General features: G+C 56.3%; 107 protein-coding genes, 3 tRNA genes and 8 pseudogenes (2 of these 118 running past the window's edge). 71 read left to right on the top strand and 47 right to left on the bottom strand.

Annotation, left to right across the window (positions count from 1 at the left end; all coding sequences use genetic code 11):
- The 8 genes and pseudogenes from RSDT_RS05650 to RSDT_RS07560 all read left to right on the top strand — a co-directional run.
- On the top strand, nucleotides 1-506 hold the 3' portion of the coding sequence (locus RSDT_RS05650; RefSeq protein WP_096399901.1) for a ribonuclease HII. 130 nt of this gene lie to the left of the window's left edge; only the last 506 of its 636 coding nucleotides appear in the window; its start codon lies off the left edge, out of view; the stop codon is at nucleotides 504-506.
- Between the two features lie 47 nt (nucleotides 507-553).
- Nucleotides 554-942 (top strand): annotated as a pseudogene (locus RSDT_RS05645) (YraN family protein).
- Nucleotides 884-1720, top strand: coding sequence for a 16S rRNA (cytidine(1402)-2'-O)-methyltransferase (gene rsmI, locus RSDT_RS05640; RefSeq protein WP_096399900.1), 837 nt, complete (start codon nucleotides 884-886; stop codon nucleotides 1718-1720). The pseudogene RSDT_RS05645 and the gene rsmI overlap by 59 nt, the downstream one beginning before the upstream one ends.
- Nucleotides 1721-1756: 36 nt before the next feature.
- Nucleotides 1757-2212, top strand: a complete 456-nt coding sequence (smpB, locus tag RSDT_RS05635; protein WP_096399899.1) for an SsrA-binding protein SmpB — start codon at nucleotides 1757-1759, stop codon at nucleotides 2210-2212.
- 126 nt (nucleotides 2213-2338) lie between these two features.
- Nucleotides 2339-2791, top strand: coding sequence for a hypothetical protein (locus tag RSDT_RS05630; RefSeq protein WP_145954818.1), 453 nt, complete (start codon nucleotides 2339-2341; stop codon nucleotides 2789-2791).
- Nucleotides 2730-3707 (top strand): annotated as a pseudogene (locus RSDT_RS07570) (ComEC/Rec2 family competence protein). Before RSDT_RS05630 ends, RSDT_RS07570 begins: the two are co-directional and overlap by 62 nt.
- Nucleotides 3708-3734: 27 nt before the next feature.
- Nucleotides 3735-4196 carry a ComEC/Rec2 family competence protein gene (locus RSDT_RS07565; protein ID WP_231941826.1) on the top strand — a complete coding sequence of 154 codons (462 nt, stop codon included), beginning with the start codon at nucleotides 3735-3737 and terminating at the stop codon, nucleotides 4194-4196.
- A 110-nt stretch (nucleotides 4197-4306) separates the two neighbouring features.
- The gene (locus RSDT_RS07560) at nucleotides 4307-4762 is read left to right on the top strand and encodes a ComEC/Rec2 family competence protein (protein ID WP_231941825.1); all 456 of its coding nucleotides are present in this window, start codon (nucleotides 4307-4309) and stop codon (nucleotides 4760-4762) included.
- Between the two features lie 213 nt (nucleotides 4763-4975).
- Here the strand turns inward: RSDT_RS07560 and RSDT_RS06965 are convergent.
- The 15 genes and pseudogenes from RSDT_RS06965 to RSDT_RS05570 all read right to left on the bottom strand — a co-directional run.
- A pseudogene (locus RSDT_RS06965) lies at nucleotides 4976-5148 on the bottom strand (L-lactate permease); the annotation flags it as partial.
- A gap of 197 nt (nucleotides 5149-5345) precedes the next feature.
- Nucleotides 5346-5927, bottom strand: a pseudogene (locus RSDT_RS07940) (LUD domain-containing protein); the annotation flags it as partial.
- A 4-nt stretch (nucleotides 5928-5931) separates the two neighbouring features.
- Nucleotides 5932-6186, bottom strand: a complete 255-nt coding sequence (locus RSDT_RS07555; protein ID WP_231941824.1) for an LUD domain-containing protein — start codon at nucleotides 6184-6186, stop codon at nucleotides 5932-5934.
- On the bottom strand, nucleotides 6170-6526 hold the full coding sequence (locus RSDT_RS07550) for a lactate utilization protein (RefSeq protein ID WP_231941823.1): 357 nt from the start codon (nucleotides 6524-6526) through the stop codon (nucleotides 6170-6172). Before RSDT_RS07550 ends, RSDT_RS07555 begins: the two co-directional genes overlap by 17 nt.
- Before the next feature lie 10 nt (nucleotides 6527-6536).
- Nucleotides 6537-6662, bottom strand: a complete 126-nt coding sequence (locus tag RSDT_RS07700) for a hypothetical protein (protein WP_269457527.1) — start codon at nucleotides 6660-6662, stop codon at nucleotides 6537-6539.
- Between the two features lie 244 nt (nucleotides 6663-6906).
- A complete protein-coding gene (locus RSDT_RS05605; protein ID WP_096399896.1) occupies nucleotides 6907-8121 on the bottom strand; it encodes a bifunctional 3,4-dihydroxy-2-butanone-4-phosphate synthase/GTP cyclohydrolase II in 1215 nt (404 codons plus the stop codon).
- Between the two features lie 186 nt (nucleotides 8122-8307).
- Nucleotides 8308-9369: pseudogene (locus RSDT_RS07545) on the bottom strand (efflux RND transporter permease subunit).
- Complete coding sequence (locus RSDT_RS07540; protein ID WP_231941822.1) at nucleotides 9366-10064, bottom strand: efflux RND transporter permease subunit; 699 nt, start codon at nucleotides 10062-10064, stop codon at nucleotides 9366-9368. The pseudogene RSDT_RS07545 and the gene RSDT_RS07540 overlap by 4 nt, the downstream one beginning before the upstream one ends.
- Nucleotides 10061-10429 carry an efflux RND transporter permease subunit gene (locus tag RSDT_RS07535; protein WP_231941821.1) on the bottom strand — a complete coding sequence of 123 codons (369 nt, stop codon included), beginning with the start codon at nucleotides 10427-10429 and terminating at the stop codon, nucleotides 10061-10063. The genes RSDT_RS07540 and RSDT_RS07535 overlap by 4 nt, the downstream gene beginning before the upstream one ends.
- 226 nt (nucleotides 10430-10655) lie before the next feature.
- A complete protein-coding gene (gene asnB / locus RSDT_RS05595; RefSeq protein WP_096399895.1) occupies nucleotides 10656-12563 on the bottom strand; it encodes an asparagine synthase (glutamine-hydrolyzing) in 1908 nt (635 codons plus the stop codon).
- Nucleotides 12551-13849 carry a glycosyltransferase family 4 protein gene (locus RSDT_RS05590; RefSeq protein WP_096399894.1) on the bottom strand — a complete coding sequence of 433 codons (1299 nt, stop codon included), beginning with the start codon at nucleotides 13847-13849 and terminating at the stop codon, nucleotides 12551-12553. Before RSDT_RS05590 ends, asnB begins: the two co-directional genes overlap by 13 nt.
- The gene (locus RSDT_RS05585) at nucleotides 13846-14865 is read right to left on the bottom strand and encodes a polysaccharide deacetylase family protein (protein WP_096399893.1); all 1020 of its coding nucleotides are present in this window, start codon (nucleotides 14863-14865) and stop codon (nucleotides 13846-13848) included. The genes RSDT_RS05590 and RSDT_RS05585 overlap by 4 nt, the downstream gene beginning before the upstream one ends.
- Nucleotides 14831-16117, bottom strand: coding sequence for a glycosyltransferase (locus RSDT_RS05580; protein ID WP_096399892.1), 1287 nt, complete (start codon nucleotides 16115-16117; stop codon nucleotides 14831-14833). The genes RSDT_RS05585 and RSDT_RS05580 overlap by 35 nt, the downstream gene beginning before the upstream one ends.
- Nucleotides 16104-17405 (bottom strand): aminotransferase class I/II-fold pyridoxal phosphate-dependent enzyme, encoded by a 1302-nt coding sequence (locus tag RSDT_RS05575; RefSeq protein WP_096399891.1) that lies wholly within the window; start codon nucleotides 17403-17405, stop codon nucleotides 16104-16106. The genes RSDT_RS05580 and RSDT_RS05575 overlap by 14 nt, the downstream gene beginning before the upstream one ends.
- 23 nt (nucleotides 17406-17428) lie before the next feature.
- On the bottom strand, nucleotides 17429-17689 hold the full coding sequence (locus RSDT_RS05570) for a DUF4372 domain-containing protein (protein WP_145954817.1): 261 nt from the start codon (nucleotides 17687-17689) through the stop codon (nucleotides 17429-17431).
- A 110-nt stretch (nucleotides 17690-17799) separates the two neighbouring features.
- On the opposite strand from RSDT_RS05570, the gene RSDT_RS05565 reads away from it, so the two are divergent.
- The 16 genes from RSDT_RS05565 (at nucleotide 17800) to RSDT_RS05495 (ending at nucleotide 31958) form a co-directional block, all read left to right on the top strand.
- Nucleotides 17800-18075, top strand: coding sequence for an acyl-CoA synthetase family protein (locus RSDT_RS05565; protein ID WP_231941820.1), 276 nt, complete (start codon nucleotides 17800-17802; stop codon nucleotides 18073-18075).
- Between the two features lie 19 nt (nucleotides 18076-18094).
- Nucleotides 18095-20113, top strand: a complete 2019-nt coding sequence (locus RSDT_RS05560; protein WP_096399889.1) for a proton-conducting transporter transmembrane domain-containing protein — start codon at nucleotides 18095-18097, stop codon at nucleotides 20111-20113.
- Complete coding sequence (locus RSDT_RS05555; protein WP_231941819.1) at nucleotides 20110-21084, top strand: respiratory chain complex I subunit 1 family protein; 975 nt, start codon at nucleotides 20110-20112, stop codon at nucleotides 21082-21084. The genes RSDT_RS05560 and RSDT_RS05555 overlap by 4 nt, the downstream gene beginning before the upstream one ends.
- Nucleotides 21081-21743, top strand: coding sequence for a hydrogenase-4 component E (locus tag RSDT_RS05550; RefSeq protein WP_096399888.1), 663 nt, complete (start codon nucleotides 21081-21083; stop codon nucleotides 21741-21743). Before RSDT_RS05555 ends, RSDT_RS05550 begins: the two co-directional genes overlap by 4 nt.
- A 1-nt stretch (nucleotide 21744) precedes the next feature.
- Nucleotides 21745-23232 (top strand): proton-conducting transporter transmembrane domain-containing protein, encoded by a 1488-nt coding sequence (locus RSDT_RS05545; RefSeq protein WP_231941818.1) that lies wholly within the window; start codon nucleotides 21745-21747, stop codon nucleotides 23230-23232.
- 36 nt (nucleotides 23233-23268) lie between these two features.
- Entirely contained in the window at nucleotides 23269-23568 is a 300-nt protein-coding gene (locus RSDT_RS06895) for a hypothetical protein (RefSeq protein WP_102135969.1), read from the top strand.
- Nucleotides 23555-24871, top strand: a complete 1317-nt coding sequence (locus RSDT_RS05540) for a hydrogenase large subunit (RefSeq protein WP_102135968.1) — start codon at nucleotides 23555-23557, stop codon at nucleotides 24869-24871. Before RSDT_RS06895 ends, RSDT_RS05540 begins: the two co-directional genes overlap by 14 nt.
- Before the next feature lie 17 nt (nucleotides 24872-24888).
- Nucleotides 24889-25764 (top strand): NADH-quinone oxidoreductase subunit B family protein, encoded by an 876-nt coding sequence (locus tag RSDT_RS05535; RefSeq protein WP_096399887.1) that lies wholly within the window; start codon nucleotides 24889-24891, stop codon nucleotides 25762-25764.
- A 659-nt stretch (nucleotides 25765-26423) separates the two neighbouring features.
- A complete protein-coding gene (gene rpmB, locus RSDT_RS05525; protein ID WP_096399885.1) occupies nucleotides 26424-26633 on the top strand; it encodes a 50S ribosomal protein L28 in 210 nt (69 codons plus the stop codon).
- A gap of 145 nt (nucleotides 26634-26778) precedes the next feature.
- Nucleotides 26779-27009, top strand: coding sequence for a hypothetical protein (locus tag RSDT_RS07530; protein WP_231941817.1), 231 nt, complete (start codon nucleotides 26779-26781; stop codon nucleotides 27007-27009).
- Between the two features lie 136 nt (nucleotides 27010-27145).
- Nucleotides 27146-27583 carry a rhomboid family intramembrane serine protease gene (locus RSDT_RS07525; RefSeq protein WP_231941816.1) on the top strand — a complete coding sequence of 146 codons (438 nt, stop codon included), beginning with the start codon at nucleotides 27146-27148 and terminating at the stop codon, nucleotides 27581-27583.
- Between the two features lie 541 nt (nucleotides 27584-28124).
- Nucleotides 28125-29231: a tRNA preQ1(34) S-adenosylmethionine ribosyltransferase-isomerase QueA gene (queA, locus tag RSDT_RS05515; RefSeq protein WP_096399884.1), complete on the top strand. Its 1107-nt coding sequence runs from the start codon at nucleotides 28125-28127 to the stop codon at nucleotides 29229-29231.
- 79 nt (nucleotides 29232-29310) lie between these two features.
- Entirely contained in the window at nucleotides 29311-29535 is a 225-nt protein-coding gene (locus tag RSDT_RS05510) for a 4Fe-4S dicluster domain-containing protein (RefSeq protein ID WP_096399883.1), read from the top strand.
- Complete coding sequence (vorB, locus tag RSDT_RS05505; RefSeq protein WP_096399882.1) at nucleotides 29532-30623, top strand: 3-methyl-2-oxobutanoate dehydrogenase subunit VorB; 1092 nt, start codon at nucleotides 29532-29534, stop codon at nucleotides 30621-30623. Before RSDT_RS05510 ends, vorB begins: the two co-directional genes overlap by 4 nt.
- The gene (locus tag RSDT_RS05500; protein ID WP_096399881.1) at nucleotides 30623-31426 is read left to right on the top strand and encodes a thiamine pyrophosphate-dependent enzyme; all 804 of its coding nucleotides are present in this window, start codon (nucleotides 30623-30625) and stop codon (nucleotides 31424-31426) included. The genes vorB and RSDT_RS05500 overlap by 1 nt, the downstream gene beginning before the upstream one ends.
- Nucleotides 31419-31958, top strand: coding sequence for a 2-oxoacid:acceptor oxidoreductase family protein (locus RSDT_RS05495; protein WP_096399880.1), 540 nt, complete (start codon nucleotides 31419-31421; stop codon nucleotides 31956-31958). Before RSDT_RS05500 ends, RSDT_RS05495 begins: the two co-directional genes overlap by 8 nt.
- On the opposite strand, the gene proB is transcribed toward RSDT_RS05495, so the two are convergent.
- From proB to RSDT_RS07930, 4 genes and pseudogenes are all read right to left on the bottom strand, one after another.
- Nucleotides 31955-33175, bottom strand: a complete 1221-nt coding sequence (gene proB / locus RSDT_RS05490) for a glutamate 5-kinase (RefSeq protein WP_096399879.1) — start codon at nucleotides 33173-33175, stop codon at nucleotides 31955-31957. The genes RSDT_RS05495 and proB overlap by 4 nt on opposite strands.
- Nucleotides 33176-33180: 5 nt before the next feature.
- A complete protein-coding gene (gene obgE, locus RSDT_RS05485; RefSeq protein ID WP_096399878.1) occupies nucleotides 33181-34287 on the bottom strand; it encodes a GTPase ObgE in 1107 nt (368 codons plus the stop codon).
- A 222-nt stretch (nucleotides 34288-34509) separates the two neighbouring features.
- Nucleotides 34510-34716 carry a catalase-related domain-containing protein gene (locus RSDT_RS07935; RefSeq protein WP_408606727.1) on the bottom strand — a complete coding sequence of 69 codons (207 nt, stop codon included), beginning with the start codon at nucleotides 34714-34716 and terminating at the stop codon, nucleotides 34510-34512.
- A 51-nt stretch (nucleotides 34717-34767) separates the two neighbouring features.
- Nucleotides 34768-34899: pseudogene (locus tag RSDT_RS07930) on the bottom strand (catalase); the annotation flags it as partial.
- Between the two features lie 116 nt (nucleotides 34900-35015).
- Here RSDT_RS07930 and RSDT_RS05475 point away from each other — a divergent pair.
- Nucleotides 35016-35480, top strand: a complete 465-nt coding sequence (locus RSDT_RS05475) for a hypothetical protein (RefSeq protein WP_096399877.1) — start codon at nucleotides 35016-35018, stop codon at nucleotides 35478-35480.
- Between the two features lie 340 nt (nucleotides 35481-35820).
- Here RSDT_RS05475 and RSDT_RS05470 read toward each other — a convergent pair.
- The 4 genes from RSDT_RS05470 to RSDT_RS05450 form a co-directional block, all read right to left on the bottom strand.
- Nucleotides 35821-35897: transfer RNA gene (locus tag RSDT_RS05470), tRNA-Pro, on the bottom strand.
- Between the two features lie 143 nt (nucleotides 35898-36040).
- Nucleotides 36041-36943, bottom strand: a complete 903-nt coding sequence (locus RSDT_RS05465) for an NAD(P)-dependent oxidoreductase (protein ID WP_096399876.1) — start codon at nucleotides 36941-36943, stop codon at nucleotides 36041-36043.
- A gap of 704 nt (nucleotides 36944-37647) precedes the next feature.
- The gene (locus RSDT_RS05455) at nucleotides 37648-39243 is read right to left on the bottom strand and encodes a (Fe-S)-binding protein (RefSeq protein ID WP_096399874.1); all 1596 of its coding nucleotides are present in this window, start codon (nucleotides 39241-39243) and stop codon (nucleotides 37648-37650) included.
- Nucleotides 39244-39257: 14 nt separating this feature from the next.
- Nucleotides 39258-40199 (bottom strand): respiratory nitrate reductase subunit gamma, encoded by a 942-nt coding sequence (locus RSDT_RS05450; protein WP_096400575.1) that lies wholly within the window; start codon nucleotides 40197-40199, stop codon nucleotides 39258-39260.
- A gap of 539 nt (nucleotides 40200-40738) precedes the next feature.
- On the opposite strand from RSDT_RS05450, the gene RSDT_RS05445 reads away from it, so the two are divergent.
- Nucleotides 40739-40814, top strand: a tRNA-Val gene (locus tag RSDT_RS05445).
- Between the two features lie 1036 nt (nucleotides 40815-41850).
- Here the strand turns inward: RSDT_RS05445 and RSDT_RS05440 are convergent.
- The 4 genes from RSDT_RS05440 to RSDT_RS07925 form a co-directional block, all read right to left on the bottom strand.
- Nucleotides 41851-41927 (bottom strand) — tRNA-Asp (locus RSDT_RS05440).
- A gap of 91 nt (nucleotides 41928-42018) precedes the next feature.
- Entirely contained in the window at nucleotides 42019-43218 is a 1200-nt protein-coding gene (locus tag RSDT_RS05435; protein WP_096399873.1) for an amidohydrolase family protein, read from the bottom strand.
- Nucleotides 43219-43299: 81 nt separating this feature from the next.
- Nucleotides 43300-44094, bottom strand: a complete 795-nt coding sequence (locus RSDT_RS05430) for a sulfite exporter TauE/SafE family protein (RefSeq protein ID WP_096399872.1) — start codon at nucleotides 44092-44094, stop codon at nucleotides 43300-43302.
- Nucleotides 44095-44222: 128 nt separating this feature from the next.
- Nucleotides 44223-44354 carry an SEC-C metal-binding domain-containing protein gene (locus tag RSDT_RS07925; protein ID WP_408606726.1) on the bottom strand — a complete coding sequence of 44 codons (132 nt, stop codon included), beginning with the start codon at nucleotides 44352-44354 and terminating at the stop codon, nucleotides 44223-44225.
- Nucleotides 44355-44534: 180 nt separating this feature from the next.
- Here RSDT_RS07925 and rpmF point away from each other — a divergent pair, with 180 nt between their 5' ends.
- The 19 genes from rpmF to RSDT_RS05335 all read left to right on the top strand — a co-directional run bounded on the left by rpmF (nucleotide 44535) and on the right by RSDT_RS05335 (nucleotide 61999).
- The gene (rpmF, locus tag RSDT_RS05425) at nucleotides 44535-44717 is read left to right on the top strand and encodes a 50S ribosomal protein L32 (protein ID WP_096399871.1); all 183 of its coding nucleotides are present in this window, start codon (nucleotides 44535-44537) and stop codon (nucleotides 44715-44717) included.
- Nucleotides 44717-45751 carry a phosphate acyltransferase PlsX gene (gene plsX / locus RSDT_RS05420; RefSeq protein WP_096399870.1) on the top strand — a complete coding sequence of 345 codons (1035 nt, stop codon included), beginning with the start codon at nucleotides 44717-44719 and terminating at the stop codon, nucleotides 45749-45751. The genes rpmF and plsX overlap by 1 nt, the downstream gene beginning before the upstream one ends.
- 15 nt (nucleotides 45752-45766) lie before the next feature.
- Complete coding sequence (locus RSDT_RS05415) at nucleotides 45767-46753, top strand: beta-ketoacyl-ACP synthase III (RefSeq protein WP_096399869.1); 987 nt, start codon at nucleotides 45767-45769, stop codon at nucleotides 46751-46753.
- A 109-nt stretch (nucleotides 46754-46862) separates the two neighbouring features.
- Complete coding sequence (fabG, locus tag RSDT_RS05410; protein ID WP_096399868.1) at nucleotides 46863-47633, top strand: 3-oxoacyl-[acyl-carrier-protein] reductase; 771 nt, start codon at nucleotides 46863-46865, stop codon at nucleotides 47631-47633.
- A 54-nt stretch (nucleotides 47634-47687) separates the two neighbouring features.
- Complete coding sequence (acpP, locus tag RSDT_RS05405; protein WP_096399867.1) at nucleotides 47688-47924, top strand: acyl carrier protein; 237 nt, start codon at nucleotides 47688-47690, stop codon at nucleotides 47922-47924.
- A 112-nt stretch (nucleotides 47925-48036) separates the two neighbouring features.
- Nucleotides 48037-49284, top strand: coding sequence for a beta-ketoacyl-ACP synthase II (gene fabF, locus RSDT_RS05400; protein WP_096399866.1), 1248 nt, complete (start codon nucleotides 48037-48039; stop codon nucleotides 49282-49284).
- Nucleotides 49285-49404: 120 nt separating this feature from the next.
- Entirely contained in the window at nucleotides 49405-50643 is a 1239-nt protein-coding gene (gene glyA / locus RSDT_RS05395) for a serine hydroxymethyltransferase (RefSeq protein ID WP_096399865.1), read from the top strand.
- A gap of 15 nt (nucleotides 50644-50658) precedes the next feature.
- Nucleotides 50659-51138 carry a deoxycytidylate deaminase gene (locus RSDT_RS05390; RefSeq protein WP_096399864.1) on the top strand — a complete coding sequence of 160 codons (480 nt, stop codon included), beginning with the start codon at nucleotides 50659-50661 and terminating at the stop codon, nucleotides 51136-51138.
- Nucleotides 51131-52264: a bifunctional diaminohydroxyphosphoribosylaminopyrimidine deaminase/5-amino-6-(5-phosphoribosylamino)uracil reductase RibD gene (ribD, locus tag RSDT_RS05385; protein WP_096399863.1), complete on the top strand. Its 1134-nt coding sequence runs from the start codon at nucleotides 51131-51133 to the stop codon at nucleotides 52262-52264. Before RSDT_RS05390 ends, ribD begins: the two co-directional genes overlap by 8 nt.
- 30 nt (nucleotides 52265-52294) lie before the next feature.
- The gene (locus RSDT_RS05380) at nucleotides 52295-52948 is read left to right on the top strand and encodes a riboflavin synthase (protein ID WP_096399862.1); all 654 of its coding nucleotides are present in this window, start codon (nucleotides 52295-52297) and stop codon (nucleotides 52946-52948) included.
- Nucleotides 52949-53299: 351 nt separating this feature from the next.
- Nucleotides 53300-53776: a 6,7-dimethyl-8-ribityllumazine synthase gene (gene ribH / locus RSDT_RS05375; protein WP_096399861.1), complete on the top strand. Its 477-nt coding sequence runs from the start codon at nucleotides 53300-53302 to the stop codon at nucleotides 53774-53776.
- Between the two features lie 3 nt (nucleotides 53777-53779).
- A complete protein-coding gene (gene nusB, locus RSDT_RS05370) occupies nucleotides 53780-54253 on the top strand; it encodes a transcription antitermination factor NusB (protein ID WP_096399860.1) in 474 nt (157 codons plus the stop codon).
- 105 nt (nucleotides 54254-54358) lie between these two features.
- Complete coding sequence (gene leuS, locus RSDT_RS05365; RefSeq protein WP_096399859.1) at nucleotides 54359-56875, top strand: leucine--tRNA ligase; 2517 nt, start codon at nucleotides 54359-54361, stop codon at nucleotides 56873-56875.
- Between the two features lie 73 nt (nucleotides 56876-56948).
- Complete coding sequence (gene holA / locus RSDT_RS05360; RefSeq protein ID WP_096399858.1) at nucleotides 56949-57983, top strand: DNA polymerase III subunit delta; 1035 nt, start codon at nucleotides 56949-56951, stop codon at nucleotides 57981-57983.
- 171 nt (nucleotides 57984-58154) lie between these two features.
- Entirely contained in the window at nucleotides 58155-59072 is a 918-nt protein-coding gene (gene era / locus RSDT_RS05350) for a GTPase Era (protein WP_096399856.1), read from the top strand.
- A 46-nt stretch (nucleotides 59073-59118) separates the two neighbouring features.
- Nucleotides 59119-59838: a YggS family pyridoxal phosphate-dependent enzyme gene (locus RSDT_RS05345; protein ID WP_096399855.1), complete on the top strand. Its 720-nt coding sequence runs from the start codon at nucleotides 59119-59121 to the stop codon at nucleotides 59836-59838.
- A gap of 72 nt (nucleotides 59839-59910) precedes the next feature.
- Nucleotides 59911-61323, top strand: a complete 1413-nt coding sequence (locus RSDT_RS05340) for an amino acid permease (RefSeq protein WP_096399854.1) — start codon at nucleotides 59911-59913, stop codon at nucleotides 61321-61323.
- 87 nt (nucleotides 61324-61410) lie between these two features.
- Entirely contained in the window at nucleotides 61411-61539 is a 129-nt protein-coding gene (locus RSDT_RS07920) for a DUF5131 family protein (RefSeq protein WP_408606694.1), read from the top strand.
- Entirely contained in the window at nucleotides 61529-61999 is a 471-nt protein-coding gene (locus RSDT_RS05335) for a DUF5131 family protein (protein WP_331712853.1), read from the top strand. Before RSDT_RS07920 ends, RSDT_RS05335 begins: the two co-directional genes overlap by 11 nt.
- A gap of 350 nt (nucleotides 62000-62349) precedes the next feature.
- Here RSDT_RS05335 and uvrB read toward each other — a convergent pair whose 3' ends face one another.
- From uvrB to radA, 5 genes are read right to left on the bottom strand one after another with little or no spacing between them, the layout of a single operon-like run.
- Complete coding sequence (uvrB, locus tag RSDT_RS05330) at nucleotides 62350-64368, bottom strand: excinuclease ABC subunit UvrB (protein ID WP_096399853.1); 2019 nt, start codon at nucleotides 64366-64368, stop codon at nucleotides 62350-62352.
- A gap of 10 nt (nucleotides 64369-64378) precedes the next feature.
- Entirely contained in the window at nucleotides 64379-66640 is a 2262-nt protein-coding gene (gene clpA / locus RSDT_RS05325; RefSeq protein ID WP_096399852.1) for an ATP-dependent Clp protease ATP-binding subunit ClpA, read from the bottom strand.
- Between the two features lie 46 nt (nucleotides 66641-66686).
- Nucleotides 66687-67001, bottom strand: coding sequence for an ATP-dependent Clp protease adapter ClpS (clpS, locus tag RSDT_RS05320; RefSeq protein ID WP_096399851.1), 315 nt, complete (start codon nucleotides 66999-67001; stop codon nucleotides 66687-66689).
- Nucleotides 66988-67617 carry a class IV adenylate cyclase gene (locus RSDT_RS05315; RefSeq protein ID WP_096399850.1) on the bottom strand — a complete coding sequence of 210 codons (630 nt, stop codon included), beginning with the start codon at nucleotides 67615-67617 and terminating at the stop codon, nucleotides 66988-66990. The genes clpS and RSDT_RS05315 overlap by 14 nt, the downstream gene beginning before the upstream one ends.
- 47 nt (nucleotides 67618-67664) lie before the next feature.
- A complete protein-coding gene (radA, locus tag RSDT_RS05310; protein ID WP_096399849.1) occupies nucleotides 67665-69005 on the bottom strand; it encodes a DNA repair protein RadA in 1341 nt (446 codons plus the stop codon).
- A 264-nt stretch (nucleotides 69006-69269) separates the two neighbouring features.
- On the opposite strand from radA, the gene RSDT_RS05305 reads away from it, so the two are divergent.
- The 5 genes from RSDT_RS05305 (at nucleotide 69270) to RSDT_RS07515 (ending at nucleotide 73858) form a co-directional block, all read left to right on the top strand.
- Nucleotides 69270-70844 (top strand): cobyric acid synthase, encoded by a 1575-nt coding sequence (locus tag RSDT_RS05305; protein WP_231941924.1) that lies wholly within the window; start codon nucleotides 69270-69272, stop codon nucleotides 70842-70844.
- A 403-nt stretch (nucleotides 70845-71247) separates the two neighbouring features.
- Nucleotides 71248-71580, top strand: a complete 333-nt coding sequence (gene cutA / locus RSDT_RS05295) for a divalent-cation tolerance protein CutA (protein ID WP_096399847.1) — start codon at nucleotides 71248-71250, stop codon at nucleotides 71578-71580.
- 67 nt (nucleotides 71581-71647) lie between these two features.
- Nucleotides 71648-72598: a carbohydrate kinase family protein gene (locus RSDT_RS05290; protein WP_096399846.1), complete on the top strand. Its 951-nt coding sequence runs from the start codon at nucleotides 71648-71650 to the stop codon at nucleotides 72596-72598.
- Between the two features lie 221 nt (nucleotides 72599-72819).
- Entirely contained in the window at nucleotides 72820-73497 is a 678-nt protein-coding gene (locus tag RSDT_RS07520) for an MFS transporter (protein WP_231941815.1), read from the top strand.
- Complete coding sequence (locus RSDT_RS07515) at nucleotides 73475-73858, top strand: MFS transporter (RefSeq protein ID WP_231941814.1); 384 nt, start codon at nucleotides 73475-73477, stop codon at nucleotides 73856-73858. The genes RSDT_RS07520 and RSDT_RS07515 overlap by 23 nt, the downstream gene beginning before the upstream one ends.
- Nucleotides 73859-74044: 186 nt before the next feature.
- Here RSDT_RS07515 and RSDT_RS07915 read toward each other — a convergent pair whose 3' ends face one another.
- From RSDT_RS07915 to RSDT_RS05265, 4 genes are all read right to left on the bottom strand, one after another.
- Nucleotides 74045-74224, bottom strand: a complete 180-nt coding sequence (locus RSDT_RS07915) for a 4Fe-4S binding protein (RefSeq protein WP_408606725.1) — start codon at nucleotides 74222-74224, stop codon at nucleotides 74045-74047.
- A gap of 33 nt (nucleotides 74225-74257) precedes the next feature.
- Nucleotides 74258-75640 carry a ribosome biogenesis GTPase Der gene (der, locus tag RSDT_RS05275; RefSeq protein WP_096400571.1) on the bottom strand — a complete coding sequence of 461 codons (1383 nt, stop codon included), beginning with the start codon at nucleotides 75638-75640 and terminating at the stop codon, nucleotides 74258-74260.
- A 201-nt stretch (nucleotides 75641-75841) separates the two neighbouring features.
- Nucleotides 75842-78196, bottom strand: coding sequence for a carbamoyltransferase HypF (hypF, locus tag RSDT_RS05270; protein WP_096399845.1), 2355 nt, complete (start codon nucleotides 78194-78196; stop codon nucleotides 75842-75844).
- 10 nt (nucleotides 78197-78206) lie between these two features.
- A complete protein-coding gene (locus RSDT_RS05265) occupies nucleotides 78207-79337 on the bottom strand; it encodes a TOBE domain-containing protein (RefSeq protein WP_096399844.1) in 1131 nt (376 codons plus the stop codon).
- A 140-nt stretch (nucleotides 79338-79477) separates the two neighbouring features.
- Here RSDT_RS05265 and modA point away from each other — a divergent pair, with 140 nt between their 5' ends.
- From modA to RSDT_RS05250, 3 genes are read left to right on the top strand one after another with little or no spacing between them, the layout of a single operon-like run.
- The gene (gene modA / locus RSDT_RS05260; protein WP_172414419.1) at nucleotides 79478-80242 is read left to right on the top strand and encodes a molybdate ABC transporter substrate-binding protein; all 765 of its coding nucleotides are present in this window, start codon (nucleotides 79478-79480) and stop codon (nucleotides 80240-80242) included.
- Between the two features lie 14 nt (nucleotides 80243-80256).
- On the top strand, nucleotides 80257-80937 hold the full coding sequence (gene modB / locus RSDT_RS05255) for a molybdate ABC transporter permease subunit (RefSeq protein WP_096400567.1): 681 nt from the start codon (nucleotides 80257-80259) through the stop codon (nucleotides 80935-80937).
- Between the two features lie 10 nt (nucleotides 80938-80947).
- The gene (locus RSDT_RS05250; protein WP_096399843.1) at nucleotides 80948-81730 is read left to right on the top strand and encodes an ATP-binding cassette domain-containing protein; all 783 of its coding nucleotides are present in this window, start codon (nucleotides 80948-80950) and stop codon (nucleotides 81728-81730) included.
- Nucleotides 81731-81863: 133 nt separating this feature from the next.
- Here the strand turns inward: RSDT_RS05250 and RSDT_RS05245 are convergent, their stop codons facing one another.
- Nucleotides 81864-82160: a hypothetical protein gene (locus tag RSDT_RS05245; protein WP_145954816.1), complete on the bottom strand. Its 297-nt coding sequence runs from the start codon at nucleotides 82158-82160 to the stop codon at nucleotides 81864-81866.
- Nucleotides 82161-82261: 101 nt separating this feature from the next.
- On the bottom strand, nucleotides 82262-83560 hold the full coding sequence (locus tag RSDT_RS05240) for an O-acetylhomoserine aminocarboxypropyltransferase/cysteine synthase family protein (RefSeq protein ID WP_096399841.1): 1299 nt from the start codon (nucleotides 83558-83560) through the stop codon (nucleotides 82262-82264).
- Nucleotides 83561-84015: 455 nt separating this feature from the next.
- Here RSDT_RS05240 and RSDT_RS07910 point away from each other — a divergent pair, with 455 nt between their 5' ends.
- From RSDT_RS07910 to RSDT_RS05195, 10 genes and pseudogenes are all read left to right on the top strand, one after another.
- Nucleotides 84016-84570, top strand: a complete 555-nt coding sequence (locus RSDT_RS07910; RefSeq protein ID WP_096399775.1) for a helix-turn-helix domain-containing protein — start codon at nucleotides 84016-84018, stop codon at nucleotides 84568-84570.
- Nucleotides 84571-84686: 116 nt separating this feature from the next.
- The gene (locus RSDT_RS05230; RefSeq protein ID WP_096399840.1) at nucleotides 84687-85064 is read left to right on the top strand and encodes a hypothetical protein; all 378 of its coding nucleotides are present in this window, start codon (nucleotides 84687-84689) and stop codon (nucleotides 85062-85064) included.
- Nucleotides 85065-85148: 84 nt separating this feature from the next.
- A complete protein-coding gene (gene cbiD / locus RSDT_RS05225) occupies nucleotides 85149-86342 on the top strand; it encodes a cobalt-precorrin-5B (C(1))-methyltransferase CbiD (protein ID WP_096399839.1) in 1194 nt (397 codons plus the stop codon).
- The gene (cbiE, locus tag RSDT_RS05220) at nucleotides 86330-87703 is read left to right on the top strand and encodes a precorrin-6y C5,15-methyltransferase (decarboxylating) subunit CbiE (protein ID WP_096399838.1); all 1374 of its coding nucleotides are present in this window, start codon (nucleotides 86330-86332) and stop codon (nucleotides 87701-87703) included. Before cbiD ends, cbiE begins: the two co-directional genes overlap by 13 nt.
- Nucleotides 87704-87752: 49 nt before the next feature.
- Nucleotides 87753-88538 carry a precorrin-4 C(11)-methyltransferase gene (gene cobM / locus RSDT_RS05215; protein ID WP_096399837.1) on the top strand — a complete coding sequence of 262 codons (786 nt, stop codon included), beginning with the start codon at nucleotides 87753-87755 and terminating at the stop codon, nucleotides 88536-88538.
- Nucleotides 88539-88613: 75 nt separating this feature from the next.
- Nucleotides 88614-88886, top strand: coding sequence for a Dyp-type peroxidase domain-containing protein (locus RSDT_RS07225; protein ID WP_197702101.1), 273 nt, complete (start codon nucleotides 88614-88616; stop codon nucleotides 88884-88886).
- Nucleotides 88883-89451, top strand: a pseudogene (locus RSDT_RS07905) (Dyp-type peroxidase). Before RSDT_RS07225 ends, RSDT_RS07905 begins: the two are co-directional and overlap by 4 nt.
- Nucleotides 89452-89838: 387 nt before the next feature.
- Nucleotides 89839-90156: a TusE/DsrC/DsvC family sulfur relay protein gene (locus tag RSDT_RS05205; protein ID WP_096399836.1), complete on the top strand. Its 318-nt coding sequence runs from the start codon at nucleotides 89839-89841 to the stop codon at nucleotides 90154-90156.
- Between the two features lie 117 nt (nucleotides 90157-90273).
- Nucleotides 90274-92715, top strand: coding sequence for a penicillin-binding protein 1A (locus tag RSDT_RS05200; RefSeq protein ID WP_096400564.1), 2442 nt, complete (start codon nucleotides 90274-90276; stop codon nucleotides 92713-92715).
- Between the two features lie 71 nt (nucleotides 92716-92786).
- Nucleotides 92787-93656 (top strand): tRNA (adenine-N1)-methyltransferase, encoded by an 870-nt coding sequence (locus tag RSDT_RS05195; RefSeq protein WP_096399835.1) that lies wholly within the window; start codon nucleotides 92787-92789, stop codon nucleotides 93654-93656.
- An 18-nt stretch (nucleotides 93657-93674) separates the two neighbouring features.
- Here RSDT_RS05195 and RSDT_RS05190 read toward each other — a convergent pair whose 3' ends face one another.
- On the bottom strand, nucleotides 93675-96260 hold the full coding sequence (locus tag RSDT_RS05190; protein WP_096399834.1) for a mechanosensitive ion channel family protein: 2586 nt from the start codon (nucleotides 96258-96260) through the stop codon (nucleotides 93675-93677).
- 149 nt (nucleotides 96261-96409) lie between these two features.
- Between RSDT_RS05190 and thiE the strand changes: the two genes are divergently transcribed.
- The 5 genes and pseudogenes from thiE (at nucleotide 96410) to RSDT_RS05165 (ending at nucleotide 100006) form a co-directional block, all read left to right on the top strand.
- Nucleotides 96410-97045: a thiamine phosphate synthase gene (thiE, locus tag RSDT_RS05185; protein ID WP_096399833.1), complete on the top strand. Its 636-nt coding sequence runs from the start codon at nucleotides 96410-96412 to the stop codon at nucleotides 97043-97045.
- A 156-nt stretch (nucleotides 97046-97201) separates the two neighbouring features.
- Nucleotides 97202-97376, top strand: a pseudogene (locus RSDT_RS05180) (chemotaxis protein CheW); the annotation flags it as partial.
- Between the two features lie 51 nt (nucleotides 97377-97427).
- Nucleotides 97428-98579: a DegT/DnrJ/EryC1/StrS family aminotransferase gene (locus tag RSDT_RS05175; RefSeq protein ID WP_096399832.1), complete on the top strand. Its 1152-nt coding sequence runs from the start codon at nucleotides 97428-97430 to the stop codon at nucleotides 98577-98579.
- A gap of 39 nt (nucleotides 98580-98618) precedes the next feature.
- Entirely contained in the window at nucleotides 98619-99044 is a 426-nt protein-coding gene (locus tag RSDT_RS05170) for a GtrA family protein (protein ID WP_096399831.1), read from the top strand.
- Nucleotides 99044-100006 carry a glycosyltransferase gene (locus tag RSDT_RS05165; RefSeq protein WP_172414418.1) on the top strand — a complete coding sequence of 321 codons (963 nt, stop codon included), beginning with the start codon at nucleotides 99044-99046 and terminating at the stop codon, nucleotides 100004-100006. Before RSDT_RS05170 ends, RSDT_RS05165 begins: the two co-directional genes overlap by 1 nt.
- A 54-nt stretch (nucleotides 100007-100060) precedes the next feature.
- On the opposite strand, the gene purE is transcribed toward RSDT_RS05165, so the two are convergent.
- The 4 genes from purE to RSDT_RS05145 all read right to left on the bottom strand — a co-directional run bounded on the left by purE (nucleotide 100061) and on the right by RSDT_RS05145 (nucleotide 104604).
- Nucleotides 100061-100561, bottom strand: a complete 501-nt coding sequence (gene purE / locus RSDT_RS05160) for a 5-(carboxyamino)imidazole ribonucleotide mutase (RefSeq protein WP_096399829.1) — start codon at nucleotides 100559-100561, stop codon at nucleotides 100061-100063.
- A 9-nt stretch (nucleotides 100562-100570) separates the two neighbouring features.
- The gene (purD, locus tag RSDT_RS05155) at nucleotides 100571-101863 is read right to left on the bottom strand and encodes a phosphoribosylamine--glycine ligase (RefSeq protein ID WP_096399828.1); all 1293 of its coding nucleotides are present in this window, start codon (nucleotides 101861-101863) and stop codon (nucleotides 100571-100573) included.
- Nucleotides 101864-101877: 14 nt separating this feature from the next.
- Nucleotides 101878-103554, bottom strand: a complete 1677-nt coding sequence (locus tag RSDT_RS05150; RefSeq protein ID WP_096399827.1) for an FG-GAP repeat domain-containing protein — start codon at nucleotides 103552-103554, stop codon at nucleotides 101878-101880.
- A gap of 381 nt (nucleotides 103555-103935) precedes the next feature.
- Nucleotides 103936-104604: an OmpH family outer membrane protein gene (locus RSDT_RS05145; RefSeq protein WP_408606724.1), complete on the bottom strand. Its 669-nt coding sequence runs from the start codon at nucleotides 104602-104604 to the stop codon at nucleotides 103936-103938.
- Between the two features lie 530 nt (nucleotides 104605-105134).
- Here RSDT_RS05145 and RSDT_RS05140 point away from each other — a divergent pair.
- Nucleotides 105135-105848: an AMIN domain-containing protein gene (locus RSDT_RS05140; RefSeq protein WP_096399825.1), complete on the top strand. Its 714-nt coding sequence runs from the start codon at nucleotides 105135-105137 to the stop codon at nucleotides 105846-105848.
- 2 nt (nucleotides 105849-105850) lie between these two features.
- Here RSDT_RS05140 and proC read toward each other — a convergent pair whose 3' ends face one another.
- Together proC and RSDT_RS05130 are read right to left on the bottom strand one after the other, a co-directional pair.
- Nucleotides 105851-106654: a pyrroline-5-carboxylate reductase gene (proC, locus tag RSDT_RS05135; RefSeq protein ID WP_096399824.1), complete on the bottom strand. Its 804-nt coding sequence runs from the start codon at nucleotides 106652-106654 to the stop codon at nucleotides 105851-105853.
- Nucleotides 106655-106705: 51 nt separating this feature from the next.
- Nucleotides 106706-108031, bottom strand: a complete 1326-nt coding sequence (locus RSDT_RS05130) for a S41 family peptidase (RefSeq protein WP_096399823.1) — start codon at nucleotides 108029-108031, stop codon at nucleotides 106706-106708.
- A 665-nt stretch (nucleotides 108032-108696) separates the two neighbouring features.
- Between RSDT_RS05130 and RSDT_RS05120 the strand changes: the two genes are divergently transcribed.
- Together RSDT_RS05120 and RSDT_RS05115 are read left to right on the top strand one after the other, a co-directional pair.
- Nucleotides 108697-109056, top strand: a complete 360-nt coding sequence (locus tag RSDT_RS05120; RefSeq protein ID WP_096399821.1) for a DVU3141 family protein — start codon at nucleotides 108697-108699, stop codon at nucleotides 109054-109056.
- A complete protein-coding gene (locus tag RSDT_RS05115; RefSeq protein WP_096399820.1) occupies nucleotides 109053-110603 on the top strand; it encodes a polysaccharide biosynthesis/export family protein in 1551 nt (516 codons plus the stop codon). The genes RSDT_RS05120 and RSDT_RS05115 overlap by 4 nt, the downstream gene beginning before the upstream one ends.
- A gap of 278 nt (nucleotides 110604-110881) precedes the next feature.
- On the opposite strand, the gene cls is transcribed toward RSDT_RS05115, so the two are convergent.
- Together cls and RSDT_RS05105 are read right to left on the bottom strand one after the other, a co-directional pair.
- Nucleotides 110882-112354 carry a cardiolipin synthase gene (gene cls, locus RSDT_RS05110; RefSeq protein ID WP_331712851.1) on the bottom strand — a complete coding sequence of 491 codons (1473 nt, stop codon included), beginning with the start codon at nucleotides 112352-112354 and terminating at the stop codon, nucleotides 110882-110884.
- On the bottom strand, nucleotides 112317-113588 hold the 3' portion of the coding sequence (locus tag RSDT_RS05105) for a sensor histidine kinase (protein ID WP_231941811.1). The gene runs 2220 nt beyond the window's last position; only the last 1272 of its 3492 coding nucleotides appear in the window; its start codon lies beyond the right edge, outside the window; the stop codon is at nucleotides 112317-112319. Before RSDT_RS05105 ends, cls begins: the two co-directional genes overlap by 38 nt.

Genomic DNA, 113588 nt, shown 5'->3' with positions numbered 1-113588 from the left:
CGAAAACGCGGGAAGTACTCGCCCCACTCATCAAAGCCCGCGCGACAGCTTGGGGTCTCGGCCTTGTCTGGCCAAGACGCATTGACAGCATCAACATACTGCAGGCCACCTTTGAAGCCATGAGCCGGGCTGTGGGCGCACTGCGCGCAACGCCCACGGCACTGCTCATAGACGGCGACAAAACCCTGCCCTCCAGGGTACTAGCCCCGCACTGGCTGGCAGGGCATCATGACCACTGCCCCGTACAAAAAGCCATTGTGAAGGGGGACAAAACAATAGACGCCATTTCCGCGGCATCCATCTTGGCAAAAACGTTCAGAGACAAGCTTATGCGTTCACTCGCCCGTCGCTGGCCGGGCTATGGCTTTGAGTTGCACAAAGGCTACGGCACAAAGGCCCATTTTGCCGCCTTGCGCCGGCTCGGCCCTTGCCCACAACACCGTCTGACGTTCCGCGGCGTTGCGGAAGATACAAAACAGACGCCGCGCCGGCTCTCTTTATGGTGACAGGACGTCGCGCCGCGAAAAAAACGTTGCGGAAAGTCCCCGAACACATGCGCTTGGGACACGCGGGTGAAGATGCTGCGGCCGCAGTTCTGCAAAAGGTCGGTTTTCGACTGTTGGACCGCAACTGGCGCAAAGGCCGGCTTGAGATTGATCTTGTGTGCGCGGACGGCGATACTGTGGTGTTTGTTGAGGTCAAGACGCGTCAGGCTCAAGGCATGTCCGACCCGGCCGACGCTGTAACGCCGGAGAAACAGCGTCAGCTCGCACGCGCGGCACAGGGATGGCCGCGGCACATGACGCTTGGCGCCGTCCCTGCCGCTTTGACGTAGTCTGCGTGCTGCGCAACGGCGATACCTTCAGCGCGGAGCATTACCGACATGCCTTTGACTTCTCCTCGTCTCTGGGTGGTGGCCACACCGCTTGGCAACCCTGGTGATTTATCGCCGAGGGCACGCTACGTTCTGGAAACAGCGGATGTGATCCTGGCGGAAGACACGCGCCGAGCGGCGCAGCTTTGTGCCCGGCACGGCATTCATGCCCGGAATTTTTTAAGTTTTTACGAACACAATGAAGAACAACGAGCCGAAGAAGCCCTGCGTCTGCTCAGGGCAGGACGCTCGCTCGCGCTGATTTCCGACGGGGGCACGCCGCTTGTGGCGGACCCAGGCTATCGTCTGGTGCGGGCCTGCCGCAAAGAGGGCATAACGGTTTCTCCGCTGCCTGGGCCGTGCGCCCCTGCGGTAGCCCTTTCCGCTGCTGGTCTCCCCCCGCTTCCCTTTACCTTTCTGGGTTTTCTCCCCCGCAACGCCGCCGGGCAAAAGGCGCTGTTCGCGGCTTTTGCCGCAACGCCGGGTGCTCTTGTCTTTTTTGAACGCAAAGACAGACTCAAGGTAAGCCTCGCGCTCGCGCTGACTGTTCTTGGCCCCCGAGAGATGGCTGTCTGTCGTGAATTGACCAAAACACACGAGGAATTTATACTCACGCGGCTGGAAAAGAGCGCGGAGCTGTCGGACGGCCTGTTGGGCGAGTTGACCATTGTCATTGGTCCGCCGGAACAGACGGAACGCACTTCAGTGGAAGAAGTGCGCCTCCTGGTCAACCTGGAAGCAGAGCCGGGCGACAAGCCCCGCGCTCTGGCACGACGGCTGCAACGGCTGACATGCGGCTGGAGTAGGAAAGAGCTCTATTCCTTGATTTTAGACAACAAAAACTGACGCAGAACGACCGGATGCGTATCTGCTTGGCCAGCCATGAAAAACCAAACATCACGCCCAGTGATTGCCGTCAACAAAAAAGCCTGGCATTTTTATGAGCTTTCCGAATTTCTGGAAGCCGGCATCGCCCTTACCGGCCCGGAAGTGAAAAGCATACGCGCTGGAAAAGTAAATTTTATAGATAGTTATGTTGAATTCCGTCAGGGCGAAGCCTGGCTGGTTTCGCTGCACATAGCCCCTTACGCCAATGCGGGCTATGCGCCGCAGAACCCGGAAAGAGCCCGCAAACTTTTGCTGCACGCTCGTGAAATCGCAAAATTCGCTGGAACTGTTGTCCAGAAAGGACTGACCGTTGTGCCGGTGCGCGTGTATGCCAGCCACGGCAAAATTAAGGTGGAAATCGCCCTCGGGCGGGGCAAAAAATTGCACGACCACCGTGAAAGCCTCAAACAGCGTGCGGCAGAACGGGACATGGCCCGCGAAACGCTCTGAAAAATATGCGATCCCCACCGCAGCAAGCCCCCTTGCTCTGGCAAATCTATCTCGCTTTCTGAATATCGGGCATCACGGCAGTCGCATGGCCCTTTCCCGCGCTTGTCTGCGCGCTGCTGCTGCCGTTTGCGGACAAGCGGCTCCGCCGCGCCGTTCCGGCTCGGGCTGGCCACAAGCCTCTGGCTGCTCGGCCTTGCCGTTGCGCACTGGCAATTATACAGCCCCGCCCCGGTTCACTCACTGTCTGACAGCAGATTGACGGAACGCCGCGGCAAGCAGCCGGCGCACGTCTGTGGCGTTGTGAACGACGTACAATGCCTGTCGGACAATCATCTGCGTGTTTTTTTGCAGAATACGCGCGTGCTGCACTCGTCGCAAACGCCTGCGACGGAGCGTTCGGCGGAAAACAGGGAAGCGTTGCCGGCGCCGGATCTGACTGCCTGGACTTGGGAAGCGCCATTTTTTAATCCATTGCCTGGGCAGACCGTCTGCCTTGACCTGCAGCCGCGCGAGATTCATGGATTTGCCAATGAAGGTCTCGCAGATTTTGACGTCTGTGTGGAAGGCGCGGGGCGTTAGCTTTCAAGTGTGGAGCAAGGCAGATCAGGGAAATCCGCAACTTTCAGGAGAGGCGAGCGCGCCGGCCGTCTGGCGCGTAAACCTGCTCCAGGCTTTTCTGACAGCGCTGGCGCAGAAAGACCCTGAGCCGTTGCAGAATGCGGACGGAGCTTCTCACTCGGCAGCCGCATACGACATGCCGCAGGGCAAAGCAATTCTTGTGGCCCTGCTGTTCGGCGACCGACGTTTTATTCGTCAACAGACGATGAACAACTTTGCCGCCACCACACTGGCACACAGCCTCGCGCTTTCCGGTCAGCATCTGTCCGTGGCTGGCCTGTTTGGCCTTATCTGCGTGCTGGCCGCAGCCCGTCTATACGCGCCGCTCTATCTTAAACAGCCGCGTTTCGTCTGCGCCGTGCTGGCAGCCTGCCTGCCGGCGCTTGTCTATCTTTGGATCGGCAATGCGCCAGCCTCGCTTGTCCGGGCAAGCTGCATGCTTTTTGTTTCGGCAGTCTGGCTCACGCGCCATCATCCGCGCACCATGCTTGACGCACTCTGCGCGGCCTTGTTGTGCATCACCGTTGTGTCGCCCTTAAGCGCGCTGGATGCCGGCCTGCAGCTCTCTGCGCTCTGTGTGGGCGTTTATCGGCCTAGGTCTGCCCCTGCTTCGTCGTGTACTACCGTCGGACGCTGAATCCGGGAGAGCGCAGAGCTTTTCAAAGCGCTGCGTCCGCGCCGCCTGTTACAGATTTTGCTTGTCTCCATGCTGATCCAGACGGCGCTCCTGCCCATGAACCTGCTGATATTCGGCAATGCAGGTTTCTGGTTTCCGCTTAATATGCTCTGGCTGCCCGCAGTGGACCTGCTGGTGCTGCCCGGCGCCTTCCTTGGCCTTGCGTTGCAGATGCTCCGGCGCGGTTTACGCTCAACCTGATGGCCGCGTCTGGCCAGTGGCTTGCGGATGCGCTCGTCTGGTTCAACGGGCATAATCTTCTGCAAGGGCCGGCACTGTTACGCCCGCATTGGACGGCACTGCCAGCCTTTGCCGCTCTGTCAAGTGCCCTTGCGCTCACGGCAGGGCGCTCTTGCCTGCCGGACGCCGGACGACGTCTGGCTGTACATCGGACTTGTTCTGCTGTGTGTTGGGCCGATTGCGCGCCTGCAATCGCGCTTTTCCCAAGATATGCGCTTGCGCGTTGTGGATGTGGGACAGAGGCAGGCGCTTGTACTGCGCTTTCCGGGTCATCTGCGTCTGTTGCTGGACGGCGGCGGCAGCGCTTCACCCCGGTTTGAGCCCGGCAAGTCGCTCGTTGCGCCGGTATTGACCAACAATGACGCGCCGTACCTGACAGCGGTGATCAACAGTCATCCTGATATGATCATATGGGCGGTCTCATCCATATACTGCAGTAGTTCAGCGTAGATGCCCTTTTTGACAATGGGCAGAGCCCAGCAGGACTCGCGGAGCAACAATGGGACAAGCTGCGGCGGGAACTGGGCAGCCGTCCGCTTGCAGAAGGAGATGAACTGATCGTGGGCGATCCGGACAGCGGGCTGCGTCTTGCTGTGCTGCATCCGCCGCGCAAGACCCCCTGCGTGGAAACGCCGACAGACGGCGTGCAGTCCACTAATGACGAGTCTCTGGTGCTGCGTCTGCTTCGCCGTGGCGAAGGCCTTGTGTTGCTGCCGGGCGACGCCGGCAACCGCGTTCTGCGACGTCTGCTGGACCTGCGCGCCAATGTGCTCATTGCGCTGCACCACGGTTCAGACACGGGCTTTCTCCCCGATTTTTACAAAGCCGTTCAGCCTCGTCTGGTGCTGGCATCCTGCGGATTTCAGAACAGCTACGGGCATCCGGCCGCAAGCTGCGCCTGGTTGGCGCAACATGGCATACCTTTGCTCACAACAGCGCAGTATGGACAAATCAGCGTAACCTTGCCGGAGCGCGGCCCCGCGCGCGTCTCCTCAGCACGGGCAAAAACTGATTGAGCAGGCGGGGGGACGACGTCCGTTGCGGCACGTCAGGCTTTCGTCATGCGCATGACGACGAAAACTGCCCGACCTCTGTGAAGAAGTCGGGCAGTTTGTATTCATATCGTTGTCCGCATCGCCCATTGCAGGCGAATTCGGGCGCGAAGCATAACGCCTCGCGCCCGCAGCTAGACCGGAAGTCGAGATGTCCACAATAATCGGCACGCCGATGGCGCCGAAGGCAAAGGCGATGAAAATGGCTTGCAGACGGCGGGCGTCCGTCATGCTCGCCAGAGAGTCCTTGATGATTTCAACTCCCCCGGATTCCACCGTCATGTTGTAAATCCACACGGCACGGCGGTGATGATGATCCAGACAATGGGAAAGATGCCGAACAAGCCGCCCATTATGGCAGGAATGATGGCGGACAAAGTGCCTGCAAGGCACACTCAGGTACATCTTCCGTTACCGTTTCAGGTTTTCCGCCAAAAGCTCCGCCTTTTCCGCGTCGCCGCGCCGCTGCATGACGCAGCTGGGGCAGTCCACTACCATAGCAGCTGGGCTGAAATTTCCGGGAATTTTATGGAATACGTTCCGCGACAACGTGCACGCGCGGCAGGGTTGTGACCATGCGGGCGTTGCCCTTGTTTGTCACCGTTTGACCCCGGTGACTTTGGTGAAGTCATCGGCAACCTGATACCGCGAAAGATGAATGGCCGGCAAAACCGTGTGTGAAGGTTCTTCGTGGCGCAACTGTTATGATCCATTCGTCGAGGTCTGTTTCGTCCACAATTAAGATTGTCGGCAAATAGACGGTCGTTGAGGTGTAGTTTCCTCAGCCGTCATGGATTTGACGATCCGCTTGACGTTATTTTCTTCGGCTATACGGGCTATGATGTCGTTTGCCTCTGCCGCCGTTGCCGCGCGGTGCACGTACACGCCGCGTTTTTCAGCATTATCTTTGAACCGCGCATAGAGTTCTTCCATGTGCCGACAGGCCTTGTCTCTGGCTTCGGCGATTTTGTTGATAAGCCCATCTTCGTCCACTTCCCGGAAAATAGATTCGCGATTGGCGCGGTAGGCCACGGCAAAGGTGTCCAGCGTGCGGCGTAAAAAATCATCCTGCAGGGCCGGAATCTATTTGCTTGCGATAGTCTGAAAGGCTAGTTGTGGTTTCATGCATGGCCTCAGTCCTCCAAAAGAATAATGTGCAGTTCCAGCGGGCCGTGCACGCCCATAGCGGCCACACGCTCAATATCGGCGGTGCGGCTGGGCCCGGAGACCAGCGTGGTGTATGTAGTTTCACCCTCTGCCATGCGTTCGCGCAAATACTGGGCAATGGATGGCAAATCCGGATAAATCGTCGACTTGCGCAGCATAATGACGTGAATTTTCGCAATCATGCCGGCAAGCCGGGCGTCTTCGTTATCCGTATTCACCATGCAGGTGCCGCTTGCCGCCCAGCCTTGCTTGGGTAATACCCACGTCAAAACCGGCCACATATCGGCGCAGTCCGTCGCGAATGCAAAGAAACCCCTTTTTTTCACAGGATTTGGACAGCGCGGCGAGATCCACGTCGTTCAAATCCGGAGCGGCCACTATCCGCTTGACGCGCGTGGGCTGTTTATGAAGTCCTGCAGGCTGTTTGCTTTCACAAACGTCCACCACATACTGCAGTGCCGCCGCCATCGACGGAAGCTCCTGCACCATGGCGTTGACTGCCGTTGCTTTGGCGGTGAAAGTCTCCACGAGTTGCTGGTTGACGAAATCTGCAAGGGCCATAGACCTCTCCTTACCATGTGCCTGACCTGCGCCCTGTATTGTTGTGGGAAAGCACGTCCTCAAGCTGCATTATGCAGGCAAGACTTTCCGGCATGTACACCGCAGCCTTATTAATGACGCAGACACCTTCAGACATGATTCAGACGTGTCCGTATACAATTTATCGTCCATACAGCCGCCCTGACGGGCTTCGTCCATGCTTGGGATATTTGGCGCAGGGGATGTGCGGCGAGCTGGCGTATATGGCGGTCGCCCAGCATAAAATTGAGCATGGCGCGCACACTGTTATCGGAAATCGACGCAACCAGTCGCAGGCAAGGCGGCATCTGGCGTTTACCATCCTTGCGTCTAGCCGCCGCGTCTGTCAAAGGATGTAAGCTTCAGTGTGCATACACATCACTTAAAAGATGGGCCATCTTTTCTTTTTTTGTGCGCAGATAAGCCTCATTTTCAGAGCATGCCTCCATTTCAACAGGCACACGCTCCACAATTTCAATGCCGTAGCCGGAAAGACCGACAATTTTCTTTGGATTGTTTGTCAAAAGACGTATTTTGCGGATGCCGAGATCCACCAGAATCTGCGCGCCAATGCCATAATCGCGCAAATCGTCGGGGAAGCCTAGTTTGCGGTTGGCCTCCACAGTGTCATAGCCCTGATCCTGCAGTGCGTACGCCCGGATTTTATTGGCAAGCCCGATGCCACGTCCCTCTTGACGCATGTAGAGCAACGCGCCGCGCCTTTCCTTTTCAATCTGCCAAAGCGCCGCTCCGAGCTGCCCGCGGCAGTCGCAGCGCAACGAGCCGAGCGCATCTCCTGTCAGGCACTGACTGTGCACACGCACAAGCACCGGCTCAGGCCCGGAAATATCGCCCTTGACAAGAGCCAGATGCGTGTCGGACTCAATTTCGCTCCCGTAAGCATGGATGGTAAAATCGCCGTACAGACTCGGCAAATGCGCGCGCGCCTCGCAACGCACGGACACCTGGCCCCGTTCGAGACGGTAGCGGATGATGTCCTTGACGGCCGCTATTTTGATACGGTGTTCCTGAGAAAATTGTTCCAGATCCGCCATGCGGGCCATGCTGCCGTCGTCACACATGACTTCACAGATCACGGCCGCGGGTTTCAAGCCCGCCAGACGCGCAAGATCCACTCCGCCCTCTGTCTGGCCGGCGCGGGCGAGCACACCGTCGTCGCGTGCCCTGATCGGGAAAACATGACCTGGCGTGACAATATCTTCTGGCCTAGCGTTGTCCGCCACTGCGGCCCTGATGGTGACAGCCCTGTCGGCTGCCGATATGCCTGTGGTGGTCCCCACGCTGGCCTCAATGGAAACAGTAAAATTTGTGCCGAAACGCGAGCTATTGCGCTGGGCCATGAGCGGCAGCTGCAAACGATCCACGAGTTCGGGTGCCATGGGCAGGCATATGAGACCACGCCCGTATTTTGCCATAAAATTAACGGACTCCGGACGGACGTGTTCGGCGGCCATGGTCAGATCGCCTTCATTTTCACGGTTCTCGTCGTCCACAAGAATAATCATTTTGCCCTGCCGGATGTCGGCAACGGCTTCTTCCACGCTGCACAGAGGCATGACACAACTCCTTCAATCGGATAATGTGTTGCAAAGAGGAAGGTATAGAGCGACGGAGGTTCTGTCAAGCCGTGCGTCTGTAATCAACAATATAGTGATATAACTATGTTTTGCTCAGTTACGGCAATGCTGAGACAAGCGAGGGCACAGTTTCTGCAAGTGTTTTACATATTTTTGCGATGGCGTTTATGCGCTCACGCATCGTATGGATGCGAAAAATACGCATGAGGCGCATCCGCGGCTCAATGCTCCACGAAGCGGCCGCCATAATTTTTTTGCAGGCGGCGGGAAAGTCTTTCTATATAATAGTAATAGACGGGCGTGATATAAAGCGTCACAAGCTGCGAGAAGCACAAGCCCCCCCAGAACGGCCAGACCAAGCGGCCGTCGCGCCTCGGCTCCGGTGCCGATGCCGATGGCAATGGGCAGCGCGCCCATCAGCGCGGGCCATGGTGGTCATCATGATGGGGCGGAAACGCACATGACAAGCCTCTGTAATGGCCTGAAGCGGCGAGATGGACTGGTGCGTTGCTGGGCCTCAAGAGCGAAGTCAAGCATCATGATGGCGTTTTTTTTCACAATGCCGAGCAGCATAATCACGCCGACAAAGCCGTACAGATCCAACTCCCTGCCGAACAGCCACAGCGTTTCCAGCGCGCCGAGACCGGCAGAAGGCAGGCCGGAGAGTATGGTCAGCGGATGGAGAAAACTTTCGTACAAAATGTCCAGCACAAGATAAATGACCATAATGGCCAGAATCAAGAGCCAGCCCATGCCCTCCAGAGATTTCTGGAAGGCCTGCGCCGTGCCTTGGGATTCCGCATTGACGGAATCGGGCAGCAGCGGCCTGGCCGTCGCCTCCACAGTGGCAACGCCCTGCCCCAGCGCCACGCCGGGCTGCAGATTGTAAGAAATGGTCACAGCCGGGAACTGCCCAGCATGGTTGACGGCTATGGTCCCCACGTCGGGCGAGAGTTTGGCCAGCGTGTCCAGTGGCACGAGAACCCCGTCTTTTGAGCGCACATATAGGCGTGAGAGGGCAGAGGAGTCCTGCTGAAAACGCTCCTGCAATTCCATCATCACCCTGTAATCGTTAGTTGGCGCATAACTTATTGAAATTTCACGAGAACCATAGGCTGATTGCAGAGACAGCTCAATCTGCTGCGGGCTGACGCCAAGCGCCGCCGCCTTGCTGCGATCAATGGTGACGCGCAGTTCCGGGTTCTTGATCTGTAAGTCGCTGTTCACATCTTGGGCGCAGTCGTACAGGGCATTAAGGTCAGCGCCATCATGATGGCAAACGTGGAAATGACGGACATGGGCAGTGCGAGACTGGGTATGATGGTGGCTGGCAGATTGCGCAAAAACAGAAAAATAACTACCACAACCAGAAAAACTGTGAGCACTAGGGTGAATTTCAGGTCCGCCACAGACTCGCGAATGGACTCAGACCTGTCATAAAAAATATCCACGCTGACAGAGGGTGGCAGCTGACGTTCCAGCGCCTGCAGTAGAGAGCGGATGGAGTCCACCACCTTGACCATGTTGGTGCCGGGCTGACGGTCCACGGCAAGAGTGATGCTCGGCACGCCGCCGTTGCCCCAGGCAGTTTGTTTGTCCTGCTGCACGCTGTCCACCACTGCACCCAGTTCACCCAGACGCACGGGCGCGCCGTTACGCCAAGCAACCACCACGTCGCGAAATGCCCGCGCGTCGAAAAGCTGGCCGGAAGACTTGATGAAGCTTGACCGGCGTGAACCGTCCAGAGAACCTGTGGGCAGCATACTGTTGGCCGCCGCAACGGCGTCGGCCACTTCGTCAATGCCGAGCCCGCGCGTCACCAACTCGTCCGGATCAAGCTGCACGCGCACGGCATACTTTTTCTGTCCATAGATGACCACCTGCGCCACGCCCTCCACGCGGAAGCTCGGGGGCGTGGTCATGTTGGCGGGCAGGCGGCACTGCGCCAGCCCGATGGCTGACTGAACGTCAAGCGCCGCCGCATCAATATCCCTGTCGAGCGCGAACTGTATGATGATTCTGCTGCGGCCGATGGCGTTGACAGAAGAAATGGAGTCAATCCCGCGATGGTGAAAAACTCCTTCTCCAAGGGCGTTGCTACCGAGGCTGCCATGGTTTCCGGATCCGCGCCCTCCAGATCGGCCATGACCAGAATTGTGGGAAAGTCCACATTTGGCAACTGGTTCACCGGCAGGGAGAGATAGCCCGCGGAGCCGAAAAAAAGCATCCCCAGTATGATCAGGGTGGTGGCGACCGGGCGGCGGATAAACACAGCGGCGATATTCATGCGCTGAGTATGCGCAGTCTTTTCCTGCCGCACAAGCAAAAAAAAATCAATTGCCGGGCATTCGGCGATCCGTCAAAACGGCGTCACAGCGGCCAGTTCTCCCCTTCATAGCGGTTTGCGGCATGAACAAAACACCTCGGCAGGACTGCGGCACGCGCCGCGAAACCTCCAACAGCCCCGAAATTTTTTTCTGTACGCATGGCCCGAAGCCCAAACGGATCGAAATTCAGCGATGTGTCCGCAGCCAGAGCTGCAGGACGAGCAATGTCCAGAGCGGCTTGCGCAGATCGGCCCTGCCGGAGACATGTTCGTCCACAAGCGCATGCACGGCGCGGGGATTAAATATGCCCTGCGCACGCAGGCCGCGCTCGTCAAGCATGTCTTCCATGAGCGGACGCATTCTGCCGCGCAGCCACGCCGCCACCGGTATCTGGAAGCCACGCTTGTTGCGGCGCAAAATGTCGGGCGGCAGCAGGCCGGCAAAAGCTTTTTTAAGCAGATACTTGCGTTTGAAGCCGCGCAGTCTGCAGCGCACGGGCAAACGTGCAGCGAATTGCGCCGCGTCTTTGTCCAGAAACGGCGCGCGTACTTCAAGGGAGTGCAGCATGGAGCAACGGTCCACTTTTACCAGGATATCGTCGAGCAAAAACTGGCGCGCATACACATGAAAGGCGCGGGCAAGCGGCGTTGCGGCGTCTTCCGGCCGCCAGTGTTCATAATGCCCGCTTGTAGGAGCAAAGAGCGCCGTGGGACGCAGCAGATCCTGAACCACACAGTCCGGGGCCAATACTTCGCGCTGCATTTCCGGAGTGAAGGCCGTGAGCAGGCTTTGCACGCGTAGGGCAGGCTGTGTGTTCGCCCCGTTTAAAAACGCTGCCACTGCCAGACGCGGGTTGACATACCCAGCGGAAATAGGGAGCATGCGCGCGATCGGCGCGATAATGCCGTGCCGCACAAAGGCGGGCAGTGCGTTGTGCCATTCAGCCGCCTTGAAGGCTATGTAATGCTCATACCCGGCCCAAAGCTCGTCAGCGCCGTCGCCACCCAGCGCCACAGTGACTTTTTCACGGGTCAGTTCGGAAAGCAGCCAGGTCGGTGCCACAGAAGCGTCGGCCATGGGCACGTCCATGCGGCGTACAATATCCGGCAGCAGGTCGGCGCATTCAGAAGCCTCCAGCACACGCTCGTGATGCTCTGTGCCATACGCCGCCGCTGCTGCGCGCGCATAGCGGGACTCGTCATAGCTCGCCTCTGCAAAACCGATGGAAAATGTTTTGACGGGCGTCGGCGAATGGGCGGCCATCAGACCGGCCACAATAGTGGAATCAATGCCTCCGGAAAGAAAAACGCCCAGCGGCACGTCACTGATCATGCGCCGGCGGACAGCCGCGGAGAGCAGGCGCCGCAATTCCTCACACAGTTCCTGCTCGCCGCGCGTGTCGTTCTCGTCCGGAGCGGGCATGTCCCAATAGCGGTCGACACGCATGCTGCCGTTTTCGAGCAGGAGCAGGTGCGCCGGCGGCAGACTCGTGGCTTCACGGTAAATGGTCTGCGGCGTGGGCACATATTCGTACGCCAAATAGCGCATGACGGCTCCATAGTCCACAGTGAACGTCAGGTCTGCCAGACGGCTCAGGGCGGTCACCTCCGAGGCGAAGCAAAAAATGCCGTTCTGCGTTGTGTAAAAGAAAGGCTTTTTGCCGAAACGGTCGCGTGCGCAGAACAAACGCCGGCGCTTCTCGTCCCAGAGGGCGAAAGCGAACATGCCGTCAAAGCGTTCGAGGCAGTCTGTGCCCCAGACGCGATAGCCCTGCAGAATGACTTCCGTGTCCGAGTTGGTTGTAAAGCGCGCACCCAGCGCGGCGAGGTCTTCTTTCAGTTCGATAAAATTATATATTTCGCCGTTAAACGTCACGCTCAATTCACCGCAGGCGCTGTGCATGGGCTGGGCGCCGCCGGAGAGGTCGATAATGGAGAGCCTTCTATGCCCGAGACAAACAGGGCCGGATTGCCAGACGCCGCTGCCGTCCGGCCCGCGGTGCGCCAGACAGTCGGTCATAGCCGTTACCTGCGCGGCAGCGTCAGCGGCAAGCGCCTCGCCGTCAAGACGGCAGACGCCCGCTATGCCGCACACGATTTTTTCCAGAGGGCGTGTTGACTGACAAAAAGTTCCGCCAGCCGCCGGCTGTTGCGCTCGGGATCAAACATTTCCGCGACCAAAAGCATGCCGTTGCGCCCCATGCGTAGGGCCTCGTCAGGATTTTGCGCAAGCCGGAACACGGCCCCGGCAAGCGCTTCCGGATCACCCGGCGGCACGAGCAGACCTGTTTCGCGGTCACGCACCACTTCAGGTAGAGCGTTCACGGTGGTGCTGATAACAGGAAGACCATAGGCCAGCGCTTCAATCACCGTATTGGGGATGCCGTCGCGGCGCCCTGAAGCGTGCACAACGCAGGGTGCCACAAAAATGTCATGATTGCGAAGAATGCCCGGCAGATCGTCATGCGAAATCAGGCCCGGCATCTCAACACGGCTTTCAAGACCAAGGTTTTTGCGCATTGTCACAAGTCGAGCCTCCATGCCGCCAAGGCCCATGACCTTGCCGCCGCCGCCGGCGAGCGTCAGATGAAAATTGAGGCCGTTGCGCTGCAGCACGTCGCAGGCGGCAAGTAGCACGTCAAAACCTTTTGTCACGTCAAAACGCCCCAGCGCCAGCAGACGCACAGGACAGCGCCTGCGGGTCTGCCTTGCAGCGACGGGCGAAGGCAATGTCAGGCTGTTATAGATAAGAGCCACTTTGTTTTTTGCCTGTCCGTGGTCAAACGCTTCTATACGCGCCTGATCAGCCGCGTTGTTGGCGCGTATAAAAAGCGCCGCTTCAAATTTTGCGCCGAGGTCCGGATCCGCCGGTTCAAGGTTGTCCCCGCGCGCGGCGGTGGCAAAAGGTATGCCCGCAATATTCGCGGCCACCCATGCCGCAGTGGCTGTGCCGCGCGGCCAAGGGGCATACAGCATGTCGATTCCGTCCTCGCGCAGCAGACGGCCAAGGCTGACGCCCGCGCAAAATGCCCACAGATTTTCGGCAAATGTTTCAAAGTTGTGCCAGCGCCTGAACAGACTACGTTTCAAAAGCCGCCACAGCAGTGCGGGCTGCGTCAAAAATCCGCGCAGGACATCAAAGCAAAAACACGGCAGCCTCCTCATGCCCGCTGTGCGAACATTCCCTGCCGCCGCGCGCATTTCCGCCGAGCAGTACCGCAGATTGGAAGCGTATAGCGTATATATTTCCACTGGCAACCGCTGCTTGAGATTTTCCACTTCGCGAAAAATAAAAGGCTGGGTAAACAGCGGATACCACAACAATATACAGGCAATATGCGGCATCCCCTCCGGGAGCGGCCTTGACGCGTCAGTATTCATACGGCTTGTCCTGCGTGTCGTATTGTCCAGTCGCCAGCCCGTGCCGCGCACGGCACGGGCGTGGATGCGCCCAGCGCGTCCCTGAGTTCGCTCATGGTACAGCTGCGAACAGACCAGTTATTATATAACCAGTCAATATACCTGCTGATTTTATCCATCAATCTGGTCACTGCCCCAATGTCGGGCATGTGCGGCGCGCCGCCGGGCATCATTTCCGAAGAATGCCAAGTGAGCGACAGCACCCGTCCGCCGCGTGACGCAAAAAGCCGCGTGACGAGCTGCATAAGCCTGAAGGGATGTTGCACGGGCAACAGCGCAAGCGCCCCCCAGTTTTTCAGACCGGCGCGCGCAAGACGGCCAGCGCGATCCGACAGGGTTGAAAAGAGATGCGGCATACAACGCACGAGCGGCGTGACCGTGAGCGGAATTTCAAAAATGCGCCTGCCTTCCGTCTGCACCCAGTAGGGATCTGACGGCGCGTAAAAATGGTCAGGTCCGGCGGCGTTCTTTGCCGCGCAGTGCAGCGGCCGCACAGATGCGTCGCAGAGCACGCCCGCGCGGGCCAGCATGGGCCAGTGTTCCCTGCGTAGATCCCAACGGCCCATACGAAAGCTCGTCACAGGCGCGCCGCAAAAATTCGAGCCGGCGCTGAACAGATTTGTCAGTTTTGCCGCCATCAGTCGCGACGGGACGGCGGCCGAAGATACGCTGCGCGTAAAATCCGACAAATCCGCCCCTGTGCCGTTGAGGCTCAGGGGCGGCGTGTTCCAGTGGTGCAAATGCCCGCCGAATTCCACCCTCTCCCTGAGCCGGTTTAAACTGTCGCGCGAAGCCTCGTCCACCAACGCGCTGTACGCGCAAAAAAGCGTCGGCCGTATGCCCCGCGCCAGAAGGGGCTCAAGCCGCGCAAGACAGGCGATGTTTTTCATCGCTGGGGCGCGGCTGGCATAGCGGCCGCTGAAAAGACATTCTTCTTCCACGTCAAGGCTGACGGCCAGATAGAGCGGCGAAGGCATCAGACATCCACTGGTCAACATAGAGATTGCGCAAGGCCTCGGTATTGGTTTTTCTGTCAAACATACGTTCCACCAGCGCCTGTCCGGCTCTCGCCATGGAAAGGGCGCGGTCGCGATCTTCCAGCATGCGGCGCACGGCGCCGGCCAGAGCGGTCGGGTTGCGCTCCGGCACGAGCAGGCCAGTTTTCCCGTCGCGTATCACTTCGGAAATGCCGTTCACATCAGTGGCGACCACAGGCATGCCGCAGGAGAGCGCCTCCATGATCACATTGGGAATGCCGTCCCTGTCGCCGTTATCATGCACGACGCTCGGCACAACCAGCACGTCGTGGCTTTGCATGAACTCGCGCGTTTGATCATGGGGCACAAAACCCGGAAGATCCACAATATCCTTCAGCCTCAGACTGTCCACCAGTCTGTGCAGTTTTCGCCGCCAGCGGCCGTCGCCCACCAGGGTGAGGCATACAGGCATGCGTTCGCGCCTCAGGCGTGCGAGCGCCGTCAAAAGATCGGGAAAGCCCTTGGTACGGGCAAAACGCCCTACAGCCAGCAGCCGGAAAGGCTTCTGCGTGGGTGATCTGTTTTCCGCGCGCCCAAGGAAAGTCAGGCTGTTGTACACAAGGTGCACCTTGCCCTGCTGTTCAGGAGGACAGAATTTTTGCAGCCAGCGCACATTGGCCCGGTTATTGGTGCGGATGAAAAGCGCGTCACGCGATTTCTCATGCAGCAGACCGTCCTGCGGATAAATGTCTCCGGCGCGTCCGGTAAAGGCAAAGGGAATGCCGGTCATGCGCGACGCCACCCACGCCGCAGTGGCCGGGCCGTTGGCCCAGGCGGAATGGATCAGCGTGATACCGTCCGCCAGACAGTGCTCGGCAAGAAGAAACCCCGCCATGAAACACCACAGATTTTCGCCCTGAGATTCCAGGTCGCGCATTTTTCTGAAAAAGCCCTCGCGAAAAAGTCCGGCTACCGCGCCCGGCCTGAGTCGCACGGCGCGGGCGAAAGCCGCAAGGATGCGAAATGTGGCGCACACCCCATAGTGCCGCACCGGCCCTGGAAAAGCGCGCATCTCCTCGCTGCACCCGTTGATGGCCTCGCCGTACATGGTGTAGGCGCGTATGGGCACCTTCAAAGACAGAAGCTCTGTTATTTCCCGAAAAATAAATGTTTCGGAAGAGAGAGGAAACCAGAGCAGGACATAGGCGATGGATGGCAGTTTCTGCGGCGCGTAGGAGCTACTGCTGTCCATTCTGGTGATCACGCTGGTATTGCTCCACTATGGCGTGCGCCTTTGGCAGCTCTTCCACGACAGCGTCTAGCGCCTGACGGACATGTTCCTCGGTATGGGCGGCGGAAAGGAAAAAGCGCAGCCGCGCAGTGCCTTCTTTGACAGCCGGGAACGTAACGGGCATGACATAGGTGCCCCTTTTAAAAAGCGCTGTGGACAGAAAGCCCGCCACCATCGAATCGCCCACCAACACTGGCACAATAGCGTAGCCCTGCGCCGCGCCGGTATCCAGTCCCTTGCTTTTTGCATACTCAAGAAAAAAGCGTGTGATGCGCTGAAGCCTGTGCACGCGCGCTGGTTCGCGCAGCATAATTTCAAGAGCCTTGCGGCATGCCGCGGCGATGACAGGCGGCATGCCCACGCTGAACACAAAGCCGGGCGAGCCGTATTTGAGAAATTCCACCAGCTCGCGGCTGCCGGTGATAAAACCGCCGCAACCGCACAAGACCTTGGAAAGGGTGCTCATCCACATATCCACGTCCGTGGAGGGGAAGCCGTAATATTCGCGTACGCCGCGTCCTGATTTGCCGAGCACGCCGAGCGAGTGGGCCTCGTCCACCATAAGCATACAGTCATATTTTTTCTTCAGCTCAATTATTCTGGGCAGGTCGGGGATATTCCCGTCCATACTGAAAAGCCCTTCCGTGACAATCGCCGCGCGTTTGTGCGCCGCCCGGCGCGCTTTGAGCATGCCTTCGAGTGCGTCACAGTCATTGTGGGCATAGGAATAGCGTGCCGCGCCTGAAAGTCTGGCGCCCTGAATGAGCGAATTGTGCGCAAGACCGTCGTGAAAAATGGCGTCTCTGGCGCTGAACAAAAAACCCAAGGTGGACACGTTGGCTGCGTGACCGCTGACATAAATGATGCAGTCTTCCACTTCATACAGATCGGCCAGGGCTTCTTCCAGCGCTCTGTGCTGGGGCCGCTCGCCCCCCACAAGGCGGCTGGCGCCCGACGAGGTGCCGAACAAGCGCGCGGTTTCGGCGACAAGCGCCGTGATCTCCGGGTGCGCATTAATATCCAGATAATCGTAGGTGGAAAAATTGAGATATTCCTGTCCGTTTACTTGCGTAGTGGCTTTTGCCGCCCGTTCGTGGCAGGCAAAGAGGGGATTGATCATTCCCATTTTAGCGCCCATTTCCACAAGACGATCAAAGGAGAGCTTGGAACGCGTGCGATTGAAACCTGAAACGTGTTCAGGTTGGTCTGTCGGCGCAACGGCGGCCTGACAGGAATATTTTTTCTTCATGCCTTATCCTCAAAACAGGTGATTCAAACAAAAAATTCTACGTCCGGCATAATCTTGTAACAATTAAGTATACCTGAGGCGGCGGCGGATGGCAAGCGCTGAATGACCAAAGGATTTATGGAACGCCTTGCGGCTGACTGGATAAACGCCATGACTGTGAACTGCGCCTTGAATCTGAATTTGCGTGAAGAGGGTCCTGTTTTGTGTCTGTGCGCAAGTTTTTGGAAAACATGTCCGGAAATGAGAGATAGCGTTTGCGAGAAGAGTATGGTAGTATAAGCCATATTCAAAATCTCCAAAACATTCGTCGCATATTGACCGCGTTGCCATACTGCGGCATACCTAACACGGTCGTTTTTCGGGTCTTCTTTTTGCCGTTATCAAGGAGTCCGCCGTGCTCTTCAACAAATTGGAAACACTGCCCCGCGAGGAACGGGATGCAATGCCGTTGCGACGTCTGCAGTATTTCTGTTCCCGCGCGTACACGAACGTGTCTTTTTACCGCAACCGCTTTGACGAAATCGGCGTCACGCCGCTCGAAAGCCGTTTGCAAAAACGCATTAAGGAATTTTTGGCTGTCACAGCCAAGGTGCGTCTGTTGGAACCGCATTCCCTTGTGCGATTAAAGGGCAAGGCGGTACGCATTGTGGACAATCGTCCAAAAGATTGAAAATGCGCCGCGACTCTTCATGTTGACGTTGTATTTTTTCTGTGCTGTTCTCGCGCTTCTTGTCGGGGGAGCTTTCTGTTCTCTGGCTACGGGCCGCGCGGCTGCGGCGACGGCGGCCTGCGCCTGTGTGACTGCCGGGGCTGTGGGGCTGTGCCTTTCCCTGTACCTTTTGTTGTCCGGAGCAACGTTGCGCGTCAGTTTTCCCTTGCCTTTGCCGCTTGGAGAATGTCTTTTTTGCGTAGATCGTCTCTCCTCAGTTTTTCTGCCTCCGGTTTTTCTGTTGGCTCTCATCGGCGGGGCGCTTTTGCCGGGCCGCCTGAAATCCCTAGCCGTCGAGGCAGCCGAAACGGGCGCGCGTCTTGCCGTGGGCAGGCATTGCTTTTTTTTCTGTTTTCTCATCGCCGGCATGGTGATGACGATCACGGCCGCGGACGCCGTTTTGTTTCTCATTTCCTGGGAAATCATGTCGCTCATGCCTTTTTTTCTCATCAGCCCGTTGGACAGGGACGCGAACGAGCGTTTTGCGGTATGGGTGTATCTGACGGCGGCGCACCTCGGCGTGCTGCCTCTGCTGCTGCTTTTTGCGGGTATGGGGGCAGAGGCCGGCGGAACAGATTTTGTTCTTTTTGCCGCGCGCGGTGCGTGGAGTCACCCGGGTCTGTATTTCATACTGGCTCTGGTGGGTTTTGGCCTGAAAGCGGGTCTCGTCCCGCTGCATGTCTGGATGCCTGAAGCGCATTCCTCCGCCCCTGGGCATGTGGCGGTGCTGCTCTCCGGGGCCATGCTCAATGTTGGACTGTACGGCATCTTGCGCGTGCTGCTGCTTGCCGGACCGCCGGAAACCTGGTGGGCATACGCGCTGATGGGCGCGGGCGTTCTTTCCGGCGTGACCGGCATTTTGCTGGGCCTTGTCCAGTCTGACATAAAGCGCACGCTGGCCTATTCCAGCGCGGAAAACATGGGAATCATCTGTCTTGCCCTGGGCGGCGCACTGCTGGCGTACAGCATCGGCTCTTCAGCCGCTGCGCTGCTGCTGACCGGCGTTTTTTTGCACATCTGGAACCACTCGCTTTTTAAAAGCCTGCTTTTCCTCGCAGCCAACGCGGTGAAGGAACATACGCACACCATGCTTATCCAGCGTCTGGGCGGACTTCACAAACGCATTCCCTTCACGGGCGGGTGCTTTGCCTTAGGCAGCGCCGCCATTGCCGGCATTCCCCCTTTAAACGGCTTTATGAGCGAGCTGCTTCTCTACACGGGCTTTGCAGTCGGCAGCAAAGCCGCAGGCAATACGGAAACAGCTCTGCTGTTCTGGGGCGCTTTTTTTGTGCTTGGCGCTATTGCCGGCATGGCTCTTTTTGCCTTTACCCAAGCGTACGGCCTGGCTTTTCTCGGCGCGCCCAAGAGTGCGCAAAGCTACCAAGCGCGTGAGCCGGAAACGCTGTTTAAGGCAGCCATGTTGTTGTTGGCGCTGTTGTGTCTTTGCGCTGGCTTTGCCGGGCCGCTGCTCCTGAAAGCGCTCTCGCCTTTTCTTGTCTGGTTCGCGTCAGGTCTCGGCATTCCCCTCGCAGCCTGCGCGGAGGGTATGGAGGCCGCCGCTACGGTGCTTGCGTGGTACGCGGCCTTAGGGGCGGTTCTGCTTGTGTTGTTTGCTCTTGTGAATCTGGCGCGCGGACGGGCTGTGGGCAAGAACGGCTTTGCCGAAGGCGTGACCTGGTCTTGCGGCTATTGTCGACCGACGGCCCGCATGCAATACACGGGCGGCGCTTTTGCGCGCACGTTCGCAATGCTGCTGCACCCGCTTGCGCGGACGCGGACTGTGACGCCGAAAATGCAGGGTCTTTTTCCTGGTCCGGAGAATGCGGTTATGACAAGCCCTGATTGGCCGATGGAACTGTGGAGTAGCCTTTTGTTCCGGCCTGTCGCCGCTGTGGCCGAAGCCGCGAAAAATTTGCAAACAGGTCTTGTAAATCTGTATATCCTGTATATTTTCATTGCCCTTGTGGCGACCCTGACCTGGGCTTTGGGGTGGGCATGACGTCGCAGATGATTGTTGCCCTGGGCGGCATGGTTCTTTCCCTCCTGTTGGCGCCTCTGCTGCCCGGTTGCATCAACAGGGTCAAGGCCCTGATGGGCGGCAGAAAAGGCAGCCCCCTGCTGCAACTTTATTTTGACTTGTGCCGGCTCATGGGCAAAAGCCCGGTTTATCCGTGCGTCACTACATATTTTTTCAAGGCTGCGCCTGCGGCGTGTCTGACATCGGCCGTAGCTGCTCTGACTGTGTTGCCTTTTTGGCCCGTGGCTGCGCCTGCGAATTTTTCCGGAGATTTTGTTCTGCTTGCCGGTTTGTTTGCCATGTCGCGTTTTTTTTTGATTCTTGCCGCTCTGGACACGGGCAGCGCCTTTGAAGGCATGGGCGCGGCGCGGGATGCCCTGTTTTCTGCGCTGGCTGAACCCATTTTTTTGTTTTGCCTCCTGCTGCTGTGCCGGCAGGCACACAGCCTTACCCTGTCGGGCATGACAACTGTCACGGCCGGCCCAGCCGCCATCCAAGGGTACTGGATGTTCTACCTCATGCTCGCCTTCGCCCTGTTTCTGCTGCTGCTGCAAGAGAACAGCCGCATCCCCGTGGATGATCCCAATACCCATCTGGAACTTACCATGATACATGAAGTGATGATTCTGGACCACAGCGGACCGGATTTGGCCTTTCTGGAATATGCCGCCGCACTCAGGCTGTGGATATTCAGCCTGCTCATTGCCGGTCTTGTTCTGCCTCTGCCGTCCGTGCCCCTGTTTGAGGACGGAGGGTCGTTGGGGCCGCATGGTCTTGCCGGTCTTGCCGCCTGCTGGGGCATAACCCTGCTTGCGACCTTGGGTGTCGGCGTGCTTGTGGGTCTGATGGAATCCCTGATGGCACGGTTGCGCATGGAGCGCGTTCCCCAGGTTCTGGCCATGGCCGGGGCCTTTGCCGGTCTTGCCGCGCTTGCGCTGTGGAGGCAGGCATGACCGTTCTGCCCGTTGCCGGGAACGTGCTGGAGATGCTTCTCGGGCTTGTCATCATCAGCGACTTCTGTTTGCTCGGGGCTGAACGCAGCCGCCTGTGCATCCGCCTTATCGCACTGCAGGGCGTTATCCTCGGATTTATGCCTGTATTTGCCGCAGGTGACGGCATGACGCCCTGGTTTGCCGTTGCTGTTGCAGTGTTTTTTGTTATCAAGGGGGGCATGTTGCCTCTGCTGTTATGGCACACTTATAAGAAATTGCATCCCCGTGCGCCCGGCGCGTCCTATTTAGGCAACACAGCGTCGGTACTGCTGGGACTTGCCGCATTCGCTTTTTCGCTCTGGCTGAACTCACGCTTGGGAATTGCAGCTAACCATTTGTTTTCACATGTATTTCCAACGGCTTTTGCCACTATTTTTTCAGGCCTTCTGCTTATTACTTCGCGGCGCATAGCGCTGGCGCAAATATTCGGCTATCTTGTCATGGAAAACGGCATCTACCTTCTTGGGGCACCTATGGCGCAGGAAAGCGCTCTCTGGCTGGAGTTTTCCATACTGATGGACATTCTTGTGGCCGCCTTTGTCATGGGCGTTGCCTTGACCCATATCAACCGGGCTTTTGATTCCACAGACGTGGAGTGCTTTGCCTCGCTGCGGGACTGACGTGTCCATTGCTTCCCTTCTTTTGCCTGTACTGCTGCTGCTGCCTTTGTGTGCGGCCCTGTTGTCTTGGTTTGTTCCGGCAGACCATTCGCGGCGCGCGCTTTTGCTCGTGACGGCCACGGTTGAACTGACGCTTGCCGCGGCGTGCTGGTTTGTGGAACCGGCTTCATTGGGCGGCGAGCTGCTTTGTCTTGACGCCATGGGACGTCTGGTGCTGAGTTTGACCTGCGCGCTGTTTTTCGCGGCTTCGCTCTATGCCGTGCCCTACCTGGAATCGGAAGATCCCGGCGCGCGGACAGATTTTCATCAGGGGCTCCATTTTTCCAACGCTCCGGAAGCCACGTTTACAGGCTGTATGCTGCTTTTTCTGGCTGCATCCGTTCTGGCCGCGTCAACGCGGCATGTGGGCCTGCTCTGGGTCGGCATTGAAACAACGACAGTGGTCAGTGCCCCCCTTATCTCTTTTCATCGTCACAGGCGTTCTCTGGAGGCGACATGGAAATATCTGCTCATCTGCTCTGTGGGCATCGGCTTCGCGCTTATCGGCAACCTGCTGCTGGATATTGCCATGCAGAGTGAGGCAAGGCATGTTGTTGACATGTCCGTCAGTTCTCTGTCACAAGGGGGCGGGCACGTGCACCCCGCTTGGTTCAAGGCCGCTTTTGTGTTTCTGCTCGTCGGCTATGGCGCGAAAATGGGCATAGCGCCCATGCACACCTGGCTGCCGGACGCACACAGTGAAGCGCCGTCTCTGGTGTCTGCTCTGCTGTCAGGCGCGTTGCTCAACTGCGCTTTCCTCGGCATTTTCCGGGCACAGGAAGTGGCGCTTTCTGTCGGTCTTGCGGCATTCACCTCAACGCTGCTTCTGGCCTTCGGTTTTTTGTCAATGCTGGTTGCCGCCCTCTTTATCGTAAATTTGGGCGATTTCAAGCGGATGCTGGCCTATTCCAGCGTGGAGCACATGGGCATTCTGCTTATTGCGCTGGGCGTCGGGATTGCCGCAGGGCGAGGCGGCCTATTGCACATGGCCGGCCATTCTCTGATCAAGGCGGCGCTTTTTTTGCTGGCGGGCAATATTCTGGCGCGCTACCACACCAAGTCGAGTCACGATGTTTCCGGTATGGCGCAAAGTCTGCCCATGACATCAGCCCTGTGGCTGACCGGCATTATCGCCATTACCGGCACGCCGCCTTTTGTCGTCTTTATCAGCGAATTTTTCGTGCTCCAGGGACTTCTGAACGGGGGACTGCTTTTGCCCGCTGCCTATCTGACGCTGCTGGGCGTTATTTTTGTTGGCATGATTACTCCCACACTGCACATGTGCCGAGGCGGCATGCCGCATGACCGTACGGCAAAGGGGAGAGAAAATCTGCTTTTTGTGCTGCCTTCGGCCTGTCTTCTTGTTTTGGCCCTAGCGCTCGGCCTGTATATGCCAGAATGGCTGCGCGAGTCTCTTGACAAGGCTGCGGCTTTGGCTTTTCATCCATAATATTTTGCAATACCATTCGAAGGCAACAAAACAGCCATGACGCGCTCCTCGTTCACGAACAAGCCTCATATTACTTCAGTGGGCGAGATTGTGCCGACGGCGGGGCAGCTGCCAAAAGGCGGCATCTGTCCTGACGCCTTGTGTTTGCGCAACGGCCGCGCCGCCCCGCTCGCCGCTCTTCCGGCAATGAGTTTTGCGCGTTTCAGCCAGTGGCTTTCTGAACAGATTGGCGCCGGCTGTCGGGCTGTCGCATTTTTTGCCGTGCCGCGCGAGAGCGCTTCCGCACTGCGCACGGCCCCCCCCCCTGTTTTTGCTCTATGCCGTGCTGGCCGATGACGTCGCCGGTCTGCTTCTGGCGGCGCGTACAGAGATTGGGAGCAGCTATCCTTCGTTGACGCCCGACATTGCCGCGCTGCACCTTTTTGAACGCGTTCTTTACGAAAAATTCGCCATTTTGCCTGAAGGCCATCCCTGGCTCAAACCGGTGCGTTTTGACAACCCCGCCGGTCCCGGCGTCGGCGAGATGAATTTTTATCGGATTGACGGCGACGAGGTGCATGAAGTTGCCGTCGGGCCTATCCATGCCGGGGTCATTGAGTGCGGGCATTTTCGTTTTCAATGTCTGGGCGAGGAAGTGCTGTATCTGGAAATTTCGCTAGGCTATCATCACCGCGGTGTTGAGGCCATGCTGACGGGCGGGCCGCTCGCCCGCATCCTGCCGCTTATAGAAACAGTGGCGGGCGACAGCACGGCGGCGCACGCTTTTGCCTGTTGCACACTGCTGGAAGGCCTTTCAGAAACGTTGCCCTCACCGCGTGGGCAGCATATCCGTGCTCTCGCCTTGGAGTTGGAACGTCTTGCCTGCCATACGGGCGATATAGGCGCCATTGCCGGAGACGTCGGCTTTTTGCCCACGTCGGCTTTTTGCGGGAGGCTGCGGGGAGATTGGCTGAACATGAGCGCCATGCTCTGCGGCAGTCGCTTCAGCCGGGGGCTGTTTGTTTCGGGCGGGACGGCTTTTGATCTTGATCCCGCTTTGGCGCACGTGCTGACGGACAAAGTCGTTCTGGCTGCGCGGGATGTGCAGGGCGCAGTGCGTTTGATATGGAATTCCCCGTCTGTCATGGCCCGTTTGACAGGTATCGGCGTTCTTCCTGCCTCTGTGGCGGCCTCTCTGGGAGTGGTGGGGCCACCGGCGCGCGCTTCAGGCCTTGCGCGGGACGCGCGGCGCAGCCACCCGCTGCCGTGCCTGCCCGCGCTGGAAAAAATATGCGTGGCTGACAGGGGCGATGTGGGCGACAGAACTGCATTGCGGTATGACGAAGCGCTGGCTTCAGCCGCTCTGTGTCAAAATATCCTGAAAGATCTTCCTGCAGGCGGTTGCCGCGCAGAAAAACAGGAAAAAATTTACGCGCTTGCGCCGAAACACATTGCGGTTGCTCTGGTGGAAGGCTGGCGGGGAGAAGTCTGTCATGTGGCGCTGACGGATGAATTTGGTCATTTCGCTGCCTACTCCATTGTGGACCCTTCGTTCCACAACTGGGCCGGGCTTGCCTATGCCCTGCGAAGACAGCAGATTTCTGATTTTCCCCTGTGCAACAAAAGTTTCAATTTGTCTTACTGCGGCCATGATTTATAAACAGGGCATATGGAACCGTGTTTGAAATTTTTTTGGAACGATTCCGTCAGAAAACGCGCACAGTAGCGTTCCCGGCTTCTTTGCCTGCTCTGCCGCCGCGTTTTCGTGGGCGTCCCTTTATTGATGCGGATCGCTGCGCTGCCGCGGGGGGGTGCTGCAGCTGCGTCGCAGCGTGCCCTTGGCATGCGATAAGCTTTGAAAACACCAAGCCCGCTCTTGATATGGGCATGTGCATCTTTTGCGGCGAGTGCGCGTGCGCCTGTCCGCAACGGGCGCTGGTTTTCACCACAGACTGGCGGCTGGCTTCCACAGATCGCGACGCCCTTGTCGTGCGGCCTGCCGCGTATGCCTCGCCAAGGCAGCCCGGTGGACAGGGGGCAGGCTTGAGAGCATCCTCGGGTTTGGCTGATGATGACGATGAGCGCCTGTATGTCCTGCCTGAACTGCCCATAACGTCTGTAACAAGTCTTGCCGCCGCCTTTGCTCGTTCGTTTCGTTTGCGCCAGGTGACAGCGGCCGGGTGCGGTGCCTGCGAGGCCGATCTCAACGTACTGGGAACCGTGGTGTACGATATGGGGCGGTTCGGCATAGATTTTGTTGCTTCGCCCCGTCATGCGGATGCCATTGCGCTGACCGGGCCTGCTCCCCGCAATATGCGCGCGGCGCTTCTTGACTGCTATGCGGCCATGCCCGCCCCAAAAGTGATTATCGCCGTCGGGGCATGTGCCATTTCCGGCGGCATGTTCCGCCGCGTCGCACCGCCCGCGCCGGACAGCATTCAGGGTGCGCCGCCGCAGTGCCGGCCGGCTCTTTTCATACCGGGCTGTCCGCCGCATCCCTGCACCACGCTGGATGCTTTTTTGCGTTTTCTTGACCAGCGCACGCCGAGATGATTATTAAAAATGAAGAAGATAGTATAACTAGCTAATTTATAAACTAAAATATTTTTGAAAGGCTCATGCCAAGCTGAGAGAATTTTTTTTGAGTATTTTGAGCGCCATTTTGTATCAGTCCTCTTTCCTTGTGGCTAAAACAAAACTCATATTCCTTCAAAAGGCAATAAAAAGTATGTTTTTACAGGCCCCTTAAGCGTACTACCCAGGTTTCGGCAAATGCCCGAAAATTTTCTGTCCCGTAGCTCCCCCTTTCAGAGTATTAATGTTTTCTCTTTTCGCCATCGCTGGAACCAATCTTGTTATGTCCGATATGGCGGATACCGCAGTACTCCGTTTAAAATGGAACGTGGATCATCGGCAACTGGCCGCCTTGCCCTCTTGGACATTTGGGTATGGTGGAAAGCAAAGGTTCGAGCAATCCCCATTGTTCATTTGTAACGTCCATTTTTTCCTAAATGAAGGAAACAAACAGGAAAGTCTGGAATTTTTATAGAGATCCAATATTTTGATTATGAGATAATTTGTAGTGTCAAACCATTGCGAAAGTGAATCTCTTTCAAAGATAATATTCTTGCCTTGTTGGCGCGCATCAGCTATATAATTTTTTTATGCGACAAAGGCGTCACTCAAGTCAAATTGACGTTATGGAGGAGATTATGAGCAAGAAATGCGATTTCTGCGGCAAAAAGCCTCAGGTCGGCAATCTCGTGAGCCATTCCAATATTAAGACAAAACGCCGCTTTAACCCAAATTTGCAGCGTGTGCGCCATCAGTTCCCGGACGGCAGTGTGCGCACTCTCACGATCTGCACTCGCTGTTTGCGTTCAGGCGCGGTGATCAAACCGTTGGCGCGCAAGTGGGCGTAAGCGGCAGACTCTTTTTGTTCTGTCCTACTGGCCCGTCAGTTCGCTGCCGAATTTTTTTGTCAAATGCGTCACGCCTTTTTTACTGAAGCCGCGCGGCTGCGACGCAACAGCCGTTGGACGATGCGGCGTAGACCGGCTTCGTGCCGTGCTGCTGGCGCTCAACGCCCGTCGCATTCCGCATATCCTGACGGGGGAGCATGTGTACGTGCCCCCGCTTTTGGAGTCTGCCGCTCTGCGGGAACTGAGGGATTTTGCCGCCGAAGGCGCGGCGGCCGAACCGTCCGCGCCTTCACTGTATATGCATGTCAGCGTGGCGGCGCTGTTGTTGTTGCCGTTGCTGGTACGGCATGTGTATGGGCTGGTGCCCTGCGCCTGATTTTTTGCCGCATCCGAGCGGCTGGCTGAATGTCGGCGCGCTGGACACAGTGATGGCGCGTGGTTACGGGCAGTGATACAGAAGTATTACCGCTCTTACGCTGCACGCGGATTTGTTGCATCTGACGGGCAATATTGTGAGCGGCACGCTTTTTTTGTCGTTTCTGGCGCGTCTTATCGGCGTTGGCAGGGCTGTCTATCTGACGATGTTCGGCGGCACGGCCGGCAATGCCCTGACGGTTGTGTGGCGCGGCACGGCAGTTGTGAGCATGGGTTTTTCCACGGCATTCTTTGCTGTCGTGGGTGCGCTGGCGGGCGTTATGTCGCTGCAGCGGCGGGGCGGGCGCAACATGTTTTTGCCCGTGGCCGCAGGCGTTGGCCTGCTGGTTTTGCTGGGTACGGGAGGGGAACGCACGGATTATGCGGCACATGTGGCCGGGCTGGCTTGCGGACTCGTCCTGGGCATGTGCGAAGCTGCTCGCCGGAAGCGCGGCTGGCCGGCTCTGCCGCAGATTGCGGCATCCCTGCTTGTTCTGACGCTGCCTGTGCTCGCTTGGTGGCGGGCGTTCGTATAATAATGGCTCTAAGGCATTTTAACTTTAAAATAATATAGAATTTGTTGGACTCCATCCCATGAAGATAGCAAGGCATGAAATACGATCTATAGTGGTAAAGACATATCTCTCAGACTTTGCCGGCAGAGAGCACATCGCTGAAATATCTGGATACCATGAATATGTAATATATCATCTATTATGTTGTTAATTAGTAGTTCATTATTTTTTGATATTTTTATAATATGCATTGATTCAATTTTATATTCAAACAGATGTTGTTCAAATTTTTGAAATATAAAATTTTGAAATTTTTAAATTAAGATATGCTAATAAAAATTTTATACTATAATAATATTAAGCAGTGCTTGCGCAGTTTCAAAGCATCCTGGCTTTGTGCTCTCCTTAGTATATTTTATTTAGAAGTGGAATATTTACTTCTACGTTGACAGTCGAACAAAATACGAAAAAGCTTATTAACTGCCCACAAAAGCCGGTCTGCTTTCGTGAAGGCTGGCGACAGCAACGATCCCGCGTCGCCGGAATAAACCATAGAACAACCATGACACCCGATGAAGCAGATTTTTTGCTGAGCAGTTATCAGTATGAGCTTCCGCCGGAGCAGATTGCACAGTTCCCGCCAGAAAAACGTGGTTCATCCCGCCTGCTTGTTATGCAACGGGCAGGCGAACTGGCGCTTGCCCACAAAAATTTTAACGACCTGCCGGACTGCCTGCCTGACAAAGCGTTGCTTGTGGTCAACAATGCGCGCGTTTTGCAGGCGCGCCTTACAGGAGCGCGCGCCACCGGCGGCAAGGCGGATTTTTTGCTGCTCACGCCCTTGCCCATTGTGCTGAAACGCGCGCGGTGCGATGCGGCCGCCGCAGACAACGCTTTTTACGCTGAAGTCAAAGGGCTTTTACGCGCCGGCGGCAGCGTGCGCGACGGAGAAAGTCTCCACTTCGGCGCGGGCATAAGCGTCACCGTGCTGGAAACAGCCCCGTTCGGCGTGCGCCGCGTGCGCCTCAGCTGGCGCGAAGATCTGGCCGCATCCTTTGCGACGGCGGGGCACATCCCGCTGCCGCCCTATATCAAACGCCCTGACAATGAAGAAGATGCGGCCCGCTACCAGACCATCTATGCCGCAAACAGCAAAACAGGCGCCGTGGCCGCGCCGACGGCTGGGCTGCATTTTACGCCGCTCCTGCGGGAAAGCCTGACGGCAAAAGGCTTTGAATGGGTTGAAATCACCCTCTATGTGGGGTACGGAACATTCAGCCCTGTACGATGTGAAGACATACGTAGCTATAATATGTACAAAGAGTATATTGAAATTCAAGAAGACGCGGCAAACGCCATTATTAAGGCGCGGGCACAGGGCCGGCCAGTGCTGGCCGTGGGCACGACAAGCGCCCGCGCGTTGGAAGGGGTGGCGGAACTGTGCGGTAAAGTCCGGCCGTATACAGGCTGGACAGATATTTTTCTCTGCCCGGGTAAAAAATTTCGTGTTGTGGACGCGTTGCTGACCAATTTTCACCTGCCGAAATCGTCCTTGCTCATGCTTGTTTCCGCCTTTGCTGGGCGTGAGCGCGTACTGGCGGCTTATACGGAAGGAGTGCGCGGGGGCTATCGTTTTTTTTCATATGGCGACGCCATGCTGCTGCGTTGACGATACTTCCCGCCAAACAGTGCATGGCACGCAGAATATGGTTCCAGCCATGATTATCTAACCTGATGGTTTCAACACTATGTCACGAGTTGTTTTTCTGGAAGAACGGTGCAAAGGTTGCCGCCTTTGCGTGGATGCCTGCCCAGCGGGTATTCTGCGGCCTTCAGGCCGTTTCAATCGCCAAGGCTACGAAGTGATGGAAACGGAAGGCGCATGTACAGGCTGTGCTTCGTGCGCCATTATGTGCCCGGATACGGCCATACGTGTTTTTAAAAGCGCAAAGCCCAAAGGGGAGGCGTCATGAGCGAGGCTGACCGCGTGCTGATCAAGGGCAACGAAGCTGTGGCCTTCGGCGCTGTAGACGCCGGATGCCGCTGTTATTTCGGTTATCCCATCACGCCGCAAAACGAAGTGCCGGAGCTTCTTTCTTCTCTCATTCCTGAAAATGGCGGCGCTTTTGTCCAGGCGGAGAGCGAGGTCGGCGCGATCAACATGCTGCTTGGAGCGGGCGCCTGCGGTGTTGCCGCCATGACATCCTCATCAAGCTGCGGCATTTCGCTGATGCAGGAGGGCATCTCCTACATGGCAGGCAGCCATATTCCAGGAGTCATCATCAATATGTCGCGCGGCGGGCCCGGCCTCGGCGACATCGGCCCATCTCAGGGTGATTATTTTCAGGCAGTGAAAGGCGGCGGCCACGGCGACCACCGCAATCTGGTGCTGGCGCCATCCTCGGCGCAGGAATGCTATGATTTCATGTTCCGTGCCTTTGCTCTGGCCTTTGCCTGGCAAAACCCCGTTATGATTCTCGGCGACGCCATTGTGGCCCAAATCAAGGAGCCGGTGCGCCGCGTCCCCCCCGCGGGGACGCACAAACCGGAAGCCATGAGCGATCTCGCGAGAGCCTGGCGCATAGAAGGCTTTGGCGGGCGCGGGCAAAACGCCGTTCCCCGCCTGCTCAAATCCGTGTATCTGGTCGAGGGCGCGCTTGCCGATCGCAATCGCCTTTTGCTGCAAAAATATACGGACATGCGCCGCGAAGCGCTGTTCGACTCTGAATATACAGACGATGCCGAGCTTGTTGTGGTAGCCTTCGGCTCAATAGCCCGCATTGCGCGTAGCGCCGTACGCCGTCTGCGTGCTGAAGGACGCAAAGTGGGCCTGTTCAGACCAGTGAGCCTCTACCCCTTCCCGGAAGAAGCCCTGCGCTCTCGCGCGAGGGGCCGTCGTTTTCTTGTCATAGAGCAAAACACCGGTCAGATGCTTGAAGATGTGCGTCTTGCCTTGAACGGCGTTTCATCCGTACTCTGGCACGGCGTCATGCCTGGCCTGTTTATCGGCGCGAGCGAGCTGATTGACCCTATTCTTCAGGCAGTCAAGGAGAAATCATAATGAGCCAGACAGATAAGCGCCTGCGCCCGCGAAACGACGAAAAACTTGTTTTTGACGCGAATCCTGTGCTCAATGAGCGCGTTACCCATTATTGCCCCGGCTGTCACCACGGCATTGCCCACCGTCTTGTCAGCGAGGTGCTGCACGATCTCGGCGTTGCGGATAAAACCATTCTTGTGGCCTCCGTCGGGTGCGCTGCCTTTACATATGACTACCTTAACGTGGACAGCGTGGAAGCCCCGCACGGGCGGGCCTGCGCCGTAGCCACAGGCGTACGCCGCGCACGGCCGGACGCCGTTGTCTTTACCTATCAGGGAGACGGAGACATGGCCGCAATAGGCATTGGAGAATCCCTGCACGCGGCCAACAGGGGCGAAAAAATAACCGCCGTTTTTATCAACAATACCGTTTACGGCATGACAGGCGGCCAGATGGCTCCCACCACCCTGCTCGGACAAAAAACAACAACCTCAAAGCAGGGTAGAAGCCTCAGCAATGAAGGCGGTCCCATACGGCTTGCTGAAATCATGGCCCAGCTTCAGGGCGTGACATATTCGGCGCGTTGCGCTCTGGACAGCGTCAAGCACGTTCGTGAGGCCAAAAAGGCTGTGCGCGTGGCCTTTGACGCGCAGATCGCCGGGCTCGGCTTCAGTTTTGTGGAGCTGCTTTCCGGCTGTCCCACCAACTGGCATCTGGATCCTGTTGCGGCCAACAAACGCATTGCCAACGATATGATTCCCGTTTTTCCTTTAGGTGTCTTCAAGGATGTTGCCGACGAATCAGTGGAAGGCAAAAATGTCTGAGTACCAGGACGTGATCATAGCCGGTTTCGGCGGGCAGGGAGTAATGATAATCGGCAATCTGCTGGCGCAGGCCGGTCTGGAGCAAGGCTTTGAAGTGAGCTTTATTCCGGTGTACGGCGCGGAAATGCGCGGCGGCACGGCAAATTGCACCGTGGTGCTGGACACCCGGCCCATCGGTTCGCCAATCGTGCGCGAACCCCTTTCCACCATTGTGCTCAATGAGCCTTCGCTGATAAAATTTCAGCCGTGCCTTGACAAAAAAGGCGTGCAGATTGTCAACGTCTCGCTTATAGACAAAAGTCTTGTCAGCCGGGAAGTAAGCAGCGTGTACATCCCGGCCAACGACATTGCGCACGGGATCGGCGATGTCAGACTCGCCAGCATGGTGGCGCTCGGCGCGTGGCTTCACGCCACAGATGCGTTGCCGCTGCAGGCGGTGCAGGAAGCCCTGAGCCGCGTTGTGAGCGCGCACTACGCCAAGCTGATTCCGATCAACGCGTCGGCGCTGGAAGCCGGCTGGGATTTCGCCTAAACCGCCGCGTCAAGCAGCAGATTATCCCGGTGGATGACTTCCGGGTAATGCGCGTCGCCCAGTATGGCCGCCACTTCGTGGCGTTTGAGGCCCATAATTTTTTTCAGATATGCCGCGCTGTAGTTGGAAAGGCCCACACCCAGAGTTTGCCCTTCATGGATCACGCGCACCAGCGCCCCCTTTTGAAACGAGCCCTCAACGGCGTGCACGCCGCCGGGCAAAAGGCTGCCGCCCGTGCGCAGCAAGGCGTTTGCGGCGCCGGCGTCCACCAGCACATCGCCGGCCGGTTCCGACTGATAGGCTATCCAGAATTTACGATGCGGTATGGCCTGCCGCGCAGGGAACACCCATGTGCCCTGACACGCGTCAAAAAATGTGGGAGCATCCCCGTCGCCGGCAAGCTCAAGATCAAACGCGCGGATCAGCACGTCGGGCGCGCGCCCCTGCACAATCAGGGTGGGCACGCCGATTTGCGCGGCTCGTCCGGCTGCCAGCAGTTTTGAATACATCCCCCCGGATCCGGCTTCGGTTTTGCCGCCGCACAACTGTTTGAGATCAAGAGCCGCCGCGTCGTCAATATATTCCATGACCGGCGCGTCCGGCGTGCGCCTGGGGTCGGCGGCCAACACGCCGGGCGCGGAAGTAAGATTGATAAAAATATCTGCGTCTGCAAGGTTGACAAGCAGACTTGCAAGACAGTCATTATCGCCGAATTTAAGCCCGCTCACGGAAACCGTGTCGTTTTCATTGACTATGGGCAGCACGCCGGCGTGCAGCAATGCCGCCACCGTATTGCGGATGTTAAGAAAACGCGCGCGCGCGCGCAAGTCGTCCCTGGTCAGCAGCATCTGTGCTGTGGAGATGCCGTGCACGGCAAAAGAGTCTTCCCAGACGCGTATAAGCCGCCCCTGTCCCACAGCTGCCGCCGCTTGGCGAGCGGCGAGACCTGCGGCCTCCACTTTTTGCCCGTTGGCGGCCAAAACCGCACGGCCGGCGGCCACAGCCCCGGATGAAACCAGTACAAGACGCCGGCCGGCCGCTGCGTTTCGCACAACCGCCATCTGGCGCGCGAGTTCAGCCATGACGTCGGTATCAAGGCCTTGTGAGTTGCTCAAAACGGCGCTTCCCACCTTGATCACCACTGTACGGGCATGCGCCAGCGCCAGTGCGCGCTCCCGTCGCCGGTCTGCGTTCAGACCTGTCCCGCGTGTAGTCATGGTTGTCATTCCCGCGTGTACCTTACTTCAATTTCAGGGAATTCATCTTCCCCATCCACTGCTGCTTCTTCCCGCGCAATGTGCGTGAGGGGCATGTTGCTTCCTACGGCATCGCGCAAGCGCCAGATTTCGGCAAGCAGTTCTTCCAGATTTTCGCTGTGCAAGGCCGAAATAAAAAACATGCGGCGGCCATCCGCTGCGGCGCGGCCTTTCAGCGCGACAAGCCGGTTTTTGTTCACGAGATCAATTTTATTGACAACTTCTATCTGGCGCCGTTCGGCCAGCTTCGCGTCAAAACGCCGCAATTCCTCATTGATCAATGCAAAACAGGCCCAGGGATTGGCATCGTCCACATCTTCAACGCTCAGAATATGCACGAGAAAACGGGTGCGTTCCACATGTTTCAAAAAACGGCTGCCAAGCCCATGCCCGGTGTGCGCGCCCTCAATAAGACCGGGAATGTCGGCAATCACCATGCGTCTGTCCGGGTCGACCGTATCAATCATCACCCCCAGATTGGGGGCAAGCGTTGTGAAGGAATAGGCCGCAATTTTAGGTCTGGCAGAGGATATGCGTGAAATAAAGGTGGATTTTCCCGCGTTCGGCAGGCCTATCAGCCCGGCGTCCGCCAGGATTTTTAGTTCCAGCCTGAGAGAATGTTCTTCTCCGGGCTCGCCCGGCTGGGCAAAACGCGGCGCGCGTATGGTGGCGGATTTAAAATGTTCGTTGCCCTTGCCGCCGCGTCCGCCCCTTGCCGCCGTCACGCGCAGGCCTGATTCGTTCAGATCGGCAAGCAGACGTTCGCCATCCGGGCCCACGACAAAAACCAGCGTTCCCACGGGCAGGGCAAGCACAAGGTCTTCACCTTTTTTGCCGTTGCACCGGCTGCCCTGCCCCGGCTGCCCATTTTGCGCCTTATACAGACGTCTGACGCGAAGGTCGTAAAGCGAAAGCAGGTGGCTGTCAGCCTGGATGACCACAGAACCGCCGTCGCCGCCGTCGCCGCCGTCCGGCCCGCCGCGCGGCACAAACTTTTCCCTTCGGAAAGACACGCAGCCGTGCCCCCCCTTGCCCGCGCGCACCTGAATTTTCGTTTCATCCACAAAACGCATGGCCCGGCCTTTTCAATAGCATTAGAACAAATCAAGATTAAAATTTCAGGGTCATGTCTGGCTGAGAGGGAAATGTCGGAGTATTGCCAGCACCATTTGATAAATGTCATCTTGCCTATGGTTAAACGAAATTCACATTCCTTCAAGTGAAAATAAAAGTACGTTTTGCAGACCCCTAAAGCGAATCAATCAAGTTTTGGCAAGTGCCCAAAAGCTTTCTGTTCAGTTACTGTGAGAATGTTTGTCGGCAAATTCGCTGTTGCCGTGTTCAACGTGGCGATACTTGATGTTTGCCGTGACTTCGGCAATGTTCCGTGCTGTATTGTCGATAAGAATAACTTTTTTGTCCTCGGTCATGAGGCGGTAAAGATCTCCGGCCTGATAAAAGCAGTCATCCGTCGCGTCATCCTTGGGTTCGTATGAATCCATCGCCCCCTTGATTTCAAGTGGGGGTCCTTTACATTCCAAACTGAGATCAAAAGGATTTTCCTTATACTTTTTCGCCTGATCCTCGGTCATCATGATCTGGATAGACAAATCCCAGCGCGGGAAGTCGCCTTTTGCAATTGATTCGTACAAATCACGCTGATGGCTTTCGCGATCCCGTCCGACAAGTTCTGTTGCCTTCTAGTCGCTGAGGTTCTTGCTGCCCTGCCGGGTACGCCAGTGATATTTCACCCATACCCGTTGCTCGTGAAATTCTTGGGAAAGATGGGGTTGATGTCCTTATGACAACAACTGCAACCAGCTTAAAAAATTTCAAGCATATTATTGATTATTATATTGAGCTTGGCTTTGATGGTATCTTTATTCGCTCCTTAAATCCTTATGGCTTTGCAGCAGAGAAAATAGACAACCTCGGCTATCAGATGCAAGAATTTGTTGATGCGTATACTGATGCTCTTAAATATATATTTTTAATAAATAAGACAAGATACTTTGCAGAACACTTTGCAACAATACTTCTATCGCGTATTTTAACGCCATATTCAACAGGCTTTGTTGATTTACAATCCCCCGCTGGCACAGGGATTAGTGGAGTAATTTACGATTATGACGGGTCTGTCTATCCTTCAGATGAGGCTCGTATGCTGGCTCGTATGGGCGATAGATATTTTCACCTTGGCAATGTTCATACTGATTCTTTTATAAACATTTTTTGTGGAGAAAAATTAAGAAATATCACCAATTAGTCTTGTATTGAAACGACAATGACTTGTGCTTTCTGTTTTTTCACCGCTTATTGGTGAAATTACGACTAAAAAACTTCCTTTTTATCGAAGGCATGATAAAATTCTTGTTGTAGAGGATATTACTCTGACTGTATAAGTTATTGATGTACAAGCCATCAACAAGCCTGATACGTCTGCAAAACTCTATTTTTCAGATGTGATGACAAAAAATTCAGATGGTCGTCTGATTGCAACACATTATAGTCATTCAAGTCACAGAAGCCACGCTAGCCATTAGTGGTAAAACGCCGCATAAAACAGAAAGGGCTTGCGGTCATATCTCCGCAAGCTCTTGAATTTATGGTCGGGATGAAAGGATTTGAACCTTCGACCCCTTGAACCCCATTCAAGTACGCTACCAGACTGCGCCACATCCCGACGTAACTTTATATGGATATCCGGCGCGGCTGTCAAGAATTTTTTGTTCAGCGTCAGTCCTGGGCACCAGCGCCTTTGGGCTGAAGATACAGGGATGCATCCTGTTCAAAGCGGTGCGGACAACAGCGGGTTATTGAATCCACTCAGTCAAGCGCATGCCACTCCTTTCCAGAGAGCGCGGCCAAACCCAACACCAAAGCCTGCGTGCCCAACTTGCCCTGCCCCTGAGCCTGCATGACGCGGTAAACCTGTTCTGCGGCGGCAAGACCTGGCAAAACAATCCGTATGCGGCGGCATTCTTCGAGGCAAAGGCCCAAGTCCTTGATGAAATGATCAATAAAAAAGCCGGGCGCGTAATCGCCTTGCAAGGCACGGCGACCAAGATTGCCCATGGCAAGGCTCCCTGCCGAACCGGGAATGACCAGCTCCATCCATTCGGCCACATCCAGACCGGCCTGCTGTGCAAAAAGCATTGACTCGCAAACGCTGAACATAACACCGGCTATGGCAATCTGATTGGCGAGTTTTCCCCGTTGGCCGTAACCTGCAGGGCCGCAGTGCAGCACACTCTGTCCCATTTTGGCAAAACAGTGTTCAAGCCGCTCAAAGGCCGCTTTGTCCCCGCCCACAAAAATGGAAAGCTTGGCGTCACGCGCGCCTGCGTCGCCGCCGGTCACAGGCGCGTCCAGCGCCGCACAGCCTCTTGCCGCAGCCACTTCCGCAATACGTTCAGCGAGCACGGGACTGGAAGTCGTCATATCGCAGACAATGCCGCCTTTGGCAAGGCCGTGCACCGCCCCCTGCTCACCGAGCATCACCTCTTCAACATCTTCGGGGTAGCCCACAATAGAAAAGACAACATCCGAGCAGGTCGCCAGCGCGCACGGGTTTTCAGCCCATTTCGCGCCCTCGGCAAGCAGCAGCTCCGCTTTTGCCCTGGAACGGGTATACACAGCCAGCGGCCAGCCTGCCGTCAAGAGATGCCCGGCCATGGAAGAACCCATAACGCCTGTGCCGATCCATCCAATGCGCATTGTTTCAGACATGCCATTCTCCCCTGTTGATGGAACCGACGTTCCAAAAATATCCGCGTGATGACGATATAATTCCAGATCAGGTGGGTATTTACTCGTGTCTTTATCCACGCGAACCATAGTGTTATAGGCTACAAACATTGATTGACTATCGACACTTCCGTTGATTTCTTTTTCAAAGTCAAGCAGTTCGGCTAATGTCAAGCGGACGCGGCTTAAGCAGTAATCTCTAAACACAGATGTGGAATTTAGAGCCGTATCTTTTCTCGTTATAATAGATCCGCAGTTCAGGGTTCAATTCAAGGTTCTTTGAAACATCAATAGAAGCGAGTGAAACATAATCGCGTACGGCAAGTTCAGTTTTGATTTTATCTTCAACCTTTAGACGTCTAGATGAAGTCGTTGTTTGGCGAGAGTGTCTGTTTAATCTTTTCGAGCGGCACATAAGACAATTTTTCTTTCAACTGCGCATACGACAGGCATACAGTGATTTCAAAGCAACGCAATATTTCAGATTTGACTGTTATTTTGTTGTTTACAGAAAAATAGTATTTTGAATGATATAATGACTGCAACAATTTATACAAGTATGTATTTCTTGAAGAAAGTCAGCGTGAAGATTATAAAACTCATCTTTGGCTGCGGGGGACTCTTGGCAGTGTTTCTTAAGCTTACCGACAAAAGCGGTTTTGCAGAGGCTGCCGTTTTGTCCGGAATTATTCTTCTTCGCCTTCCCACTTGATGAAGCTGGGGTTGGCGTTCACCATGGCGTTGACGATCAGTTCCACAAGGCCGCCGTAAGCAAAGCTGTTTTTTGCGTACAAATTATTGTGTTCCAGAATTTCACGTATCTGGCCTTTGCAGTTGGAGCAGGGAGCGCAGATGTATTTTTTGGTTTCCGGGCCAAGGCAGTCTTTAAACGCCTCGCCGATCTGCCACATCTTTTTGCGTCCGGTAATATTGCCGCGCCATGCTTCAATATTGTTGCGGGTCATAATGGCAAAGCCGGAGCCGCCGCCGCAGCAGTAGTTATTAACGCCGTTACAGGGCATTTCGCGGAACAGGGGCGCAATTTTCCGCACGATTTCGCGTTGCGGCTCGACAATGCCCATCAGGCGGACGATGTTACAGGGGTCATGCAGCGTCACGGGGAAGTCGTTGCGCGCCGGATCAAGCTTGATGCGCCCGGTCATGACAATGTCGCGCAGGGTCACATAGCAGCTCTCGCGCGGCACCTGATATTCAAAGGGGATAAGGCGGTCGGCGATGACGGTCAGGGCCTTGTGGGCGTGGCCGCATTCGCCGATGACGATTTTTTTGACCCCCAGCTCCTTCGCCGCCAGCATATGCTGCAATGCAATGCGCGCCGTCTGCGCGTCGTCGTAAAAAACGCCATAGTTCACGCCGTCGTAGGCGATGGCCTTGCTGGAGAGCGTCCAGGAAAGGCCGGCCTCCTGGAAAATCAGCGAGAATGCGGCGACGTTTTCCGGCCAGGCCATGATTTCGCCTGCATTGTGCAGCAGCATAATATCGGCGCCTTGCACGTCAAAGGGCGTGTTGATGCCGATGCCGGTGATTTCCGCATAGTCCTCGTCAATAAATTCCACGTTCTCCTGCACCACATCAGGCGTCATGCCGGTGGAGGAGCCAACCTTCATCTGGTTCATGGTGCCTTTTTCGTGCAGTTCGCGGGGGTAGATGCCCAGCTCTTGGCTGAATATCTTGCGGATTTCCCGGGCCAGCAAGCCGTTGTCGACGCCGATGGGGCAGGTCTGCCCACAACGCCGGCAAAGATTACATCGGTATGCCAGCTCGCCAAGGCGGACCACTGTTTTCCAGTTGAGCCCCATATCGCCATAACGCCATTTGGCGAAGGGTTCTTTTCTGACATACTGTTTATAGATGCGCCGAAAAATTTCCGAGCGGAAATTGGGGCGGTACATCTCATGTCCGCCGGACATTTCATACAGATGACAGGCGGCGGAACAGGAGTTGCATTGGGCGCAGTAGTCCATGCTGGTTTCAAGCAGCGGACGAAAAGCCCAGTTGTTTTCTGTGGTAAAGAGCTTGCGCATGCCGCCAAGGAATTTATTGACGAGCTCTTGCTCTTCCAGACGGTTTTTTGGTTTTGGGATGTTCAGCACACAGACTTCGTCAAGAATACAGGCGGTGTTTTCTTTTTGTTCGTCCGTGAAAGGCCTCCACGGCATTTTCGCCATGTTCAACGTCAGATCAGGAATGTTTTTCAAATCAATGTCCACCATCTGCCCTTCGGCGGTGGAAATATCGGTCAATTGCAGATTTTCTCTCATGTCAGCAACTCTCTCTAGGCTTCGTTTTTGGGGGCAGCGGGATTGGTGGTGGCAACTTCAAGCCATGTTTTTGCACGCCCGCCGTTTGTAATATGGCCGGCCGACCATGTGACGGAATATTTCTGGAGCGTGTCGGGGATAATTTGTTTTGTTTTTTCGTTGTATGTCGTGGGTTCGTCGCCCCAGCGGATATCATGATAGGTGAAGTATTTCATGAACAGATGCCCCATGTTCGTCATGGGAATCCAGACAAGTAGGAAAAATCCAATCAGCATGTGCAGAGCAAAGGCGGTGCTGGTTTGCGGCGCAAAATTGCAGGTTATCAGATTGTGGATGAACGTGCGCGCCAGTTCAAAAAATGAGGGGGCGGCAATCCAGGCCAGCAGGCCGAAAACGGCAAAAATCATAAAGACCAGCAGATTGAAATAGTGTTCGGGCGTGGTGTATTTTTTCAGGCCTTCATCGTTCATACGGCGCGAAATCAGAGCAATGCCGCCGCCGATAATGCAAAGACAACCCACCAAAACAACGGCGTTGATCACATTGTTGACAAAAAGCATGAAGGTGCAGTCCGGGGAAAGGCCGAATACTTGAGCAAGGGCTGAAAACAGTACAATGATTGTGCCGCCCATGAGCATGTACATGCCGAAATGGAAAGGGTAGGTGCGGAACCAGAGTTTAAGGTTGTATTCAAATGTGGCGTGCAGACAAAGCACCTCTGTGACCAGTGCCTTGATGTCGCCCAAGTGCGAAACATGGCGGGCTTTGGACCACCAGTCCTTCTCTTCCATAAAGCTGCCGCCGTAGGAAGTTTTTGCGCCTTCGTGGGGAATGGGGTAGATTTCCCAGCGCACGTGCAGTGGGCTGGCCGTCAGGTAAGACCTGATTTTTATAAAGACAAGGCTAAAGAAGCCAGCTACCGCCAGATAGCCCAGAAGGTAAAAAAGAGTGGTCATATGCGTTTTCTCCCGTAAGTCAAGATGACGTTGCATCATGGGTTTGCCGGAATCTGAAGCGACGACCTGACGACCCGCCACCGCAACTGATCCGGCATACGTATGCTTGTTTTTTAGTTGTTTCGTTTCATCCGCGAACGTCCGTCCGCAGTATGCCTTGCCATGATCTCCTCGTATTGTCACGACCAGGGCAAGACCAGACCTACGGCAATTGCTTCATGCTAAACGAATCAACAGAGAATGGGAAGATGTCTTAACGAGTTATTGACGGGAAAAATCAGGGCGGTAATTAATTTTATATTATAAATCAAACGTGTTGCGGAAAAAAATTTTTGTGATTAAAGATTGATTTTGTTTCGACGCGGGGAGCCGCGCTGCCATCAGGGCAGACGCATGTAGAAAAGTCTATGACGGAAAACAGATAGAAATGACTGGCATAATGAAAAACTCCATTGGCCGGGCTGCATAGCCTTTGTCTGAATTGACAGCCACGGGGCACAGCGTATACTTAACAAAGATAACAGCGACACGCATTGACCGGGCAGTTAGCTCAGCTGGTGGAGCATCGCCCTTACAAGGCGGGGGCCACAGGTTCAACTCCTGTACTGCCCACCAAATTTTCAGTCCAGATGGACATAAAAAAGGCCAGGACACTTAGAAAACAAAGGATTTTGGCCTTTCCTTATTGTCTGTTGCGTCCGGAAAAATCTATATACAATCGGCAAAAAGCTTGTATTTCTGCTGGTACATGGTATTTGCTAGGCGAGCAGGCAGACCGCTGCAGCTATATTAAGAATATAACATAACTGATTTTTATGATAGTAAAAAAGTACAATTTTTTAGATACCAGCAAAAATACCAGCAATTTTTCTGTTGTCATGGGACAGCGTAGTATACCCAGAGCCGTGTCGGTGTTCCAATATCAAATTGGACAATATTATCTATCATAAAAATTAAGCTTACCCAGCCTGTTCTTTGCCGGTGTGCATAGGGAATCACAATAATCACGCAAAACAGCGTCAACGGTTTCCTTTTGAGTAGCTGTCAACTTTTCTGGATTGCCATTGATTCTGTTTACCATGAAAAGGCCCTTGTGCTCTACAAAAAGTGCAGGGACAACAGGGCCGTTTGCCCATGCTTCAATTCTTTCATGGAATAACGGCTCTCCATCCCGGACGAGAGACTATGCCTGACAGTAATAAAAAGTTTTTTCAGTTTAATAGCTGTAATAGGCCCTTTTTCAAGATGATATAGGCCGCCACATCCTTTACGCTTACCGGCTCCATGTCATTCTCCTCCGCAGATAAGAAATAAGCATTTCTATTTTAAAGCGTCCAGATGTTTTTCATGCTCACTTCCGGCTCAATTCTGTTGAACCGGCGACAAAAAATCCCCGGCATGAGTCGGTCATACCGGGGAGAAACAGCCCTGTAACCTTAGCTTACAGAAGGGTTGCCCGGCCGGAGGCGACGATAACGCCTCCGGCTTCCAGCCCTTCTCCATCGCGTGTTTATTGTGCCGTTGTTCCGGTGGGGGCAGCGCACACCAACGGTTTACGGTCTAGCTTCGGTAGTGGTAGACAAGAGAAGGCCAAAACTCTTTATTTTCTTAGGAGTTCCGGTCTTTTCTGTGTCTATGCTGGATTTAATTTTGGCGGAGCGGAAGGGATTCGAACCCTCGGCCTCCGGCGTGACAGGCCGGCGTTATAACCGACTTAACTACCGCTCCGTGTGGTCAAGCAGAGTGCATTGCACAAAATTGTTTACCCACATTCAAAAGAAACGGCAAGTTAAATTTTTGTCAGCTTTCTTTCCGACAGTCAGTATGTCAGGGATTCCGGCAAAATGCAGAACGCGGCAGGGCTGTTGCGTGTTAATTGACCGGCACCGGCAAGGCCTAGCGCCGCCGCGCCGTTGACTGTCAAAAGGCGTACAAGGGCTTCCGGCTGCACGTCCATCGTTTCACGTAGGTACACGGCTTCTTTGCGTACGTCCAGATCGCTGTTTGTGCTCAGGCCGTCCGTGCCGAGGCACAGCAGAACTCCGCTTTCCAGCAGTTCCCGCATCGGCGGCGGGCCCATGCCCAGGTTGTTGTTGGAGCGTGGGCACAGGCAGAGCGCCGTGCCTGTGGTTGCCAGTTCCGCCGCTTCTGCGGTGTTCAGCTGTGTTCCGTGCACGGCAAGCGCACCCGGCCCCAGAAGTCCCAGAGCGGCGGCATAGGCCATGGGGCGCAGGCCCGGCGCGCGCCACGTTTCCGGCAGGACGCGGTCTGCGTATAAATCTTTCAGTGAACCGCGGCCCGTTGTCAGCATTTCAGTTTCTTCCGGCGATTCCGCAAGGTGAAAGGCAAAAATGCGGTTGTTGCGGGCGCAGTGTTCTTTTGCGGCGCGTAGTGCCTTTGGTGATGTGGAATAGAGCGCGTGTCCGCACGGGGCAGCGCGGAAGGCAATGGCCGGATTTTCGGCCAGTGCTTTGCGGCAGTAGGGCGGCCAGGGGGAGATTGTATCAATCAAGGGCGATTTGAAGCCAAACCATTCGCAAAAATGGGTGACGCCCAGACCGCACGCGCGGCATGCCTGATCCGCCGCCGCCGGCCCGGCGGAAAGCGTTCCGGAAAAATCGCCCACATGCACGGCGCCTGAGCCGGCAATATCGGCACAGGCATCTTCCAGCGCGGGGGGGCTAATGGGTTCGGCGAGCATGGGAACAAGGCTTGCCAGCCAGGGCGTGAAGCCCCGGCGCCATGTTGTGCGCCCGGCCAGATGTGAAAGGTTCAGATGGGTATGGGCGTTGACGCAGGCAGGAGCCAGGCAGACGGAGCCAAGATCGCGCACCCGTGCTCCGGCGGGCGTATGCGATCCCGGCCAGGAAAAGGCGGCTTCCACATGACCGTCGCGCACGACAAGTGCAGCATTGTCGATTTTTTTCAAAGGCGCGAAAAGATTCCCGCCCCTCGCCGCCGTTTCACCGGCGAGCGTCAACAGTGTTCTAGCCCGCAGGATCAGCACTGACGATGGCATTTCACTGTCTTTGTCAGTAATATTACATAATTGTTGCTGATAATCACCAGTTGACGCGCATATGTCTCGGCGGGTTGCCGCCTACAGAATACCCCAGAGCATTTGCAGGGTTATAATAATTAGAAAAACGGCAAAGCCGCGTTTGAGTTTTGCTGTGGGCAGGGCGTGGGAAAGTTTGACGCCCAAGGGCGCTGTTACAAAACTCGCTGACGCAATGCCCAGCAACGCCCAAAGGTGCACAAAGCCGATGGTCCCGGTCGGCATGTCAGGTCTGCCCCAGCCGCCGACAATGTAGCTCAGCGTGCCGGCTACGGCAATGGGGAAGCCGATGGCCGCCGATGTGCCCACCGCATGGTGCAGCGGCACATTGCAGAAACTCATGAACGGCACGGAAAGCGTGCCTCCGCCAATGCCGACAAAACTGGAGATCATCCCGATAACGCCGCCCACGCCGGCTGTGCCGATAAAACCGGGCATGTCGCGCCAGGCGGGCGGCCGGTAGTCAGAAATCATCTGGGCGGAGACAAAGCCGAGAAAACAGATAAAGAATATTTTGAGAAAAAGTGTTGGGGCGTGGGTGGCTATCAAGCCGCCTGTGAATGTGCCGACCAGTATGCCCGGCGTGATGTTGCGGAAAATGTTCCAGTGCACGGCCTTGCGCGCATTGTGGGCGCGTGTGCTGAAGACGGAGGTTATCATGATGCTGGCCAGCGACGTGCCCAGGGCAAATTGCTGGATATATTGCGGCGGCACGCCCTGTGTGGGGAAAATGGCCGCGAGCATCGGCACAATAATAATGCCGCCGCCCACGCCCAGAAGCCCGGCCAGTACGCCGGCCACTGCGCCGCAAGCGGGATAAGCAAGAAAAGAAAACATGTTCTCGCGCCCCTGTGTTGTAAATTTTTTGTTTACTCTAGATAATGGCTCTGCCGACGTCAACATTTCCCTCAAAAAGCAAGACACTGTGGGCAGGATTCGCTCTGAAAAGCCCGGCAGGTGTCTTTTCATGCAGGGCAGACGCATCTAAAAAAGTTTATAGAATGGAGGAATGAAAACTCAACCTGAAGACAACAACGCTGAAATTTCTTCCCGGAAAGACAAGTATGCGCGTCAGACGCAACCGCGCGGGATGGGATGACGAATTTTTAACCTCGGCCCCGGCTGCCGAGTTTGTTTGATCCATTACGATTGCCCTGATTGCGCACGGAAACAGTCTGGACAATTCTGCAGATTTTTACTACTTTTTTCGTTCTACCGGGGTTCCCCTGGCCGTATTTTTTACATGACCATTGCGCCCTATGGGCGAAGGAGATTTTATGGCCGTTCAACAGAATAAAAAATCTCGTTCCCGCAAGGGGATGCGCCGTTCCCACGATCATGTGCCCACGCCTGCCGTCATTTTTTGCCTCTGCGGCGAGCCGACCCTGCCCCACAGCGTCTGCCCCGCCTGCGGCAAATATAAAGGCCGCAAGGTAATTGTCGCGAACAAAGCCGAATAATGAGCGGACGTCCCGTCATAGCCGTGGACGTCATGGGGGGCGATTTCGGCCCTTCCGTGGTGGTGCCGGGCGCCGTAGATGCCGCCCGCCTGCACGACGCGCATGTTCTGCTTGTGGGCGATACCCACAAGATTGAGGTTGAACTGCGGAAGCTCAACCTTGCGGATGTGCAGTTTGATATTGTTCAGGCTGACGAGGTGGTGCACATGAACGAAAAGCCCTCAGACGTTCTGCGCCGTAAAAAAAATTCTTCTATTCAGGTGGGATGTCGCCTTGTCAAAGAGGGTACCGCTAATGCCGTCGTCAGCGCCGGACATTCCGGTGCCACTGTGGCCTGTGGTATGTTCATCATGGGTCGGCTTCCGGGGGTGGAGCGGCCGGCGCTCGCCACCATGCTGCCCACGGAAAAAAATCCCGTGGTCGTGCTGGACGTGGGTGCCAATGTGGACTGTCGCCCCTACCATCTTTTTCAGTTCGGTCTCATGGGCGACGCCTTTGCCCGCGATATCCTGGGTTACGCCGCGCCGCGCGTGTGTATTTTGAGCATCGGGGAAGAAGAAGGCAAGGGCAATTCCCAAGTCAAGGAAGCCTACGAACTGTTGAAGCTCGCGCAGAACATCAATTTTGTGGGCAATGCCGAAGGGCGTGATATTTTTGTCGGAGATATTGACGTGGTTATCTGCGACGGCTTTGTCGGTAATGTTGTCATAAAGATGAGCGAGGGTCTTGCCGCGTCACTGACCCGCATGGTAAAACGCGTTTTCATGTCAGGCGTTTTGCCCGCTCTGGGCGGGATGCTGGCGCGCAAGGCATTCAGGCGTTTTGCCCGCACGATAGATTATACGGAATACGGCGGCGCGCCGCTGCTTGGTTTACAGGGGCTCGCCATTGTCTGCCACGGCCGTTCAGACGCCTGCGCCATACGCAATGCCGCCAAAATGGCCGCCGCCTATGTGCGCAAGAACGCGAACAGCCGTCTTGCTGAAATCATTCTGGCCAATGAAGAGCTGACCCGTTTTTCCCGCGCCGTTTAACAACTGGTATTTGTTATGAGTGCAACCTGCCGTCTGAGCGCATTGCAGGCCTATGCGCCGGACACTGTGCTGTCCAATGACGATCTGACAAAACTGACGGACACAAGTGACGAATGGATTTTTTCGCGCACTGGCATAAAAGAACGTCACAAGCTGGCGGACACGCAAAACGCTTCGGACCTCGCTCTGATTGTTGCCCGCAAGACCCTGCACGAGGCCGGCCTTGAGGTCGGCGCCCTGACTCATATTCTTGCGGCTACCTGCACGCAGGATATGCTCTCGCCCTCAGTGGCCTGTATTCTGGCGGGCGCCCTGAATGCAGGGCCGGTCATGGCCTTTGACATCAGCGCGGCCTGCACCGGTTTTTTGTACGGACTGTCCCTGACGCGCAGCCTGCTGACGGAAAATCCAGACGCGAACATTCTTTTTGTCTGTGTGGAAGCCTTGACGCGACGAATCAACTGGACGGACAGGTCAACCTGCGTGCTGTTTGGCGACGGCGCGGCGGCCTGTGTGTGCTCCGGCAATGCGGGCAAAGGTTCGGCCGTTCTGGAAGACGTGCTTTGCAAAAGCGACGGCAGCCTCAGCGGGCTGATCTCCGTGGGCGGCGGCACAGCCTGCCGTTACGCCAAGGGCGACACTGTGGGCGATGACTTTTTTTTGCACATGCAGGGCCGCGAAACTTACCGACACGCTGTGCGCCAGATGACAAACGTGTGTGAGGAACTGCTCGCGCGCAACGGTCTTGCCATGGCTGCCGTGGACCTTTTTGTGCCGCATCAGGCCAATATGCGGATTATTGAAGCTGTCGGCTGCCGGCTGAATGTTGCGGCCGACCGCGTGTTCACCAATGTGGAGCACTACGGCAACACTTCTGCGGCCTCCATACCGCTTGCGCTTGCGCAGGCGTGCTCTGTGGGGCGCATCAGGCCCGGCGGCCGCGTGCTTGTGACGGCATTCGGGGCGGGCCTGACATGGGGAGCGGCATTACTGCGTTTTTAGTTCCCGCCTTTGATATCCGTCACTGACTGCGGGCAGCGCGTATCGTTGAAATTTTTCCGCGTTCACGGTATACGGTCCATGTTGATTTTGCTGAAGGGGTTGAAAAAGCATGAACGCGCCATATTGTACACATCCGTTTGACGCTGCGACGCCTACTGCGCTGGTGACCGGCGGTTCCCGCGGCATCGGCAGGGCTGTTGCCGCAACGCTTGCCGGTGACGGCTTTCAGGTTTTGCTGACCTATGTAAGCCGTCCGGAAGACGCCAAAAACGCGGCGGACGAAATCGCCGCGGCGGGCGGCCGGGCCGCGGCCTTGGCGTTGAATGTCGAAGAAAGCGGCGCTGTGACGGAGTTTTTTGCGCGAGAAGTGAAGGACAGGGTTAATCTGGCCGTGCTCGTCAACAACGCGGGCATAACAAAAGACGGCTTTCTGGTACGTATGAAGGACGAGGATTTCGATAGGGTTATCGCAGTCAATTTGCGCGGGGCCTTCTGCTGCACAAGGGAAGCGGCTAAACTTATGAGCAGAAACCGCAAAGGGCGCATTATCAACATTTCTTCTGTGGTGGGGCAGATGGGCAATGCCGGACAGGTCAACTATGCTTCGGCCAAAGCCGCCCTGCTGGGGCTTACCAAATCCTGCGCCAAAGAGCTGGCTGCCCGGCAGATAACCGTCAACGCCGTGGCGCCGGGCTTTATTGAGACAGACATGACAGCGTCTTTAAGCGAAGAAGTCCGGGCGAGCTATGTGGCGGCCGTGCCCTTGAAACGCATGGGGGTTGCGCAGGATGTGGCTGACGCTGTGGTTTTTCTGGCTTCAGACAAGGCCGCGTATATTACAGGGCAGATTCTCGCCGTGAACGGCGGCTTGTACTGCTGAACGCGTCGGATTATCGTAATATGGCAATGTCAATATTTATTTCTGGAGGACAGCATGTCGGAAATTGAAGCGAAAGTTGTTAAAATTATTGTGGAGCAGTTGGGCGTGAGCATTGACGAAGTCAAGCCGGATGCCTCCTTTGTCGAAGATCTCGGCGCGGACTCTCTGGATCTGACGGAACTGATCATGGCTATGGAAGAAGAATTCGACATTGAAATAGGCGATGACGACGCGCAGAAGATTCTTAAGGTGCAGGATGCCGTCAGCTATATAGAAAATAAGAAACAGTAGCACATGCCCCGGCGGCGGCGATCTGTCGCTGCCGGCGGTTGCTGTAACGGGCGCATAAAATATGCGAGTTTTATGCGCGTTGTGATTTCGTTCGTGCTGACAAGGAGCCCGCATGACCCGACCACGTGTCGTGATTACTGGTGTTGCTGGCATCACGCCCCTCGCCAACGATATTGAAAACACTTGGAAAAAACTGATTGCAGGCGAGTCCGGTATCGCGCCGATCACGCTGTTTGACGCCTCGGCCTATAATTCGCGTATTGCCGGCGAAGTCAAGAATTTCGCTCCGGAGACATTCATGCCGCCGAAGCAGGTTCGGCGCATGGATCGTTTTACACAGTTTGCCGTGGCGTCGGCAAAAATGCTTTTAGAGGACGCCGGCTTTGCCGTCACGCAGGATAACGCCTTTGACACAGCCGTGATATTGGGTATCGGTCTCGGCGGGCTGCACACCATTGAGACTTGGCATGCAAAACTGCTGGAGTCCGGGCCGGGTAAAGTTTCACCTTTTATGATACCCATGCTCATTTCCAATATGGGGCCGGGGCAGGTGTCCATTTTTACCGGCGCCAAGGGGCCGAACATCGTCACAACAACCGCCTGTGCTTCAGGCATTCACGCTGTGGGCACAGCCTATGGCGAAATTTTGCTCGGTCGCGTCACGGCCGCCATTACCGGCGGGGTGGAGGCTACCGTCACGCCGCTCGGCGTGGCCGGCTTTACGGCGTTGAAGGCGCTTTCCACCCGTTGCAACGACGAGCCGGGCAGAGCGTCGCGGCCGTTTGACGCCGCGCGGGATGGTTTTGTGATCAGCGAGGGCGCGGGACTGGTGCTTGTGGAATCGCTGGAAAAAGCGAGGGTGCGCGGCGCGAAAATTTACGCCGAAGTGATCGGTTACGGCGCATCCGGCGATGCCTGGCACATGACTGCCCCGCGCGAGGATGGCGAAGGCATGGCCAGAGCCATGCAGAACGCCTTGCGCGAAGCAGGCCTTGCGCCGTCGGCGATCACGCATATCAACGCGCACGCCACATCTACACAACTCAATGATGTGACGGAAACAAAGGCCATCAAGCTTGTTTTCGGAGAACACGCGAAAAAAATTAAAATATCGGCCACAAAATCTATGACCGGGCACCTTTTGGGTGCCGCGGGCGGCATTGAGTCCGTTTTTACGGCGCTTGCCCTGTATGAGGAAATCCTGCCGGGCACCATTAATCTGGAACACCCTGATCCGCAGTGCGATCTTGACTATCTGCCTGACGGCTCGCAGAATATTGCCTGTGAATACGCTATGTGTAATTCCTTCGGTTTTGGCGGCACCAATGCGAGTCTGATTTTCAAAAAATGGGACGTTTGATCCCGTTTTACACTGGACGTCACAGCACAGTATAAAATTATATGCTTTAGCGCCGTGTTACCGCTGCACTAAAGCATAGATAAAACAGTTAACTCCAAACACAGCCAAGGATTATATTTCATGAATGAAATTTTGCTTCAGGATCCTGAGATCGCCAGGGCGATAGCGCTTGAGTCTGATCGACAGGTGAGCAAACTTGAGCTGATCGCCTCTGAAAATTTTGTTTCGCCGGCCACGCGTGAAGCCCAGGGCAGCGTGCTGACGCACAAGTACGCCGAAGGTTACCCGGGAAAACGCTATTACGGCGGTTGCGAATATGTGGATATGGCTGAAAGTCTTGCCGTGGAGAGGGCCAAAAAGCTTTTTCATTGCGAATACGCGAACGTGCAGCCGCATTCCGGCTCGCAGGCCAATATGGCCGCCTATTTTGCTTGTCTGACGCCCGGAGATACTATTCTCGGCATGAATCTTTCGCACGGCGGCCATTTGACGCACGGCAGCCGGGTCAATTTTTCCGGTCGTCTTTTCAAGGTTGTTTTTTACGGCGTGCGGCGCGAGACAGGCCGCATTGACTACGACGAAATGGAAGCGCTTGCCGAAGCCCACCAACCCGCCGCTATCATGGCAGGCGCGAGCGCCTATCCGCGCCGTATCAATTTTGCCCGTTTCAGGGCCATTGCCGACAAAGTTGGGGCGAAACTGCTGGCGGATATGGCGCACATTGCTGGGCTGGTGGCTGCCGGCCTGCACGAAAGCCCAATTCCCTACGCGCACATCACCACCACCACCACGCACAAAACCTTGCGCGGGCCGCGCGGCGGTATGCTTCTCGCCGGCGCGGAGACCGGCAAAATGATCGACAGTCAGATTTTCCCCGGCATCCAGGGCGGGCCGCTCATGCACGTTATCGCGGCCAAGGCCGTGGCCTTCGGCGAAGCTCTGCGTCCGGCCTTCGCCGTTTATCAGCGGCAGGTCGTCAAAAATGCCGCCGCGCTGGCGCAATATCTGACTGAAGCCGGCTATGAGCTTGTTTCCGGAGGCACGGACAATCATCTGATGCTGATGGATTTGACTAGGCAGAACATTACCGGCAAAGACGCGGAACAAACCTTGGATCAGGCCGGCATTACCGTCAATAAAAACACAGTGCCCTTTGAAATGCGTTCGCCTTTTGTGACGTCGGGCATTCGCCTGGGCACGGCGGCGTTGACCACGCGCGGCATGAAGGAAGAAGCTATGCGCATTGTGGGCGGTTTTATCGTGGATGCGCTTGCAAAACGCAACAGCGCGGCGGATATTGCGCAACTGCGCAAACAGGTGGAGGAATTCGCCCGCGCGTTCCCCCTGTTCGTCTGGTAAGCCGCGAGAACCATAATGCAGCGACTGCCATGGCCGGAATATTTTATGAATATCAGCTACTTTGTAAGCGAGCGATCCACATGCACGCGCCGCAGGGTGGGGGCTGCGGCCGTCAAGGCCAAGCGCATTCTGGCGACGGGCTATAATGGGGCTCCATCGGGTGGGCCGCACTGCCTTGATGTGGGATGTCTGCGTGAGGAGATGGGTATCCCTTCCGGGCAGCGTCATGAAATCTGCCGCGGTTTGCACGCAGAACAGAATGTGATTATTCAGGCGGCAATACACGGCATCAGCATTCAGGGCGCGGAACTGTACTGCACGACACACCCCTGCGTGCTGTGCAGCAAAATGCTGATCAACTGCGGCATCAGCCGGATATGGTATACGGAAAATTATCCTGACGGGCTCGCGGCGGTCATGCTCAAGGATGCCGGAGTGACTGTGCGGCAGTTCTATTTTACGCCGCCGGCCGTGGGGGCGGAACAACGTGTCTGAGCAGGACTATGCGCCCTTTATGCGCGAGGCCCTTGCGCTGGCGCAAGAGGGACGTTTTACCGCCTGCCCCAACCCTACTGTGGGCGCTGTGCTGGTGCGCGACGGCCGTATTGTGGCCGGGGGCTTTCACCGCGCCGCGGGGGATGACCATGCCGAAGTGGCCTGCCTGAAAAATGCGGCGGAGGGCAGCCGGGAGACTGTCGGAGCCACACTTGTGGTCACGCTGGAACCCTGCAAGCATTGCGGAAAAACGCCGCCGTGCACAGACGCCATATTAGCGGCCGGCATAGCAAGGGTGGTTGTAGGTCTGGCGGATCCGAACCCTCTGGCCGGCGGCGGCTCCGTGCGTCTGCGCGAGGCCGGCGTGGAAGTCATTGAAGGTGTACTGGAACAGGAATGCCGTGATCTTGTCGCGGATTTTTTGGTCTGGCAGGAGACGGACCGGCCGTATGTAATTCTTAAAATGGCCGCCACGCTGGACGGTCGCATTGCCGCGCGCAACGGTCAATCCCGCTGGATCGGCTCCGCTGCTTCACGTCGGAAGGTGCAGCAATGGCGCGCGGGCGTCGGCCATTGCGGCGGGGTTGTTCTTGTGGGCGGCGGCACATTCAGGGCGGACAACCCCCGGCTCACTGCGCGGGACGCATCCGTTGCCGGGCCCCAGCCTCTTGCCTGTGTTGTCACGTCGTGTCTGCCGCGGGCTGACGACGCGGCGTTTTTGCCGGCGGAGCGGCCCTTGCAGACAATTTTTTTTACGTCTCCCGCAGCGGCCGGGTCTGTTGAAGCCGATCGGCTTCGCCGCAGGGGCGTGCGCGTGCTGGACTATGGGTATGGACCGCACGACGGGGCGGATTTTGTTGCGCTTATGAGAACCCTGCGGCAGGAGACGGGCAGCCCGTATGTGCTTTGTGAAGGAGGGGGACGGCTCGCCCTGTCTCTTCTGGAGGCGGATATGGCGGACGAATTTCGCCTGCATCTCGCGCCCTCCATTTTGGGAGACAATGAAGCTTTTCCCCTGTTCACCGGTCGTGCGCCCCTGGGCATGGACGAAGCGCTGCGCATGCGGGTGAGTGAAACAAGCCTTTGCGGCGGAGACGTGCATCTTGTGCTGCGGCCTGTTGTATAATTGATTATTTTCCAACTTGGTGGATCAGAGATGTTTACGGGCATTGTGCAGGGCTTGGGCGAGATTGTCGCGCTTGACAAAAAAGGCGGGGAGTGCCGTCTGACGTTGCGTCCGCTTTTTGTCCTGTTGGATATTGCGGACGGGGAGTCCATTGCCGTCAATGGGGCTTGCCTCTCGGTGGAGACGCACAACAGGGATTCTTTTACGGCCTACGCCTCTGCGGAAACACTTTCGCGCACACTTCTCGGCGGGCTTGCGCACGGCAGTCAGGTAAACCTTGAGCGTGCTCTCGCGCTGGGCGAACGTCTGGGCGGGCATCTGGTCAGCGGGCACGTTGACTGCCTTGCCACGGTGACGGAACTGCGTCCGTCCGGACAGTCGTTTGTGTACCGTCTGACGTTTCCGGAAGAGTTTGCCGTGGAGGTCATATACAAGGGTTCCGTGGCCCTGGACGGCGTCAGCCTGACGGTCAACGCCTGCGGAAAAGATTTTTTGGAGGCCAACGTCATTCCCGACACCCGCAGGCGCACGGCGATTCGGTACTGGCGGCCGGGGACGCGCGTCAATATGGAAACAGATATGATAGGCAAGTATGTGCGGCGATTGCTTGAAGCGCGCAACGCCCCTGCTGCGTCCGGCGGCGGCCTGAACCGTGAATTTCTGCTGGAAAACGGATTTCTTTAGAGAACGGCGTGTTTGAGATTGCCGCTTGCCGCCGCGTCAACAGCTTGCGGACGGGCAGCGTCTCTCCAGACAATCTTTGCTTCAAAGTCAGCGTCAAGCCGCCGATGGTCCCGCATGTGCGAACACGCGCAACGTAATCTTCATCTTGCCACATAGGTTGAAGGCGGACAGAAAACTGAAGCGTTTTGCTGTATCCATTTGCCGAGGGAGATGTCCCTTGTCCGCTCCAGATCTGCCGAAATCTGTAATATGGCCTGCATACAAGGTATTCAACGCCTTGTGAGCGCTCTTGATTTGGGCTACATTTGAGTTGATTGGACCGAATTACATTTCGCAGGAGTTTTCAAAATTATGAGCACTGTCACAGTCACAACCATTGCCGGTCGTTTGAACGCTGTCGGCCTGAAAGTGGCCGTCGTTGCCACACGTTTTAACGACTTTATTGTGGACCGCCTTGTGAGCGGCGCGCTGGATTATCTGGAACGTCACGGAATTGATCCGGCGGGACTCACGCTGGTGCGTGCGCCCGGCGCTTTTGAGTTGCCTCTGATATGCCAGAAGCTGGCCGCCTCAAAAAAATATGACGGCATTCTGGCGCTCGGTGCGGTGATACGCGGCGGCACGCCGCATTTTGATTATGTTTGCGCGGAGGCGATAAAGGGCATTGCGCAGATCATGCTGGCTTTCGGCACTCCAGTGGGTTTTGGTCTTCTTACCTGCGACACCATTGAACAGGCTATTGAACGCGCCGGCGCCAAAGCCGGCAATAAGGGTGTTGAAGCCGCATCCGCCATGCTGGAGACCATACGCGTGATGGAACAGCTGTAGGTTATGAACAGGGGCAAAAAGCGCCGGGCAGAGCGCGAGCTGGCCTTGCAGGTGCTTTATGGTCTTTCCTTCACCCCGGCGAACAGCCGGGAAGAGATGCGTCTGGCCTTTTTACTCTCGCCGCACAACGCTGGCACCGGGACAGGGCAGGATGTTTCGAGGTATGCCTTCACGCTGGTGGAAGGGGTCTGGAGCGCAAGCGCAAAGCTTGACGCCGCTATTGCCCGGTATGCGCGCAACTGGCGCGTGGACCGTATGGGCCGCGTTGAGCTGACTCTGTTGCGTCTTGCTGTGTATGAGCTGTTTTTTCGGCAGGATGTGCCGCCCAAGGTGGCCATCAACGAGGCTTTGGAATTGAGCCGCCAGTTCGGCGGTGAGCAGGCGAAAAGCTTTATCAACGGCATTCTGGACGCAGCCGCAAAAGCGGCGGAAAGCGGAGAATTTCTCCTTTCCGGAGCACAGTGCGACAATTTGTGACCTGTCGATGCTCTTACGCCCCGGTGTGGGCGGACAGAACTGTTTTACATGTACTTGATTATCAGTAATAGTTTTTATGATATACTGGTTCGGAGGCAGGGGCAGATGATGCAGGAACAGTACAGCCCGCAGAGTGTTGAGGCAAAATGGCAGGCCCGCTGGCGGGCTCAAAAGGCTTTTGACGTCGGCAGCAGGGGCGATGGGCCCAAGTATTATGTGCTGGAAATGTTTCCCTATCCTTCCGGAAACATCCACATGGGGCATGTGCGCAATTATTCCATCGGCGATGTTGTGGCGCGCTGCAAGCGAATGCATGGGTTTAACGTGCTGCACCCCATGGGATGGGACGCTTTCGGCCTGCCGGCGGAGAATGCGGCCATACAGCGCCGCACCCATCCCGCAAAATGGACATACTCCAATATAGCCAATATGCGCGCCCAACTGCAACGCCTTGGATATTCCTATGACTGGTCGCGGGAAATCGCCACATGTCGGCCGGAATACTACCGTTTTGAGCAGGTATTTTTTTTGCGCCTGCTTGAAAAAGGGCTTGTATACCGTAAAAAGGCCCCGCAGAACTGGTGCCCTGCCTGTCACACAGTGCTGGCGAACGAGCAGGTGGTTGACGGTCTGTGCTGGCGTTGCGACAGCCGTGTAGAGCAGAAGGATCTGACGCAATGGTTTCTCAGGATAACTGCGTACGGCGATGAGCTTTTGAACGACCTTGCCCTGCTTGAAGGCGGCTGGCCCGACCGTGTGATAACCATGCAGCGGAACTGGATAGGCAAATCCACCGGAGCATCCGTCACTTTCGGTCTTGAAAAAAGTATTGCTGGCGTAAGCGGCATAGAGGTGTTTACCACGAGGCCGGACACGCTTTTCGGTGTGACGTTTATGACACTGGCGCCGGAACATCCCCTGGTGGAAGACATTATCGTGGGTTATGACAAAACTGGTGAAGTGCGCACCTTTGTGGAACGCATATGCGCAATGGACCGTTTGGAGCGTCAGACCGATACTCTTGAAAAAGAAGGTGTTTTTACAGGGGGTTATGTCGTCCATCCCTTCAGCGGCATGCGCGTACCCTTGTGGCTCGGCAATTTTGTGCTGGCAGATTACGGTACCGGCGCGGTAATGGGCGTGCCGGCGCACGATCAGCGTGATTTTGATTTTGCGCGTAAATATGGCCTGCCTGTGCGGGTGGTCATCTGCCCTGAAGGGGAAAGTCTCGACCCGGACGACATGGACGGGGCGTTCACGGGCGATGGCCGTATGGTCAATTCCGGGCCTTTTGACGGCATGGGCAATGTGCCGGGCAAAGAGGCCGTGGTCGAAGCCCTGGAAAAAGCGGGCAGGGGCAAGGCGGCCATACAGTTTCGTCTGCGTGACTGGAACATTTCGCGCCAGCGGTACTGGGGCGCTCCCATTCCCGTGGTGTATTGCGAAAAATGCGGCATGGTTCCGGAGAAAGAGGAAAATCTGCCGGTCATTCTGCCGTTAGACGTCAAAACGCGCGACGACGGCCGTTCGCCCTTGCCTGAAACCGCTTCTTTTGTGAATTGCCTCTGCCCGCGCTGCGGCAAACCAGCCCGACGTGAAACCGACACGATGGACACCTTTGTGGAATCCTCCTGGTATTTTGCCAGGTATACCGACGCGCGCAGAACCGACGCACCCTTCAGTGCAGATGCTCTCAAGTACTGGCTGCCGGTGGATCAGTATATAGGCGGCGTGGAACACGCCATCCTGCATTTGCTCTATGCCCGTTTTTTTACCAAGGTCTTGCGTGATCTGGGTTTTTTCCCTCTGGACATTGCGGAGCCCTTCGCGCATCTGCTCACGCAGGGCATGGTGCTGAAAGATGGATGCAAGATGTCGAAATCCAGGGGCAATGCGGTTGACCCAACGGCAATGATGGACAAATACGGCGCGGACACCGTGCGTCTGTTTTGTTTGTTTGCAGCCCCGCCGGAACGGGATTTTGACTGGTCGGATTCCGGAATAGAAGGAGCTTCCCGATTTTTGGGCCGCGTGTGGCGGCTGTTTTTTGAAGAAAAGGACAGGCTGCTGCCTCTCAAGGCGTGCGGGGCGGCCTCCGCCGACGCGTGTAGCGCCGATGCCCGCGAATTGCGGCGCAAAGAGCACCTCTCTGTGAAAAAAGCAGGGGAGGATATGGCCCGTTTTCAGTTCAACACGGCTATTGCCGCTGTTATGGAGCTTGTCAACGCCATGTATCTTGCGCGTGAAAAACTTGGGCGCAGTGAGGCTGAAAGGCGTGTGTTTTCGTCCACCATGGCTACGGCGCTGACACTGCTTTTACCTGTTGCTCCCCATATTTGTGAAGAATTGTGGGAGCGCCTCGGACATGCGCAGCCGCTTGCGGACGAGCCCTGGCCGCAGTGGGATCCCGCGGCAACGGCCCGTGCTATGCTGACTGTGGCATTGCAGGTCAATGGCAAGCTGCGCGGCACTGTTGAAGCGCCGGCAGATGTGGATAGGGCCGCGATTGAGGCTGCCGCCCTCAATGATCCGGCTGTGCTGCGCCATACGGCAGGAATGATCGTGCGTCGGGTTGTGGTGGTGCCTGGAAAGCTGGTCAATATTGTGGCTTCCCAAGCATAGTTTCGAGGCGCAACGACGCGCGTGTCGCGGACACATACAGGCAGTATGCAACATCAGTATATCGGGGTGCGTCATGTCTTCAGTCGTGTCCGGACAAATGCCCGGTTTTTGCTTTCTGGTCTGTCCGGACTCGTTGTTGCTCCACAGACGGCTTGATGAGCGACTTGCGGCTTTTTCCCCCGTGGGCGGGCAATGGGAACGCCATGTTCACTGGGGCGACGAGGAACCGCCAAAATCCTTTTGGGAGCAGCTCACCATGCAGGGGCTGTTCGGCAATGCCCGCGCGGTCATTGTCCGTCAGGCCGATCAGTGGCCCGCCGCCGTCTGGAAACAGCTTTCGCATGCTTTGGCTCGTCCTTCGCCGCAATGTTTGTCTTTTTTTTGTCTTGAGGTGGCATGGGAAAAGGGCAAACCAAAAATTCCCGCTTTCTTCTCCAAACTTCGCTGTTTTGTCTTTGCCGACAAACAGGGCTGGGTTTGGCGTCAGGATGGTCTGAATGAGCGCGGCATAAAGCGTCATGTCCAGTCGCGGGCCAGTGCGTTGGGCCTGGAGTTTGAGCAGGATGCGCTCGAACAGTTCTGCGCCTCTGTGCTGCCGGACGCGTCTGCAGTTGAAAATGAACTGCAAAAGTTTGTTCTGCTGCGTTCCGCCGCCAAAGCGGCCGGTGACGCCGGGCGTATCACTTCGGCCATGACAGCGCTGTGCGCTTCAAGTCCGGAGTGCAATATTTTTGCCTGCCTGCGACATATTGAGGCGGGCAATCTGCCCGCCATGCTGCGGGAAGTGGCGCGAAGCCGCGACAGCGTGGGGCTGCTGTTCCCCTTGCTCTCTTTGCTCGCGCGCGATATGCGCCAGCTCTGGCGTGTCAAGGCCGGTGAACAGGTGCGGTTTTTCCCTTTTGAGGCTGAATTCAAGCAGCACCTGGCGAGGCGTATTGATTTTGCGCGGCTTTCTAAATGTATGGCGCTGATTATGGACGCGGAGTTGCAGGTGAAAAGCGGCCGTCTTGAGGCGGGGCAGAGCCTTGACTTTTTGACGACGGAATTGACGTGTCTTTTTAAGGAGCTGTCGGGACAGGAAAAGTCGGTGTCTGAAAGGAATGTGTGAAAATGACCATCATGTTGTTGCAGCGCATTCAGTTACCTTTCCGCAAGCGCATCCCGGGGCTTGCCGCGTACAGGGGAATGCGCATTGCCGGCATGCACTTGCCGTTTTCAGGCGACGGCATGGTCGTAGAAGCGGCAAGGCCTGGCGGGGCGGAACAAAAAAGGAAAAGAAATGACGCAGACAGTGTATCGCTGCGGCCATGTGGCCATCATGGGACCGCCCAATGCGGGCAAATCCACATTGCTCAACGCGTTTTTGGGGAAGAAGGTGACCATTGTCACACCAAGGGCTCAGACCACACGCAATCAGATTATGGGCATCCTGACAAATCCCGCAGCGCAGATTATTTTTATGGATACGCCCGGTCTGACGCAGATGCGTGGACGCCTTTCCAAAACGATGATTCAGGCCGTCTGGCAGAGTCTTGGGCAGGCGGACGTTATCATGCCTGTGCTTGATGCCCACCTGTATATATGCCGCCCGGAATTTCTTGAAAGGGATCTCGCGCCGGCGGCAGATGCTCTTGCCGGTGATAACCGCCCCATAATCGCAGTAGCGAACAAGATAGATATGTTCGGCAACAAAAGCCGCATGCTGCCCTTGCTCACCCGTTTGCAGGAGATATGGCCGGCGGCGGAAATTTTTCCTGCTTCGGCCCTTTGCAAGGATGGTCTGCAGGGACTTGTGTGTCTTGTCGAGAGCAGACTGCCTGAAGGCGAGGCGCAGTACCCGGCAGATCAGCTCTCCATATCGCCTTTGCGTTTCATGGCGGCCGAAATTATCCGTGAAAAACTTTTTATGCGTCTGCGCGAAGAAGTGCCCTACGGCGTCGCCGTGGAGGTGGAGAACTGGGAAGAGAATGAAGAGCAGGGCCGGACGATCATCCACGCTGTCATATATGTGGCCCGCCCCATGTACAAGGCCATGGTCATAGGACGGGGCGGCGGCGGCATCAAAGAGATCGGCAGCGAGGCGCGCCGTGAAATGATTGAACTTATCGGGGGCAAGGTGCATTTGGAACTCTGGGTCAAGGTGCGGGAAAACTGGGCGGAAGACCCGATTTTTTTGCACAATATGGGCTTTGCGTGAGCCGCCCCGGAATTGTTGTTATTTACCTGTTCCAGTGGATGTTGTTATGCGTGACGGTGATCTGCTCGGGCGGTATGAGCGCGTGCTGGAGCGTCTTGACGCGGCCTGTGCGGCTGCAGGACGCCGTCGGGAGGAAGTGACCCTTGTCGCGGTGTCGAAACTGCACCCGGCTTCGGCGGTGGTGATTCTAGCAGCCGCCGGGCAGAGAGACTTCGGCGAAAATTATATGCAGGAAGCCCTGCAAAAACGGGAAGATATGGCCACACTGGCGGACAGCGCGGCAACGGAAAACATCCGCTGGCATTTTACAGGCCATCTTCAGAGCCGCAAGACCGCGTCGGCTGCGGGCGTTTTTGTATTGCTGCACACGCTGGATTCGTGCAGGCTCGCCTGTGCTTTGGAAAATCGGCTTGCGTCGTGTGGGGAGCGTCAGGCCGTGCTTGTACAGGTCAACCTGGCGGCTGAGCCGCAGAAATCAGGGGTTATGACTGAAAATTTACCCGCTCTGGTCGATTATATTATGGAATATTGTCCGCATCTGGAACTGCGTGGCCTTATGTGTCTGCCGCCTGTTTTTGACGCGGGCGAGGCTGCGCGTCCGTATTTCGCGCGCCTGTACGCCTTGCGTGAAGACTTGCGTGCAAGGCTTTCTTTGCCCTTGCCGGACCTTTCCATGGGCATGAGCGGGGATTTTGCGGCGGCAGTGGCGGAAGGAGCGAGCCTTGTGCGTATAGGAACGGATATTTTCGGGCCACGTTTGGCATAGATGCCCGGCTGAGAGGGAAATGTCGGAGTATTTTAACACCATCTGAAGAGAGAAACTTGAGGACGGATTTGCATGGTTAGAGAAGCTCGGGAAGGGCACCTTAAACGGGGGCTGAAAAATCGCCACATTCAACTTATTGCTTTGGGCGGTGCTGTGGGCACCGGCTTATTTTTGGGCACGGGCGGGGCAATCTTTGCGGCAGGCCCCTCGGTCATCCTGGGTTACGCCCTGGCCGGTCTTTTGGCCTTTTTGATTATGCGCCAATTGGGCGAAATGGTTACCGAGGAGTCAAAAGCCGGTTCCTTCAGCTATTTCGCCTATAAATATTGGGGGGAATTCCCGGGTTTTCTGGCCGGGTGGAATTATTGGCTTCTTTACGTTATGGTTGCCGTGTCAGAATTGACGGCGGTGGCAGCTTATATGCAATACTGGTTCCCGGGTCTGGAGACTTGGGTTTCGGCTTTTCTTTTTTTTGTGCTCATCAACGCCATCAATCTGACTGCCGTCAAGGCTTTTGGGGAGATGGAATTCTGGTTCGCCATTATCAAACTGGTCGCTTTAGCCTCCATGATCGGCATTGGTGTATATATCCTTTTACTAAACCCTGAACTGGTTCCCGGTTCCGGCCTTGAAAATTTATGGCAGATGCCCCAAAGCGGTGAACACGCCGGAGATCCGGCCTATGGCGGATTCTTCCCCAACGGACTAAAAGGGCTGCTTCTGGCTGTGCCGATAATAGCCTTTGCCTTCGGCGGCCTGGAATTGCTCGGCATAACTGCCGCCGAGACCGACAGTCCGCATGAAGTTATTCCGCGGGCAGTCAATCAGGTCATTTATCGCATCTTGTGCTTCTACATCGGTATTCTGGTCGTTCTTCTGTCGCTGTATCACTGGAGCAATCTGCATCTCACGGACAGCCCCTTCGTCATGATTTTTGACCGGATCGGATTCAAGGCCGTGGCCGGAACCCTTAATTTCGTGGTGCTGACTGCCTCCCTGTCGGTCTACAACAGCAGTGTCTATTGCAACAGCCGGATGCTCTATGGGTTGGCTCTTCAGGGAAACGCTCCAAGTCTGTTCAATAAAACAGACAAGTGTGGTGTGCCCGGCCCAGCCATGCTGCTCTCTGGCGTCCTGACTTTTTTTGTGGTGCCCCTTAACTACTTCATGCCTTCCTGGATTGACGCCTTTCAGGTAGTCATGAGCATAGTGGTGTCCGCCCTGGTCATCAACTGGGCAATGATCAGCCTGGCTCACCTGAAATTCAAGCAATATATGACTCGGCACCATCACCGAACCATCTTTCCGTCTCCGTGGTATCCTTTCAGCAACTATCTGTGTCTGGCAAGCACCCTGTTTATTCTGGGAGCGATGGGCACCCCGGATTTAGGCATGCTCAGAGCGGTAATGGCCGTTCCGATTTGGGTGGGTCTGGCTTATATAGGTTTCCGGCTCTTAAAAAAGAAATCAAACCTGCCGATATAAAATATGCCGTTTTTGTTATGGTTAAATGAAAAAGATGCGTATCATCTTTAAAAGAAACAATAGTGCGCAGTGATTTTTGGAGAAATTATGGCCACAACAACAATAGAATGGACAAAGGCAAGTTGGAATCCTGTGACTGGTTGTACAAAAATCAGCCCCGGCTGCAAGAACGGTTATGCGGAGCGCATAGCAATGTCTTCATGCTATGGGGAATAAAAACTATGAAAACACGTTTTCTCTAACTCTACAGCCACATATGCTCAACCTGCCTCTCTCATGGAAAGCCCCTCGCCAAATTTTTGTGAACTCCATGAGCGATCTTTTCCATGAAGATATACCACTTACCTATATCCAACAGGTAGTTGGAGTAATGCAGCAAGCGAAACAGCATACTTTTCAGGTACTCACCAAAAGAAGCCGGCGATTGCGTATGCTTTTTCCTGAAATCAGCTGGCCTGATAATGTCTGGATGGGGATTACTGTCGAAAGTTACGAGGTTACAAACAGGATTGATGATCTTCGGGCAACAGGTGTGAAAATTAAATTCCTCTCTTGTGAACCCTTGCTGTCTTCTCTTGGCGAAATTAACCTTACCGGCATTGACTGGCTGATAGCGGGCGGAGAATCCGGGCCGCAATCACGCCCTATGCGTAAAGATTGGGTCATAGAGCTGTGATCAGTGTGAGCTAGTCAGACACAGCCTTCTTTTTCAAACAGTGGGGCGGCATACACAAGAAAAAAGCTGGTCGTATGCTTGATGGACCTTTTTGAAACCAGATAACCTCAAAAAATGAGGAAAGATGTTGTCAGTTCTCACTGTGACAACATAAATTTTCAAGGTGAGGAAATTACACCACTCTGAATTTTATCAGGTCGAGTTCCGACGAAAACTGAGCAACTTTTTGGAGGAGCCAAGCGATCTTGGATGCCGGATAAATTATTACAATTCAGAAGGGATGCATCAGGGCAAAAGTGTTGCTGCAAAACTCCTCTCAGCCGGGCATGACCCGATTTTAAATGCTTCCGTTATTCCGGCAAAGTGATAAATTGCGCCTGCAGCGCGCGGATGCGGTCGCGCAGTTCGGCGGCTAGCTCAAATTCCAACTCACGCGCGGCTTGACGCATTTCCTTTTCCAGCGCAAGCGCGCAGGCGGCAGCCTCCTCGGCAGTACCCGGCGGCGCGTCCTGCGCCTTGTCACGACCGCGGCCGCGTCTGCGGCCAGCGACATTTTTTCCCACATACAGTGTATTCAATGGAGATTCAAGACTTTTTTTCGTGCTTTGCGGCGTGATGTCATGCGCAATATTATATGCTGACTGTTTCGCCCGCCGCCGGCACGTTTCGTCCAGAGCGGCCTTCATGGAAACAGTCATTGTGTCGGCATACAAAATTACCTGCCCGTTCACGTTACGCGCGGCCCTGCCGAAGGTCTGTATCAGGGAGCCTGCTGAGCGTAAAAAACCCTCTTTGTCTGCGTCCAGAATACAGACAAGAGAAACCTCTGGGATATCAAGACCTTCTCTCAACAGATTGATGCCGACCAGCATGTCGAACTCTCCCAGCCGCAGTGACCGGATAATCTGCATGCGCTCAAGCGTGTCAATATCTGAATGCAGATAGCGGGCTTTAACGCCCATATTACAGCAGTATTCCGTCAAATCCTCGGCCATGCGCTTTGTCAGTGTTGTGACGAGCACACGTTCTCCGCGCGTTGCCCTTGCGCGGCATTCACTCAACAGATTTTCCATCTGGCCCGTCACGGGCCGGACATCCGTCAGCGGATCCAGCAGACCGGTGGGCCGGATGATCTGTTCGGCCACAACGCCTTGCGCCTCATCAAGCTCATAGCGTCCCGGCGTTGCCGAAACGAACACAACCTGATTAATCAATGCCGTGAATTCTTCAAAACGCAAGGGTCTGTTATCTAGGGCTGAAGGCAGGCGAAAACCATAATCCACCAGGGTCTGCTTGCGGGAACGGTCCCCTCTGTACATGCCGCCCACCTGCGGCACCGTGATATGCGATTCGTCAATAAACAGCAGAAAATCGGGTGGAAAGTAATTGAAAAGGCAGGCCGGCGGTTCGCCGGGCCGGCGGCCGTCCAGATGACGGGTATAATTTTCAATGCCGTTGCAGTACCCGAGCTCTTCAATCATTTCCAGATCAAGCTGTGTGCGCTGCTTCAGACGTTGCGCCTCCACAAGTTTGTCCTGATCCTTGAACCAGGCCAGACGCTCGGACAGTTCCAGATGAATGTCGTTCGCAGCGCGCTGTAAATTATCCCGTGCTGAAACGAAATGACTGGCCGGGAACAGGACGGTTTTTGCGGTTTCGCTTAAAACCTTGCCGGTGAGCGGGTCAATTTCGCGCATGGCGTCCAGTTCGTCGCCGAAAAACTCCAGACGTAAAGCTTGCTCATGGTGATAGGCGGGAATGATCTCCAGCGCGTCCCCGCGCACGCGAAAAGCGCCGCGGTGTAAATCGTAGTCATTGCGTTCGTAGTGCACTTCAACAAGGCGGCTGATCAGACTGTCCATTGACAGATGCTGCCCGACCTCAACCGGGATGACCATTCTCGCGTAATATTCCGGCGAGCCCAGGCCGTAAATGCAGGACACCGACGCGACAATAACCACATCACGCCGCGTCAGCAGAGCGTGCGTGGCAGCATGACGCAATTTGTCAATATTGTCGTTGACGGAAGAATCTTTTTCAATATAGGTGTCGGAAGCGGGCACATACGCTTCCGGTTGGTAATAGTCGTAATAGCTCACAAAATATTCCACGGCATTGTGCGGAAAAAGCTCGCGGAATTCATTATAGAGCTGGGCCGCCAGTGTTTTGTTGGGCGCCAGCACCAGTGCCGGACGCCCGCACTTCGCGATCACGTTGGCCATGGTAAATGTCTTGCCGGAAGCGGTCACGCCAAGCAGCATCTGGGCGCGCACGCCTGCGTGCAGATTGTCCGCCAGCGCCGCAATAGCCTTCGGCTGATCGCCCATAGGCGTGTAGTCTGTCTCAAGCAAAAAAGATACGCTGTCCATCAACGGAATATCAATGTCGGGCTGCTACAGGCACCAGCGCAAAACCGTCGCCCCTGCACGTCAGGCTGGCGGCCCCGCCCTTTTTCAGGGTTCCGAAAAGCAGCTCGTTCGCCAGACGATCCTCAAGCTCGCCGCGTATAAGGCGGCGCAGGGGACGCGCGCCCATGGACGGATCAAAGCCTTGACGGGCTAGCTTTTCCCGCGCCTTTGCCGTCACGGAAAGGCGGACATTGCGCTGCTGCAGCGACTCGCGCAATTCCGCGACAAACTTGTCCACAATGCGCAGCATCATTTCCGGCGTCAAAGTTCTGAACGGCACAAGAGCGTCCAGACGGTTGCGGAACTCCGGCGTAAAAATATTTTCCACTGTCTTCAGCGCCTTGTGCGCCGCGTCCCGGGGATCGGCATCGCCAAAGCCGATGTTTGCCTTTGCCATTTCAAAGGCCCCGGCATTGGATGTCATTATCACAATGACATGCGAAAAATCCGCCTTGCGCCCTGTGCTGTCTGTGAGCGTCGCATAGTCCATTACCTGCAGCAGCACATTGAAGATGTCGGGATGGGCTTTTTCCAGTTCATCCAACAGCACCACGGAATACGGCGTCTTGCGCACGGCCTCGGTGAGCATCCCCCCCTGATCGAAACCCACATAGCCGGGAGGGGTGCCGATAAGTCTTGCAACGGCATGCTTTTCCATATATTCGCTCATGTCGTACCGCAAAAACTCCACGTCCAAAAGACGGGCCAGACTGCGAGCCACTTCGGTTTTGCCTACACCTGTCGGCCCATAAAATAAAAACGCGCCGGCGGGACGCCGCTCTCCCCCGAGACCAGCACGCGCTCGAAGAATAGCCCGAACCGTCAGCGCAACGGCTTCATCTTGACCGAAGACCAGATTTTTTAAATCCCTCTCCAGATTCGCCAGACGCGCCCGTTCCCGCCCGGAAACAGAGCGCAAGGGAATGCCGGCTATGCGGGCCACAACGCGTTCTACGTCGTCTGTGCTCACGGTCGGACGCCGCGTTGCCGCGTCCGCGCGTTCAGCATGCCGCCCAAGACGCACAAGCGCTCCCGCCTCGTCCATGACGTCAATGGCCTTGTCCGGCAGCAGGCGGTTCCGTATATGCCGGGAGGCAAGGTTAACTATTGTTTTGAGCACGGCTTGACTGTAGCACACATGATGGTGCTCCGCATAGCGGCCGCTGAGCCCTTTTAAAATAGCCAGACAGTCTTCCGTACTCGGCTCATGCAGGTCAATGCGCTGGAAGCGCCGCGCCAGCGCCCTGTCTTTTTCTAGATGGTTGCGGTATTCCTCATATGTCGTGGAGCCGATGCAGCGGATATCGCCGTTGGCCAGCGCCGGTTTCAAGAGATTCGAAGCATCCATTGAGCCGCCGGACGTGGCGCCGGCGCCGACGAGGGTATGGATTTCATCAATGCACAAAACAGCGTCGGGCATGGCCTTTAATGCCTGTATGACAGCCTTAAGCCTGTTTTCAAAATCGCCGCGGTAGCGTGTGCCAGCCAGCACAAGGCCCATGTCCAGCGCAAAAAGGCGCGCATCGGCAAACAATGGCGGCACGCGACCTTCCACAATGCGCAGGGCCAGACCTTCCGCCAGCGCCGTTTTGCCGACGCCCGGGTCACCCACAAAAAGAGGATTGTTTTTCCGGCGGCGGCAGAGCACTTCCATAGCCCGTTCCAGCTCTTCGCCGCGTCCGACCAGTGGATCAATCTTGCCCGCTCTGGCGTGCGCCGTCAGGTCCACCGTGTATTTCGCCAGGACGTCAGCGCTATCTTTCGTCTCGTCATTTTTTGCCGTGATTCCGCGTGAACCGGCGCCGTCTCCCAGTCCGTGTGAAACAAAGGTCAGCACGTCCAGTCGTTCCACGCCCTGCCGACGCAGGTAATACACGGCATAGCTTTCCTCTTCATCTAGAATGGCGATCAGCAGATCCTCAATCTCCATGCGCGCGCGACCGGCCGAACGGATATGGCTGATCGCCCTCTTCAGCACGCGCTGCACCCCGGCTGTCTGCGTGACCTCATAATCGCCGGCTGTCTCCACCGACGTCAGCTCGCTGTGAAAAAATCCTTCAAGCTGTTCCCGCAGCACAGCCACGCCGACGCCGCTGCCGTCCAAGACAATTCTGCCTTTCGTACTGTTGGTAAGCGCGTACAACAAGTGCTCCACAGTCAAAAGATCTTGCCTGCGCCGGTGCACTTCCAGAAGCGCGTCCCGCAGGACGACCTGTACGTCATGGCTTAACATGTCAGTCTCTGTTTATGCCTGAATAAAGATTTATCAGTATGTGTCACTATGCCTTTTCCATAGTGCACCTGAGGGGGAATCCCGCTTTCCGCGCCTTGAAATGCACCTGATTTACCCTTGCCTCCGCAACTTCCCGCGTATAGACCCCGCACTGCCCGATACCGTGCTGATGCACGGCCAACATAATAGAGGTGGCCTGCTCAAGCGTTTTGTGAAAAATGCCGCACAGAACGCCGACAACAAAATCCATGCTTGTATAATCGTCGTTGTGCAGCAGCACGCGATACCTGTCCGGCTCCTTGAGTTTTTTTTCAACAACAACCTGGGCGTTGTCATCACAATCAGGTCTATGCAGCGGCATGCGATACTCCCTCCGGCAAACCGAGTTTTTGCCGCCAGAAGCGCCGCTGTTCTTCACTGAACACAAAAGACAAACTTGGCGGCATGCTGTTTTGCCGCTGCCATTCCTGATGGAGATCATGATAACTTTTTATGCTCGCCTGCCCTTCACCAAAGCCCAGCCGCCACGCGACGCGCAGAATGTGCTCCGCTTCTCCTTCCAGTTCTACCGCCGTCATGAAGGGCAGCACGTCCAGATCGGCCTCCATATCTTCCCAGCGCCACTGCTCGCGTATTTTTTCATACCGCGCCGTCACACGAAAGCCCAGTCCCTCCAGCACACTGCGCATGCCTAAGTCATGCACCACCTCCAACTCATGCTCTTCACGCACCTTGAACCGCGCTCCCTGTTGCTCCGCCGGCAATTTGAGCGTGAGCATATAACGTGTTTTTCCCGGCCATTCCTGTGTGCGCAGACGCAGCAGCCGGCTGCCCGCGACAAGCTCGGCAGAGGGAGTGTCAAAGATATCATTGCGTTCAAAATGAGCGCCCAGATTGTGCGCGCCCTGCGCTTTCAGCGCTGCGCGCACAACGTCAAAATCAACCTGCAGATATTTACGCTCAATTTCCAGCGACATGACTGTAACTCTAAACGGGCTGTGACAAATTGAATGATATGGTTTTCTTAATGTCGACGGAACAACTGCTGCTGCAGCGCGGCAACCGTCGCAATGCCGCCGGCGGAAGCGTCCGGATACACAATCGGGATATAGCCGAGCCGCCGTGCTTGAGCAAGGCGCGCTTCCTGCGCCGTCACAGGCCGCACCTGACCGTTGAGGTCCACCTCGCCCCATAGCACGCATTTCTCCGGCAGAGGCACGTCATAATATGAGGAAAGAACAGCTGCCACCAGTGCCAGATCAAGTCCAGGTTCCTGCAGACGCATGCCGCCCCCCACCTTGGCGTAAATATCCACCTGATTGAAGCTGAGTTTAAGCCGCTTTTCCAGCACTGCCAACAGCAAATGCAGGCGATTGACGTCAAAACCGAGCGCCGTGCGGCGGGGGATGCTCAAAAACGTGTGCGCCACAAGGGCCTGCACTTCCACAGCCAGCGGACGCTGCCCATCCACCGCCATGACCACGGCAGTGCCGGACAGTGACGGGTCGCGCGCGTCCAGAAAAAACGTGGACGGATCGTCCACCACCCGCATGCCGTCCGTGCCCATGCGAAAAACCAGCAGTTCCTCGTTCGGGCCAAAACGGTTTTTAAACACGCGCAACAGACGAAAGGTATGGCGGCGGTCGCCCTCCAGCGAGACAACCGTGTCCACAGTGTGTTCCAAGAGACGCGGCCCGGCCAGCACCCCGTCTTTTGTGACGTGCCCGACCAGTATCAGGGTGACGCCCGTACGGCGGCAGGTTTCCAGTAGCATTGTCGCCACGGCACGCACCTGACTGACATTGCCCGGCAGGCCTTCCGCCTCAAGGCTTGTCATCGTCTGCACGGAATCCAGCACCAGCAGCGCGTGCCGCCCGACGGCGAGGGCATTGAGCACGTCCTCCACGCGCGTTGTAGCAAGCGCTGTCAGATGGGGGTCAAGCAGGCCGAGCCGTTCGGCCCTGGCCTTGATTTGCGGCAGGGATTCCTCGCCTGTGGCGTACAGCACAGGCCGCGCCTGCTTCGCCACCAGCCCTGCCACTTGCAAGAGCAGCGTTGATTTGCCGATGCCCGGTTCGCCGCCCACAAGAATGCCCGCTCCGGGCATAAGCCCATTGCCGAGCACCCTGTCAAGCGCCGCGAGGCCGCTGCCGTAAGGGGCGTGGCCGACGTCGGCCACATCGCACAGGGCTATGGGACGGACTTTCGCAAGAACAGCCCCGGCGGGCTTGAGGCCGGCCGAGCCGCGCGCCACGGCCACGGCCTCAAGCGTGTTCCATGCGCGGCAATTGGGGCACTGCCCGCGCCATTGCGGCGTCTGCGCCTTGCAGACGGAACAGACATACACTTCGCGCGTTTTTGACATGTCCGAAGAGTACGGAAAAAGCCCGGCAGCCGCAAGCGTGGGACTGTATTCCTTGTCTTGAACATATTCAGCGTGGGGGAGAGATGCTGAAAACGTTTGGAAACAACGCCGGAGATGCCGGCACGCTCTTCGGCAGATTCGATGGGGCGGCACTCAGACTGCGCACTTCCACAAGGCTTTTCCGTCACATCGGCAATCTGCTTCACGACAAAAGCAGCGTCAATACCTTGCGCCGCGCTGCCTTTGCGGGTAGTGAACACACACATGCGCACCATCTCCCGCCTGTCTGCTGCACCTCCTGTTCCCGCCCTGATGGTTCAAGGCGTATCCTCCAATGCGGGCAAAAGTTTGCTCACTGCCGCCCTCTGCCGTCTGCTGACGCGTCGGGGGCTCAAGACAGCTCCTTTCAAAGCCCAAAATATGGCCCTGAATTCCTTTGTAACGGATGACGGCAAAGAAATGGCGCGCGCACAGGCCCTGCAGGCCGCCGCCTGTGGCCTGTCCGCCGATGTGCGCATGAATCCCGTTCTTCTCAAGCCCACCTCCCATACCGGCGCGCAAATTATTGTTATGGGAGAGCCGGTGGGCCAAATGCGTGTGCGCGAGTATCATCTCTACAAGACTAAGGCCTGGCGGGCCGTGCGCAAAGCATACAAAAGCCTTTGCGTGGGAAAGGACGTCATGGTGCTGGAAGGCGCGGGCAGCCCGGCAGAAATAAATCTCAAGGCCCACGATATCGTCAATATGCGTATGGCCCGTCTTGCCGACGCCCGCGTGCTGCTTGTCGCAGACATTGACCGTGGCGGCGCGTTTGCCGCTCTTGTCGGCACCATGAGCCTGCTGGGCCGCGCCGACAGGGCGCGCGTGGCAGGCTATGTGCTCAACAAATTCCGGGGCGACGCCACATTGCTTACATCGGCGTTCACCGCTGTAAGCAGCCGCACGCGCAGACCCTTTCTAGGCGTTATTCCCATGCTGAAAGACCTGCATCTTCCAGAGGAGGATTCCGTCAGTTTTAAATTGGGAATCACGCCGGGCCTTTTTACGTCAACCGGCCCGGACAAAACATGCCCTCCCCAAACACTCGATATAGCGGTGACAGACCTGCCCCATATCAGCAATTTTACGGATCTGGACGCGCTACGCGCAGAACACGGCGTTCGTGTGCGCATCCTGCGGCGGGCGGAAGACTTCGGCGTCCCGCACGCGGTCATTCTGCCCGGCAGCAAAAATACCGTTGCGGATATGCGTTTCTTGCAAAAAACCGGTCTTGCGGAGGCCATTTGCCGTTTTTCCAAACAGGACAACGCGACTGTCGTGGGTATTTGCGGCGGTTTGCAAATGCTCGGCCAACGCATTGACGACCCTTTATGCATTGAGGATGGAGGCAGGGCAGCAGGCCTCGGGCTGCTGCCCCTGCGCACGCGACTTCGCGAGGTAAAGCAATTGCGCCGCGTCGCTGGCAGAATGCTTGAAACGGTAGCCGGCACCGCCTTGTCGGTAGAAGGTTATGAGATACGCCACGGGCAAAGCGAGCCGATAAGCCGCCGCAAAAAACACGACAGGATGGCGCCGGTCATGGAAGATACTGCGGGAAGGGTGTTGGGCTGGGGCCGTCTTGAGCCGGACGGCCGTGCGCGTGTGTGGGGCGCCTATTTGCACGGCCTTTTTGACGCGGACGCCTTCCGGCATGCTTTTTTAAATAGCCTGCGCGAAAAGGCGTGTTTTGCGCCGCAGACAGGGTGCGTTTACAGTCTGGGCCCTGAACTGGACAGGCTCGCCGATGTGGTGGAACAAAATCTCAACATGCTCTCCGTATATTCTCTGCTGGGAGTATGATCGGATGTTTTTCAAGGCAGGCTTCATACCGCTTGTGATTGCTGTGATTATCCATAATTACATGATATTTTCTGCCTGCTTAGGAAGGTTGAACAACAGATCATCCATAAAAGCAGGAAAACCGGGCTTTGTTTTGGCGCCGGAGATGTCACTTCCCGCTTATATGCCCACTCGCTTCTTCCAAAGCCAGAGGTTTATTGTCCAGGTTACGCTTGGATTCAAGCCCTCTGAACCGTTTCAGGCAGGAATATCATATAATTGAAATTTCAGCAATTAGACACCAGATATTGTCTAGAAATTCATTCAATTGTCCTGTTTTGCGCGGTGCATCGCGTTGACGAAAGGCCGCTGATTTTTTATTCTGACCAGCTACAGCGCCGAATCAGGAGAAAGGGAAGCGGTCGTGTCGTATCTTGTCTATGTCACTGTGCCGGATACGGACGAAGCCGAGGCGATCGCCCGTATGCTGGTTGAAGCCCGCCTCGCGGCCGGCGTCAATCTGCTGCCCGGCATGCGCTCTGTTTACCGTTGGCGAGGCGCAGTGCGTGAAGCCGGGGAATGCCTGCTGACGGCCCATGTCAGCCGCGCGGCGTTCGGTGATTTTTGCGCGGTGGTGCGGCAAAACCACAGCCATGAAGTGCCCTGCATCGTCGCCCTGCCTATTGGGGAAGGGCATGCCCCCTTTTTGAGCTGGATTGCGGAAAACAGCCTGCCGTCAAAAGAACGGGAAGCGTAAAAATTGCTGTCCCCGTTGCCCGCGACAGATTCTCGGCATAAACAGCAAAGCGTTTTGAGAGGAAACCATGTCCATCTATATTTCAGGTTCTCTGGCCTTTGATCGCATTATGACATTTTCCGGCAGTTTTCAGGACCATATCCTGATAGACAAGCTGCATCAGATCAACGTGAGCTTCATGGTGGACAGAATGGACGAACGCCGCGGCGGCTGCGCCGGCAATATTGCGTGGTCGCTTGCCCTGCTTGGCGAAAAACCGGTCATTGTGTCCTCGGCTGGACGCGATTTTGACGCCTACGCGCGGTCGCTTGCAAAACGTGACCTGCCGCTTGACGGCATCCGCCGCGACACAAACGTGTTCACATCGTTGTGCTACATCACCACAGACATGAACGGCGACCAAATAACAGGATTTTATCCTGGCGCCATGGCGCTGCCGTCGGACTACACCTTTGACACGCTCAGTCAGGACACAGATATCGCCATCGTCTCGCCCGGCAATATAGATGACATGTGCCGCCTGCCCGCCCTGTACCGTGACGCGGGCGTGCCGTATATTTATGATCCGGGCCAGCAGATGCCCGTGCTTTCCGCCTCCGACCTGCTGAAGGCTGTTGAGGGGTCTTTTGCCTGCATAACCAATGACTATGAGCTCAAGATGATCTGCAAAACCACGGGCAAAACTGAAAACGAGATGCTCGGCCGAACTCTCTGGCTGGTAACGACGCTTGGCGCGCAGGGCGCGCTTGTGCGTGGCGCAGACGGCACGGAAACGCTTATCCCGGCGGCTGTACCGTCAAGCGTGGTTGACCCCACCGGCGCGGGCGACGCGCACCGTGCGGGCATTGTCAAAGGCCTCGCGCACGGGCTGCCCATGCCCGAGGCCGCGAAATTCGGCTCTGTCAGCGCGAGCTTCGCGCTGGAGCACACAGGCACGCAGGAGCACAAATTCACAAAGGCACAGTTTAAAAAACGCTATGAAGCCGTATTCGGACCAATGCCGATTGCTCTAAGTTGAACAAACAAAAAACGCCGCCGGCAGTAGTGAAGCAGCGGGACAACGCATGTTTTACGGTTGGAAAATAGGCCTGCTCTCCATGAGCGGCAATTTTATGCTTCAGAGCTGCGCACTCTATGTGATGAACGCTTTTATGGAGCCCCTGTGCGAGGTGAACGGCTGGTCACGAGACGCGATAAACGCCGGCATGGGTAATTGCCGCTCTGGCCTCGCAGATAGCCATGCCGGTGATGGTCGGGCTTTCTGCCCGCTTCCCGCTGCGGGCGTTGATGGCTCTCGGCGCGCTGGCGGGCGGTTGCGTCACATTTTTTTTGGGCTTCAGTCATAATATATGGGTGTTCACAGGGCTGTTCACCGTGGTTTGGGTGTCAACACAGGCCTGCGGCGGCGTTGTGGGCAACGCACTGGTCAGCAACTGGTTTTCCCGCTACCGCGGCAGGGCATTCGGTCTTGTCAACGCGGGCACGTCCCTTTCCGGTGCGGTGCTGCCGCTGATCGCCCTACCGCTGATCAACACATTCGGCATGCAAACTGCCTACATGATTCTAGGCGCGGCCACCCTGCTGCTGGCGCCAGCATCTTGGCTGCTCATACGGGACACGCCAGAAGAGATGGGCCTGCACCCGGACGGAAGCCCTTCTGCCTTCCCGCCGCAACATCATACCACCCGCGCGCTTTTTTACAAAAATCGTGCACGATCCCCAAGCCTATGCCCTGGGAATAGCCTTCGGCCTTGCGCTGATGTGCGGCTCCGGCGTCATGAGCCAGCTCAAGCCGTGTTTCGCGGATGCCGGGCTCTCCCCCGTATCCGGCCGTTATATTGGCGTGCGTGTCCGCTCTGTGCGCCGCCCTTGCTAAATACGTCTGGGGCTGGATGTGCGACAGATTCACAGCCATAACAGCCTTACGCCCTTACGCCTTGTCATGCTGTTGAGCTGCACAAGCGTGTGCGCCGGCTTTCTGCCGCCGACGCTTCCCGGCCTGATTTTGTTCTGTATCACCTTCGGCTGCTGCATTGGTGGGCTCTGGACAGTCTTGCCCGCAGTGACGGCTTTCTATTTCGGCAGCGACAATTTTTTGCCGGCCTATAAATTTATTTCCATTTTCATCCTGCTGCGTTGTCTCGGCTTTCCCATCATGGGCATTTCCCACGACCTCACCGGAAGTTACGCCCTAGTTGACAGCATTTTTATTGTGCTGTTGCTGCTGGCCTTCGGACTGACCTGCTGGACACCCAACAAAGGCGAGCGAGCCATCTGACGGGTGGGCGTCGGGCGCAAACAGCGCCTCAAGCCCGTGGGCAGGACACACCTCAAGGCGAAAACCCTGTCCACCAACACTGTGTCCGCGGTGCGTTGCACAATGTTCTGACGTGCCGCACCCTCGCCCACCAGGGCAGCGACGCAACCGCCACAGAAGGCCCTGCGCGCGGCAACTGCGGCGGTGTCAAAATGGGGCTTCCCGTGTTTCAAAATTCAGGACATTTGTCCGGGCAGGCAGATGCCGAGGCCGTCGCAATAGTTTGCCTTTGCCGTTCACAATACCAACGTCATCCTCATGACACGCATCTGCGCACAGTCCACAGCCGTTACAGCGTTCTTCATTGATTGTTTTGGGTTTGCGCAGTATCGTGACTTCCTTCTGATATAAGCGGCAGGTTCAACCTGCCGCGCCCTGCCGGTTACCGTTTTTTTTGTGGCTTGAGCGCAAACGCAAGCGCATGGGTGCATGGCTGATGCCGAAAACTTTACGCAGGGCGCGCTCCAGATAGCGCAGATAATTTTCAGGAACGCACTCGGCGTTGCTGACAAAAAAAACAAAGGTCGGCGGGGCTGTCTCAGCCTGCGTCAAATAAAAAAACTTTGCCCGTGCGCGTTTGACCACCGGCGGCTGATGAAGGCTCAACACTTCCTCCATGGCCCGGTTAAGACGGCCAGTGGATATGCGCACCCGGCATTCCTCATGAATTTTGCATGCCAGCGGCAAAATTTTATTCAAATTATGGCCTGTGGCCGCAGAGACTGGCAGTACAGGCACATGCGTACAAAAGGTCAGCATGGCGCGCACATTTTTCGCAAGCTGCTTCAGCGCCTCACGCGGCGCAAGATCGCATTTGTTGATCAGCACAAGAAAAGGAGTTTTGCGCGTGTTCAGCAGGTCCATAAGGCGTTTGTCCTGCTGGCTCACGCCTTCGGCGGCGTCCAGAACAAGCAGGGTCACATCCGCTATGGCGCTGGATTTGAGCGCCGAGCTGACGGAATACTGTTCCACGCTGTCCGTTATTTTCGTGCGGCGGCGTACACCGGCGGTGTCTACAAAGACATAATCAAGACAGCTTTTGACACAGCGTACGTCCACGCTGTCGCGTGTGGTGCCGGCCGTCCCGGAGACAATCATCCTTTCTTCGCCGGCCAGTGCGTTTACAAGCGAAGATTTCCCGACGTTCGGCCGTCCCAGCATGGCAAGACGCAACACCGGGGCTTGAGGCATGGGCGCTTCCGCCTGCTCGGGCACAAACGCCGCAAGCATTTCCGCGAACAGCGAGATATTGTGGCCGTGTTCAGCGGAAACCGCGATCAACGGAAAACCTAGGGTGTGAAATTCCGCTGCAAGCTCGTCTTCCCGCTCCAGACCGTCAACCTTGTTGACCACACAAAGCGCCGGCAAGCCCTTTCGGCGTATGTGTGCGGCCAGATGCTCGTCCAGCGGCAACAAGCCCTCGCGTCCGTCCACAACAAGGGCAACGCCGACAGCCGCAGCCAGCGCAGTCTGAGTCTGGCGCAAAATATCCGCCTCAAAACCGCGCAGTTCTTCAGGACCTTCCGTCACGACGGCGTGCGCGTCCAGAGTGACGCCGCCTGTATCTACAATGCCGAAAACAGGCAAACCGTCACGCCGCACAATGCCTTCCATGCGGTCGCGCGTCACGCCCGGCCTGTCGTGCGTAATGGCGCGGTTCGCGTGGATCAGACGATTAAAAAGTGTGGATTTGCCCACATTGGGCCGACCGGCCAGCACAATGCGGGACAGGGAATCGGACATAACGGCAACCTTGGTAATATGACTGTCACTGCACCAGAGACTGTTTATCATCATTTGCGGCAGAGGGGAAGTTTTGCTGGCTGCAATGGATTGTCGTCAGAAAGCATGGATTATCTGCCGGGCAGTGGGCGACTCTTTGTCTGTTATATTGCACAAAGCATGTATTGCTGTTTGTCCGAGCCGCAATACGGCGTCAATTTTTTATTGCAGCATACGGCGGCCCCAGACGGCCTGACCGAGAGACAGCCCGCCGTCGCCGGGCGGCAATGCATGGTGCGCAAGCGACGTCAGACCCCGCTCTTCCAGAAAGCGCGGCAAAAGCCGCGCCATAATAGCGTTTTGCATGACCCCGCCCGAAAGCCCGACTTTGTCGACGCCGCAGGCGCGGGCGGCGTTGGCAGCCATGTCAGCGAGCCCGCGCGCCAAGCTTGCATGAAACCAGGCTGCTATAGCGGCTACAGGCTCGTTGTCGCGCTGGGCCGTCACAACGCGGTCAAACAAGGCAATACTGTCCAGCGTAAGCAGGCCGTCGCGCTCCGTGACCGGCAACGGCAGGCAGGCGCTGTTCTCCAGCAGGACGGCGTCCGCGACGCCTTCCAGACGCACTGCCGCCTGACCTTCATACGTGGTTGTCCGGCACAGGTTCAACTGGGCCGCAACCGCGTCAAAAAGGCGGCCGCAGCTTGAAGTCAGCGGACAGTTCAGATTTCGGACCAGCATTTCCCGCACAGCGGCCTCGGCGCGGGCATGGCCCTTTTCGCCCTGCTCGGAAGGCAAAAGCCCTTGCGCGCCGCAACGTTTCCGCAAGGCTAGGGCAATACGCCAGGGCTCGCGTGTGGCCGCGTCCCCGCCGGGCAGAGGGAAAGGCGCAAGACGGCCAACGCGCCGCCAGCGCGCAGCGGCAATATCCATAAAGATCACTTCCCCGCCCCAGACAGTTCCGTCCCCGCCAAGGCCTGCGCCGTCAATGCACAAAACGAGCGCCGCTTCATAACAGTTGTTTTCCGCCAGTACCGAGGCAGCATGAGCCGCGTGGTGCTGCAGCCGCATGACCGGCAAGCCTTCTCCGGCGGCGCGGGCGAGCGCGTAACGGGTGGAAAGAAAATCTGGATGTAGGTCGCAGACAATGGCTTTGGGCTGTATTTCCAGCAGAGTTTCCAGACGCGTAGCCACTTCTTTATAAAATGCCAGCGTGGCCGGATTTTCCAGATCGCCGATATGCTGCCCTACAAAAGCCGCCGTCCCGCGCGTGAGACAGACGGCGCTCTTGAGTTCGGCGCCTGCGCCCAGAACGCAAGGCCCGTCGTCCGGTAGGAAAACCGGCGTCGGCACATACCCCCGCGCGCGGCGGAAAAACAGCGGCGCGGCCGCCCCTGCTCCGGACATAGTCGGCTGAAGGGCCAGCACGCTGTCGTCCACACGCGACAGAATATCCATATCGTGCAGCAGCCAGGCGTCGGCCATGTCCACAAGGCGCGTCACGGCCTCGCGGTTGCCGAGACAAATGGGCTCGCCGCCGGCGTTGCCGGATGTCATTACCAGCATAGGGGGCACAGCTGCGCGCGCTGCAAGCCAGTTAAAAAGTGCCGCGTGCAGGGGCGTGCAGGGCAACATCAGGCCCACGCCCTTCATGTCCGGGCCCACCTCCGCGGGCAGTTCCCCGCCGGAAGCGCGCGGGCAAAGCACAATGGGCTTTTCCGGGCTTTGCAGCAGGGCCTCGTGTTCCGGTGTCAGATCGCACAATGTTTGCGCAACAGCCACATCTCCCACCATCAGGGCAAACGGCTTGTGCGGACGCGATTTGCGCCGCCTCAACTCCCGCAGGGCCGAAATATCGCGGGCATTGCAGACAAGCTGAAAACCGCCCAGCCCCTTGAACGCCAAAATGCCGCCGCCCAGCAGCGTATTTCCTGCGCGGGCCAAGGCGTTGCGCTGATTTTCTGCTGTGGGGCCACTTTCAGGCAGGCCTTTTGCCACAAACCACAAGCGCGGGCCGCAGACAGGGCAGGCAATGGGCTGGGCGTGAAAACGTCGGTCAGCGGGGTTTGCGTATTCCGCCGCGCAGTCGGGGCAGAGCGGAAAGCAGCTCATGGTGGTGGTTGCCCTGTCGTATGGAGTGACGCGTGTAATGGTGTAGCGCGGGCCGCAATTGGTGCAGTTGGCGAATGGATAGGCGTAACGGCGGTTTGCCGGGTCGCACATGTCGGCCAGGCAGGCCGCGCAGATGCCCACGTCAGGGCTGACCAGCACATTGTGCCCTGCACGGCCGCAGCTTGCCGTTATGACAAAGCCCTTTTCGTCGGGCAATGGGGGCTTGTCTTCCGCGTCAAGCGAAACAATACGGGCGAGCGGCGGGGCTTCTTTCCTCAGGCGGACGGCGAAGCGGCCCACACGGGAAGACTCGCCCTGCACCTCCACGCGCACCCCGTCAGAGGTGTTGCCCACCGAGCCGGTAAGCTCCTCTTCACGCGCCAGCCTATAGACAAAAGGGCGGAAGCCGACGCCCTGCACCTGCCCTGTGGCGGTAAAAACGCGACGTATTATCAGCGGGAGCATGCTGCGCCGGTCAATCCAGACTCAGAATTACGGAAAAAGCCTTGAAAAGCACCGTCACCGTGTCGCCGGCGCGCAAGGGCTTATCTTCAGACGGCCCTTTGCTCAGCAGGGCGCACACTTGGCTGCCCTCCGACAGAGCGACCAGCACTTCCCTTGCCGTCGCGTCTTCACGCACCTGCTCCACAAAGCCGGGGAAACAGTTTTCTCCCAGCCCGGACGGGTTTGCCGCACTTCCGCCTTCATGGATTTTGCCCGGCAGCAGCATGATCCAAGGCGCCTTGACACTCGCGTTGACCAGCATGCCTTCGCTGATGGCCAGATTACGGCAGCTTTCGTCCGTGATTAGAGCTCGGACGGACAAACCTCCGGCTGTGCCCAGCACCGCTTCCACCAGCAGACCATCTTGCCGCAGGGAAATAATCCTACCTTGAAAAACGTTTCTCGCGCTGGTTTTCACGGGAAGCTCCCTTTGCAGCTGTTCGCGCAGCAAATTCCACGCTTCGCGCGGGTCGCAACGCATGATGCACCTGCGGCCGGCATTTGCGCGCCGGCCCAGAAAAACATCCACCACAGACAGGGGTATGCCCTGCCGCCCTAGTTCCACAGCACGGCTGTAACGCAAGGTTCTGGCGCTTAAAAGGCCCTTCGGCAGGCCGCAGGCCGCGCCGCACTCTTGCAGGCTGCGCCGCACATAGCTCGCGTCGCAATGTGCCAGATTGCCGTTTACCGGATACAGCACCGGATTTTCCAGAACACTGCGCAGGCGGCGGCTCACCGTGCGCGGTAGTGGCACCTCGCGCGCATAAACGCCGCTCACGCGCACGACGCACGCTTGCAAATCCAGATCTTCGGGGCTCAGGGCAAAAATTTCAAACAGACGCAACCCCCCGTAGCGCAACAAGATAAAAATAAGCCACATGCGCAGACGCGGTAGCCGTTCACGCGGGCCGCGCGCTGCTGCCGCGTGTTCCCGGAAGCGGCTTTCGACGGCCAGCAGTTCCTGCGGGCTTATCCGCATATTGTGCCGCAGTAATGCCTGCGAGTTCCGCCGCAAAAGATGCCTGCGCAGAAAAGCCATGTCCGCAGCGGAACACGAACGCAAAAACGCGGTTAGATGTTCACGAGTTTCAGATTGTTCCATGTTTGCCCCATGTATATTTTCCTCTTGATAGGCTCAAGTCTTGTTTTGTACAGTCTTCACGCTTTGCGCGCAAAACGTGCTGCCCTTGCCGTTTTGTCGTGTTTCGTGAATAGTATATTTTTTCAAAGAGAGGAAGATTTATGTTAAAAATTCGCTTTCCCGCCTTTCTGAAATCGTGTCTTGCCCTTGGTGTCTTTCTTCTGGCCGTCCAGCCGTCCGGCATCATGGCGGAGGAAATGGTCATTTCCGGCGCCGCCAGCCTGACAGAAGCATTTACGGAACTGAAGAGCATATTTGAAAAACAGCGTCCAGGTCTGACGGCGCACGTCAACTTTGCCTCGTCCAATCTGTTGCTTAAGCAGATGCAGGAAGGCGCGCCGGTGGATGTTTTTGCCTCCGCCGATCAGGCCACAATGGACAAAGCCGTGGAGTTAAAGATTGTGGACCCGGCCACACGCGCGGATTTCGCCCGCAACGGCCTTGTGCTGATCGTGCCGAAGGGCGAAAAACCCATCGCTTTAAAAGATATTCAACAATTCGAACGAATTGCGGTTGGAAACCCGGATTCTGTCCCCGCCGGACGCTATGCCCGCGACGCGCTTGTGACGGCAAAACTGTGGGACGCCGTGCAGCCAAAATTGATTCTTGGGGCAAGCGTGCGCCAGACGCTGGATTATGTGGCGCGCGGCGAAGTGAACGCCGGCTTTGTGTACGCCACAGACGCCATCAAGCAGGCAGACAAGGTGGACGTGGTCATGCCACTTACCGGCCATGCGTCCGTGCTCTACCCCATTGCCGTTGCGCTGACAGGAAAGAATCCCAAAATGGGCAAGGCATTTCTTGACTACATACTGTCGGCCGAAGGGCAAGCCGTGCTCGGCAAATACGGTTTTGCCAAGCCGTAAACTTTGTGCTTTTTATGACGACATTTGACGACGGGGCAGTGCTCACTCCCCTGTTGCTCTCCTTGCGCGTGGCGGGCATGGCGACGCTGGTTTCCTTTCTGGCGGCCCTGCTCGCCGCGTGGCTGCTGGCCCGCAAAAAAGGCCCCCTGCCCGCCTTTGTCGACGCCTGCTGCACCCTGCCGCTGGTGTTGCCACCCACGGTGCTCGGCTACTATCTGATTTTGCTTGTCGGACGACGCGGTCTTATAGGCCAATGGCTCAACAACATCGGCCTCAATCTGATTTTTTCCTGGCAGGGCGCCGTCATCGCGGCCACGATAGTGATTTTTCCGCTGATTTACAAATCGGCACGCGCCGCTTTTGAGCAGGTAAATCCGCATCTGGAAAACGCGGCACGCACCCTCGGGGCTTCCGAATGGCGTGTTTTTATCAGCGTTGCTCTGCCTTTGGCCTGGAAGGGAGTCTTTGCCGGGCTTATGCTGGCTTTTGCGCGCGGCATGGGCGAATTCGGCGCCACGATCATGATTGCTGGCAATATTCCCGGTAAGACACAGACGCTGGCGCTGGCCATCTACGACGCCTTTCAGGCCGGCAACGACATGAAGGCCGTCCGGCTTGTCGTCATCGCCTCTCTTGTGTGCGTGAGCCTTTTAATGGCGGCGGAATTTCTGACGTCGCGGGTGCGGCGACGTTGAGGCAGGCGGTATGATATCCCTACGGCTGCACAAATTTTTCCACACCGGGGACAGACCTTTTTGTCTTGACGTGGCATATGCGATCAGTCCGGATCAAAAAATCACGGTGCTGTTCGGGCCGTCCGGTTCCGGCAAAAGCCTGACCCTGCACTGTCTGGCCGGACTGATGTGCCCGGACGCCGGTCGCGTCTGCCTTGGCGAACGTGTGCTGTACGATGTTGACGCCGACATTTTTGTACCCGCCCGCCGCCGCCGCGTCGGCTATATGTTTCAGGACTACGCCCTGTTTCCACATTTGAATGTCCTGCAGAACGTGGCCTACCCGAGAACCGGCTGCTTCCCTTCACGTGTGAAGGCCGCAGAAAGGGATAAGGCCTGCGTCCTGCTGGAGCGTTTCGGCATAGGACATCTGGCGCGGCAGATGCCGGGCCGTCTTTCCGGCGGGCAGCGTCAGCGCGCGGCGCTGGCGCGCGCGCTCAACGCAGACCCGGAACTTCTGTTGCTGGATGAGCCTTTTTCCGCCTTGGACACGCTGCTGCGGGAAAAACTCAGGGATGAGCTGCTCACCATGTTTGCTGGGCTGACCATGCCGGTTATCATTATCACACACGACCCGGACGACGTGGACGTTTTTGCCGACAACCTGATTTTATACGACAATGGTCAGGCCCGCTCTGTGGCGGAATACCGCAGCCTGCGGCAGCAGTTTGCCACGGCCGGCCAGTGCCTGCGCGCTTTACCGCTGCACCTGCCCCGCGTTCCTGCTGATAATCCTCCCAAAGAGCTTGCTTGAAAACGCCTTCAAGTCAGGCTTGGTAAACTGCGCGTCCGCCTCGAAGCGGATGGCCATGACCGGGTGAAGCTCGGCCACAACGGCTTCGAGATCGGGTAGAAGGATGATCACTCCTTCAGACGCACCACGCCCGTCACGGAATTCTGGCTGATGTTCTGCAAAAATTGCCGTGCGCTTCCACATCCGTCCAACTCAGGCGATAAATACGGTTGACCCGCGAAACCAGCAAGGCCGTGCAGACAGTGTTGAACTCCGTACTTTGTGTCTTCATTAGTGATGAGGCCGTTGCCCGGATAGTGGGCATGTCTATCAGCGGCACACCGCGGCCGCTACGGTGTGAAAACGCGCCCAGCACAGCTGAATGCTGCATCTCCGGCATGGCGATGACATTCTGGCGGCGTCCGATCGTAGCCGTCCAGATTGACGTCAAATTCTATGGGTTCCACTCATTGCTACCTGCTTCAAGCAAAATACAGGCGTTCAGGCCGCAAAAAAGCCGTTCATGACGGCTTTGCTTTCTCCGCTTCCAGGTCAGACGGCCTGAAAGGCCTGCTCCAGATCAGCGATGATGTCGTTGATGTTTTCCGTGCCGACGGACAGGCGGACTGTGTTCGATTTGATGCCTTGCTCGGCAAGTTCCGCCTCGCTCAGCTGTGAATGTGTTGTGCTTGCCGGATGAATTACGAGTGATTTGACGTCGGCCACATTTGCCAACAGTGAGAATATCTGCAAACTGTCAATAAATTGATGCGCTTCCTTCACGCCTCCCTTGATTTCAAAGGTAAAAATGGAGCCGGCACCCTTTGGAAAATACTTTTTGTACAAATTGTGGTCAGGGCTGTCGAGCAAAGAAGGATGATACACTTTCTGCACCTTTGGATGCCGGGTCAGATAGTCCACTACTTTCAGCGCGTTTTCCACGTGTCGCTCCACTCGCAACGAAAGCGTTTCCACGCCTTGGAGTAGCAGAAAAGCGTTGAACGGAGAAATGGCGGCGCCGGTGTCCCGCAGCAGAATGGCCCGTATTTTGACCACAAAAGCGAGCGCACCCAAGGTTTTTGTAAACGAAAGACCATGATAGCTGGGGCTGGGGGCAGTGACTGAGGCAAATTTGCCGCTGCCTTCCCAGTCAAACTTTCCGCCGTCCACTATGATACCGCCAAGAGAGGTTCCGTGCCCTCCGATGAATTTCGTCGCTGAATGAACAACGATGTCCGCCCCGTGTTCCAGTGGGCGCAGCAGATTGGGTGGAGTAAACGTGCTGTCCACCACCAGCGGAATTTTGTGTCTGTGTGCAACAGCGGCGACAGCCTCAATATCAATAATGTTGGAATGCGGGTTGCCGAGTGTTTCAATAAACAGCGCTTTGGTGTTCGGCTGTATGGCCCTTTCAAAGGCTTCGGGCGTATCAGGATCAACAAAGGTCGTTGTAATGCCGTACAGGGGCAGCGTGTGCTCAAGCAGATTGAAGGTGCCGCCGTAAATTGTCTTTGCCGATACAATATGGCCGCCCGCAACCGTCAGATTCAGAAAGGTGTATGTCAGAGCGGCTGCGCCTGACGCCACGGCCAGCGCGGCAACCCCACCCTCCAGCGCGGCTAGGCGTTTTTCAAGCACGTCCTGCGTGGAATTTGTCAGGCGGCTGTAAATATTGCCGGCGTCCGCCAGTCCGAAACGCGCCGCCGCATGCGCCGCGTCTCTGAACACATAGGAAGTTGTCTGATAAATGGGTACCGCGCGCGCGTCCGACGCAGGATCAGGGCATTCCTGGCCTATGTGCAGCTGTTTTGTCTCAAAAGCCCAGGATGCCGTATTTGTGGGATTTGCCATGATACTGTCTCCCTTTTTCAAATTTTGACGTTGATTACAAAACAGACCATAAATATTATTATTCCGACAGGAAAACTAATAATTCAACAAGCTCTCGAATGCAAGCCTTTTTTCTGCTCAGTCTTGGGGGAATTTTCTGCGCTTTTTTTGACAGTTCAGGTCACGGCATTGTTTACAGGCGAACTGGCAACATTCGCTGGTTATAGGCGTGTCAAAGCGTTTTTTAGTGTTTGTAGTATGGAACTCTGGACCTCTTATTATGATATTCATGCTTGAAAAAGTTTTCCGGTTGATTCCTTGTGATGCGGACACTCTGGTACGCCTTGAAGAACTTGCGACGCGTCGGCCAACACCATCCGGCACGGTTCAGAGAACTCGGATAGTCCTGGCCTGCATGGCGGGAGAGACAGTACAAAGCATCGTAAAGCGTCCCATACCAGTGCAGCTACACAGTAATGCGCTGGAAAGGACGATTTATTGAGTCAGGCTTACACGGCCTTATGGACAAGCCGCGAACGGGACGTCCAACGCATTTGAATTCGGCCTTCAAAAAGGCTGTCCTGGAAAAGTTTGAACAAGAACCGCCGGAAGGATCCGGGCAGTGGGACGGAGCGCTTTTGGCGCAAGAATTGGGACTGGCAAAGCACAGTGTATGGAAGCTGTTGCGCATGGAACGAATCCGCCTTGCCCGCAAGCTGCTGAAGAAACTGGTTCAAGGACGTGAAGGGCACGTACACAGACGTAACGGGACAATAAGCCTCCTTACAGCTTTGGAAGCAGCGAGTGGGCATATAAGCAGGAAAGTAACATCCCCACGCGCCGACAGGCGCAAGACGGCTCAACATGGTGGAAATACGGTTCGATATTTTGTCCCGGAAGTCTTTGCGCAGAAAGGGCTTCAGGGGCACGGAAGAACTTGCTACAACGAAACCGCAAAGTCTTTTGTATGGCAAAAGCGTGAGGTCAAGGATAGTCAGCTTGAAAATAATGCCAGAAATTTTAATAATTAGATACTAGTAATTAATTGTTTTTACTTGATAAAAATATCAAAAAACATCACAAAAGTGAAACTCTCGTCGTGTTTGCCATGTTGACTTCCACGCAAATATACTATTGAAGTATTGCCATGCCCGCGCTTGGTTTTTTCAAAATGGAGCCGTGGCGGCTCCACCATCCTTTGTCTGACAGCGCAGGACGCCGAACCCCGCTGGGGCAGGTGACGCCGCACCTGCAACTGCCCCTTGCCCTGTGGCAACGCCGGTCGACGGCGCAACTGCGCAAAAACCCGGCGATGAACGACTGCCCTGCCGCCGGCATTGTGTGCTGGCGGGAATGCCAGGGCCGTCTTGATATGCTGCCCCTTGTTCATATGCACAATACGCAAACAAGCTGCCTTGAAAATACTTGCGGTTCAGGAGCGCTGTCGCTTGTCCGCACAGGCGGGCGCCGCGATTTTTTCATTATGCAGTCTGACGGTTCTCCGCTGGACGTGCGGCTGTTATGACAACGGCGCAGACCACATAGCGGCTGTGAGCGGAGCTGTGATTCTGGTGGATAGAGGGCGGGTGTGGCTGCAGGAGGAATACACATGAAGCCCGCCGTGTTGCGCGAGGGCTTCACCACCGGCACAGCGGCAGCCGGCGCTGCCTTGGCCGCGCTGACCCTGCTGCGTGAAGGACACGCGCCAACCAGCGTCAGCGTTCCCCTTCCGCCATTTCTTCCTCCGGAAAAATGCCGTGCGCCGTTGTTTGCAGGACGTTGCTGCGCAGGCTTTGCGACATTGCCGGTGGAAAGCTGCGCCAGACTTCTCTTCGAATCAGGGGAAAAACCTCCCGGCGCGTTACAGACAGCCCGCGCTGCCGTGCGCAAAGACGGAGGGGACGACCCGGACGTCACGTCTGGAGCGCTCATCACGGCGGACGTGACGCTGCACCACGACACATCACGACAATATATCACCCCGGAAGACGACCATTTTATACATATTGCAGGTGGTCCCGGCGTTGGCCGCGTTACATTGCCCGGCCTGCCTGTGCCGCCGGGAGAAGCCGCTATCAACCCAACGCCCAGAGAACAACTGCGTTTTGCCCTCGGTCTGCACGCGGCGCAAACCACTCGCCGCCGCGGGCCATGCCCGCCTCTGACCGTTATCGTCAGCGTGCCGCAAGGAGAAGAGCTTGCAAGGCACACTCTTAACCTGCGTCTAGGCATCGTGGGCGGCATTTCCATTCTGGGTACGCAGGGAACGGTGCGCCCTTTCAGCAACTCCGCTTGGCAGGTCGCCATTACCCATGGACTTGCCGTGGCGCACGCCTCAGGCTGCGATGCCCTGTGTTTTTCCACCGGCCGGCGTTCAGAAAAACTGCTCATGGCGGCATACCCTGATCTTACGCCGCAGGCTTTTATACAGGCTGCCGATTTTGTGGAATTCTCCTTAAAATCGGCCGGGGCCATGCCTTTTAAAAAAATTATCTGGGGCTGCTTTTTCGGCAAGCTCCTCAAACTTTCTCAAGGCATATCATACACCCATGCGTGCGAGGGCAAACCCGGCTTGAACGAACTTGTCCGTCTGTGCTCATACGCCGGCGCAGACTGCGCCGGTGCCGTAGATCACTGCACCACCGCCGCCCAGGCGCTTGAACTTTTGCTCACCGACGCGGCCGGGTCGCAAGTCATTGCGCGGGTTATGTCTCTTGCCGCTGAAAAAGCAGAACGTTTTGCCGGACGTCCTGTGCGGCTGCACCTTTTTCATACTGACGGCAGGGCACTATGCGCGGCGTAAAAACGCAGGCCATGCTGCCGGGCATGACGCCAATGTCAGCGCGACCGGCCAAGGGCAAAGATCAGGCGGAAAAACCCGACGAATGGCCGCCTATATCGGAAATGTTGCAATCTCTCGTTGTTTTTGAATCTGCAACGCAAAAATCTGCGCCTGTCACGGTCATGGGCATTGCAAGCGGCTGCGTCGATCTGACGCTGCAGCAACGCGCTCTGCTGAACGAGGCCGATGTGCTGTGCGCGGGGCACGCGCTGCTGGCGGCCATTGCCCCGGAAGCTGAAAATACCCTGCAGCTTGTCTGCCCGCTTGATCCTGTTCTCGCCCGCATTGAGCAACTGCACGCCGCGGGCAAGCGCGTGCTCGTCGCGGCCGACGGCGACCCGCTTTTCTTCGGCATAGGCGCAAGCCTTGTCCGCCGCCTCGGTGCGGATGTCGTGCGCATTCTCCCTGCGGTGAGTTGCCTGCAGCTTGCCTGCGCCCGTCTAGGCCTGCCCTCGCACAATGTTGTCTGCCTGTCCCTGCACGGCCGTGATGACATGGCCCCGCTCAACGCGGCCACAGGCGCAGACGCGCCGCTGTTTGTGCTGACGGACGGGCATACGCGCCCGGACGCGCTGGCTCGGCATTTGCTTGATCGCGGAGTAGACTGGTTTTTCGCGCATATTTTTGAAAACCTGAACACGCCTGACGAAACGGCGACGCATGTGAGTCTTGACAAAGCGGCTGGCATGCATTTCGGCCCGGCATGCACACTTGTTCTGACGCCCGTGGGCAAGGCGCGCCGGCCCTGTCTCGGGTTGAACGCACAGGACCTCGCGGCGGAGAGTAGCCTTGTCACCAAAGCGCCCGTGCGCGCGGCGGCCCTTGCTTTACTGCGCATCGAACCGGCGCACGCCGTCTGGGACTTGGGCTCCGGTTCCGGCGCCATGGCTCTGGAGGCAGCCGCGTTGGCTCATCAGGGCCGCGTGACGGCAGTGGAAAAAAAGCCGGAGCGGGCCGTTTGCATTGAGGAAAATCGACGACGTTTCGGCGCGGCGACAGTGGATGTGCATCTCGGCGAGGCGCCGCAGTGCCTCGCCGCCTTGCCCGATCCGCAGCGCGTTTTTATCGGCGGCGGGCTTTCCGGTGAACAAGGCAGGGACATTCTGCACCACGCAAGTCTCCGTCTGCCGCCGGGCGGCCGCATTGCCGTTAACTGCGCCTTGCTGAACACACTGCACTTGTGCCGCGATTTTTTTGACAGCCTGGGCTGGCCTGTGGTAATCGTTTCCATACAGGCTGCGGAGGCCCGTCCTTTGGGCAGCGACGTTCATCTGGCGGCATTAAATCCGGTTTTTGTGCTGGCTGCACAAAAGCCGGCCTGATCGCGATATAATATGCTGTTGCCGCAACCTGTTAGAGATTGAACCACGCATGGCTAGACAGAACAAGAAGCAGCCCGGCCCCGGTCTCGTCTCCTTTGTGGGAGCGGGCCCAGGCGATCCGGAACTTCTGACCGTCAGAGGCCGCAAGGCCATTGAAGACGCCGGTCTTGTGCTCTATGCGGGTTCCCTTGTGCCGCTGGCTGTTGTGGCCTGCGCCGGAGCATCCGCGCGTCTTGTGAATTCCGTGCCGCTGACACTCTGGCAAAACCACGCCCTTGTGCGTGAAGCGGCGCTCGCCGGGCAAAACGTGGCGCGCGTGCACACGGGCGACCCATCGCTTTACGGCGCGTTACGGGAACAGGCGGAACTGCTTGATCAGGAAGGCATACCCTGGCGGGTCATCCCAGGCGTTACGGCGGCCTGCGCCGCCGCTGCAGCGGTCGGTATAACCTTTACCGTGCCGGAAATCACGCAAACTCTTGTCATCAGCCGCATGGAAGGACGCATCCCTATGCCGGACAACGAGCGCATGCACAAGCTGGCTACCTTCGAGACCTCCATGGCTATCTATCTTGCCGGCCGCGCGGCAGAAAATCTGGGCCATGAGCTCTCACGCGCGCTGCCGCGGGAAACGCCCGTGTTGTGCGCGCACCGCGTAAGCCAGCCGGAAGAAAAGCTCATCTGGACAGATGTGGAAAACATGGCCGCGTGCATCGCCGAACATAATATTGAATCGCAGACAATCGTTCTGGTGCTGCCCGCAGAAGGAAAAACAGGAGCGCCGTCGCGCCTGTACGCGGAAGATTTCAGCCATGCCTTCCGCAACGGAAAGTGACATCAACCTCCATAAAAAAGGGGAAAAATGAAAACGTAGGACGTTACTTAAAATCCTGGAGAAAACGCTGTATTTATGGTGCTGGGGCTCGTGGAGACAAACGACGCACAGGAAAAAGTCAAAAGCCTGTGCGGAGAGCTGCCCGCCCTCGTGCGGAGCATGCGCAACAAATTCTCCGCACTGAACGCAAGTTGCGTCATGGGCTTCGGCGCAGATGCTTGGGGGATGCTTTTCCTGGAACAGCCCAGACCGGCAGAGCTTGAAGTTTTGCAGGAAATTAGAGGGGCAAAATACGTTGCTGTTTCCACGCCTGGAGATTTTTTTTTCACATACGCGTCGCAAAAATGAGCGCATGCTATGAACTTGCGGCGGGTATTAGCCAAACCCTGCGCGATGTGACATATCCTGGGTGCACGGCTTCCGATATTTCGACGGACGCGCCATCATTAGGATTTGTAGATGGGACGGAAAATCCGGATGAGGGAAAGGCTGCGGCTTTCGCGGTCATAGGCGACGGCGACGCCGTTTTTAAAGGCGGCAGCTATGTTTTTGTGCAGAATACCTCCATGATATGCGCGCCTGGGAAGCCTTGTCCACAGAGGAACAGGAGAAAGCCATAGGCTGTAGAAAATTTGACGATCGGGAACTGGACGAGAACGACTCGGACACGGGTGGCAATGAACTGAAAATCGTGCGCACAACCATGCCGTTCGCCAACCATTTCCAGAGGAGAATCGGCACATATTTTATCGGCTATGCCGGCACGTTCAGCACCACGCGCAAAATGTTGGAGAACATGTTTATCGGCGACCCGGCTGGCAATACCGACAGACTGCTTGATTTCAGCACAGCCGTGACAGGAACCCTGTTTTTTGGGCCGTCGCAGGACTTGCTGGAGGAACTGGGAAAATAGCGCCCGGCTTCATACACAACCGCCTCTCACTTGCCAAATCAAGCGTTGTACTGTTGTTTCCTGCAGTCGTCTTTCAAAGTATAATGGTATGAAACGGAACTTTGAACTGCATCTGGAAGAGTGTGGGTGGCGATACGATCAGCTGCTGGAGCAGCTTATCTGTAGCCTCAAAGGGTTGGTCGCCAAAAACATGATGGTCTAGAGCCATAAAAAAGAGGGGCGGTACTTGCCTTCGGTATTTTTTTGTGGCATAAAGATCTCGAACGTCGGGGTGTTTGTGCGTAGCGGCGTTTTTTAATTTAGGAATTCGACCGGCGCAGGCGGCTGGCCTGGCGCAAGAGCATATCGCTTTTGCGGATGTAGCAATTCAGTCCAAGGAGGACACGCATGGCTGAGATCACCTATAAAGGTAAAAGCTTTGAAGTTGATGAAGATGGCTTTTTGCTGCACTTTGACGACTGGTGCCCTGAATGGATGGAATATGTGAAGGAATCTGAAGGCATTGTTGAAATCAACGCTGATCATCAGAAAATTCTTGATTTCCTGCAGGACTACTACAGGAAAAACGGTATTGCCCCGATGGTGCGCATTCTTTCCAAAAATACCGGCTACAAACTGAAAGAAGTTTACGAGCTTTTCCCCTCAGGCCCCGGCAAAGGTGCCTGCAAAATGGCCGGGTTGCCTAAGCCCACAGGCTGTGTGTAATACGGGGCACGCATATTTTGCATAAAAAAGCGGAAGGGTTTCCCTTCCACTTTTTTATGTTTTGCGTGCGTGCTTTGCGCCCTTTACGCCGAAGTAAAAAAAGGGTATCGGCTTGGCATGTCATCCAAATTTTCTTGGAAGAAAGCCATGCGTTGGTTTTTTTTTCTTTTGCTGTTCTGCGGGAGCGCTGGCTGCGGCGTTGCGGCGCTGCTTTTTTACTGGGCTTCGCGTGATTTGCCCGACATCACCCCTATAGCGGACTATAACCCGCCGCAGGCCACGACGATTCTGGCCCGTGACGGCTCGACGCTCGGCGTTTTGTCCCACGAAAAGCGTTATGTCATCAGCCTTGCGGAGATGTCGCGTTTTTTGCCTCTGGCTTTTCTGGCTGCGGAGGACGACGCTTTTTACCGTCATTTCGGCGTTGCCCCGACGGCCATTGTACAGGCGGCGATGATCAACTTTCGCACCGGCACAAAGGGACACGGAGGCAGCACTATCACGCAGCAGGCTATCAAACAGCTCCTGCTTACCTCAGAGCGTACATACACGCGTAAGATCAAGGAAGTCCTTCTGGCGTGCAGGCTGGAAAAAATTCTTTCCAAAGATGAAATCCTGAGCATTTATCTGAACCAGATTTATCTGGGCGAACATGCCTATGGCGTGGAGGCCGCGGCGCGCACGTATTTCGGCAAACACGCCGCTGACATTACCCTTGCGGAAAGCGCCGTTATTGCAGGGCTGCCCAAGGCTCCCAGCAGCTATAATCCTTTTCGCCATCCCAAAGAGACAAAAAATCGTCAGATGTATGTCCTGGGCCGTCTGCAGGATCTCGCCTGGATTACGCCGGAAGAATACCTGCAGGCCGCTGTTGAACCTTTGGTGTACTGGAGCGTGACCGAAAGCATGGGCGGAGCCTCTCTGTGGTATATGGAAGAAGTCCGGCGTTTGCTCATTGAATTTTTTACGGAAAAAAATCTTAAGGCCATTGGGGTGGACACACTTAAATACGGCGAAGATTATGTGTATGAAGCGGGCCTCACCGTGCGCACGGCTATGGCGCCCACCCATCAGGATGCCGCCGGACAGGCTCTGCGCCAAGGTTTGGAAGAACTGGACAAACGTCAGGGCTGGCGTGGTCCTCTGGGACAACTTGACGAACAAGGCCGGAGCGTTTTTCTGGCAGAGACCGTTTTTGCACCCCTTGATCTGGCGGGCGGGGCATGGGTAACGGCGCTTGTGACGGACGTGAGCACCGCTGAAGCCCGTGTGGCCTTGGGGCAGGGTTATACGGGCGTCATTCCAGCTGCCAATCTGTCTTGGGCGCGCAAACCCAACCCCAAGGTGGCCGGCATGTATGCCCCTCCTGTCAAAGACGTACGGCAGGCACTCAAGCCGGGTGATCTGATCTGGGTTTCCGCAGCCGATCAGGTTGTTGTCACTACCGACGCCAGAGACCGCAAGGAAAAGCAAGGACGGCCCTATGATCCGGCTGAAGTGCAAAAAAACAAGCCTGTTCCTCTGCTCTTGCAGCAGGAGCCGGCCGTGCAGGGAGCGCTGGCTTCTCTTGAGCCTCAAAGCGGTGATGTTGTGGCGCTTATCGGCGGTTATAATTTTGGTGACAGCTATTTCAACCGGGCCACGCAATCGCGCCGCCAGCCCGGTTCCAGTTTCAAGCCCGTGGTCTACTCCACGGCGCTTGATTTCGGTTTTACCCCGTCGTCTACTGTGCTGGACGCTCCGTTTGTCTATGTCAACCCTTGGACAAACAAATTTTGGCGTCCCTCCAATTATGAGCACGACTACAAAGGCGAGCTGCCCTTGTATCAGGCGCTGGCGTTTTCCCGTAACACCTGCACCGTGCGTATAGCCCAGCGGGTGGGCGTTGCCAATGTGATACAGCGGGCCAAGGCTCTCGGGCTGGAACCCCATTTCCCTGAGGAACTGGCCGTAAGTCTCGGCGCGGTTGCCGTTTCTCCCCTCAATCTTACGCAGGCGTATGCAGCTTTTGCCAATCAGGGTTTGGGCGTGCGCCCCAGAATCATCACCTCCATTGAAGATACGGCTGGCCGCGTGCTTTACCGTCAGGACGAGGAACACTGGCAGGCCATCAGCCCGCAGAATGCCTATATGATGGCTACGTTGCTCAAAAATGTGGTCAATGCCGGCACGGGAACCCGCGCGCGGATAGACGGCCGCTTCATCGCCGGCAAAACCGGCACCTCGAACGAAGAGCACGACGCTTGGTTTATGGGTTTCACGCCCTACCTGGTCACCGGCGTCTACGTGGGTTATGACCAGTTGCAGTCTTTGGGACGTCAGGAACAGGGCGGTCGTACAGCGGCCCCCGTTTTTCGCAATTACCGCGCGAAAGTGGAAGATTTGTATGCAGCGCAGGATTTTGTCATGCCTGAGGGAATTGTCATGTCCGGCGGTTTTGCCTACCGCGCCGACATGCCTTTACAGGGAATTGCCGCCACAGATGTCCAGACGGCGGTTGACGACGCCGGGGCAAAGACCTCCGAGGGCGGTGAAGACCTTATGCGTCAGATGTTTTGAGATGTTGTAACATAATTATAATAACCACTTTGATTTGTTACTATAAACAATTCCAATATGGCGGATTAGGCATGATTCCCTACGGTTCCCTGATTGTGTATGTGACCCCTAGGGGCAGGCGCTACATAAAGCGCCTTGTCGAGGGGACAAGCTGGCACAGCAACAACGGGGCAGTAACGGCGGAACAGGTGTCGTCTCTTGATTTCGGCGCACAGACGCAAACAAGTCTCTCCGTGCCCATACGTGTGCAGGAAGCCACGCTTTTTGACCGCCTGCTGCATGTTAAGCGCCAGACGCAGATCATTTATCCCAAAGACATTGCGTATATTTGCCTGCGTCTCGGCGCCGGGCCCGGACGTACGATTCTGGAAGCAGGCAGTGGTTCAGGAGGGCTTACGTTGGGGCTTTCTTGGTTTTGCGGGCCGACGGGTCGGGTTGTTAGCCATGAGGCGCGAGAAGAATTTTTGCTGCTTGCCCGACGCAATCTGGAATGGGCCGGACTTGGCGGCAACGTGGAACTGCATCACAAAGACATTGCCGACGGTTTTGCTGCAGCTGGAGCAGATGCGCTTTTTCTGGACGTGCGCACGCCCTGGGAGTATCTGACGCCGGCGGCAGCGGCTTTGCGCCCCGGCGCGACGCTGGGCTTTCTTTTGCCAACGACGGAGCAGGTGGGCAAGCTGTTGCTTGGGCTGGAGCAGGGACCCTTTGCGGAGACGGAAGTGTGCGAGATTTTGATCCGGTACTGGAAACCTGTGGCCGATCGTCTGCGGCCTGAAGACAGAATGATTGCGCACACAGGTTTTTTGATCTTTTGCCGTTTACAGGTTCGCAGCGAAGCCTTTGAACGTCTCAGGCCGCTCGGCACACGCGAACGCAAACAGCAGACAGCCCGTCTCGCGCGGCAAAGCGAAGCTTCCTCCTCTGACGACAGCGGGTAACTCCTTGATGCAATCGACCTAAAACGCTAGCCTTTCGCCGCGTGACCGCCCGCCGGTATTGCTGTCGCGCTGCACGACGGAAGCGTTGGCCCAGGCCTTACCAGCCCGCCAAATTTTTGACCGACCACAATAGTGCGTTCCTCGCGAGGCAGGCCGCTTCAGACGCCCGCAAGCCACGCCGCGGCGTTCAGCCGGTTGTTGCGGAATTTTGACACGCGGCGGCATTTCCTTGATATGCAGGTCCATTTGTGGAAAAGCAACCTCAATACGGTGCTGCCGGAACTGTTTTTCTATTTCCAGGCGTATATCTGAAGATGTGGACACACCAACGTCATAATCCTTGACCCAAAAGTGCAACGAAAAGTCCAGCGTGCTCACCCCGAAATCTGCAAAAGCAATGGAAGGCGCTGGATATTTCAACACATTGCGGTGGCCTGAGGCAATGCCTAGCATGAGTTTCATCACAAGTTCAGTGTTTGAGCCGTATGCTACGCCCAGTGAAATCTCGCGCCGCACAGAGCGGCTGTTGCGCGTCCAGTTGGTAAGGCGGCTGGAGACAAATTCTGAATTAGGCACATAAATCAAGGCATTGTCATATGTTTCCACCATAGTGGCGCGCACGCTTATTTTGCGCACCCTGCCGGTAACGCCGTCCACTTCCACCACGTCTCCTGCCTGAAGCGTACGGCTGAAAATCAGAATAAGACCTGAAATAAAATTATTGACAATAGTCTGCATGCCGAGACCTATGCCGACGGAAAGACCGCCGGCCACCATAGCCAGATTGCTCAATTCCATGCCAAGCGAACGCAGGGCGAACAGGCCAAAAAAACACCATACAAGATAGGTCAGAGCCGTTTGCATGGGCGGTATCAGCGTGGAATCAATCTCAAGCCCCTGTCCCGGCAGCTTCGAGAGAAGGCGTGTGCCCATGGATACTGCAGCGCGTGTCAAATAAAAAGCGCTGATAATCAGCAGCAACTGGATAATATTAAATTGTGTGGCTCCCACGTTCACGCCCTTAAGCAGATATTCCTTGAGCAGATACATGCCGCCGGGCAGCGTGCCCACCCACAAAAGCACGCCCGTCACGGCCGTCACCAGCACAACAGGTGCCGCCAGTGCAATTAGCAGATGCGCCACTGCAGCGCGTGCGCCCTCGCTGGGCAGTCGCCCGTTGAACTCGCTGATAAGGCCCATGCTGCCGAGGCACAGTTCCAGAGCAAGCGACGAAGAAACAAAAAACAGATACAGAGTCATGCTGTAGATATGCAGTCCGAGCAGGCTCAGCGCAAGACAAAACCAAAGGGCAACGGGCTCACATTCAAGAATGCCGCATTCAAGTTGCAGGGAGGACGCTTCCTCTGCGCGCTGTCGGCGTAGCCGTACCAGCGACACGGCGACCAAAGCTGTCCAGAGCACAAGCGTCAGCGGTTTTGCCAAAGGCAGATACAGTAAGGTATACGCGCAAAACGTGAGCGGCATGAGCCGCCAGAGCGGCGCGCGCGAAACGCCGGCTTCCGGATTTTTCAAAAGCCGCATGTCCCAGGCCAGAAATATCTGGCCGGCTATAATGCCCAGATTGCCGAGAGCCAGCAAAAGACGAAAAAATTCTCCGCCGGTGGAGATGGAACTGGCCGCGAGCGAAAATCCTAGGCAGAGACAGGGCAAAGAAATTTGGAAAATATGTCTCCCGGCAGGCGAAGACGTGGGCGTGAGCAAGCGTCGGCCCAGCAAAAATTTGGCAACACAGGTAAAACACAGGCACAGCGCGAAACGCAAACCGGCCGTGACCCACTGCTCAGCGGCAACGGGCATTTCTACTGCCTGACGCAAGACCATGCTCTGAACAGAATAGCGCATATTCTGCGGAATCTCTTCCCAGGTTTCAAGGCTCAACCAGGGCACAGGGTCTTGCAGATAATAGTCTTTCCAGAGCACCGGCAGCCGAGAGGCAATATCCGCACGTGTTTTTTCCAATCGTTCAAGCAACGTCATGTACGGACCAAGAGAAGAGTCGTACTTGGCCAAAACGGCGGCAAGCCGTGATTTTGCCTGTGCGATATCCTTAACATATGCCTGCATTTCAGCGTCCACGCGTCCGCCGCGCACATCTTCGGGCAGACTGTCGGCGAGATAGCTCACCCGGTCGAGCAATGCCTGAACTTCGGCGCGACCCAGAATGAGCGGTTCAAGATCCTGCCGTTCCTCCAGCATGGTTGAGGCAATTCGCCGGCTGACTGCTTCCATGGGATTAGGCCACTCTTGAAAATTATTGACAAGAACGAGCAGACGACGCGCTTCCTCTTCAAAAAGGGGCGTCTTTTTTGTCAGCCCCGCCGCGTCTTTCGCGAATTTTTCCCGCATGATGGCGGCTTTTTCATTGATTTCATTCAGCATATCGCGCTGACTGGCCCATACCGACTCCCAGGTGTCAACTTGATCCGGCACGTGTTTTGCGCTCTCATCTTTTTTGCCATCCGCCTGGGCGGCGGGCTGGGTGGGCGGCGTCTGCGGCGTGGCAGCAAAACAGAACTGGGTAAAACTCTGCGACAGCAAAAAAAACAAAACAGCAACACAACACCTCAGAACGCGTTCATCCATAATTCACCACTGTCAGTTACAACGCTTTTTGCTTTTTATATTGTCCTGCTTGCATGGATTGCCTACGACCGCTGTTTGACGCGGAAGAACCCAACTTGAAAAACGCTCTATACAGGAGCATAGTCAACAGGCAAGTCAAGGAGCAAGCCATGCCAGCCTTTCTTCCGAATGAAACAGATCTTTACGCCATCACTGACGCGCGTCTTTGCCGGGGGCGTCCGCTCGCCGATGTCGCCCGCGCCCTGCTTGATGCCGGAGTACGTATTCTGCAATACAGGGAAAAAAAACTCAAGGCCGGGAAAATGCTTGAAGAATGCCGCCTGCTCCGTCGCATGACCTTGGAAGCCGGGGCCTGCTTTATCGTTAACGATCACATTGATATTGCCCTGCTGGTTGAGGCCGACGGCGTGCATATAGGCCAGGAAGACCTACCCGTGCCTGAAGCGCGCCGCCTTATGGGGCAGCAAGCGATTATCGGCCTTTCCACACATACGCCGGAACAGGCCGTGGCCGCCGTGGCAGCGGGTGCGGACTATATCGGCGTGGGGCCGATTTTTGCCACACAGACCAAGGAAGATGTTGTCGCGCCGGTGGGCTGCGCCTATCTTGACTGGGCGGCACGCAACAGAGCACTGCCTTTTGTGGCCATAGGCGGTATAAAGGAACATAATATCGGCGAGGTAGCGCGGCATGGTGCGTACTGCTGTGCCCTTGTGTCCGAGCTGGTCGGCGCGCTGGACATTGCCGCCAAAGTTGCGGCCGTGCGCCGCGCTATGCACGCTTGAACCGCGGGCTTGGAGCAATTTTTGCTTGAACGGATTTGCACTTTCAAGCCGATTTATTCTCGTTCGCCAAATCAGCAGGTGGAGTATTCACTATTTTTTGGCAAACGCATCACCGCGTCTCGCAGATCGCTGGAATCGGCTCCCTTGGGTCAGGCGGACGCCGTTTCAAAAGTGCTGCGCACCCCCCGCGACAACGCTGGAAGAAGCCCCACCTGTGCTGGCCGGAGTCGGTTCAGAATACATTCGCGATGTCGACAAGCTGGACGACCGCCTACTTATTTTGCTTGACCTTGACAATTTATTGGGCGACATGAACTTAGATGCTCTGTAAAAGCCGTAGCGGTTTCGGGCGATCACGCGCCACATCAATGTGGAGGGGTTCATGGCTTTGCGTCTTTCACGTTCCATTGTTGGGAAAGCCGAAGCGGACGCCGTTAGCCGGGTGCTTTTGGAAGACGGATATCTGGGCATGGGTAATGAAGTGCGCCTGTTTGAAGAAGAACTGGCCGCATACCTCGGCGTTTTGCCGACACAGGTCATCGCCGTCAATACTGGCACGGCAGCCCTGCATCTGGCCCTTGAAGCGCTGGCAGCACTTCGCGACGCCGCAGGCGGCGAAGTGCTTGTGCCTTCGTTGACCTTTCTGGCCTCGTTTCAAGCCGTCACGGCCGCGGGCTTGCGCCCTGTCGCTTGCGATGTGCTGCGGGAAACGGGCACACTGGATATTAACGATGCGGAAAAACGACTCACCGTAAAAACATTTGCGGTCATGCCCGTGGACTATGCGAGCAACCCTTGGCATCTTGATGAAGTCCATGACTTCGCCCGCCGCAAAGGCATACGCGTTGTGGAAGACGCGGCCCACGCCTTTGGCTGCGTCCACGGCGGACGCAAAATCGGCAGCTTCGGCGACATGGTCTGTTTCAGCTTCGACGGCATCAAGAACATCACCTCCGGCGAAGGAGGCCTCGTTGTGGCCTTTGACGCGCAGGCCGCACGGCTTGTTTCCGACGCGCGTCTGCTCTCTGTGGAAAATGACGCGGAAAAACGCTTTGCCGGCATCCGTTCCTGGGATCCGGACGTTAAACGGCAGGGCTGGCGTTATCACATGAGCAACATCATGGCCGCGATCGGTCGGGTGCAGCTTGCCCGTCTAGATACGGAATTTGCCCCGGCAAGACGCGCCTTGGCGGCTCTTTACAAAGAACGCCTTTCAGGACTTGACGGCATAGTTTTTTTGCAGACAGACCCGGACGACAATATCGTGCCGCACATTTTGCCGGCGCGTATCACGGACGGGCGCAAAGACCCGGTAAAACAGGCTCTGGCCCGTGTTGGCATCCCAACGGGCGTGCACTACAAGCCCAATCATCTGTTGAGCTTTTTTGGAGGCGGCGCTGTTCGTCTGCCGGCAGCAGAACAACTGCACGCGGAACTTGTCTCCTTGCCCCTGCACCCAGGCCTGAGCCGACAGGACGTGGAAAGCGTCTGCAAAGCCATACGCGAGACGCTCGCAACTGTGAGCGTAACATAACGAATACAGCTTTTTTGCAATTTCTACTGCATTAGCAACATGATCACGCACAGATGGGATGATTTACGGGATTTTACCCGCGCGCTGCTCGCCAGCCGCTTGACGCGTTTTGTCATGATGGGCGGCGCGGCAACGTTCTATTATGTTTTGTTCGGGCTGTTGTTCGTCAACACCTGTGGCCTTCCGGTGCTTTTCGGCAACGCGCCTGCGTATTTTGTCGGTTTCTTCGTCTTTTGGGCAGGGCAGAACAGCTGGACGTTTCAGGCCAAAGTCATTCACAAAACCATGCTGCCACACTATGTTGCTGTGCACTTGACGGGCCTCGGGATCAATTCCGTCCTTGTCTGGCTGCTCATGCATTATAAACCCGCCATGCTCGTTGCTGCCCTGTTTGTCGCCGTCAGCGCGTATCTGCTCTGCAACCGCTTTGTTTTTCAAAACGCTTCCGCCGGAAAATACGCCTGATGCCTCCCGCCGTTTCCGTCATCATGAACTGCCTAAACGGCGCGCGTTATCTGCGCCCGGCGCTGGAAAGCCTGTTTGCGCAGACATTTGAGGATGTTGAACTCATTTTCTGGGATAACGCCTCCACGGATGAGAGCCATGACATTGTTCAGGATTTTTCCGCGCGGTTTCCTGACAAAATACGCTGCTTCCGGGGCGCGGACACTGTTTCCCTCGGCACGGCGCGCAATCTGGCGCTGGCCTGCGCGCGTGGCCGCTATCTCGCATTTCTGGATTGCGACGATCTGTGGCGCCCCCAAAAACTTGCCGAACAGGTTGCGCTGTTTGAAACCGGATCCCGCGTCGGCCTTGTCTGCACCGATACGGAGATTTTTGACGGCAGCCGCGTGCTCAAACGCCTCTTTGCCGAAACACGCCCGGCGCGGGGGATGGTTTTCAGCGAGCTTATGGAACGGCAGTGGATTTCCATGTCGTCAGCAATGCTGCGGCGCGAAGCGCTTCAGGGGCTGACTGACGAAGGAAAAACCGATTTTTTTGATGAAAGCCTGAACGTGTGTGAGGAGGCCGACGTTTTTTACCGCATCGCCTACGACTGGGAGCTTGACTTTGTGGACAGGCCACTCACGCGCTGGCGGATGCATGGGGCCAACAGCACCTTTCGCAAATTCGGTCAATTCGCGGACGAAACCCTGCGTATTCTCAATAAACACTGTCGTATCTACCCCGGCTATGCCGTGGAACACGCCGATCTCGTGGCTTTGCTGACCCGACGGGCCGCCTTTCAGAAAGCAGTCTCACTCTGGCGCGAAGGGCGGAACAGGCATGCCCGCGTAACCATCGCCCCATGGAAAAACGCTTCGCTGAAGCACAGGCTTTTCTGGTGGGCCAGCTTTTTACCTGGAGCGTGCTTTGACATTGCGGCGCGGGCGTATTTTGCCATGCCAGCCGCTTTGCGGCGGTAGGGGTTTATGCGTCAGAAGGATTTCTGATGGTCTAGCCCCTTAAATATTCTTGGGTTACATGGAATATTTCCGGCTAATCTCCTCCCCCGCCTTCTCCACATCAAGGCGCATCCGCTTGCGGGCCGCCGTAATTCTGTTGTCCAAATCAGGGTCGGCCAAGGCCAGAATCTGCGCGGCCAGCCAGGCCGCATTGTACGCGCCCGCTTTGTCCAGCGCCACAGTGGCCACGGGAAAGCCCGGCGGCATCTGCACAGTGGAAAACAGCGCGTCCATGCCAGCAAGAACTCCCCTGGAAACGGGAATGCCGATCACAGGCCGCGTGGTAAGCGCGGCTACTGCCCCGGCCAGATGTGCCGCCATGCCCGCCGCGCAGATAAACACCCCGGCACCGGCAACCTCCTGCCCGCGCACAAGCGCGCGCGTACGTTCGGGCGTGCGATGGGCGGAGCTCACCGTCATCACAAATGAAATACCGAGGTCTTGTAAAATTTCCGTACAGGGGCTGATTTTCTCTTCGTCGGATTTTGAGCCCATAAGAATGACAACACGCGACACAGCCCCTCCCTATGTTGTTGTGGACAAAAGATGACGCATGCCTTTTTCTCCAATGTCTTTGCGATAAAAACTGTTCGGCACGCGAATTTTGTCCAGGGCTTCGTAAGCTTTTTTTCTGGCGTCGGGCAGACCGTCGCCCAGAACCGTTATGCAGAGCACACGGCCACCGCTCGAAATCAGCGCACGATCTTTCTCGACGGTTGCGCTATGAAACACCTTGACGCCGCAAATCCCCTCGGCCTCGGCAATTCCCTTGATCAGAAGGCCCTTAGCGCAGGCGCGCGGATAGCCCCTTGCCGCAAGAACCACGCTCAGCGCCGTCTGCCCGGTATAGGCAATGCTTGCGGGATCAAGCCTGCCGTTGATGCAGTCCATCATAATCTGAACCAGATCTCCGTTCAGGCGCGCAAGCAGAGGCTGACATTCAGGGTCGCCGAAACGCGCGTTGTACTCCAGCACACGCGGACCGTCTGCAGTTATCATAAGACCAGCATAGAGTACGCCCACAAAGGGATGGCCGTCTTCCGCCAAGGCTTTGAGCACGGGCCGGACGGCCAGATCCGCCATTTTATCCAATCCGTCGTCAGGTAATACGGGCGCCGGGCTGTAAGCGCCCATGCCGCCTGTGTTGGGGCCCTGATCATTATCAAAGGCCGCCTTGTGATCTTGGGCTGAAGGCAGGGGCACGGCGCTCTCTCCGTCACAAAAGCAGAGCAGCGAAACCTCTTCCCCCCACAGGCATTCTTCAATAATCACGCGATCACCGGCTGCCCCGAAGACGCGCGCGAACATGATATCATCCACCGCCTGCAGAGCATGTTGCGAGTCTTTCGCCACCACCACGGCCTTGCCGGCGGCAAGGCCGTCGGCCTTGATCACAAGTGGCGCTCCAAATTTAACCACATATTTTTTTGCGGCTTCCACATCGCTGAAAACCACGCTTTTCGCCGTGGGCACGCCCGCTTTTTTCATAATCTGCTTGGCAAAGGCCTTGCTTCCCTCAATGCGCGCGCAATAGGCGTCCGGTCCAAAGCAGGCTGTGCCCGCCTCGCGCAGACGATCCACAATGCCGAGCGTCAAGGGCAATTCCGGGCCAGGGACGACAAGATCAATCTTTTCCCTGCGCGCCAGCGCCACAAGTCCGTCAATATCGTTGGCCGCCACTGCCGTGTTAACGGCGCCTTCGCCCTTCGTGCCGCCATTGCCGGGAGCAGCGAAAATTTTTTCTGTCTGTGGACTTTGCCCGAGCTTCCAGACAAGGGCGTGCTCCCGCCCGCCGGAACCGATCACCAGAATGCGCACATTTGCATCCTCTTCTACTGGTTCGGCGTCACTTCAAAATCGCTCAGATCCGCCGGCACATTAGGATTTGTCTGTGAAATATCCAGCGGATAGGCCGTGATCATACACTGCCGACTGCCGACACCCAGATCAGGCGAGGTGTTCAGCCCGACCACAAGATCCAGCACGCCGTCGTTATTGGCGTCCGCCAGATCCACGGAAGCCACGGAACCGCGAATGCGGCGGGTTTTCCATTTAAGCGCAAGGCCTACGCCGTCCCAGTACAGGGCGTGTATTTCCCCTTGGGGGAAATACCTGTACCTGTCAAATAGCTGGGAAGCTGTGGATATCGGCTTGTTGATCAGGAGTACATACTCGCCGGTATGTCCCAAATCTGCGGTAATCAGGCGCATGGACGCGTAATACTTGCCGGGGAGCTGGTAGTTGCGGTCAGGATCAAGACCGGGCATGCCCTTGTAATGCTCCATGCCTGTCGCCGAACCGGAAAACCGCTCTATCGTCGTGTGTATCAGCGTATTACCGCTGCCCTGAAAAAGTTTGATGCGCTCATCGTCGGTGAGCATAACAAGCTGATCGCCTTTGCTGTTTTTGTCGCCAGGCAGCCAGCAGATATTAAACACCTTGGCCCCTTCCGGCAGATCCAGCCGTGAGCCAAGAGTGAGTTTGGCGCCATGTTTCTCCATCACGCGCACGTCGGGCGCAAAGAGCTTGATCGAATCCCAGCCCTGGCCCACCAGAGTCGGCGCAAAATTGGGCGGCGTGCTAACCACGCTCGCAAAATAGGGGACGCGCTCCGCGCACTCTGCAAGTTTGTTGCCCGCAAAGGTATAAAAATAACTGTACGGCCGGTTGCTGTCCTGCTCATAGGTGGCGATAACCAGATCTTTGACGCCGTCGCGATTGATATCAACGGCCCGCATGGAAAAATTGAGATTGGATCTGGAGACGACGGTTTCGCCGAGCGGTTTCAGCTTGCCGTTCGCCGACCATGCGTAGATAATCAGCTTGTGGTCGCCAAGCACGGCGATTTCATTTTTGCCGTCGCCGTTGAAGTCGCCCACCGCCATATCCACCATTTTGTTGGGTAGACGCTGGGTGCGCAAGCGCGAGGCGTCGTTCGCCCACGCTCCCTGATAGCGGAACTGCGGATTGAGGTAGACCTGCTGCTGTCCCGTCTCATTGACAACAATGTCCGAATTCATGCGGTTGATCATCTGCCCTTCGCCCTGCTGTCCCGCATACGCCATACCTGGCAGGCCCAGTGCCTCGCTGCTCAAGGCCGCGGCGAGATTCTGCACAGTGGCCGTCAGACCGCTTACCGGCCCTTGGCCGGTCTTGCTCCAGGTTTTCCCGTCCCTGTCCGAACTGTTGACTTCAACAGTGCATTCATTGCCCAAAACAGTCACAACACCCCAGACAACATAGTCTGCGTGTTGCGCATTCCTTGCCTTGCGGGCCTCTGCCAGCGAAGAAATTTTGATCTGCACGGGACGCGCTTCGAGCACACCGGGGCGGTTGAGTCCTGCTTGGATGGTGGCGGGCACAGCTTTGGACAAATAAGCGTAACTCTGCGGCGCTGTTATAGAAAATGGAGATAAAATCACGCTCTTCGACACGGCGTTTGCCGTTGCCGGCAGCCAGACGACAAGCAGCAACAAGACCGCAATGAACAATCTTAGGAAGGTTTTCATCCGTAGCTCCTTGAAGTGTAACGGGGCGCGTTGCCCCCTCCAGTGTTCAGGCATTATACGCGCACTTGCCCCCCAGCGCAATATGAAAGCGCCGCGGAACCAGGCGACGCATCTAAATTTTTAGAGCTTCCAGCAAAAGCGTGTCATTGAATGCGACCTTGATCGCTTGGCTTTTTTATACTTGATTTACCAGGAAGACACTTGATGCGGTTAGGCATATCGCCGTAGCCTGCCTGAATTCTTGGCTGCATGGCGCGTTATCGCCCGGCTTTGATCTTCGTTAAAGACAATCAGCGGCTCGTCTCACGTTTGTCGCCTTGTGGAAAACCTCAGCGCGCAAAACGCGCTGAGGTTTTCCCGCTTTCAGCAACAGAAAAAGATTTATTTTTTATCTGCGTCGGCAGGGCTGTTCGCTTTTCTCCTGCCCTTGTCCTGTTTCTTTTTTTGATTTTCGACAGGGCTGTTTACTTTTCTCCTGTCCTTGTCCTGCGTTTGGTTTTCCATTTTGGGCTTTGTCTCACTCGCTCCGCCGGAAGCCGCGTTCCCTTCGTCCTGCGTTTGGTTTTTCATTTCGGGCTTTGTCTCACCAGCGGGATTTTTGCCTTCTGCTGTCACAGGTTTGAACTCAATTTTCTGCTTATTTACTTCCACAATAACAGCCGTGGTCACATTCACAGCTGGATTATACGCGGCAGCGATTTCCGCATTCAAAATCACGTCATAGCCATGCTGCTCACGATAGACACTTAAAACACGCTGAATCGCATCATCCAGCAGATTGATCACGTTCTGCTGCTCCGCCTGCATGCGTTGCTGCGAAGCCATATACACGCTCTGCAATTCTTTCTGCGCAGCTTCATCCTTGGAATTTTTTTCCAAGCGATCCTGAATTGCGCTTATTTTCTTTTGCATCCCAGAGTGTATTTCTTCCAAAAATGCCACTCCGGCTTTTGCCGGCACCGCGTCGCGCATAATACGCTGCATATCCACAACAGCGAATCTCGGTTTTGCGCCGTCCGTTTCCGGCAGACAAGCCGAAAGCGGAAGCATCAAGACAAATAAAAGGGGAATAGAATAACGGACTTGCATGACAGAAGACACTCCTTTCAAAAAGAAATAAAAAAGCGATGGCCGTTGGCTGGTCGTTAAGTAATTAAAGAATAAATGTTTTTCTTGTGCTCCACAACAGATTTTTTAACTCAATTCAGCAAACTCCCCCTTCATTCGCCATAAAAATAAGGGTAGACGCCTTGTCAAATCTTCATACAACTCGTCACGCTCATGGCATTGATTTTTTCCACAGCCTCGTCGTCTGTTTTGTCATACAGAATCCGGCCCCGTCTTGAAATATGATTCGTAATGGCGGCTGGTTTGCCGCCTGAGCCACTCCTTCATTACTGGACAGCATTGATCTTGATTAATAAGTCCTGCGCCTAACTGGTATACAATGTCACGGCAGAGAAAATCTTGCCATTTTGCGTAATTAATGTATATTCTTGCCATGCGTCCGCCGCAATATCGACGATCATGCATATTTTAATCTCTCTCGCATCCTTTGTTATTTACAGGAGCCTTTCGGCATGAACAAAGTTATTATCAGTCTGCTGGTTGCTGTTTGCGTGCTGGGTATGGCGCTGGTCATGCTCAATGAAAAGATGGGCAGTAAAACTGACCCGCTGAAAACCAAGGCGGAAATTGGTACGACCGCTTCTCCGCAGGACGATGCTGCGTCGGTACTGCCGCAGGAGCAGGTTGCGCCTGATGCACTCGTTGCTGCGCCGTCGCAGCACGCGAAACCTGCACCCACAGCGCCACCCCTCCCCGAGGATTCCGAGATGGACAAGGCGGACAAGGCCCTTGCAGCCGCGTCCGCGCTGCAACCTGATAGGCAGCAAGCTGCACCGGCCGCCAAAACGCAAGGCACCGGCCCGTCTGGCAAAAATGCAACGTACGGCAAGCCTGTTGCCGGTAAAAAGGCTGCGCCGGTCAATCCGCCCACACGGCTTGCGGTCTTTGTTCGTGACAAAGGGGCCACAGTACGTTTGACGAGCCACAGACCGCCCATTCGCTATAAAACCATGAATCTGACCAATCCGGAAAGAGTTGTGGTGGATGTGGAGGGGCTGGATGCGCTCAAGGCGCCGGGTGTGCCGAAAAATCCTCTGGTGACCAACGTGCGTGTCGGCAGGATTGAGAAAGGGACACGCATTGTGATTGATTTGAGCACAAAGCCGAAACACACACGTTTTGTGCTTTCCAATGAGGGGGATACGCTGAATATCCGTCTGTATTGATATTATTGCTCCATTTCACGGCCCCGTGCGTCAGCCGCCAGCACAGCATCCACAATAACGCCGACAAGACCAGCCCGATCTAGGTGGTTGACTCCGGCAATGGTCAGACCGCCGGGTGAACACACCTCGTCACGCAATTGCATGAGTGGGGCCGGACGTTGCGCGGCAAGGCGCGCGGAACCGGCAAACATGGCTGTGACAAGCTCTCGCGCTTCGCGGTGTGCAAAACCGAGCGTGACCCCGGCCTGCACAAAACCCTGCATCATCTGAAAGACATACGCCGGCCCTGCGCCGATAAGCGCGGAAAACGCGGTAAAACTCGTCTCGGGCAGCGTGACGCACAGTCCAAGCGCGCTGAAAACAGCGAGCACTTCCTCCTTTATGCCCGGGCTCAGGCCCGCATCTTCCAGGCAAAGGGCAAAAATCCCTGCGCCGATAAGTGCGGGGGTATTGGGCATGCACCGCACGACAGGGCATTGCCCGCCCGAGTCCTGTTTCAGCCGTTGCACGCCAACGCCTGCGGCGACAGAAATCAGAATTTTGTCCCTTGTGAGCGCTGGACGCATTGTTTTAAGTACTTCAGCAGCCTGGCGGGGCTTGACGGCCAGAATGATGATGTCCGTGTCACGGGCAAGGGCAAGGGCGTCGGTTTTGACGGCCACACCCTTCTCTTCAAGGGGGCGCATACGCTCCAGTGTGCGGTTAAACCCGCAGAAGGAGTAGCTGCTGGCGAGCTTTGCCGTCAGCCCGGTCAGGATGGCGCCGCCTATATTGCCGCACCCCACACAGCCTATAACTTTGTTCATATATCTTCCTCTCGACTGGCATGGCGTGCCGGATGGTGGTGTATTGCACTGCTACGGTTTGATTTCCTGCATTTTGGGCAGATTTTTGACGATCTGCAATGCCATGCGCAGCTGATTGTCGCGGGCGAGCTGTTCCTTGCCTTCGTCATTGTTGTTTGTGTTCTTTGATTTTTTATTTTTGCCGTTTTCCAGATGGCGGTTGAGATCCTGCTCGCGCACCTGGAAGCGCGGGTTGTCTTTGTCATCGGAACGCGGATTTTCAAAGGGCACTTCCATGTCGGGCACTATGCCTTCTGCCTGGATGGAATTGCCGTTCGGGGTGTAATAGAGGGCTACGGTGAGTTTAAGCCCCGAGCCGTCGGCCAGGGGGATGATTTTTTGCACAGAACCCTTGCCGAAAGACCGTTCTCCCAAAATCAGGGCTCGTTTTTGATCGCGCAGAGCGCCGGCCACAATTTCCGAGGCCGAGGCAGAGCCGGCGTTGATCAGCGTCACCATGGGTGCGCGCGTGTCGTCAGGCTGGTTTTCCGCCTCATAGGCGTTGCCCGTGTGTTCCTTGCGTCCTTTGATGGAAACAATGACCCCCCGCTGCAAAAATACGTCGGAGACGCTGATGGCCTGATCCAGCAGGCCGCCTGGGTTATTGCGCAGGTCAAGCACAATGCCTTTGATGCCGCCGTTTGCCTTGCTTTCTTTTTCCGCAGCCTTGAGCGTGTCTTTGAGTTCTTCGGTTGTGCGTTCGGAAAAGCGCGTCAGCCTCACCCAGTAATAGCCGTCGTCCAGTTTTTTTGATTTGACGCTGATCAGCGGTATGGAGTCGCGCACAATGCGCACTGTTTGCGGTGTCTTTGCATCGCTGTGCAGAATGGTCAGCTCCACTTCACTACCCTTGGGACCGCGAATGCGGGAAACGACTTCCTGCAGCGACAGTTCTTGGGTGGCCTGCCCGTTGATGGACAAGATGACGTCGCCGGTTTGCATGCCCGCGCGGAAGGCCGGGGTGTCCTCAATGGGCGTTACGACGACAATCTGGCTGTTTTCAAGGGAAATTTCAATACCGACGCCAAAAAATTCACCGGATGTGTTCTGCTGCAGTTCTTTGTATTCTGCAGCGTTCATGAAGGTGGAATGCGGGTCAAGGCCCTGCAGCAGCCCCTTGACGGCGCCGTTAATGAGAACACTTTGCGTTACGTCTTTCACATAGTGCCGTTCAACAAGGTCGAGCACTTGGCTGAAACGTTTGAGGACGTCATATTTGCTGGGGGCTTCTTTTGCTGGTTCTTTTTTGTCTGCCGCCGCTGGCGCGGTAGTCATCACGGCAAGTGTTATGCAGGCCAAAAAAAGTTCCAGAATACAGATGCGAACGAAAACACACATACAACGGTCTCCACGACGATAGAGGACAAGCAGGGCATATGGCAATCAGTGGCGTGAGAGTACTCTTTTCAGCTTAAAAAGCAATGCAAAAAGAATCGCAAAAAAAGAGAGCTGTCTTCGTCACACCCGCCAATGCGCATGACAGCATATTTAAAAATGAAGCAAAGCCGGAATTGCACATAACGGCTTTATACAGCAATTTTTGCAAATTGCAGAGCGTCCAGATCACCAGCGAACAGCTTCACAATGTGCCGGATTTTTGTCTCATTAATTTTTAAATGTGCCGCCTATTTGTTTTTCATTGGTATATCTGGCTCGTTAGGCATTGCCTAGTAAGTTGGTCAGGCATGACCCAAACGCATATATACTCAACTATCTGATTATGTTTAATTATTACTGCTAATCAACGGGCATAATTGGGACAATTTCAGGCTTTAAAATCTCGTTTTTTTACAAAGAGTGATAACGGCGTCAAGGACGCGGCGAAATGAGACTTTCACCCTTGTGATAATTTTTGATATTTTTGTTACACAAGAACAACAGATTACCGATATTAAATCATTGAAGAGCGAATCTCCCGGCAAAACAGCCTGTTTGACAGCGTCCCGTTTATCTGCAAGAAGAAGCGCAGGCATACCCTGTTTGACCGCAAACCGAAAGTCACCATGAATAACCTATTCCCTTCCCTGTCAAAACTGCTTCCGCCGCTCGCGCTGGTATTGCTGATCATCCTTTCCGGCTGCGGGCTGACGGCCGACGCGCCGGCCCTGTCCCCATCGCTGGGGCCGGTGGAGGCCTTCATGATTTCCGCTGAGCCGGGGCAGTCCGCACAGCTTGACGATCCCGTTTTCGGCACCGATGTGCGGGTTTCGCTGGAAGGCACCTTCACTTCGGCAAAAGGCGAGAACTGCCGCCGCGCCACCGTGCTCGCCGACGGGAAAAAAGCTGAAGTGGCCGTCACCTGCCGTGATGCCGCAGGACAGTGGACGCTGGCGCCGCGCGTCTGGGGAGAAGGCGGTATATGACGATGCGGCGCTTCTGCTTGACGCTTGCGCTGCTTTGCCTTCTGCCCGCCGCGGCGAGCTTGGCCAACGATGAGCTCAACCCCTACGGAGCCAATCTTTTTCAGGGCAACTTCTCCAGAAACGCCGGGGCCGACGCCTTCATGCCGGGCGACCGCGCTGTTGTGCGCGTGTGGGGCGGCAGGCACACGGTAGATGACATTTTTGCCGTGGACAGCGATGGCCTCCTGACGCTGCCGGGAATAGGCGCACTGCCTGTCGCGGGCATTCCGCGCAATAAAATTGTGGATGACCTGCGCAGCAAACTGGCAGCTGCAGGACAAAGTGACGCGCAAATATACGTGGCGCCGCTCGACACGGGTACCGTGTCCGTTTTTGTGACGGGCGGGGTTGTCAGGCCCGGCCGCTATCAGAATTCTTCCGGCGATTCCCCGCTTGCCTTTCTGGACAGGGCTGGCGGCATTGACCCGGCGTGCGGCAGCTACCGCGCCATACGTCTTGTCCGCAATGGGGCCGTCGTGCTGACGCTTGACCTCTATCCCTTCGCCCGGCGCGGCGAGCTCGCCCCCGTGCGCATGCAGGATGGCGATACGCTGGTGGTGGACAACAAGGGACCCAGCGTCGTCGCCGCCGGCGCGGTGCGCAACCCGGCCCGCTTTGAATTTCTCAAGGGCCAGGCCACGGGCGCGGCGCTTGTGGAACTGGCGGAACCGGAAAAACGGGCTTCGCACGCCTCAGTCAGCGGCACGCGCAACGGCTCGCCGTACAACACCTATCTGCCTGTCAGGGATCTCCTCCATCTGCAGCTCGAAGACGGCGACAGCATACAGTTTTTCGCAGACGCAACGGGCAACGCCGTCTTTGTCTCCGTGGAAGGCGCGGTGCGTGGTGCTTCGCGCTTTCCGGTCCGGCGCGGTGCAAAGCTCAAGGACGTGCAGAACTTTATCGCCGTGGAGCCTGAACGCGCCAACCTCGCTGCCATGTATGTCAAGCGCAGAAGCGTGGCGGCCCGACAAAAAAAAGCCATCGCCGACTCGTTGCGCCGCCTGGAGGAAAGCGCGCTGACAGCATCTTCTGCCAGCGCCGAAGAGGCGCAGATCCGCTCAAAGGAAGCCGAGATGCTGATGAAGTTTGTTGAACGCGCTAAAAGTGTTGAGCCGGAAGGCGTTGTGGTGCTCGACAATGGAAATGACAACGGCAATCTTGTGCTGGAAGACGGCGATGTTATTGTTATTCCGCCAAAAAGCGACGTGGTTTTGGTGAGCGGCGAGGTTATGGCGCCGCAGGCCATGCTGTGGAGCAAAAAGAAAAGCCTGGGCGATTACATTAAAGGGGCGGGCGGTTACGGCGCGCGGGCCGACAGGGACAATGTGCTCATCATGCGCCAGAACGGCGCGGTGTCGCGCGACGGCGACGACATCGCGTCCGGCGATCAGGTGCTGGTGCTGCCGAAGGCGGAATCAAAAAGTATGCAGGCCATGAAAGACATATCCCAAGTGCTCATGCATACGGCCGTCTCGGCCCGCGCCGTGCTGGGCCTGCCCTATTGATTGTCGAGCCTACCGTCATGCTGAAATACACAGCCTCCTTAAAGAACAATTTTTGGCAAACGCCTCCTTGATTTCAAGTAAAGTGATATCCGGTTTTTCCCTGACCATCTCAACGAGATGAACGCATTCCTGTGGAGAGAAAGCTTTTGCCATGTCGCGGCGCAAATGTGCCTTCTTTTTTGAATGCGTGAACCCACATGGGGCTTGCTGGTGCGGAAGTGCTGCACACAGCTGATTTACCTGACATGGTTGAAGATTTTAATAAAGAACGCTAGAGCCTACAGATAGGGCGAGAATATCCAGCAGGCCGCGTTGCGCAGTTTGACCGGCATAGGCTGACGCGACAGATCTGCCAGTGATATTTCGCGGCTTCGGGCAAGAGTGCTGTCAATATGTCCGGCGAGTTCGGCATGCAACACCTGATCAAAGATTTCCATATTCAATTCAAAGTTCAGGTGCAGGCTGCGTGCATCCATATTGGCTGATCCTATTTGACAGTAAAAATCGTCAACGGTAAGCAGCTTGGTGTGGGTGAAGGGCGGCGGTTGAAGCCATATGCGCACGCCGGCTGTCAGGAGATTGGGCAAAAGGCGGAACATGGCCCAGTGAACATACGGCAGATTGTTTTTTGCAGGCAGAGCTATTTTGACAGCAACGCCGCGATACGCCGCTGAGCGCAGACAGGCCATAATATCGTGTGAAGGCAAAAAATAAGGCGTCATAATGCGTACGGAGTGTTGTGCGCTGCTGATTACGCCACAGAACAGCTCGTTTAGAACCTCTGTGTCAGAGCCTGGTCCGTCCATCACAATGCGGCAGCGGCTTTCACCTGCGGATTCCGGCATGTCGAAGACCAGCGGATCGTATTTTCCTGTTGTAAAGCCCCAGTTGAGCAGAAAAGCGCGCCGCAGCTGGTGGACAACAGGCCCCTGACAGTGAAAATGTATGTCTTGTACGCGGTTTTTTTGACAGTTCTGAAGATTGTTGTCGGAAATATTCATGCCTCCGGTAAATGCCGTATTGTCGCAAATCAGTATTTTACGATGATTACGCAGGTTTATGTTTAAATTGGGAGGAAAGAGGCAGGGGGCGAGAAAAAGTTCTACGCGTACGCCGCGGGCGGCAAGTTTTTTCCAAGGTTTGTCCCGTGAATAGTGTGAGCCAATGCCGTCCACCAGCACACGCACATCAGCGCCGCGATCTGCGGCGTTTGACAGGGCTTTGACAAATGCCGAACCTGACATGCCGGCATTGAAGATATAGGTCGTCAGATAAACGTGATGTTCGGCTTTGCGTATGGCCGCAATCATGGCCGGATAGGCTTCGTCCCCGTTATGGAGAGGTGTGACCGCATTTCCGTCGCTCAAATGCAGATTGGTCAGACGACGGCCGACAAGTTCTGCTGCGGCGATATGCTCCGGAATGTGTTCCGGCGGTGCTGTCGGGAAGTCAGGATGAGCGTAGTCGGGCTGGACAGCGGCAAGATGCCGCATCATTCTGTTCGCGCGACTTTCTGCACGGCTCATCCCAAATAGGACATAGAGCAGGGGGCCTACAAAAGGCAGCAACAGGGCAGTAGCTGTCCAGCCGAGAGCCGACCGCGGGTCGCGTTTTGTCAGCAGCGCGTGGCAGATGGCGATCCATGAGATTGCGTAACCAGCTGAAAGTCCCAGTGTTTCCAGAAGCAGCATGAGTGTATTTTTGCCAGCCTCGTCACTCGCGTGGCGTGAGCGCAATGCGGTTGCGTTCAACAGCCGCCACGAGTTCCGGCAACAAATCTCCGAGCGCGTTCATATCACTGGCTCTGGCGGCCCGTTCCACACATCGTGCCATGCGGGCCAGCACGCGCAGGCCGTAATTGTCTGATTCCGCGGCTATGCGTCTGGCCGCGTCGCCCACCATTGGGGCGCGCCGCTGCGCAAAGGCCGATTGTGCGTCTTCTATAGCCCTGTCAAGGTGCTCTACCAACAGCAGCATTGTGCTGTCCGTTATTTGCCGCTGACGCGAGGCCTTGTCCTGCGGCTCGTTGCTTTGCGTCTGCCCGGCATCGTGTCTGACGGGATCGGCGTGTGTCACTGCTGTCTGACCTGTCACAGAAAGCGGCTTTGACGGCAGGGGCGCGTGGGGCTGACCGGGAGGGGAACTCGTCATATTGTCGGCTGTGGGTACAGACACGCCCTGCACAGTTTGGGTGCGCGATGAAGCCGACGTTGTGCCGGCAATAAAATCCATAAAAGAGGCTGTGCCGCAGGGGGCGGGTGCAGCAGCCATGCCTTCGACCGTTTTCGTCGTCGTCCGCTGCTGTTGTGTTTGAGTGCCCGCCGTGCTCGCGTTGGCGGGGACAATCCGGGGGGGCTGTGCTGGCTGCGGCATTGCGGCACTGGAGAGATGCCGGCGCAGTCCGGGTTTGGTTGCCGTTGGATGTGTCTGTTCCGGCGGGCTGGGAGCGGCGGGCTGTTCTTGCGAGGCCGGAGAAAGGGTCTCAGCGGGCTTTTCTGTTTTACTCAGAATTGCTCTGGCGGCCTGGAGTCCTGCGTCCATTTTGGGTGACATATCCAGCAAAGAGAGCGGCTCTGTGTCAGGAAACCCGCCAAACAGGCTACCTTTTTGCTTCGCCGTGCCCTTGTCGGCAGCGCCTTTAGGCGGATTATTGCGCAACGACTCGGCAAAGCTCAGCAAATCCGGCAGGGCAGTGAGATCGGGGATTTTGACGCTTGACGTTTCTCCGGGCGGCGCATCAGCAGAAAATAAATCCGGCAGCGGCGGACGACCGACCGGCGTTGCCGCGCTTTTCTGGGCCGGGGAGGCATTGTAGCCCGGCACAGGGCTGTCTGTCGACGTTGAGACCTTTTCCGACATTTGCGGCAATTCCAAAAGTTCGTCGGGCGCAACGGCTTTTACCGCAGACATTTTGTCCGCCGCGGCTTCATGAAGAATTTCTTTCACTGTTATGCAGAACGCTTCGCTGTCCACAGGTTCCAGCAA

It is taken from the genome of Candidatus Desulfovibrio trichonymphae, assembly GCF_002355955.1.
Taxonomy (GTDB): Bacteria; Desulfobacterota; Desulfovibrionia; order Desulfovibrionales; family Desulfovibrionaceae; genus Desulfovibrio; species Desulfovibrio trichonymphae.
Note: the sequence above shows the minus strand (reverse complement) of the source record. Positions and strands in the feature narration are given on the sequence as shown.

What these genes read in the sequence shown, in the direction of transcription:
- rsmI (WP_096399900.1), top strand. Translation starts at nt 884, where the DNA reads ATGCCTTTGACTTCTCCTCGTCTCTGGGTGGTGGCCACACCGCTTGGC.
- smpB (WP_096399899.1), top strand. Translation starts at nt 1,757, where the DNA reads ATGAAAAACCAAACATCACGCCCAGTGATTGCCGTCAACAAAAAAGCC.
- RSDT_RS07565 (WP_231941826.1), top strand. Translation starts at nt 3,735, where the DNA reads ATGCGCTCGTCTGGTTCAACGGGCATAATCTTCTGCAAGGGCCGGCAC.
- RSDT_RS07555 (WP_231941824.1), bottom strand. Translation starts at nt 6,186, where the DNA reads ATGGTGAATACGGATAACGAAGACGCCCGGCTTGCCGGCATGATTGCG.
- RSDT_RS07550 (WP_231941823.1), bottom strand. Translation starts at nt 6,526, where the DNA reads ATGGCCCTTGCAGATTTCGTCAACCAGCAACTCGTGGAGACTTTCACC.
- RSDT_RS07700 (WP_269457527.1), bottom strand. Translation starts at nt 6,662, where the DNA reads ATGTCTGAAGGTGTCTGCGTCATTAATAAGGCTGCGGTGTACATGCCG.
- RSDT_RS05605 (WP_096399896.1), bottom strand. Translation starts at nt 8,121, where the DNA reads ATGCCTCTGTGCAGCGTGGAAGAAGCCGTTGCCGACATCCGGCAGGGC.
- RSDT_RS07540 (WP_231941822.1), bottom strand. Translation starts at nt 10,064, where the DNA reads ATGACCACGCCCCCGAGCTTCCGCGTGGAGGGCGTGGCGCAGGTGGTC.
- RSDT_RS07535 (WP_231941821.1), bottom strand. Translation starts at nt 10,429, where the DNA reads ATGAATATCGCCGCTGTGTTTATCCGCCGCCCGGTCGCCACCACCCTG.
- RSDT_RS05590 (WP_096399894.1), bottom strand. Translation starts at nt 13,849, where the DNA reads ATGAATACTGACGCGTCAAGGCCGCTCCCGGAGGGGATGCCGCATATT.
- RSDT_RS05585 (WP_096399893.1), bottom strand. Translation starts at nt 14,865, where the DNA reads ATGCCTTCGCCGCTCTATCTGGCCGTCAGCCTTGACGTGGAAGAAGAA.
- RSDT_RS05580 (WP_096399892.1), bottom strand. Translation starts at nt 16,117, where the DNA reads ATGGACAGCAGTAGCTCCTACGCGCCGCAGAAACTGCCATCCATCGCC.
- RSDT_RS05575 (WP_096399891.1), bottom strand. Translation starts at nt 17,405, where the DNA reads ATGAAGAAAAAATATTCCTGTCAGGCCGCCGTTGCGCCGACAGACCAA.
- RSDT_RS05570 (WP_145954817.1), bottom strand. Translation starts at nt 17,689, where the DNA reads ATGGCTTATACTACCATACTCTTCTCGCAAACGCTATCTCTCATTTCC.
- RSDT_RS05560 (WP_096399889.1), top strand. Translation starts at nt 18,095, where the DNA reads ATGTTGACGTTGTATTTTTTCTGTGCTGTTCTCGCGCTTCTTGTCGGG.
- RSDT_RS05555 (WP_231941819.1), top strand. Translation starts at nt 20,110, where the DNA reads ATGACGTCGCAGATGATTGTTGCCCTGGGCGGCATGGTTCTTTCCCTC.
- RSDT_RS05550 (WP_096399888.1), top strand. Translation starts at nt 21,081, where the DNA reads ATGACCGTTCTGCCCGTTGCCGGGAACGTGCTGGAGATGCTTCTCGGG.
- RSDT_RS06895 (WP_102135969.1), top strand. Translation starts at nt 23,269, where the DNA reads ATGACGCGCTCCTCGTTCACGAACAAGCCTCATATTACTTCAGTGGGC.
- rpmB (WP_096399885.1), top strand. Translation starts at nt 26,424, where the DNA reads ATGAGCAAGAAATGCGATTTCTGCGGCAAAAAGCCTCAGGTCGGCAAT.
- queA (WP_096399884.1), top strand. Translation starts at nt 28,125, where the DNA reads ATGACACCCGATGAAGCAGATTTTTTGCTGAGCAGTTATCAGTATGAG.
- RSDT_RS05510 (WP_096399883.1), top strand. Translation starts at nt 29,311, where the DNA reads ATGTCACGAGTTGTTTTTCTGGAAGAACGGTGCAAAGGTTGCCGCCTT.
- vorB (WP_096399882.1), top strand. Translation starts at nt 29,532, where the DNA reads ATGAGCGAGGCTGACCGCGTGCTGATCAAGGGCAACGAAGCTGTGGCC.
- RSDT_RS05500 (WP_096399881.1), top strand. Translation starts at nt 30,623, where the DNA reads ATGAGCCAGACAGATAAGCGCCTGCGCCCGCGAAACGACGAAAAACTT.
- RSDT_RS05495 (WP_096399880.1), top strand. Translation starts at nt 31,419, where the DNA reads ATGTCTGAGTACCAGGACGTGATCATAGCCGGTTTCGGCGGGCAGGGA.
- proB (WP_096399879.1), bottom strand. Translation starts at nt 33,175, where the DNA reads ATGACTACACGCGGGACAGGTCTGAACGCAGACCGGCGACGGGAGCGC.
- obgE (WP_096399878.1), bottom strand. Translation starts at nt 34,287, where the DNA reads ATGCGTTTTGTGGATGAAACGAAAATTCAGGTGCGCGCGGGCAAGGGG.
- RSDT_RS07935 (WP_408606727.1), bottom strand. Translation starts at nt 34,716, where the DNA reads ATGGATTCATACGAACCCAAGGATGACGCGACGGATGACTGCTTTTAT.
- RSDT_RS05475 (WP_096399877.1), top strand. Translation starts at nt 35,016, where the DNA reads ATGACAACAACTGCAACCAGCTTAAAAAATTTCAAGCATATTATTGAT.
- RSDT_RS05465 (WP_096399876.1), bottom strand. Translation starts at nt 36,943, where the DNA reads ATGTCTGAAACAATGCGCATTGGATGGATCGGCACAGGCGTTATGGGT.
- RSDT_RS05455 (WP_096399874.1), bottom strand. Translation starts at nt 39,243, where the DNA reads ATGAGAGAAAATCTGCAATTGACCGATATTTCCACCGCCGAAGGGCAG.
- RSDT_RS05450 (WP_096400575.1), bottom strand. Translation starts at nt 40,199, where the DNA reads ATGACCACTCTTTTTTACCTTCTGGGCTATCTGGCGGTAGCTGGCTTC.
- RSDT_RS05435 (WP_096399873.1), bottom strand. Translation starts at nt 43,218, where the DNA reads ATGCCATCGTCAGTGCTGATCCTGCGGGCTAGAACACTGTTGACGCTC.
- RSDT_RS05430 (WP_096399872.1), bottom strand. Translation starts at nt 44,094, where the DNA reads ATGTTTTCTTTTCTTGCTTATCCCGCTTGCGGCGCAGTGGCCGGCGTA.
- rpmF (WP_096399871.1), top strand. Translation starts at nt 44,535, where the DNA reads ATGGCCGTTCAACAGAATAAAAAATCTCGTTCCCGCAAGGGGATGCGC.
- plsX (WP_096399870.1), top strand. Translation starts at nt 44,717, where the DNA reads ATGAGCGGACGTCCCGTCATAGCCGTGGACGTCATGGGGGGCGATTTC.
- RSDT_RS05415 (WP_096399869.1), top strand. Translation starts at nt 45,767, where the DNA reads ATGAGTGCAACCTGCCGTCTGAGCGCATTGCAGGCCTATGCGCCGGAC.
- fabG (WP_096399868.1), top strand. Translation starts at nt 46,863, where the DNA reads ATGAACGCGCCATATTGTACACATCCGTTTGACGCTGCGACGCCTACT.
- acpP (WP_096399867.1), top strand. Translation starts at nt 47,688, where the DNA reads ATGTCGGAAATTGAAGCGAAAGTTGTTAAAATTATTGTGGAGCAGTTG.
- fabF (WP_096399866.1), top strand. Translation starts at nt 48,037, where the DNA reads ATGACCCGACCACGTGTCGTGATTACTGGTGTTGCTGGCATCACGCCC.
- glyA (WP_096399865.1), top strand. Translation starts at nt 49,405, where the DNA reads ATGAATGAAATTTTGCTTCAGGATCCTGAGATCGCCAGGGCGATAGCG.
- RSDT_RS05390 (WP_096399864.1), top strand. Translation starts at nt 50,659, where the DNA reads ATGCAGCGACTGCCATGGCCGGAATATTTTATGAATATCAGCTACTTT.
- RSDT_RS05380 (WP_096399862.1), top strand. Translation starts at nt 52,295, where the DNA reads ATGTTTACGGGCATTGTGCAGGGCTTGGGCGAGATTGTCGCGCTTGAC.
- ribH (WP_096399861.1), top strand. Translation starts at nt 53,300, where the DNA reads ATGAGCACTGTCACAGTCACAACCATTGCCGGTCGTTTGAACGCTGTC.
- nusB (WP_096399860.1), top strand. Translation starts at nt 53,780, where the DNA reads ATGAACAGGGGCAAAAAGCGCCGGGCAGAGCGCGAGCTGGCCTTGCAG.
- leuS (WP_096399859.1), top strand. Translation starts at nt 54,359, where the DNA reads ATGATGCAGGAACAGTACAGCCCGCAGAGTGTTGAGGCAAAATGGCAG.
- holA (WP_096399858.1), top strand. Translation starts at nt 56,949, where the DNA reads ATGTCTTCAGTCGTGTCCGGACAAATGCCCGGTTTTTGCTTTCTGGTC.
- era (WP_096399856.1), top strand. Translation starts at nt 58,155, where the DNA reads ATGACGCAGACAGTGTATCGCTGCGGCCATGTGGCCATCATGGGACCG.
- RSDT_RS05345 (WP_096399855.1), top strand. Translation starts at nt 59,119, where the DNA reads ATGCGTGACGGTGATCTGCTCGGGCGGTATGAGCGCGTGCTGGAGCGT.
- RSDT_RS05340 (WP_096399854.1), top strand. Translation starts at nt 59,911, where the DNA reads ATGGTTAGAGAAGCTCGGGAAGGGCACCTTAAACGGGGGCTGAAAAAT.
- RSDT_RS07920 (WP_408606694.1), top strand. Translation starts at nt 61,411, where the DNA reads ATGGCCACAACAACAATAGAATGGACAAAGGCAAGTTGGAATCCTGTG.
- RSDT_RS05335 (WP_331712853.1), top strand. Translation starts at nt 61,529, where the DNA reads ATGGGGAATAAAAACTATGAAAACACGTTTTCTCTAACTCTACAGCCA.
- uvrB (WP_096399853.1), bottom strand. Translation starts at nt 64,368, where the DNA reads ATGGACAGCGTATCTTTTTTGCTTGAGACAGACTACACGCCTATGGGC.
- clpA (WP_096399852.1), bottom strand. Translation starts at nt 66,640, where the DNA reads ATGTTAAGCCATGACGTACAGGTCGTCCTGCGGGACGCGCTTCTGGAA.
- clpS (WP_096399851.1), bottom strand. Translation starts at nt 67,001, where the DNA reads ATGCCGCTGCATAGACCTGATTGTGATGACAACGCCCAGGTTGTTGTT.
- RSDT_RS05315 (WP_096399850.1), bottom strand. Translation starts at nt 67,617, where the DNA reads ATGTCGCTGGAAATTGAGCGTAAATATCTGCAGGTTGATTTTGACGTT.
- radA (WP_096399849.1), bottom strand. Translation starts at nt 69,005, where the DNA reads ATGTCAAAAACGCGCGAAGTGTATGTCTGTTCCGTCTGCAAGGCGCAG.
- RSDT_RS05305 (WP_231941924.1), top strand. Translation starts at nt 69,270, where the DNA reads ATGCGCACCATCTCCCGCCTGTCTGCTGCACCTCCTGTTCCCGCCCTG.
- RSDT_RS05290 (WP_096399846.1), top strand. Translation starts at nt 71,648, where the DNA reads ATGTCCATCTATATTTCAGGTTCTCTGGCCTTTGATCGCATTATGACA.
- RSDT_RS07520 (WP_231941815.1), top strand. Translation starts at nt 72,820, where the DNA reads ATGCCGGTGATGGTCGGGCTTTCTGCCCGCTTCCCGCTGCGGGCGTTG.
- der (WP_096400571.1), bottom strand. Translation starts at nt 75,640, where the DNA reads ATGTCCGATTCCCTGTCCCGCATTGTGCTGGCCGGTCGGCCCAATGTG.
- hypF (WP_096399845.1), bottom strand. Translation starts at nt 78,196, where the DNA reads ATGCTCCCGCTGATAATACGTCGCGTTTTTACCGCCACAGGGCAGGTG.
- RSDT_RS05265 (WP_096399844.1), bottom strand. Translation starts at nt 79,337, where the DNA reads ATGGAACAATCTGAAACTCGTGAACATCTAACCGCGTTTTTGCGTTCG.
- modA (WP_172414419.1), top strand. Translation starts at nt 79,478, where the DNA reads ATGTTAAAAATTCGCTTTCCCGCCTTTCTGAAATCGTGTCTTGCCCTT.
- modB (WP_096400567.1), top strand. Translation starts at nt 80,257, where the DNA reads ATGACGACATTTGACGACGGGGCAGTGCTCACTCCCCTGTTGCTCTCC.
- RSDT_RS05250 (WP_096399843.1), top strand. Translation starts at nt 80,948, where the DNA reads ATGATATCCCTACGGCTGCACAAATTTTTCCACACCGGGGACAGACCT.
- RSDT_RS05240 (WP_096399841.1), bottom strand. Translation starts at nt 83,560, where the DNA reads ATGGCAAATCCCACAAATACGGCATCCTGGGCTTTTGAGACAAAACAG.
- RSDT_RS07910 (WP_096399775.1), top strand. Translation starts at nt 84,016, where the DNA reads ATGCGCTGGAAAGGACGATTTATTGAGTCAGGCTTACACGGCCTTATG.
- RSDT_RS05230 (WP_096399840.1), top strand. Translation starts at nt 84,687, where the DNA reads ATGCCCGCGCTTGGTTTTTTCAAAATGGAGCCGTGGCGGCTCCACCAT.
- cbiD (WP_096399839.1), top strand. Translation starts at nt 85,149, where the DNA reads ATGAAGCCCGCCGTGTTGCGCGAGGGCTTCACCACCGGCACAGCGGCA.
- cbiE (WP_096399838.1), top strand. Translation starts at nt 86,330, where the DNA reads ATGCGCGGCGTAAAAACGCAGGCCATGCTGCCGGGCATGACGCCAATG.
- cobM (WP_096399837.1), top strand. Translation starts at nt 87,753, where the DNA reads ATGGCTAGACAGAACAAGAAGCAGCCCGGCCCCGGTCTCGTCTCCTTT.
- RSDT_RS07225 (WP_197702101.1), top strand. Translation starts at nt 88,614, where the DNA reads ATGGTGCTGGGGCTCGTGGAGACAAACGACGCACAGGAAAAAGTCAAA.
- RSDT_RS05205 (WP_096399836.1), top strand. Translation starts at nt 89,839, where the DNA reads ATGGCTGAGATCACCTATAAAGGTAAAAGCTTTGAAGTTGATGAAGAT.
- RSDT_RS05200 (WP_096400564.1), top strand. Translation starts at nt 90,274, where the DNA reads ATGTCATCCAAATTTTCTTGGAAGAAAGCCATGCGTTGGTTTTTTTTT.
- RSDT_RS05195 (WP_096399835.1), top strand. Translation starts at nt 92,787, where the DNA reads ATGATTCCCTACGGTTCCCTGATTGTGTATGTGACCCCTAGGGGCAGG.
- RSDT_RS05190 (WP_096399834.1), bottom strand. Translation starts at nt 96,260, where the DNA reads ATGGATGAACGCGTTCTGAGGTGTTGTGTTGCTGTTTTGTTTTTTTTG.
- thiE (WP_096399833.1), top strand. Translation starts at nt 96,410, where the DNA reads ATGCCAGCCTTTCTTCCGAATGAAACAGATCTTTACGCCATCACTGAC.
- RSDT_RS05175 (WP_096399832.1), top strand. Translation starts at nt 97,428, where the DNA reads ATGGCTTTGCGTCTTTCACGTTCCATTGTTGGGAAAGCCGAAGCGGAC.
- RSDT_RS05170 (WP_096399831.1), top strand. Translation starts at nt 98,619, where the DNA reads ATGATCACGCACAGATGGGATGATTTACGGGATTTTACCCGCGCGCTG.
- RSDT_RS05165 (WP_172414418.1), top strand. Translation starts at nt 99,044, where the DNA reads ATGCCTCCCGCCGTTTCCGTCATCATGAACTGCCTAAACGGCGCGCGT.
- RSDT_RS05150 (WP_096399827.1), bottom strand. Translation starts at nt 103,554, where the DNA reads ATGAAAACCTTCCTAAGATTGTTCATTGCGGTCTTGTTGCTGCTTGTC.
- RSDT_RS05145 (WP_408606724.1), bottom strand. Translation starts at nt 104,604, where the DNA reads ATGCTTCCGCTTTCGGCTTGTCTGCCGGAAACGGACGGCGCAAAACCG.
- RSDT_RS05140 (WP_096399825.1), top strand. Translation starts at nt 105,135, where the DNA reads ATGAACAAAGTTATTATCAGTCTGCTGGTTGCTGTTTGCGTGCTGGGT.
- proC (WP_096399824.1), bottom strand. Translation starts at nt 106,654, where the DNA reads ATGAACAAAGTTATAGGCTGTGTGGGGTGCGGCAATATAGGCGGCGCC.
- RSDT_RS05130 (WP_096399823.1), bottom strand. Translation starts at nt 108,031, where the DNA reads ATGTGTGTTTTCGTTCGCATCTGTATTCTGGAACTTTTTTTGGCCTGC.
- RSDT_RS05120 (WP_096399821.1), top strand. Translation starts at nt 108,697, where the DNA reads ATGAATAACCTATTCCCTTCCCTGTCAAAACTGCTTCCGCCGCTCGCG.
- RSDT_RS05115 (WP_096399820.1), top strand. Translation starts at nt 109,053, where the DNA reads ATGACGATGCGGCGCTTCTGCTTGACGCTTGCGCTGCTTTGCCTTCTG.